Below are 115,343 nucleotides of genomic sequence, written 5' to 3'. Positions count from 1 at the left end.
AAGCTGCGGACAATGCACCCCCTGCCGGGTGGGCTGCGAGAAAGCGGTCAAGCTGATGCAGGCGGATCAATGGGACAAGCCTCTGCTGGACGACCTGTGCGACGTGATGATCGACGCCTCGATTTGCGGGCTTGGCCAGGCCGCGCCCAACCCGATCCGGTTGGTGATGGAACATTTTGCGGATGAAGTCGGCGGCGGCCGGAAAGACGGGGACAAGGCATGAAGGATCATATTGACATCAAACAGGTGACTTTCACGCTCGACGGCGAAGAGGTCACTGTCCCCGAAGGCACTACCATCTGGGAGGCCGCGCATGGCCGTGGCATCACCATCCCGCATCTATGCCACAAACCCGCGCCGGGCTATCAACCCGATGGCAACTGCCGTGCCTGCATGGTCGAGATCGAGGGCGAACGGGTTCTGGCCGCATCCTGCTGCCGCGCCGCGTCCGAAGGCATGGAGGTCAAATCTGCCAGCGAACGGGCCGAGAAATCACGACGCATGGTGATGGAGCTTTTGCTGGCCGATCAGCCCGAACGGGCCGAGGCCCATGACTCGGGTAGCCATTTCTGGGACATGGCCGAACTGAACGGTGTCGAGGAAAGCCGCTTCCCGCAGGTTGAGAAAAGCCGCATCCCGCTTTTGGACGACAGCCATGTCGCCATGCGGGTCAATATGGACGCCTGTATCCAGTGCAACCTCTGCGTCCGCGCCTGCCGCGATGTTCAGGTCAATGACGTGATCGGCATGGCCGGTCGTGGGCATGACAGTTTCCCGACCTTCGATATGGACGACCCGATGGGCGACAGCACCTGCGTCGCTTGCGGCGAATGCGTGCAGGCCTGCCCGACCGGCGCATTGATGCCCGCAACAGTCCTGGATGACAAGCAGCATGGCGACAGCAAGGACTTCGATGAAGAGGTGCAGTCGATCTGCCCATTCTGCGGCGTCGGCTGCCAAGTGTCGCTCAAGCTCAAGGATGGTAATGTCAAATATGTCGAAGGCATCAACGGTCCCGCCAATGAGGGCCGGCTCTGCGTCAAGGGCCGCTTCGGCTATGACTATATCCACCACCCACACCGCCTGACCAAGCCGTTGATCCGGCGTGAGGGTGTCGAAAAAGGTCTGAACGTCGATCCGGCCAATCCCTTCACCCATTTCCGCGAGGCAAGCTGGGATGAGGCACTCGATTTCGCGGCAGGCGGCATGGCACGGCTCCGCGATACCGAGGGCGGCGAAGCGGTCGCCGGTTTTGGCAGCGCCAAATGCACCAATGAAGAAGCCTACCTGTTCCAGAAGCTGATCCGTCAGGGCTTCCGTCACAACAATGTCGATCACTGCACGCGTCTCTGTCATGCCTCATCGGTAGCGGCACTGATGGAGAATGTCGGCAGCGGCGCTGTGACCGCGACCTTCAACGAGATCGAGAATGCCGATGTCGCCATCGTCATCGGCGCGAACCCGATCGAGAACCATCCAGTCGCCGCGACCTTCTTCAAGCAATTCACCAAGCGTGGCGGAAAGCTGATCGTGATGGATCCCCGTGCGCAATCGCTGAAACGGTTTGCCTCCCATCTGCTGCAATTCCGCCCCGGAGCGGATGTGCCGCTCTTGAACGCAATGATGTGCGTGATCGTCGAGGAAGGGCTTTACGACCAGGAATATATCGATGGCTTCACTGAGAATTGGGAAGTCGAGAAACAGCATCTTGCCGGATTCGCTCCTGAGACGATGGAAGAATTAACCGGCGTCGATGCTGAAACGATTCGTCAGGCAGCACGCGAATTCGCCACAGCGAAGGCCGGGATGATCTTCTGGGGAATGGGCGTATCGCAGCATGTTCACGGCACCGACAATTCGCGTTGCCTGATCAATCTTGCCCTGATGACCGGCAATGTCGGCAGGCCGGGCACCGGATTGCATCCCCTGCGCGGTCAGAACAATGTTCAGGGGGCTTCCGATGCTGGTCTGATCCCGATGTTCCTGCCGGATTACCAGGACGTTACAGATGATGGTGTCCGCTCGGCGTTCAACGAGATCTGGCAATCGGACGATTTCAGCGCCCAGAAGGGTCTGACCGTGACCGAGATCATGGATGCGATCCATGCGGACGAGATCAAGAGCATGTATATCCTGGGCGAAAACCCGGCCATGTCCGATCCGGACGTGACCCATGCCCGCGATGCCCTGGCCAAGCTGGAGCATCTGGTTGTGCAGGACATCTTCCTGACCGAGACCGCCAATTACGCCGATGTCATCCTGCCCGCAGCCGCTTTCTACGAGAAGGACGGCACCGTGACCAACACCAACCGGCAGGTGCAGATGGGCCGCGCTGCCGCGACCCCACCGGGGGAGGCGCGCGAGGATTGGCAAATCACCGTGGATCTGGCCCGGCGGTTGGGACTGGACTGGAACTACACCCATCCCTCGGAAGTGTTTGCCGAGATGAAGCGTGGCATGCCCTCGCTGGACAATATCACCTGGGATCGTCTCGCGACGGAAAATGCCGTGACCTATCCGAGCCTGTCCCCCGAGGACCCAGGGCAGAGTATCGTCTTTGGCGATGGCTTCCCGCGTGAAAGCGGGCGCGCCCGGTTCACCCCGGCAAGCGTCATCCCCCCGGACGAGCAACCCGACGCCGAATATCCGATGATCCTGACCACTGGGCGGCAGTTGGAGCATTGGCATACCGGCTCGATGACACGCCGTTCGCGGGTGCTGGACGCGGTCGAGCCGCAGGCCAATTGTTCACTGCATCCTTCGACCCTGCGCAAGCTGGGCGTCGAGGCGGGCGGTTCGGTCAAGCTGGCAACCCGGCGGGGAGAGATCACCCTGATGGCCCGCTCTGACCGTGCGGTCTCGCCGGACATGGTGTTCCTGCCTTTCGCCTTTGTCGAGGCGGCGGCGAATATCCTGACCAACCCGGCGCTGGACCCATACGGCAAGATACCGGAGTTCAAATTCGCTGCCGTGAAGGTGACGGCGGCGTAACCTGCGTCCCGCGATGGCCGGGGAGTTCCGCGCCCCCCGGATCCTCGCGGGATATTTTCATGAAGAAGAAGCAGGGCTTTCATTCGCGAGGGCCAACCCTCAATCCAGCCGGACATTCGGGCTGGAATAGACCTCTTGCGACGAGAACCCCGTTTCGCCAAGCACCAGCCAGGCGCCGAGACTGACGGCAATCATCACGATGAGCCCGGTCAGCACTGCCTTCATTGCAATCTACTCCGCAGGGGTGGCGGCGCCCGCCGTTCTGGTTTTTTCTTCCTCGAGCCAGATCGAATGGTGCTGATGCGCCCAGGCTTCGTCAACCTCGCCGTCCTTCATCGCATCGAACGCACCCTCCATGCCGAGCGTGCCGATATAGATATGCCCGATGATTACCGCCATCAGCCCGAATGCCACGATGGCGTGCCAAAGCTGGGCATATTGCATTTCCTCTTGCGGGGACATGCGGGCAGACAGGGGCTCCATACCGAACCAGCCCGGCAGGCCGATATCGTTCAGGATACCGAAGGTCTTGGCGAATAGCGGCAGCTCATAAGGGAACAGGAGCGACAGCCCTGACAAGGAAATCGACCCGCCCAGCAGGATCACCGACCAGAAAACGATTTTCTGACCGGCATTGAACTTCTTGGCCGGGGGATGAGTCTTGCCGACGATACCCCCGGCATAGCGGAACCATGTCAGGTCAAGACGGTTCGGAATATTGTGCCAGACCCACATGACGAACACCATCACAAGGCCAAGCATGAACGCCCATGCGACATTGTTGTGGATGAATTTCGACGCCTGTAGCAAGCTCGCGTTGACTTCGCGGCCCAGGTAAGGGGCGATGAACATCCGGCCCATCAGGCTGAGCAGGCCGGTCAGCCCCAAAAGTATAAATGAACCGGCCAGCAGCCAATGCGCCATGCGCTCGATGAACTTGAACCGGGTGATGGTGTGCCCGGACATGCCGCCTTCTACCCTTACTCGACCGCGCAGCAGGTAGAAGACCACCAGTAAGACGATAGTTCCCAAAAGCAGCCAGCTTCCATATTTCACCAGTGGCCCTTCCCGGAATTCCAGCCACCACATACCCCCGTCCTGCACAAGGACCTTGCCGGTCTCGTTTCGGGTCGACACGGTGATATCGGCCTTGTCGTAACGTATCGCCCGCCACAGATCCGAATCCGATGCACCGCCCAATGGGCCAAGCTCGGGAACAGTCGCAGCCTCGCCGCCGATATTATCGCTTCGGAAACTGTCATCGAGGCGCTGCTGGTTCTGCCTGCGCAGAATGTCATCCAGCGTCTGCGCCCCGCCGGTGGCGGAACGGTCGATTTCGGCTTCCTGCGCAGGCACGGCGGCGGGCAGGGTCAGGATGATGATCGTCAGAACGGCCAACAGATGGCGCAGCATGGTCAACTCTCCCGATGAAGCATCAGGGCGCCTTGCGCTCATAGGCGGTGCCCCAGCCCCAGGCACCCGACCCGAAGCCGCGGGCAACCACTCGTTCACGGTAGATGTCGGAAACGGTATCTCCATCCCCGGCCAGCAATGCCTTGGTCGAGCACATCTCGGCGCAGATCGGCAACTTGCCCTCGGCGATCCGGTTGCGGCCATATTTGGCAAATTCGGCAGCGGAGTTGTTCTCTTCCGGTCCGCCGGCGCAGAAGGTGCATTTGTCCATCTTGCCGCGCGATCCGAAATTGCCGGCCTGCGGATATTGCGGCGCACCGAAGGGGCAGGCGTAGAAACAGTAACCACAGCCGATGCACAGGTCCTTGGAGTGCAGGACCACGCCATCTTCGGTCTGATAGAAACAATCCACCGGGCAGACCGCCATGCAGGGCGCGTCAGAACAATGCATGCAGGCAACCGAAATCGAACGCTCTCCCGGTTTGCCGTCCTCGATCGTTACCACGCGGCGCCGGTTGATCCCCCAGGGCACCTCATGTTCGTTCTTGCAGGCCGTCACGCAAGCATTGCATTCGATGCAGCGTTCGGCATCACACAGGAATTTAGCTCTTGCCATGTCCCAATCTCCTTACGCCGGCATGATCTTGCAGAGAGTCGCCTTGGTCTCCTGCATCTGGGTGACTGAATCGTAACCATAGGTCTGGGCCGTATTGGACGATTCACCCAACACGATGGGATCGGCTCCCTCGGGATATTTCGAGCGCAGATCCTTGCCCTCGAAATGTCCGCCGAAATGGAAGGGCATGAAGGCCACGCCCTCGCCGACCCGTTCGGTCACCATCGCCATGACCTTGACCTTGCCCCCCTCGGGACCTTCGAGCCAAACCTGCTTGCCGTCTCGGACGCCAAGATTATTGGCATCGCGAGGATTGATCTCGACAAACATGTCCTGCTGCAATTCGGCCAGCCAGGGGTTGGAGCGCGTCTCGTCACCCCCACCCTCGTACTCGACCAGTCGGCCCGAGGTCAGGATGATCGGATAATCCTTGGAGAAGTCGTTTTTCTGGATCGAGGCATACATGGTCGGCACCCGCCAGAAGGTCTTGTCCTCATAGGTCGGATAGTCCTCCACCAGATCGCGACGATTGGTATAAAGAGGCTCGCGATGCAGGGGCACCGGGTCGGGGAATGTCCAGACAACCGTCCGCGCCTTGGCATTTCCGAACGGGGCGCAACCATGCTTGATCGCAACCCGCTGAATGCCCCCTGAAAGATCTGTTTTCCAGTTTACGCCTCCGATCTTGTCGGCCCAATCGGAAGGGTATTCACCCGTTTGCGATTGTTCGCCCACTTCGGCATCAGCCGCAGGGAGCTCATCGATGAACCCGGCGACGTATTCGATCATTCGCCGTTCATAGGGCGTCAGATCGCTATCCCAACCCAGATCCCGAAGCATCTGCATGGTGAATTCGGGATAGCCATCCTCGATCTCGGAACCGGCCGAATAGACCCCCTCTGCCAGCAGGTTGTCGCCGTCGCGTTCCACCCCGAAGCGGGCACGGAAGGTCAGCCCTCCCTCGGCCACGGGAATCGACATATCGTAGAGCAGCGCAGTGCCCGGATGATTCATCTCTGGCGTTCCCCAGCAAGGCCAGGGCATGCCGTAGAAATCCCCATCCGCCGGACCACCCACGGCACGCAGGGTCGTGCGGTCGAACGTATACTGGTTCTCCATGTGCAGCTTCAGCCGTTCCGGCGATTGGCCGGTATAGCCGACAGTCCACATGCCCCGATTGAACTCTCGCGTGATGTCCTCGACATTCGGTTCTTCGCCATCCATGGCGATGTTGCGGAACATCCGGTCTGCAAAGCCGAACTTCTTCGCGAATTTCGCCATAATGACATGGTCGGGCAGGCTCTCGAACAGCGGGGCGACAACCTGTTCGCGCCATTGCAGGGAACGGTTGGACGCGGTGACGGAACCCCGTGTCTCGAACTGAGTCGAGGCGGGCAGCAGGTAAACCCCGTCCTCGCGGTCATGCAGAACCGCAGAAACGGTCGGATATGGATCGACCACGACCAGCAGGTCGAGCTTCTCCATCGCCGTTTTCATTTCCTTCAGGCGCGTTTGCGAATTCGGTGCGTGACCCCAGAACACCATGGCCCGCGTATTGTCGGGCTGTTCGATGTTCTCCTTGGCCTCGAGCACGCCATCGATCCAGCGGCTGACCGGAATTCCCGATTGTTCCATCATGGGAACTTCCGCGCCATCCGCCCCTTCCATGGTGACAAAGCGGCCCTTGAGCCAATCGAGATCTTCTTGCCAGACCCGTGCCCAATGCGCCCATGAACCCGGGGTAAGCCCGTAATAGCCTGGCAAGGTATCGGCCAGCACGCCCAGATCGGTCGCGCCCTGCACATTGTCATGGCCGCGGAAGATATTGGTGCCGCCACCCGCGACACCCATATTCCCAAGCGCAAGTTGAAGTATGCAATAAGCGCGCGTGTTGTTGTTGCCATTGCTGTGCTGGGTGCCACCCATGCACCAGATCACCGTGCCGGGGCGATTGTTGGCAAGAGTCCTTGCCACCCGCTCCATCTGGCTGCCCGGAACACCGGTGACACGCTCGGTTTCCTCTGGCGTCCACCGGGCGACCTCTTCGCGAATCTGATCCATTCCCCAGACACGGGTGCGGATGAACTCCTTGTCCTCCCAGCCATTCTCGAAAATATGCCATAACAGTCCCCAGATCATCGCCACATCGGCGCCGGGGCGGAAGCGGACATATTCATCGGCATGAGCCGCCGTCCGGGTAAAGCGGGGATCGCAGACGATCAGGGGTGCGTTGTTCTCCTCCTTGGCCTTCAACAGATGCAGCAACGAGACCGGATGCGCCTCGGCCGGATTGCCGCCGATGAGGAAGATCGCCTTCGAATTGTGGATATCGTTGTAGGAATTGGTCATGGCGCCGTAGCCCCATGTATTCGCAACCCCCGCAACCGTGGTCGAATGGCAAATCCGCGCCTGGTGGTCGACATTGTTCGTGCCCCAGTAGGCCGCGAATTTGCGGAACAGGTAAGATTGCTCGTTGCTATGCTTGGCGCTTCCCAGCCAATAGACACTGTCCGGCCCGCTTTCGTCGCGGATCGCCATCATCTGGTCGCCGATTTCATCGATCGCCTGATCCCAGCTGATCTTCTTCCACTCTCCGCCTTCCTTCTTCATCGGATATTTCAGGCGGCGCTCGCCATGGGCATGTTCACGAACCGAAGCCCCCTTGGCGCAATGCGCACCAAGGTTGAACGGGCTGTCCCAACCCGGTTCCTGCCCGATCCAGACGCCGTCAGAGACTTCGGCCATGACCGTGCAACCGACAGAGCAATGCGTGCAAACGGATTTCTTGATCTCGACCGCGGTTTCGGCAGCGGTCTGCGCGTTTGCCCTGGTAACCGAGCCGCCCGAGGCCGCGATTGCCGTCAACCCGCCGATCGCCAGACCCGAGCCACGCAAGAAAGCGCGGCGATCAACCGAGGAATGACCTACCTCGGAAAGGATACTTGCCCGAAGGGGGCGTCGTGCAGCCCCGTTGGTCTTTTTCCTCAACATGTTTCATCTCCCTTGCTGGCTCCACCGCGGAGGTGTGGCTTGCTGGTCGGTTCATCCTCCCCTGTCCCGATCAGAACCGGGCAGAGTGGTAATAGGCGCGTGTATGCGCGGTATCCTGAATCCTGTCCGAGGACAGGTCGGCTTCCTTGGCCTCTGTCTCCGTTCCACTCGCCAGAGTGACCACCGCCGCGATCGGCGCTGTCGTCCCGGCCAGTTTCAAGAAGTTGCGGCGGCTGGTCGTCTCGTCGCTTTTCCTTGTCATTGAAGGTCTCCTCTATGGTTCTGGCGGCTGCCCGCCAGCGATGCGGATGGCGATGCACTCATGCGGAACGCCTCGGCTTCGATCTCCATGAATGCCCGGCCGAGCTTGCCCACCGGGGCATAGAAAACCGCGTTTTTGGCGGCTTCCAGATCCGTGAAGAAATGCGCCGCCCATGGCGCGATATGCCGGTTGAAGAAATTCTTTTGCGTTGTCAGATCCGCCGGTGCGGCGAATTGACCGTCAATCAGCGTCCCCATCATCTCCATCAGGCTGCCGATATTATCTTCGGGTTCAAAAACATTCTCGGCACGCGCAAGGCCCTGTGCTGCCATGTCCCGCCGCAATTGCGCCAGCGGCTTTTCATTCAGAAACCCGGTCAGATAATAGCTGGCATAAGGCAACAATTCGCCCCGCCCCAATCCGATGAAAAGCCGATTATACTCTGACTCGACCGATGTCGGGCTGGTCCGTCGGGCGAGTTTCGCAAGCGCAACGGTGGCCTTGCCGATCTCGCTGTCATCGCCGGTCAGCCCGGCGATCTGCGACAGTAACCTCGCATCAGGCGAGTGCGCCAATATCAAGCCAAGGAAATTGTACAATTCGGCCCTCAGGCGATCTTCCTCGGCTACCTGGATTTCATGCGCGGCACTCATTCGTTGATCACCCATGCGCGGTTTCCTCAAAGCTGAAGCGCATCCGGCGCGGGGACGTCACCCCTTCGGAAGGCCCCGCGGCCTCCTTCTCTGGCGGTCGATAGGCACTGTCTTCCGGCAAGGCTTCCTGTGCAGTTATTGCTGTCTTTTCCGTCGGTGCAGAGGCATGCGCTACCGAGGTTTTCTCGGTAGCGTCACGGCTGGCCGCCATCGCCTCGACATGGGCCATCAGCCCCTTACCCACCTGATAGCTGGTCCGGAAGTTTTCACTCGCAGAAGCGCTGGCGGTAAAATCATCCGCATAATCGACCAACCCGTCCAGATTGGCCAGCACCGGGTTCAAGGTCCACAGCCGCCGCAACGCCTGTTGCTTGAGCCGTTGCGGCAAGGCCGCGCGCAGATAGCGGCGAACCGTATCAGCATTGTCGATGGCCTCCGGCGCGGGCAACCCCAAATCCTGCAACAATTCCTCGTCGCTACGCTCGGCAAGCTGCGCCTCTTGCGCGGCCTGTTCGGCAGCGCGGGTTACAGCATCTTCTGCCCGCGCTTCGGCCGCGACCGCAGCTTTTCGGCGTGCCCAGAAATCGCTCATGACAAACGGCTCCGCATCAGGCTGGGCGAGGCGTAAATATCGGCCGCCTTGCCGATACGTGGATCGCCTATCCCATCCTGGTGAAGATCGTCCCGTCTCTTGTCTCGTTGGCGCTTCACAAAGGGCTCGTCCTCATGGAACGAGTCGACGAATTCTCCGATCCAGGCAACAAGGCCCGGTGTCATCGGAACCTTCTCGACGACATCCTCACCGCTGTCAGAATAATCCTGCGCCTCGAAGGGTGAGGCTGTTACCAGCAGGATCTCGAAAGGATATTCGCCGGACACAGGCCTCATCACCACATAGATACTGGGGACACGGGCGGTCAGCCCATGCACATAAGCTTCGGTCTCGGCGGCATAGAGTTCCAGGATCCGGGTCGCGGCATGATACTCGACAACATCACCATCGCGGCGCAATTCCCGCCAGTCAGCCGACCCTGCCCCAGGCAGAATCGCCACAGCTTTCCAAGACCATTTCGCCCAACGGGTCGCCCCCGGCGTCCTGCGGAGCACTATACCAAGCGGCATCGCGCGTTTGCTTTTCGGACTTACCGACACGGCAGTTATTCCTCCCCCTACCAATACTATGCTTTGCACTACCGAATGAGCAAAGGAAAATTTTTGTAATCGCCACCTGATACAGGAATTTTTGTCTCGCTATTTAGCGGCAGGAATGATCATGCAATAATATATCCAATCCGAGTCTTTTTGTGCGAATTGACAATTCGCGAATCGGACCGGGCCAAGTTAGTGATCCGACGGAAACCGGTTGTACGGTGCGGCAATTTGCGTCTAGCCTTGGGTCGACCGAATGCTCATCCGGCCGTGAAACGGTCCGTTCGGCGAGGAATACGACATGGTCAAGACACTGGTAACATGCGATTGTTCAGGCAGCCAGACCATCGACGCAAAGGCGCTCTCGCAAGCGACCGGCCTCGATATTCGTTCGCCCTGTTCCGCGCTTTGCACCACACAGTTGCAACACGCCTCGGACGCCTTGACCGATGGCGACGTGATTTTCTGCTGCGCTCAGGAGTCGCGTAGCTTTGAAACACTTGCGGAAGAACTGGGCGTTGATCCCGCGCCCATGCTGGATCTGCGAGACCGCGCCGGGTGGTCAGACGATCCGGCAAGCAAGTTACCGAAGATGACGGCCCTGATAGCAGAGGCGATGCTGCCTGCGGCACCGGAAAAGGCCATGGATGTCCTGTCGGAAGGGCTATGCCTGATACTCGGCCCGTCGCAAATTGCGCTTGAGGCGGCTGCGCAGCTTTCAGACTATCTGGGGGTGACCGTCCTGCTGGAAGATACAGAGGATATCCCTGACACCCGCAGTTTCGACGTGATTGCCGGCAATCTGCGTCAGGCCAGCGGCGCCTTGGGCGGGTTCCGTGTGGTGATCGACGCCTTGCGGCAGCTCGAACCCGGTGGACGGGGAGAATTCACGCTGACGGCCCCGCAGGATGGCGGCATGTCGGAATGCGATATCATTCTCGATTTGCGGGGTGGCACACCGCTCTTTCCCGCGCATGAAAAGCGCGAAGGCTATCTGCGCCCCGATCCCGATCATCCCGCTGCGGTCTCGGCGGCAGTTCTGGCGGCGTCTCATCTTATGGGCACATTCGAGAAGCCGCTTCATGTCCGGACCGAGCCGCTGTTATGCGCCCATTCACGCGCCGGTCAAACCGGCTGCACCCGTTGTCTCGATCTCTGCCCGACAGGGGCGATCACGCCCGATGGCGATCATGTCACGGTCGATCCGATGATCTGCGCAGGCTGTGGCGCTTGCTCGGCCGCCTGCCCATCGGGAGCGATAGAATATGACGCGCCACCGGTCGATTTGGTCTTTCGGCGGGTTCAGACCTTGGCGAAAGCCTATCTGGATGCCGGAGGCATCGCGCCGCGCCTGCTGGTCCATGATAGCCACGGTGCAGAGATGATCCGCCTTTCGGCCCGCCATGGGCGCGGATTGCCCGCCGATGTCATCCCTCTTGAAATCGCGGCCATTGGGGCGTTCGGACATGCCGAAACAGTCGCGGCACTGGCGGCAGGATTTGCTTCGGTAAGCCTCCTCCCTGGACCAGGTGCGGATCGCGATGCATTGGCCGCGCAAATCACGCTGGCCCGGGCCATTGGCGGTGAGGGCAGGATCCACCTGCTGGATGTCTCCGATCCCGATGCCATGTCCGATACGCTCTACAACGAAGATGCACCCGCATCGGCGGCAAGTCCGGTGCGTCCCATGGGCACGAGGCGGCAGATCACCCGGCAGGCGGCACGCGCCTTGCATCCGGACAAGCAACAACTTGCCCTGCCCGATGACGCCCCCTATGGCGCGGTGTTGGTGGATACGGAGGCCTGCACGCTTTGCCTGTCCTGCGTTTCGCTTTGTCCTTCAGGAGCGCTCGGCGACAATCCCGACCTCCCGCAGCTTCGTTTCCAGGAGGATGCCTGCCTGCAATGCGGTCTTTGCGCCAATATCTGCCCCGAGGATGCGATCAGCTATGAACCCCGGCTCGATCTCACGGATGCCGCGCTGAGCCAACGCATCTTGCACCAGGAAGAACCCTTCGCCTGCATCGAATGCGGTGCGCTTTTCGGTGTCAAATCGACCGTCGAACGAATTACCGAAAAGCTGCGGGGACATTCGATGTTCGCCGGCGATGACAAGCTGAGGATGATCCAAATGTGTGACAATTGCCGCGTGAACGCGCAGTATCATTCCCAGAACAACCCGCTTGCTCAGGGCGAGCGCCCGCGCGTCACCGACGACTACCTGAGCAAGCGACGCGATCACTGAAAGGAAGATCAAATGACTGACGATGCGAATATGTCGATGCGCAAGTTCCTGAAACAGGTCGGCGTCACCTCGCAACAGGCCATCGAAGAGGCAATGCGCGATGCAGATACGGCAGGCAAGAGTTTTGCCGTCAAGGCCGTCATCACCATTGACGAGCTGGGCATGCGCCACGAGATATCCGGCGAGATCAAGGGACAGGACTAAGCCGTGCCGATCAGCCGAGAGGCGGTGCTCGCTGTCCTGAAATCCGTTGCCGACCCGATCGCAGGCGGCGATATCGTCGCCAGTGGCGTGATGCGTGCGCTCAATGTCGACGAGGCGGGCCAGATTCGTTTTGTCCTCGAGGTGCCTCCGCGCCATACCGAGGCTTATCAGGCCGTAAAGACCAATGCCGAGGCCGCGTTGCGGGCTCAAGACGGTGTCTCGGGGGTGTCCATCGTCATGACGGGGCATACCGAGAAGGCTCCGCCGGAACTTCGCGCCCGCAAATCCGAGCCGGCAGGACCGGAGCCCATCCCCGGCATCGCCCGGATCATCGCCATCGCCAGCGGCAAGGGCGGCGTGGGCAAATCCACCGTCGCGGCCAATCTCGCCTGCGCCCTGGCGCAGCAAGGACGGCGTGTCGGGTTACTGGACGCGGATGTCTACGGCCCGTCACAGCCGCGAATGCTGGGCGTCTCGGGTCGCCCGGCCAGCCCGGACGGCAAGACCATCCTTCCGATGCGTAATCACGGCGTCACCATGATGTCGATCGGGTTGATGACCAACGAGGATCAGGCCGTGGTCTGGCGTGGCCCAATGCTCATGGGCGCGTTGCAGCAGATGTTGACGCAGGTGCAATGGGGCGCACTCGATATCCTGCTGGTCGATCTGCCGCCGGGGACCGGCGATGTCCAGATGACGCTGTGTCAGAAAGCGCAGGTTGACGGCGCAATCATCGTCTCGACCCCGCAAGATGTTGCACTGCTGGATGCCCGCAAGGGGATCGACATGTTCAACCAGATGAAGGTGCCCATTCTGGGCATGGTCGAGAACATGAGTACGCATATCTGTTCGCAATGCGGCCATGAAGAGCATGTCTTCGGTCATGGTGGCGTGGCATCCGAGGCCGCAAAGCTGAATGTCCCCCTGCTCGCCGAGGTGCCGTTGGATCTTCAGATCCGGCTGGCCTCGGATGGTGGCGCACCGATCACCGTCAGCCAGCCCGACAGCGCGCAAGCAAGGGCGTTTCATGACATCGCCTCAGCCTTGGTTGCCAAGGAGGTGGCGTGACCGCGATCGAGGAGCTCTCCTTTCCTCCGCTGATGCGGGGTGAGCCGACAACGGGCGATGCCATCCGGCACGCCTGCTTGCGTGCCGCCGAAGGGTGCGATGCCGGGCTCGTCTGTTACCGGCTGGCGGCAGATGAATTACAAGGCGCATTGGTCTTTGCCCCCGAAGTACCTTTGGCGCAGGCCATGGCGATGCTGCCGCTATGCGGGGTCGGGTTTCAGAATGCCCTCGGCGCCCTCGCCCCGCCGGAAATCGCGGTGCACCTGGACTGGAACGGCGGCATTCGGATCAATGGCGCAAGCTGTGGCCGGTTCCGCGCGGTTGCCTCGCACCCAGAACCGCAGGCCGTTCCCGACTGGCTGGTGATCGGCTTTAGCCTGCCGCTGATCCCCTCCACCGACCGTCCCGGCGATACTCCCGACCAGACATGGCTCTATGTCGAAGGTTGCGCCGATGTCTCGTCTCCTATCTTGGTGGAAGCTTGGGCACGCCACTGCCTGAACTGGATCGATCGTTGGGAAGATCGGGGCAACCGTCCCCTGCATGACGATTGGCAAGCATTGGCGCATGGGCTGGGAGAACAGACAGAACAATCCGGACGTCGTGGCGTCTTCGTCGGAATCGACACGGATTTCGGCATGTTGCTGCGCGATGGAGACAGCACCCATCTGATCCCGCTTACCGATCTGCTGGAGACCGCCCCATGAATCTTGCCCGAGCGATCCATTTCGACGAAAGCGATCAGCGTGTCTATGCCAACCCGGCCCGAACCGGCGAGTGGTGCATCTCTGGCGGCTTCGAGTTTTCCGACTGGACCGATGCCGATCTGACCGGCAAGGCGCGGCAGGCCTTTGCCAATGGCTGGCTGGGCCTGGAAACCGGCGGGCGGGTAACCTTTGTCGCGGTCACCACGGTCGCGCCGGGCGAATTGACCGCCCTCACCGATTTGCTGGCCGAACATTTCGTCACCTATCACGGCGCTCCCTCGGTAGATCAGGCCCGCCCGGTCGCCGCAGAGGAAATCGCCCAGATGACCGATCTATGCGAGGATCATCCGCCTAATACCCTGTTGACCGTCGCCCGTGAACTGACCCAGTCCGGGGTGAGGGAGGCCTATCGCGTCATCGAAACCAAGGACGCCGGGCTGGAACAATTCGCCATTCACGGCTCAACGGACGAGTCGGGCTCCGATTGAATTGATCTGGCCGCCTTTCCGGGCATGGCGTCGTCGCGTCTGGCCCGCCTCACCGCGCTTCCCCCCACCTATCGCGGAAAATCAGGTCATCCAGAGGAAGCCGGGACGCCCAACCTCGTGCCTGCAATTCGGGTTCCTCGTAAAGCTCCACGACATGGCCAAGGCAAAGATAGGCGACGGGAACCACATGTTCGGGAAGATGCAGGATTGACCGCAGATCGGCATCATCAAAGATGCTGACCCAACCGAGACCTATCCCCTCCGCCCGCGCCGCAAGCCAGAGATTTTGCACAGCGCAGACGGTAGAATAGAGATCGGTATCGCGATTATGGGTCCGTCCCAGGACAAGGTCACCACCGCGCGACCGGTCGCAGGTGACGCACAGGTTCACGGGCGCCTCGGAAATACCTTGCAGCTTGAGCTTCGAGTAAAGTGCACGACGCTCTGCCGGGAACAGATTGGCCGCTGTTTCATTGGCGTGATCGAAGGCGTCGCGAATACGCGATTTCACCGATGAGTCTTCGATCACGATGAAATTCCACGGCTGCATCAACCCAACCGAGGGTGCGTGATGGGCCGCAAGCAGAAGCCGCCGAAGCAGTTCTTCGGGAATCGGATCGGGAAGGAACTGGCCGCGGACATCGCGGCGAGTGTGGATCGCGCGATATACCGCCTCACGCTCATCATCAGAAAACCTGCCCGCGGGTGCGGGAACGGAGGGTTGCGGCATGACATTCTCCCCTGTCTCGGCAACATTGACGACCCTCCCGTCGTCCGCACGGGAAAGATCCATCCTGCCTGGCCGGTCTTCTGACTCGGCTTCACGCGGCGCAGCGCCTTCCCAACCGAAGGGTCAGTGGCCTTTGCTGCGCCATCCGCCTCACAGCGTTGGGCACGTCGCGGAATTGCACCGCGTTCCCGATTCTCCAGGCCCCGGAAAGGCCATGGCACCAGACGGGTGGACTGTAGAAGCCCTGCCGCATCGAGACAAGCCGATCCCGTCATCGGCTTGTCATCTCAAAGCTTGGATCAAGGGCAGGTTATTTCTGGATACCGACCTGATCCAGAAGATTGTCGAGAAAATGCAGACAGCGGTTCAACTGGTCGATCTCGACGAACTCGTCCGCCTTATGTGCCTGTTCAATCGAACCAGGGCCGACAATGATCGAGGGAATGCCGCCTTCCACCTCGAAAACGCCACCTTCCGACCCATATGACACCTTGCCGGAATATTCCGGCATCACCGGCCGAAGTTCAGCAAAAGCATCTGTTCCACGCGCGTCACCCATGGCCGGATAGGCAAAAATGCGTTCGAACCGGATTCCGGCATCGGGATGCCCGGCTTTCATCTCGGGCTCCAGCGTTTCGCGAATCTCGGTCAGCAGTTCATCAAGATCAGCCTGCGCTGCCAATTCGTCGATACTCCGCAACTCAAACGTGAAGCTGCAGCGGTCCGGGGTGACATTCGTGGCAACCCCACCGTCGATCATCGTGACCAGGCATGTGGCATGCGGCACGGTAAAGGCCGGATCGAAAGGTCCCTCCGTCTCATAGCGGCGCGCCCGTGCATCGATCATCGAGACCGCGCGGGCCGCATAGGCCACGGCGTTGACATGCGCCGGAGCAAACGAAGAATGCCCGCTGGTGCCGTGGAAAGTGGCGCGCATGGCGATCTTGCCTTTCTGACCGGCGACCAGCTTCATATCGCTCGGCTCTCCGATCACGGCAAAACTTGGCGGCACATCCAGCTCTTTCAGATAGCGCGCGATCTGCGGTGCGCCAAGGCAACCCACCTCCTCGTCATAGGAAAAGCAGAGGTAGAGCGGGCGGGACAGTTCGATCTGATCGATATCGCGCATTGCCGCCATGACACAGGCCGCGAACGCCTTCATGTCGCAACTGCCGCGACCGAAGATCCGGCCATCACGTTCATCGGCATCGAAGGGTGGGGTGGTCCAGTTGGTTCCACCCGCGGGGACAACGTCCGTATGGCCGGAAAGGACGATTCCGGAGATTTCAGGTGGACCGAAACGGGCAATCAGGTTGGCTTTTTGCCCTGTCTCATCCTGCAACCGTGTAATCTTGCCTCCCAGAACCTCGAGAAATTCGGCCATGTGGTCGATCAATGGCAGGTTCGAATTGCGGCTGGTCGTATCGAACCCGATCAGGGTCTTCAGGTGATCCTTTGCATCGCCAAGCCGCGGATGCTGGCTGATTGCGCCCGACAGGTCCTTCATTGGAAACGTGCCTTTCTTTCATTGGCTTTCTTAATTTCGCGCCGGATCGTGAGGCCCACCACGAACAGGACAAGGGCCGCGAAGATCCATGTGATCGGCGATGACAAAAGCACCGTGGGATCGCCACGCGAGATGGCAAGAGCGCGCCGCAGGTTCTCTTCGATCATCGGGCCGAGGATAAAGGCGATCAGGAAAGGCGCTGCAGGAATGTTCAAGAGATACATCACGAACCCGCCCACACCCATCGCAAGAAGGACGATCACATCGAACATGCTGTTGCCGATGGAGTAGATACCGTAAAGGCAAAGCACCAGAACCAGCGGGCTCAGCAGGGTCGCGGGAATCTTGGCGATATAGGTGAACATGCGCATCGTCAGCTTGCCCGCGCCGAAAAGGAGAACCGATGACAGCAGCATGCCGATGAACAGCATGTAAATCTCGTGGATATTGGTCTGAAACAGCAGCGGCCCCGGCGTCAGGCCCTGGATCATGAAGGCACCCAGCATGACCCCGGTGATGACGTCGCCCGGTACGCCCAGAGCGAGCAGCGGGATCATCGTCGCTCCGCAGGCACCGTTATTGGCCGATTCCGATGCGGCGATGCCTTCCAGCTCACCCTTGCCGAAATTATCGGCCCTTGGCGACGACCGCTGCGCGGCGCCGTAGGAAAAGAAGGCGGCGGCCGAAGGGCCAATACCCGGAATCGCCCCAAGGATCACGCCGATGAAACTGCCGCGCAAAAGCGATTTGATGACGGGGCGCAATTCCTTCCGGCTCACCCTGTCATCGCCCAACTGCATGGCCCGCGCCTTGGGCGGGTTGCGGAACACGATCAGCTTGAACAGTTCCGGCAGCGCGAAAAGGCCGATCAGGACCGGCGCCACCGCAAGGCCCGCCTGCATATCGTCGGTGAAGGCGAAACGGAACGATCCGTACATGTCTTCACCCGCCGTTGCCAGCAGAAGCCCCAGGCAGGCCGAGACCAGACCCATGAGCAGCGAATTGCCCGAGACACCGGCCACGGTCGTCAGCGCGAAGACCATCAGCATGAAATATTCGGGTGGCCCCACATTGAGCGCCAGCAATGCCAGCGGCGCGGCAAGGAAGATGAGCGAGATATTCGAGAGGAAATCCCCAACGACCGAAGAGTAAAGCGCCATGTTCAACGCCTTGCCTGCCTTGCCTTGTTGCGCCAATGGATAGCCGTCGAGCGCCGTGCAGGCTGCCGATGCCGTCCCCGGCGTTCGGATCAGGATTGCCGAGACCGAACCGCCATAGGTCGATCCCTTGTACAACGCGACCAGCAGCAGGATGCTGGAAACCGGCTCCATATAGAAGGTGAAGGGCAATGCCAGCGTCACGGCCATCGTCCCGGTCATGCCGGGGATAGCCCCGATCACCACCCCGGCCCAGATACCGGCTGCCATGATCAGGAAATTCTGCAGGGTGGCGACCGCCTGCAAGGCTGTCAGCAGATCGTTCAGCATCATATCGCTCGCATCAGCTATCGGGGATCAGTGAAACAGCAGACCCGGTGGGAATTGGGTTCCGAGTGCCTTCGAAAAGAAGAGTTGTAGCGCCAACGGGACCACAACCGCGCAGAACCCGGCCCAAACCAGCAAGCGCCGTTCGCCTGTCAGCAGGATTGTGGCGGCCGTCAGCACCATCGCAGCCAACAGAAAGCCGAGATATTCCGTCAACACCACAAAGGCTGCCAATGCCATCAAGGCGGCAACGAAACGCAGGATCAGCACGCGGACCGGTTCCGTACCCTCTTGTATCTCTTCAACGTTCAGTGGCGGGGTCTTGCCCATCAGCGCCATGCTCGCCGATATGAGCCCGAGGGCAAGACCGGCAATCGACACCGCTCTCGGCCAGAAATCGGGCGGCGGGGCAAAGCCGGGAATAAAAGCCGGGCGCGGCACATAGACCGGAATCAGCGCCCACACCACGACCGCAAAGAATGCCGCCATGCACAGTCCACGCAGGGTTGCCTTGACCATGATGTTTCCCTTGTTGCTTCGCCCTTCGCCTATCTTTTATTCGGCCAGGTAACCGAAATCCTTGGCAAGGCCATGGAACAGGTCATATTGTTCCTTGGCGTAATCCGGCATGTCGAATTTACCCACGGTCGAGATTGAGCCGCGGCGTTCCGCCAGCTCCAGCCAGGTCTCGTCCTCGGCTACATTGGTCAGAACCTCGGCCCAGGTTTCCTGAACCTCTTCGGGCAGATCCTTGGGTCCGTAGAGCGCGCTCCAACCGGTGATCTGGCCAGCGGTTTCATAGCCCTGCTCGCTCGCCGTCGGTACGTCGGGCAGATCATCCATCCGGTCCGGGGCAAACACCATCAACGGCTTCATGTCACCGCTTTCGATATGCGGCATCAGGGAAGCGGCAGAGATCGCAAGGAAATCCACATGGCCGCCGAGAAGCGCGGTCGCCAGCTCACCGCCGCCCTTGTAGGGCACCAATGTCGCCGCCGTCAGGGGATCGAGTTCCGCATCGGCCAGAAGCGACTGCACGGTAAACCCGTCAATCGCAGTCGCTCCGGATGCGGCATAGGCCATCTGACCGGGGTTTTCTTCCATGGCCGCAACAAGATCCTCCACTGTTTCATACGGAGAATCGGCACGCACCGCGAGGATCATCGGTGTCGCCTCGAGCGACCCGAGGAAACTATAGGCATCCCAGTCAACCGATGCTTGGGGGTTCACTGCCGGGGTCAACGCCATGCCAACGCGGGCCAGCAGAAGCGTGTATCCGTCCGGCTCGGCTTCCGAGACGGAGCGTGCGCCATTCATCCCACCCGCGCCCGGACGATTCACGACGGTGATCGGCTCATCCAGATATTTGCCGGCGGATTCGGCCAATGCGCGCCCCGCGAGGTCCGAAGCCCCACCGGGCCCATAGGGTATGACGAGCGTGACAGCCGAGTTCGGATAATCCTGCGCAGCCAGTGGACCAGCCAGCGCGGTCAAGGCAGCAACGGTTGCGAGTAGCTTTTTCATGGTAACTCCTCCTGTGTGCCGGCAATCAGATGTTCGGGCTGCCGGATAGGTCGGACAGAGTGCTTGCATAGTATTCCAAATCGAGCAACATTCTCTCAGTATATTCAGTATTGGAATACTGGGAGGGTGGCCGTGAAACTCCGCGAATTGGAAGCCTTCGATGCCTATATGCGTCAGGGTGGCACGCAGGCTGCCGCGAATGCCATGGGCGTGGGGCAGCCACTGGTCAGCAAATTATTGACATCGCTGGAAAAGCAACTTGGTTTCAAGTTATTCGAGCGCAAGCGGAACCAGCTTGCCCCCACCGCTGAGGCACTCTTGTTTCACGAGTCGGTCGCGCGGTTGCTGGATGGGTATCGTGATCTCGGTCGAGAGGCCGACGCAATCGCGAACACTCAGCGCGGCAATATTGTGATCGCCGCCCAACCGATCTTTTGCGACACATTCCTGATCGGTGCCATCGCGCGCTTCAAGAAAGCACATCCCGACGTCACCGTCCGCCTGCTGGATGTGGGGCTGGGGGAGTTGCTGCGGATGATCTCCGAACGCAGTTGCGATATCGGTCTGGGCATTACGCTCGAGGCGGAAAGCTACGGCGCCAACGTAAAGCCCCTTGGCCGGTGCGAAGCGCTTTGCGCCCTACCCATCGAACACCCACTGAACAAACCCGGTGCAATACCCCTGCCCCGCATCCGGCATGAAGCCTTCGTCGAGTTGCCCCCGGCAAGCCCATTGCGAACGCGAGTGGACTACCTGATGCAGACGATCAATGTCGAACGCAACATTACAGCCGAGATGCGAACCCTGCACGGTGTCTGCTCGCTGGTGGCCGAGGGCACCGGAATCGCGATCATCGACCCGATTGCGGAACTGCTGATCGATCACCGCCGCGTTGCGACGAAGCCGCTGATCCCGACCATCGAATGGGAGATCGCGCTCTTCGCTCCCGACGACCGCCCACCGAGCAATACGGCGCAAGCGTTCTCGGAGACGTTGCAGCAGGATATCGACATGCTGAAACGCAATGGAATGATTTCGTGACGAAGCTATCGTCCTGACAAGCACGCCCATGCATGAGAACCGTACATGGGCGCGGCCGATCAAAGTATTCACCGAAAGGCCACCACAGCGGTCAATCGCTATCTGGTACTCCTACTCGATATCAGCAGCTCGCGCGGCGCTGACCTCCTCTTCGGCCAATGCCACGGCTTCGGTCAGCGCATTGAAGGCTTCCTCTCCGCCATCGACATTCTGCTTGAACCATTCGTAAACCGGCTCAGCTGCTTCGGCGAAGGCCGCTTTCTCTTCCGGCGTCGGGACATAGAGATCGCCGCCCGCCGCAACGAAATCCTCGTAAGCCTGAATGGATTTCCGCTTGGGGCTTGCGAAGGTCGCCTGCTGCAACTGATAGAAACCATCCACCACGACTTGCCGCATGTCTTCGGGCATGGTCGTGAAGCTGTCATTGGACATGAACCATAACGCACCCATATAGGCGTGGCGATCCAGCGTCATGTATTTCAGGCCGGCATCCGGGAACTTCATGTTCATGATATCGGTGATGCCGTTCTTGGACCCTTCGACGACCCCTGTCTGAAATGACGTGAACAATTCCGGCCATGGGATCGGTGTCGGAGCGGCCCCGAGGGCGCGGACCAGCTCCTGCGGCAGATCGGCGACCACAGTACGGATCTTGAGTCCCTCCAGATCGGCGGGGGTTTGCACTCGGTGTTGAGTATTCGCAAAGTTGCGCCAGCCGCCGGTATTCCCGATGGTCATCAGGCGAATCTTGCCGCCGCTGTCCTCCAGAGCCATGTCACGAATCTTGCGGGTAAAATCCCCGCTCAGCACGTGTTCGGCTATCCGGTCGTCCGACATGACATAGGGCAGATCCAGCACCTGGACATAGGGGAAAATGCCCGCAGCTCCGCCCGAGGTGGAAATGAATATGTCGATCGAGCCATCCGCGAGTCCTTGCAGACATTCGGCCCCGTTCGAACAAAGCTGGGTACCGATGAACAGTTCCACCTCGATAGCGCCATTCGAAGCTTTCTCGACATAGTCCTTGAACACGACCAGACCGTCGTAATCCTCGTCATCCTCATTGGAATTCGCTGTCGCGCGCAACGTGTAGTCAGCCGCCGCAGCTTGCCCGGCCAAGCCGAGCATCGCCATCATGGCCAGCGAAATGCAAGTTCTCTTCAGCATGTTGTCCTCCCTTGGATCGTATAGGTTATCTTAGTTCGCAAAGCCGGTAAGCCGCGGTATCGTCATCGAAAGCTCGGGGATGAAGGTGATAAGGAATATCACCAGGATCTCCATGAGCAGGAATGGCAGAATCGCCTTTGCAATCGTCTCGACCCGTTCGCCCGAAACGGAAGAGGCGACGAACAGGACCAGCCCCATCGGCGGTGTGGCCAACCCGACGGTCAGGTTGACGCACATGATAACCGCGAAATGGATCGGGTCGATGCCGAGGCCAGTAAAGACCGGGCCCAGCACCGGCCCCAGGATGATGATCGCGGGTCCCGCGTCCAGGAACATGCCGATGACAAACAGCAACAGGTTGATCAGTAACAGCAGGATCAACGGGTTCTCGGACAGGCCGAGGATGATGTCGGCAAGGATTTCAGGAGCGTGGGACAAGCTGACAACGGTCTTGAACGCCATCGCGGCTCCGACGAGCAGCAGCACCACCGCCGAGGTCGCGGCCGAGCGTGACAGGACATCCGGCAAATCGCGAAGCCGTAGCGTGCGCATCACGAAGAGACCGATCAGCACCGCATAGGCAACGGCGACAGCGGCGGCTTCGGTCGGGGTAAAGACGCCCAGAAGAATACCTCCCATGATGATCACCGGAGTCATCAGTGGGAAGAATGCCTTGAGGCTGGCCTGTCCGCGTTGCCGCCAGCTTGTCTTTGCGCTGGCGACCGGGAAATCGTACTTGTCGGCCAAGATTCGTACCATGATCATTAGCGACAGTCCGATCAGGATACCCGGCACGATTCCGGCCAGGAACAGCGCAGCAACGCTTTCGCCCATCACATAGGCATAGATGATCATGATGCCCGAAGGCGGGATGATCGGCCCGATCACGCTTGAGGCGGCGGTGATCGCGGCGGCGAAGCGGCGCGTATAGCCCTGTTTCTCCATCGCCGGGATCAGCATCGAGCCAAGCGCCGACGTATCGGCCACCGCCGATCCCGACAGGCCCGCGAACAGCATCGAGGACAGGATATTCACATGCGCCAGTCCGCCGCGAAGATGCCCCATCAATGCCTGGCTGAACTCTACCAGCCGCAGGGTGATACCACCCCGGTTCATCAACTCGCCTGCCAACATGAAGAACGGAATGGCCATCAGGGGAAAGCTGTCCATGCCATTATAGACGTTGCGATACAGCAGCGCGACATCGCGTTCCTGCCCGTTGAGCCACAGCATGATCCCCGGCGCGGCAAGAAGCCCGAAAAAGACCGGCAATCCGATCAGCAAGAGCAACAGAAAGAGCGGCAGGAACCAGATCAGCATCACTCGGCCTCCGCCATGGGAACTCCCGGAATCGGGGCAAGATTGTCCTCATGCCCCAGCAGCCGAAGCAGCGCTCTCAAGATCAGCTCGATATTCACGACTGTCAGCAGGACAAAACCTGCGAAGATGGACATATACATCCAGGCAAGCTTGATCCTGACCGCCTGCAATCCGATCAAATCCAACGGCAGTTTCAACGAGGAGGAATTGAATAGCCAGCCAGAGCCGACATGGTTCCACCCCAGTTGCACCGCGACTGCAAGCACCGCGAAAGATACGATCAGCAACACCAGCGACAACGCGGCTGCACCCCGCCGAGGCAGTGCATATTCCAGCATGTCGATTGCCACGAAACCACCGCGCCGATAGGCAGCGGGCGCGGCAAGCCCAGTCATCCACAGCATCAGGAAACGCGCGGCCTCCTCGGGCCATGGCAGGGCGTTGTTCAACACATAACGAAAGAATACCTGCAGGAGTATCGCCAGAACCATTATCGCAAGCGCAGTAGATGCAATCACGACCCCGACCGCCAACAGCCGGTTGTTGATCCAGTGCAGCATGGCCTGAACGGCCAACAGAAACGAACTCATCTTCCCTCCCCGCCCGTGCCGCCGACCCTCCCCGGCACCGGGCCAAACGCCCAGGAACTCTCAGTCCCGGCGCAAGAATTCGCCCAGGCTACCCCGATAGAAAAGCAGTGGCGCGCCATCGGTCGTCGAGGCGCGCATCACCTCTCCAACGACAATCATGTGATCGCCTCCTTCGTGGATCGCACGGCGCCTGCATTCGAAGCGCGAAAGACAGCCTTCAATCAGCGGAACGCCTTGCTCATTCTCGACCCAATCGAGTTTGTCGAAAGCATAGGCGGATCTGCTGAAACCATGACAGATTTGCTCTTGCCGATGCGACAGCACGTGGATCGCAAAATACTCGGCCTCCTGAAAATGCGTAAACCTGCGCGAAGATTTCGCTGGCGACCACAAGACCAGTGGCGGGTCCAGGGAAACGGAGGAAAAGCTGTTGACGGTCATTCCGACCGGCCCGTCGCCTGAAGCCGTCGTTACCACGGTGATGCCGGTCCCGAAACGCCCAAGCGCATCACGGAATTCACGGCTGTTTTCTGGCGATGGAGTAAAGCTATGCATTGCTTGCATCGGATTCTGCGCCTCCTCAGGGCACGTCATGGCCATTGGCGAGACTATAAAGTTCGAACCAGGTTTCGCGATCGATCGCGACATCCATAGCGGCAGAAAGTGCCTTGATCCGATCGAGATTATTCGTTCCCAGAACCGGAAGAATGCGCGCCGGATGCCGCAGAAGCCATGCAATGGCAATAGCCGCTTCATCCACGCCCGCCTGCTGCCCCAATTCCGTCAACCGGGCCCGCAGGGCATCGTGCCTGGAACCGAACAGGGCCCCGCCGCCAAGAGGTGACCAGGCCATGGGCGGAATGCCTCGTTCCTGCATGAAGGCCAGATCGCCATTGCGGAATGCGCCACTCTCCAGAAGGCTCATTTCGATCTGATTGGTGACCAGCTTCGCCTGCATCGCCGATTGCAACAAGGTCCAGTCATGCAGCTTGAAATTCGAGACGCCAACCGCCCGCACCTTGCCACTGCTCATCAGCCCATCCAATACGGCACCGGTCTCGTGCTGATCCATCAGCGGATCGGGACGGTGGACAAGTAACAGGTCGATCCGCTCGATATTCATCTCGGTCAGCGAACGATCCACCGATTCCTCGATATACGGGCGGCTGGTATCGTAATGCTTAACGCGCCTTTCCGGAAACTTATCCGAGAGCAGGGCGATATCGCATTTGGTGACGATCTCCATCCGATCGCGCAGGGCCGGAGCAGCTTTCAGCGCACGGCCCAGAACGATCTGGCTTTCGTAATCACCATAGATATCAGCTTGATCGAAGCTGGTGATTCCCTGGTCGAGGCAGGCTTCGATCTTGGCCTGGACATGTTTTTCGCCGGTATCCGCATCATCGGTCAGACGCCACATGCCATAGACTATGCGGCTCAGCCCCAGATCGGCATTCAGGCTGACACGTTCCATCACTTGCGCTCTCCAACTCCCAGAGGTGTTTCCGGCACGCTGCCCGGCACCCGGCCATATTCATGCGGCAGCGAACAGGTCTCGATATGCGGCATGACCAGCCGCCCGAAATGCTCACATTCCTCGATATGCGGATAACCGGAAAAGATGAAGGCCCGGATTCCCATCTTGCGATATTCCTCCAGCTCGCTCAGCACCTGGTCGGCCGAGCCCACAAGCGCCGCGCCACAGCCCGAACGGGCGCGCCCCACGCCGGTCCAGAGATGCGGCTCGATGAAGCCTTCCATATCCGCAAGTTCGCGGTTTCGGGCCTGATGCGAAACCCCCAGAGAGGTCGCGTCAAGCGCACGGGCCCGGATCGCATCGCCCTGCTCGTCATCCAGCTTCGAGACGAGTTCCTGCGCATATTCCCGCGCCTCGGCCTCGGTATCGCGCACGATCACATGACAGCGCAGCCCGTAATCCAACGTGCGGCCGTATTTCTCGGCCACTGCATTGACGGCCTTCATCCGGCCCGCGAGCTCTTCCTTGGTCTCGGGCCACATCAGGTAGACGTCGCAATGCTGCCCGCACAGTTCAAGCGCCGACGGACTGTAGCCGCCGAAATAGAGCAAGGGCCCGCCATTTTGCTGATACGGCTTGGCCGGATCGGTTGGGATGCCCTCAAAATCATAGACCTCACCCTTGTAGGTGATCTCGTCCTGCGTCCATGCCTGCTTCAGGATCTCGACCACCTCGCGCGAGCGCTGATAGCGATAGGCGCTCTCGGCTTTCTCGCCTGGGAAGTCCGAGCTTATGATATTCACCGTCAGCCGCCCCTTTAGCATATGGTCCAGTGTCGCGATGGTCCGTGCCAGCATGATCGGCTGCATCTCACCGCAACGCACCGCTGCCAGCAGGTTGATCCGGTCGGTGATGGGAGCACAGCCGGCGACGAAACTCAGTGTGTCCTGCCCGACCTGATATGAGGACGGGCACAGGATATTGCGGAATCCCTGTGATTCGGCGGTCTTGACGATATCCGAGCAATGTTCCCAGCTTGAGCGCAGTGCACCGTCAGGCACCCCAAGATAGCGATAGTCATCCGAGCAGAGCGCGGAAAACCAGGACACTTCGGCAGCTCGCAAATCCGGAGACGTTATCGGAACCACGCTCATTCTCTGCTCTCCCCTGATGAAATTTTCTCTTGCGTAGCAGGCTTGATCATGTAGATCAATAGTGTATCAATTTGCTTCGCAGGACAGATGAAAACGCAATCGGCCCTCCCCCTCTACCTCCAGCTCAGCGAGCTTCTGGCCCGCGACATCGCCGCTGGTCATCTGCTGGACGGGGAAAAGCTGCCGCCCGAACGCGATATGGCCGCCAATCTGGGCACTTCGGTCGGAACGCTGCGCAAGGCACTCTCCGAGTTGACGAGACAGGGGCTGCTGGAACGGCGACAGGGATCGGGCAACTATGTCTCTGCCAAGGCCTCTGCACAGAACATCTATGCCTTCTTCCGCATAGAATCGCTGCGGGGCGGTGGCTTGCCTCATGCCGCGCTTCTGTCGGTCGAACGGGTCCGCAAGCCCGCCGATCTACCACATTTCGGGACATCGGACGAGGGTCACCGAATCCGAAGATTGCGCTACTTGAACGACGATCCCTGCGTGCTAGAGGAAATTTGGCTCGATGGCAGCTATGCCGAGCATATAGCGCCGGGAGATCTGTCCGAATCTCTTTACCTCTACTACCGGGAAGAGCTGAATCTCTGGATCGCGCATGTAGAGGACAGCGTCACCATTGGCAGGGTGCCGGATTGGAAGCCGGGCGGGTTCGAGCCCGCCATCGGCACGAATACCGGCTATTTCGAACGCATCGGCTATGCGCAGGACAATCAGCGCGCCGAGTTTTCGCGAAACTGGTTCGACACGACCAAGGCGCGCTACGTGGCGCGGATTAGATAGGATCAAGATGGCTCAAACTGTGAATTACGGCATTATCGGCTGCGGAATGATGGGGCGAGAGCATCTGCGGAACATCAAGCTCCTACCGGATACGCGCATCGCGGTAATCTTCGAACCCGATCACAAGATGCGCTTGGCCGCCACCGAGATCGCACCCGAAGCCGCACTTGTCGATTCGACCGAGGCATTGCTGAATATCGAAGCGCTGGATTGCATCGTCATCGCCTCGCCCAACATGGCGCATATCGGGCAGCTGGAACAGATAGCGCATCACCGACCCCTACCGGTTCTGGTCGAGAAGCCGCTTTTCATCCACCCGGAAGATCGGCCCCGCATCGAAAAGCTGATGAGCGATTACAGCGCGCCCATTTGGGTGGCGATGGAATATCGCTACATGCCGCCCATAGCGCGCTTCCTTGAACGGCTCGACGAGGCAACTGGCGGGCTGAGAATGCTGACCATCCGCGAACATCGCTTTCCCTTCCTGAACAAGGTCGGCGCCTGGAACCGCTTCAATTACAGCTCGGGCGGCACGTTGGTAGAGAAATGCTGCCATTTCTTCGACCTGATGCGGCTGGCGATCCGGTCCGAACCGGTGCGGGTGATGGCCAGCGCCGGACAGGCGGTCAATCATTTCGACGAGGCATATGACGGACGAACGCCCGATATCTGGGACAACGCCTATGTCATCGTGGATTTCGCCAATGGAGCGCGGGCGATGCTGGAACTGTGCATGTTCGCGGAAGGCTCACGCTACCAGGAAGAAATCTCGGCCGTCGGGCCATCCGGCAAGATCGAGGCGCTGGTTCCCGGCCCCGGACGCTTTTGGCCCGAGCATCTGGGCCCACCGCCCACCGCGCAACTGATCGAGAGCCCGCGTGCACCGATGGGGCCGGTTGCCATCGAGATCCCGGTCGATCCGGCCCTGCTCGAGGCAGGGGATCACAACGGCTCTACCTTTTACCAACATCAGAAATTCAAGGCTGCGCTGTTGGGACATCAACCTATCGAGGTAACCGTCGAAGACGGCATGAAAGCCGTATTGATGGGTCTAGCCGCACAGGAATCCGCAGCGAGCGGCAAGGCCATCGATATGAATCTGAGCGTCAGGCCAGAGATCCCGGAACTCTGCTCGTAACGCAAAGATATGCCGGTGCGAGACAGCAGCGAGCTCCCGGTAAGGGAGCCAAGGGAGGATCGTCATGACCGACAACCAAAACGGATGGTTCACACATTTGCCGTGGACCCCACGCCAGCCCCAGAACCGGAAAATCCCTGCTCAGGTCGAAGCCGGCGAGGGCACGAGTGTCGCGATCGGCGGCATCGGCGCGGGCGCGATAACCCGTGGCGTCAATGGCGGCTTCCTCCGCTGGTCGTTGAAGGCAGGCGCCATGCATTGCGGCGAATGGCCCGAGAACGGCTTTGCCTTGTGGCATGCGGATCATGGAACCCGAGCCTTGCGAATGGCGGGTCCCGATGCACCGGATGGCTGGCATTTCGATCCACAAGGCACCCATACTGCATTGTTTCCGAAACTGCGCCACGAGTATGTTTCGGGCGATTTGACACTTTCGATCGAGCAGATTGCTCCGATTGCACCTGAGATTGGCGAGGATTGCGATCTGCCCGTCGGATTGTTTCGTGCAAGCCTGTCCAATCGCGGAACCGAACCGACCGAGGCCGCAGTCATGTTCAGCTTTCTGAACCTGATCGGCTGGTTTCACAGTTTCGGCCCTCCGGGCCATGCGGCCGGAGTTGCCGGGCAACGAAACCGGATTTTTGAGCGGCCTGACCTATGCGGTGTAGAGATGTTCCGCGAAACCGTCAGAGAACCGGACGAAGGCGAAGGACAAATGTTCATCGGAGCGGTCAGGAAACAGGGCTGGTCGGTAACGCTCTGCGATGCATTCGATCCCGCACGCGAAGGGGCTGCCTTCTGGAAACAATTCGTGGCGGATGGCTCGGTCGGCCCAATCGATGGTGACTGGCAAAGCGGCGGCGGATTCAGTGAATTCCCCCCGCCCCGCCATTGCGCAGCAATTTCGGCAAAAACGATACTACAGCCGGGAGAGACCAAGACAACTGAACTCGTTCTTGCATGGGATATGCCGGTCATCCGCTTTGGACAGAACCGCAAGCATTTCCGTCACTATACCGAAAGATGGGGGCGCGAGGGCCGGAACGCCGCGGCCATCGCCGAACATGCATTGGGACAAGCGGATCACTGGATAAGCGCGATCGACAGGTTTCACGCAACTGCCAAAGCGGATATCGACGCACCCCCGGCAATCTCCAGCCTCGCACTCAACGAGCTTTATCCGCTCAATGATGCCTTGACGGTCTGGACCGCTCGAAACGACGACGAACCCGCGCATTTCGGGATTATCGAATGTCCAGATTATCCTCTCTATAATACGCTTGATCTCTGGGTCTATGCGTCCGCAGGGATTTCACGCTTCTTCCCCGAGCTCGCCGCGTCGGTGACGCGCGATTTCGCAAGGGAGATCGTCACTGAAGATACGACACCCCGCTTTCATCTTCGCTCACGCCAACGCTTTGCGAGGCAGCGGATGGGCATGGCTCCACATGACTTGGGAGCACCAAATGCCGATCCCTTCTTCAGCGCCAATGATTACGTCTATCAGGACAGCGCGCGCTGGAAGGATCTGAATGCGATGCTGGTCATATGCGCCTGGCGGGATGTCATGCGCAACCCGGATCGTGCCGCTGCCCATGTTGACGCGATCAACACCGCAATGACCGCGCTTGCCGCCTTTGACCGGGATGGCGACGGGGTGATCGAGAATGACGGATTCCCCGATCAAACCTTCGACAATATCCCCATGCAGGGGATCAGTGCCTATTGCGGTGGGCTCTGGCTGGCCGCGTTAAGGGCGGCTGAGCAAATCTACCTGCGCGCCGGAGATCGGACCCAGGCACAGCGCTGGCGCGACCTGAGCGCCAAAGGCGAACCATCCTGGCACGCGGCCCTTTGGAACGGGACATGTTATTCCGTCGACAGTGCCGGCCAGTTTCGCGATGCAGTTTTTGCCGAGCAGCTTTATGGCCCCGGTCTGGCCCGTATGTTGAAGCTTGGAGACATATGCCCACCCGAACATGCCCGCCGAGCGCTGAAAGAAGTCTATCGCCGCAATTTCGAGGAGGCCGGACATGGACGCGGGGTCATGGCGATGACTTCTGCCATTCACGATTCCAGCCTCTACGCACCGCAAGGAGAAGAGGGATTGCAATGGGACGAAATCCTTGTCGGCTTCAATTACTCGGTCGCCGCAACGATGCGCGCATACGGCCTGACCGATGAAGCACAGACCATTCTGACCGCTTTGGCCGAAGAACTCGGCCCGCAGCGCGGCCTCCACTTTCGTACACCCGCAGCTTACACAGTGCAGGCACCACTCATACGCGCCCAGATGAATATGCGTCCCATGGGCATATGGGCCTATGCGGATGCCAAAGGCTGTGGCGTATGATCCTGCACGGGTAACGTCAGGCTCCGCAGATCAACCATTGCTCGATTTTGCGACATAAGGCAGTGCAAACAGATACAGGCCGCTGAAAAATAACAAGGCAAGCGGGAACAGCGGCAGGAAATACACCCATTCCGCAGGCTGCTTCCCCAGGCCCAGGGCACCGAAGATGGCAAGAACCACCACCGTGAAAACGATGGAAAGCCAACGGTGAATTTGCCGAATCCATTTGTTCCAATTCATTGAAGTCTTCCTTTGCAGATAAGCCAGAAACAACGTGGTGTTACCTTCGACGCCGCCGATTGAGGTCAAACTTACGAGCTTCTTGCGAGTGACACTGGTTCAGATCAATCCATCCGGGTCATGACCTGTTCAAGCGCGTCAAGGTGTCGTGGCCACCCCATCCGTGCTCCGTGATAGTAGCGCGGCTGATCCGGCTTGAAGCCCGTTTGCTCCATGCGCAACCTGGTGCCCCTATCGGTTGGTGTCAGCGTCCATGTAACAACAGTTTTGAGATCCCCGGAATCCCAAGTATAAGACAATGTCCTGTGTTCCTCGATCGACCGGATACGGCAATCGACTGTCCCCCAGTCACCATGAAGCCGGAAGTTGTGGTCCTGTGTCGGTTCGAAATCATTCTTCATCAGCCACTCTTCGATCAAATGTGGCTGCGTCAGGGCGCGCCATACCTTGTCCGGCGGATGAGACAAATCCCGTTCAACCGCGATCGAACGGGTTTCGATCAATTCGTCATTCATTGATCCATCCTTTTCAATAGGTCTTCCAGATCGTCAAACCGGCTTTCCCAGAACCCGGTCATCCGGGCGGTCCAATCGATAAGCGGAGCGAGCGCGTCCGGTTGTGCGCTGTAATGGGTCTGCCTCCCTTCCTGACGGCCCTGCACCAATCCCGCCTGTTTCAGGGCGCGGATATGTTTCGAGACGACCGGCTGCGAGACCCCCGCCGGGGCAATCAAAGCGCTGACCGTGACCTCTCCGTCACTGCACAAGCGCTCGAAGATGGCCCGTCTCGTGGGATCGGCGAGTGCCTTGAAAAGTACATCCTGAGCGTTTGACATGCGAATCCATACCCCATCGGCTATGCGAAAACATATAGCCGACGGGGTATAAGTTGGTCAATCAAGAATCCGGTCGGCATTGGTAGGTAATCGCAAAATTCAGCCTAAAGATGATTGATTGGCAAGAACATTCAGCTACTCAAGTGCAGTGCCCCCTGCCCTCGGATTGTGGATCGCCGGGGCTGGAGTTTTCGGCTGCATCACGACAGCGGGCTCTCAACCGCTCAAATGGCGGCTCGTCCAGCCAATCGATCAGCCCGTTCACATCGAACGCCTTATCCGATCAGCAGGAGCCGCCCTTGACCGTCGGGAGCAGCTCCGTTGTATCAAGCGCAGGTTTCGAGAACATCCAAGGCGCAGGACGAAGTGTCGGGTCCATGACGCTGACGGTCAGGCCGTGCAGTTTTGCACAGCAAGACGCGAGGGGATCAAGTGCTGACGTTTTCAAGCCCTGAAATGGTTTCAACCACGGAGGTTCAGAATTACGACATGAAGCAGACAGCCGGACGACAGATGCCCGGTTTGCTGGGGTTATGGGCAGTTCCACCTGCCGAATGCAGATTTCAGCCCAGGCCCTTCGCCGTTTCCTCCAGCACGTGCCAGAGTTCATTTGCGGTGCTGCGCATGGTCATGATGGCCAGCTTGTTTTCGGCGCGGCGGATAAGGAAAACGCTCATGTGATGCAGCCCGGTGCGGGTGGCACTGCCGGGACCGAAGGCAGCCACATCCAGATTGACAAGCTTCTCCATCATCGCCCGGACCGGCGCATCGCCGCTATCCGACTCGATCTCGAAAACGGTCCAGCCATCCGTTTGCTCGGTGATCGAACAGCCTGCCGCATGGGCCGCCAGATTGGCGGCGAAATCCTCGGCGGCGCGGCCTTCGGCCTCGATCATCCACTGATCGGGACCAGTCCAGAAGGCCGCCACACCGTGTCCTGCGACCCATTTCCCCGGACCGGGCAGCTCCAATCCCATAGGCGCGGGACACGCCACGTCCCGGCGCAGGGCCAGCGAGGCCAGCGCCAGGTCGGCGTTCTCGGCAAGCCGCAGCGGACCAAAGCGCTGTTCGGCCGGCGTTGTGCTGCCCAAGGCGGTAATCGGTGTCAAATCAGTCACGCAGGCGTCCTCCATCTGGATCGACAAAATGGGGCGAGACGACGCGCAATGCGACTTGCTGCCCGTCGAGCGGATTGGCGGCGGTAATCACCTCATCCATGCGCTCGTCGCCGCGAGCCAGGAAGCCCAGCCCGATATGCGCGCCAATATGCGGCGAATAAGCTACGGAACTGATCCAGCCCTGATCGGTAGCCATGCTCTGCGCGGCGCCCTCGGTGAACAGATGCGCCCCCGCGACCACCGGCTGCGCGGGGTCGACCGGCTGCAACCCGACCAGTCGCCGCGTATCCGCGGCCAACCCCTCGCGGCGAGACATGACCGCGCCGATACTGTCCTTCTTGGTCGAGACCATCCGGCCCATGCCCAGCATCTGCGGGCTCGTCTGGCCATTCAGCTCGTTGCCCGCCGCGTGACCCTTTTCGATCCGCAGCGCGCCAAGCGCCTCGGTTCCGTAAGGTGTCGCACCCAGATCCTCACCAGCTTCCATCAGCCGCTGCATCAACGCATTGCCGTAACGCGTGGGCACCGCAACCTCGTAAGCCAATTCGCCCGAGAAAGAGATCCGGAACAGCCTCGCACGCAATCCTCCACACACATTCAGGCTCATGCAGGCCATGAAGGGGAACGCCTCGTTCGAGATGTCGAAACCCTCGTCGACGATCCGTTCCAGCAATTTCCTTGCATTCGGGCCTGCAACCGAGACCTGCGCCCAGGCATCCGTGGTCGAGATCAGTTGCACATCCATGTCTGGCCACAGGCATTGCCGGGCGAACTCCATATGGCGATAGATCGGGCCAGCCTGAGCGGTGGTGGTGGTGACCACGTAATGATCCTCGGCCAGTCGCGCGCATGTGCCGTCATCCCAAGCGATGCCATCCTCGCGCAGCATCAGGCCGTAACGAACCATGCCGACCTTCAGTGTCTTCATGCCGTTGCAATAGAGCCGGTTCAGAAACTCCCCGGCATCCGCCCCCTGCACGTCGACCTTGCCAAGCGTGGTCACATCGCAAATGCCGACGCTCTTGCGGGTGGCCAGAACCTCGCGATCAACAGTTTCGCGCCAATGCGTTTCACCCGGTCGGGGGAAATACTGCGCCCGCATCCACGGCCCGACCTCGACGAATACCGCACCCTGCGATTTGGCGAAGTGATGGGTCGGTGTCAGGCGGCGGGGGCGGAAATGTTCTGCCGTGTTGCCGCCACCCAGGACCGACAGCGAAACGCCGGTATAGGGCGGGCGGAAGATCGTGGTGCCGGTCTCGGGGATCGATTTCCCGGTGAGTTCCGACATGACGGCCAGCGCGGTCACATTCGCCGTCTTGCCCTGATCGGTCGCCATGCCAAGCGTGGTCCAACGTTTCAGATGCTCGACCGGGCGCATGTTCTCCTGGTGGGCCAGCTTGATGTCCTTGACTGTCACATCGTTCTGGAAATCCACCCAGGCACGCCCTTTGCCCGGCACATGCCAGAGAGCTTGCGGCTTCGATACCGCGTCCTCCGCTTGCGGCAAATCGGGCATCGCGACCTTGAGATCCAGCTCGGAGAGCGCCTGTGCGGCGGCCTCCGCACCGGACCGCAAGGCGTCGGCAGTGCTGCCCTGACCATTGGCAGCTCCGGCGACAATCAGACCCGGCGGTCCGTCCTTGGCCGGAACAAAGCTTTGCAGAGTCTCGTCCCAGACTGGACGGCCACGGTGATGCGAGGCCAGGTGCAGGTTCGGGTTCCAGCCCCCCGAAATCCCAAGCGCACCGCAATCGATCCACTGGCTGCGCCCGTCCTGCTTGACCTCGATCTTGGTCAGGCCGAGACGGCCCTTGGCATTGCTGACCAACCCACCAGCGAAGATCGGATAGTCGCCCAGGGCCTTTGCATCCGTGCGGCTATCGATGACACCCGCGATCTCGACTCCCTTGGCGGCAAGGTCGATGGCAGTACGATGACCGTCGTCGTTATTGGTGAAGATGGCCACGCGATCAGCCGGGCTGACAGCCCAACGATTGGCAAAGGCACGCATGGCGCCTGCCAGCATGATGCCGGGACGATCGTTATTGGCAAAGGGAATATGCCGTTCGATGGCACCTGCAGCCAGAACCGTGCGCTTGGCGGTGATCCGCCACAATGTCTGACGCGGCTTGTCACCCGGTTCAGGCAGGTGATCCGCAACCCGCTCGACCGCGCCATAGATGCCGTGATCGAAAGCCCCGAAAACGGTGGTGCGGCGCATGATGCGCAGGTTGGGTAGACTGGCCAGTTCCTTTTCAACCCCGGCCACCCATTCAGTGGCGGGCGCATCGCCCAATAGATGCGTCTCGGCCAGCAACCGGCCCCCAAGGCGAACATCCTCGTCGGCCAGGATAACTTGCGCACCCGAGCGCGCCGCCGTCAGTGCCGCCGCAAGTCCTGCCGCACCGCCACCGATCACCAGCAGGTCGCAATGCAGGAAGCCCTTGTCATAGGCATCCGGATCGGCCTGCATGGACAGGCTGCCCAGCCCTGCCGCCCGGCGGATAGCGGGCTCATACAGCTTTTCCCAGAAGGCTCGGGGCCACATGAAGGTCTTGTAATAGAACCCCGCCGCGAAGAAGGGCGACAGAAGGTCGTTCATCGCCAGCAAGTCGAAGCTGAGCGAGCCGATGCGGTTCTGGCTTCGGGCGGTCAAACCATCGAACAGCTCGGCCACGGTGGCGCGGGTATTCGGCTCTTGCCGCGCGCCGCTGCGCAGCTCGACCAGCGCATTGGGCTCCTCAGAGCCGGCTGCGATCAGCCCCCGCGGACGGTGATACTTGAAACTGCGCCCCATAAGCCGGACGTCATTAGCCAACAGGGCCGAAGCAAGCGTATCACCCGGATGGCCAGCATATTCCTTTCCATCAAAGGTGAAGGAAAGATTGCGCGAACGGTCGATCAATCCACCGGAAAGCCGGGTCATGCCGCACCTCCTTTGCCGCGCATGGCGACGTCACGGGCGAGTTCCGCGCTGATGATCTCATGCGTGACGGTGTCGCGTGTCACGACCAGCCAGGACCGGTCGCCCTGTTCGTGGAACCACAGCTCTCGATGCACACCCGCCGGGTTGTCACGCAGATAAACGTAATCGGCAAAGACCGCCTCGGCACCCGCGGCCATGCCATCGGGACGCTCGATCAGCCGGGCATCGCCCAGATAGGTGAATTCCTGCGCGTCGCGAAGGCCAAGCAGGGGATGGGGAATCAGCATGGCAAGACCTCAATGCAGGTTCGGCGCGGCACCCACGCCTTTTTCATCGATGACATGACCGCGTGCGAAACGGTCGAGGCGATAGCCGCGGGCAGTGTCATGCGGAGCATCCTTGGCCAGCAGATGCGCAAAGGCATAGCCGCTGGCAGGCGTTGCCTTGAAGCCGCCATAGCACCAGCCCGCGTTCAGATAGAGCCCCTCGATATGCGTACGATCGATGATCGGAGAGCCGTCCATGGACATGTCCATGATCCCGCCCCATGACCGCAGCAACCGTGCCCGGCCGATCATCGGCATCACCGCCATTCCGCCTTCGGCCACGTCTTCGATCACCGGCAGGTTGCCGCGCTGAGCATAGGAATTGTAACCGTCGAGATCGCCGCCAAACACCAGCCCGCCCTTGTCGGACTGGCTGACATAGAAATGCCCGGCACCAAAGGTGATCACACCGGGAATGACCGGCTTCAGCCCCTCGGTGACGAAGGCCTGCAGGACGTGGCTTTCAATCGGCAGGCGCATCCCCGCCATCTGCATGACGCGCCCCGTGGACCCGGCCACGGCAACCCCGACCTTCTTGGCGCCGATATAGCCGCGAGAGGTCTCGACGCCCAGAATGCGCCCTTCCTCGATCCGGAAACCGGTGACTTCGCAGTTCTGGATCAGGTCGACCCCGCGCATGTCGGCACCGCGGGCATAGCCCCATGCCACCCCGTCATGCCGCACCGTGCCGCCACGACGTTGCAACAAACCGCCCTTGATCGGGAAACGGGCATTGTCGAAATTGAGGAAAGGCGCCATCGCCCGCACCCCTGCCGCATCCAGCAGCTCGGCATCCGCACCCGCCAGCAGCATCGCATTGCCCCGGCGACGGAAGGCGTCCCGCTGCGCGTCGGTATGGTACAGGTTCAGCACGCCACGCTGGCTGATCATGGCGTTGAAGTTGAACTCCTGCTCCAGCCCTTCCCACAGCTTCATCGAGAATTCATAGAAGGGCTCGTTCCCCGGCAGCAGGTAGTTCGAGCGGATGATCGTCGTGTTCCGCCCGATATTCCCCTGTCCGAGCCAGCCCTTCTCCAGAACCGCGATACGGGCCTGCCCAAAGGTACGCGCAAGGTAATAGGCCGTTGCCAGCCCATGCCCGCCACCGCCGATAATGATATAGTCATAGGATGGCTGCGGATCGGGATTGCGCCAGAGCGGTTTCCACCCCTTGTGCCCCGTCAGCGCCTCCTTGATGACGCGAAAGCCAGAAAAATGCATCGCATGGCACTCCTTGTTCCCGATCAATCTGGCACAGCGAAAGGCAAGCAATGTGCCTGAAAAAGACATTTTCTTGCCTGAAAAGGCCATACGCACCATTCAAAGGAAACAGGCGGGATAGCGTCCAGGTCCCTGATCGCACCCCACGACAAGAACGATTTCCGGCTACTCCTGCGTATCGGATGCGGATGGGCTGCGATGATACTGCGAGCGCAAGAGCCTTGCACGCGTGCGCAGATCAGTTGGTCGAATATTATTGAATTCCTTGAACCATTTCGAGAAATGCGAGGTGGAGGCAAAACCCGACGCGACCGCGATATCCATGATCGGCTTCTCGGTATAGAGAAGCATTTCACGCGCTCGATCCACGCGAAGCGAGATGTAATACCGCACCGGAGTCATCCCCAGATGCAGACGGAACAAGCGTTCAAGCTGCCTTGCGCTGAGACAAACCTCTTCCGCCAGTTCCTCGATCGGCACCGGAATTTCCAGATTCTGCCGCATCAGCCGGATGACCCTCTGCAAGGGCTGGGGCAAGGCGGTCATCTGTTGCGCCATTCCTCCCTGCTGATCCTCGTTCGCCTCGCGAATCCTCTCGTGGTGGAACTGGTTGGCGACAGCTTGCGCAAGATCGGCTCCGTGCCGGTCGGCAACGATCTGCAGCATCAGGTCCATGGCCGCTGTCCCGCCCGAACAGGTCAACCGGTTCCGGTCGATCTCGAACAATGTGCAGGTCATCTCGAGATGTGGAAAATCCTCTTCGAAGGCCGTCCGGTTTTCCCAGTGAATCGTGCAGCGATAGCCATCCAAAAGCCCCGCCTGTGCCATCAGATAGCTGGCGGTGGACAAGGCGCCAAGCGCCAACCCGCCACGTGCCGCGCGCCGCATCGCCGCCAGGTAGGGCCGCTCGTCCGGCGGCTCCAGCCGGACCCCGCCGCACAGAAAGATCGCGTGATTGCGCTCCAACGCCTGATCCAGCGTAATCGCCTGAAAAGGTAATCCGTTCGAGGCCAACACGGGAGATCCATCGAGACTGCAGAGATCCCACCGGAACGCCTCACGCCCCAACAGTCGATTGGCCGCCCGCAGGGGTTCCGTCGCCGAGGCGAGGCTCATCATCGATTGCCCGTCGAGCATCAGAAATGCAAAGCACAGAGGCTCCCTGATCTCATCGTAAAACATTGGCGGTCCCCGATGGCATTGCACCATGATTGATCGGGCGCTGTACCGGCTTCAAGAGCTCTTTCAATTCGTCACCGCCCCGGTAATCCCAAGCGGGTTGGCGGCTGATGAGTCCCGGCAATGCAGGCACCGCTATTCCAGGGCAATCTCGACATCCGAGACCGCACGGCTCGAACAGGCGAGGATATAGCCCTGCTCTGCCTCGTCCGCGGTCAGTCCACCATTGGGCCGGGCATCGACATCGCCCGAAACCAGCTTGACCATGCAGGTGCCGCACATGCCCTCGCCGCAACCGCAGGGGATGACGACACCTTGGCGCAAACTGGCCTGCAGGACCGTCTCGACCGGCCGGATCTGCAGGTCACGGCCGTTCACCTTGAGCAGATGGGCAGGACCGCCCGTTTCGACCGGCTCGGGCGCAGCAGGGATGACCGGAGCCTCCCCGCCAAAGCTCTCGGTATGAAACTGCGTCTTCACACCACCTTCTGCCGCATGGATCAGCCGCGCTTCCTGCATGAAACCACCAGGACCACAGCAGAACACCTCGCGGCGGCCGAGATCCGGCACGGCTGCGGCCAAAAGCCCACGGCGGATGCGGCCATGATAACCGAACCACCCCGGAGCAGGCCGCGTCACCGTTACGGCCACGCTCAACCGCGGCATCCGGCGCTGCAACTCGGTCAATTCGGACGCGAACAGCATCTCGGATGGATCGCGTGCGGCGTGGAACCAGGCCACATCCGCATCCGGCTCGCTCTCGGCCAGATCGCGTAGCATCGCCATCATCGGCGTCGCGCCCGATCCACCCGAGACAAAGGCCAGCTTTTCATTGCTTCGCAACCCGAGGGTAAAGGCGCCGCGCGGAGCGCGCGCTTCGATGACATCGCCTTCTCGGAAATTGTCATGCAGCCAGCGGGTTGCGCCACCCGCAGCCTGCGCCTTGATGGTCAGGTGAAGATCGCCCTCGCTCCCACCCGAGATGGTGAAGCTGCGCCAGAGCGGCCCGCCAGGCATCGGCACTTTCAGCACCAGAGCCTGACCCGGCACGAAGCTGACCGGCCCCGAGCACGCACGCAGGCGGAAGGTCCTGATCGTCGGCGTCTCCTCGCGAATTCCGACACAGGACAGGGGCATCAGGCCCGTAGAGATTGCTTGCGTATCCACGTCCCTACTCCGCTGCTACTGCCGTTCGTGGGGTGCCGACATAGTCGCCCATCTTGCCCGCATACCAATCGGTGAAATGGGTCAACATGAATTCCGACGGTGCATAGGGACCCGGCCGATAGGCGCGCGACAGAATCCCCCGATGGTTGTTCTCGGCCAGCATTCCGTCCTCGCTATTGGTCGCCAGCCACACGGCGGTCAGATGCTCGACATCGTAATCCACGCCTTCGACGGCATCTTCGTGAACCAGCCACGTCGTGCGCAGCTCTGTCCGGTTCGCCGAGATCGGCAGGACCCGGAAATGGATGATATGATCGGACAGGAAATGGTTCCAGTTATGCGGAACGCGGAACATGCGGACCGACCCCAGATCCTGTTCGGTGAAATCGCCCAGAAGCTTGTTACAGGCCGGTTTTCCATCCGTCGTGAAGGACACGGTGTTCTCGTTGAAAGGCAAGCGGATACAGCGGAACTCGATCCCGCCATCCGCTGGCTTGTGAGGCAATCCCAACGAGTCCCACCGCGCGGTCGAACGATCCATCAGCCCCTGGAACTGGGTCTTTGCCTGCGGATCGTCCGGCAGGGCGAATTCCACCATCGAAACCAGCAATTCGGGATGGTTCGCCGCACAATGATAGCATTCGCGATTATTCTCGATCACCAGCTTCCAGTTCGCCTCTTCGACAATGGTCGAGGTGAAGGCGACCTTGGTGCGGTCGGGCATATGCGGCGCGATATAGGGGGTGACACCGGCCCTGAAACGTTCCAGCGACGGCGGCTCGTCTGCAAGGCATATGTAAACCATGCCGCAGATCACCTGAACATGCACCGGCGTCAGGCTATAGCCGCTGGTATCGAAACCATCGGGCATCTGCCGGGCGTTGATCAGGCTGCCGTCCAGTTCGTAAACCCATTGGTGATAGGGACAGACCAGGCGATTGGCGCGCCCCCTTTCCTTGAGGCAAAGCTGAGAGCCGCGATGCCGGCAGGTGTTGTGGAACGCCACGACCTCGCCCTCGCGGTTGCGCAGCACGACGATCGGGTTATGGCCGACCCGCAATGTCAGGTAATCGCCGGGGCGCGGAATCTCGACCGTGCTGCAGGCGAAAAGCCAGTCGGTCTCGAACACGGCCTCTATATCGGCCTGGAAAATCTGCTCGTCCACGTAGAAATCGCGGGGAAGCGAGTGGCCGGAAAGCCGCTGGTCCAGCAGCCCTGCAATTCGTTCCTTCAGCATCGTTGATGCCTCCTGAATATCCAATTCGCGGGCGAGGCCCCGCTTCTCGATGCCCTCCATCCTGACGCTTCGGCAGCCGGATATGCGCCAATGATTCCGACATCGGCAGCCAGCTTTCCGACCGGCAAGACGGGCATCATGTGCGAAGAAATTTCTGTTGAAGGCCGGTATGGTAAGCGGGCGATAGTCAGGATCCGCAGCCATCGGTAGATACCACTCTTTCGGACCGCGACCTTTGAACTTTGCCCGAGATGGTGGTTTATGGCGGATTTATACAAGACGATGACGGAAACACGCAACGTGACTCGGGCCGATCCGGGCTATCCCGGGATATCTGCTGACTGGATCGTGATCCATCGTCAGAAAAGAGGGGGGAATATTGGAGATTCTGGGCTTCATCGCGAATAACTGGCTGGTTATCCTCGGATTGGCGGGCGAGCATATCTCGATCGTCGTGGTCGCGGTGGGCTTCGCAATCCTGACGGGCGTGCCGATCGGCATCGCCATCACCCAGAACAAACGTATCGCCGATATGGTGCTTTACGTCGCCTCGATCATCGTCACGATCCCGTCGATCGCCCTGTTTGGCCTGATGATCCCGATACTCTCCAAGATCGGGCAAGGGATCGGCTGGCTGCCCGCGGTGATCGCGATCCTGCTTTATTCACAACTGCCCATCGTCCGAAACACCTATACGGCAATCACCAATGTCGATCCCGCATTGCGCGAGGCAGCGACAGGAATGGGCATGACCCCGTTCCAGCGCCTGGCGCGGCTAGAGATCCCGATCGCCATCCCGGTCATCATGGCGGGCGTGCGCACCGCCGTGGTCATGAATATAGGCGTGGCCGCGATTGCCGCCTATATCGGCGCGGGCGGGCTTGGCGTGCTGATTGCCCGCGGCATATCTCAAACCGATCCGCGCCAGCTTATCACCGGGGCGATTGCCGTCTCGCTGCTGGCCATTGCCGCAGATTGGGGTCTGCTGAAACTGCAAAAACGACTGACCCCGGCAGGGCTGAAACGCTGACGGATACAAGGTCCGTTTTCAATCCCCTGCCCAATGACAACAGGGGTCCACAAAGAAACGGCAAAACACAATCAAGGCGGAAAGCCGTCAATCAATAGCAACGAGTAACAGGGAGATTTCAATGACCGAAGTTGCACCACCATTCACAGATATCGATATTCCGACCGAAGACGCGGGTTTTTACAAGGGCTATTCCCTACCTATCGCGCTGATCTCCAAGATCGGCATCTCGTTGCTTGTTGTCTGGGCGCTGCTGTTTCCCGGCAGCGCGGGCGGATTCTTGTCCAACCTGAATGCCCGCCTTCTCGACGTGTTCAACAGCTTCTATATCCTGTCCGTCGGCTTTTTCGCCTTTTTCTGCCTCATCGTCGCCCTGATCCCGTCATCGGGCCGGCGCAGGCTCGGTCCCGCGGGTGAGCCGCCGGAATTCTCGACATTCTCGTGGTTCGCCATGATGTTCGGTGCCGGGCTTGGTGTCGGGCTGATGGTGTTTGCCACGGCCGAGCCGCTCGGCCTCTGGGGTTCCAACCCCGAGATCGTGCGCGGCAATGTAGAGCCGCATACGGCCGCCGCCCTGACCAGCGCCTATCGTTATACCTTCATGCATTACGGCATCCATGCCTGGGCGATCTATGTCACGACAGGACTGGCACTGGCCTATTACGCCTATACCCGTGACATGCCCCTGACCATCCGCTCGGCGCTGACGCCGCTTCTGGGGCGCGCGGTGAACGGACCTCTCGGGCATCTCGTCGATATCATGGGCGTTATCGCAACGCTGATGGGGGTCGCGGTGACGATCGGTTACGGCGTCAGCCAGATGGTCGAGGGCGTCTATGCGATCACCGGAATGGAATGGCTGCTGACCCCCGACGAGAACGGAGGCGCACCAACGCCCAGCAGCATCGGCGTGATCGTCGCACTTGTGCTGGTGATGGTCATGTCGATCCTCTCGGCGGTGTCCGGCGTCGGAAAAGGCGTCAAATACCTGTCGAACCTCAACCTTGTTCTGTCCTGCGTCCTGCTGCTGACCTTCATCGTCTTCGGTTCGTTCCTCTTCGCGATGACCACCTATGGCACCGCGCTTGTGGATTATGTCCGACACTTCGTCGGCCTGTCGACCGAGGCCTATCCGACCGATACCGAGGTCGGAAAATGGCAATCCGGCTGGACGACTTTCTACTGGGCCTGGTGGATCGCCTTCTCGCCCTTTGTCGGTCTGTTCCTCGCGCGGATCTCGAAGGGCCGCACCATCCGCGAATTCATCCTCGGCGCGGTGATCGCCCCTTCGCTGGTCTGCTTCGCCTGGATGACGATCCTCGGTGCGACGGCAATCGACCTGGAAATGTCGAATATCGCGAATGGCGCCATCCTCGACGCGTCGAACACCAACAAGTTGTTCGTGACCCTTTCCTACATGCTGAGCGATGGTCTCTACATGGCCCTTGCGGCCATGTGCGGGGTCCTGATCGTCACATTCCTTGTGACCTCGGCGGACTCGGGTATTCTGGTGATGAACACGATCATGGCTGGCGGTGCGGTCGATACCGGGATCAAGCACCGGATCATCTGGGGCATCATCCTGACCCTGCTGATCGCGGCGCTCGTGTTGGCCGGCGACGGCGGGCTGGACGCGTTGTCCAACGCCATGATCATCGGGGCGCTGCCATTCACCTTCGTGATGCTGGCCATGTGCGCCTCGCTGGTCAAGGCGCTCTACCGCGATCACCTGCGCGACCGCTACGGTGTCGTGGTCGCCGACTGACGGGATATGGACGGCAACGACAATAATTCAGAGGAAGGACATCTGACATGATTCGTCTAGAAGACCTGACCAAGATTTTCAGGACGCCGAATGGCGATGTCGTTGCCGCCGACCGGGTGAACATGGAGGTGCCCGAGGGAGAGATCTGCATCCTTTTGGGCCCCTCCGGCTGCGGCAAGACCACCGCGCTCAAGATGATCAACCGCCTGATCCCGCCCACCAGCGGCAAGATCTATCTCGACGGTAAGGATACCTCCGGGCTCGACGATATCGAACTGCGCCGCAATATCGGCTATGTGATTCAGCAGATCGGCCTGTTCCCCAACATGACCATCGAGGAAAATATCTGCGTCGTACCAAAACTGCTGAACTGGGACGCCAAGCGGGCCAAGGACCGTGCCGCCGAATTGCTGGACCTGGTCGGGCTCGATGCTCGCCAATACCTGAAGCGCTTTCCGAAAGAGTTGTCGGGCGGACAGCAACAGCGCGTCGGCGTGATCCGGGCATTGGCCGCCGATCCGCCGGTGATGCTGATGGACGAGCCTTTCGGGGCCATCGATCCGATCAACCGCGAGATCATCCAGGACGAGTTCCTGAAGATGCAGTCCGAGATGAAGAAGACCATCATGTTCGTCAGCCACGATATCGACGAGGCGGTGAAGATGGGCGACAAGGTTGCCATCTTCCGGGCGGGCAGGATCGAGCAATATGCCTCTCCCGACCGGATCCTGGCGCATCCGTCGAATGAATTCGTCGCCGATTTCGTCGGCGCCGACCGCACCCTGAAACGGCTGCGCCTGCTGACCGCCGAACAGGTGGCCAAAAGCGATGCGCCGATCACCTCGCGCTCGACCAAGATCGACGATGCGCGGCAGGCCCTGTCCGCCGCAAAGGCCCGGATCGCGGTCGTCATCGACAGCGATCATCGCCCGGTCGGCTTCGTGACCGCGGACGAGATGACCGGCGCTTCGGGAACGGTACGCGACCTGGCCCATCCGCTGCCCGCGACCGTCCCGGTCCGCGCCGATCTGCGCGCTGTCGTGTCCGAGATGTTCGCGCAGGATACCATGTGGCTGGCCTGCACCGACGATCAGGGCCGCTTCGCGGGCGTGATCTCGCAGCCTGACGTGACCGCGGCGCTGCGCGCCACCTATGCCCGCGACCGGAAGGCCCCCGAAGAGCTGGAGGCGTCATGACGCAATCGCTTGGGCTTGGGCGCGCGGCCACCCTGCTTCTGGTATTCGCGCTTGGGATATGGGTCTCGGCCTCGGGCCTGGTGGACTCGATTGTCACCTATTGGGAAGATATCGTCTACCTGACGAAACAGCATCTGGTGCTCGTTGCCTCATCAGGCGTCGCGGCGATCCTGATCGGGGTGCCTGTCGGGATCTGGCTGTCGCGCCCGTCAATGGAGAAATATGCCGAGACGGTGATGCAAATCTTCAATATCGGCACCACGATCCCGACACTGGCCGTCGTCGCGCTGTCGATGACATTGCTCGGCATCGGTTTCCCGCCTGCGTTTTTCGGTCTGTTCGTCGCCTCGCTTCTGCCCATCGTGCGCAATACCTATGCCGGTCTGCTGACGGTTCCCGCGCATCTGAAAGAGGCCGCGACGGGCATGGGCATGACCCGGCGCCAGATCCTCTGGCGGGTCGAGCTGCCCAACGCGCTCTACGTGATCTTTTCCGGCATCCGCACCGCTCTGGCGATCAATGTCGGCACGACGCCGCTGGCCTTCCTGATCGGCGGTGGCGGGCTGGGCGAACTGATCTTCACCGGCATCGACCTGATGGATACCGGCATGCTGCTGGCCGGGGCGATCCCGACCGCCGCGCTTGCCGTTGCCGTCGATTTCCTGATGGGACAGGCGCAGCTGCACCTGATCCCCAAAGGCGTGAATCCGCTGCGATAGGAAACCCTATCCAGCCAACAAAAGGGAGAGTTTCAAATGAACATCACCGTCAAATCCGCCCTCACCGGCCTTGCCCTCGCGGGCTTCGCCATGGGCGCGCAAGCTGCCGATATCGTCGTCGGCGGCAAGAACTTCACCGAACAGCAGCTCCTCTCGGCCATCACCCAGCTGGTGCTCGAGGCGAATGGCCACAATGTCGACAACCGCGCCGGAATGGGCTCCGCTGCCGTGCGGCAGGCGATGGAGAACGGACAGATCGATGTCTACTGGGAATATACCGGCACCTCGCTCATCACCTATAACAAGATCGAGGAAAAGCTGGACCCCGAAGCGACCTACGAGCGTGTCAAGGAACTGGACGCCGAGAAGGGCATCGTCTGGCTGAACCCGTCAGAGGCCAACAACACCTATGCCCTCGCCATGCGCGCCGAGGATTCCGAGGAAACCGGCATCGCCACGATCTCGGATCTGGCCCAGGCCGTGAATGACGACAGCGACCTGACCCTTGCCTCGAATGCCGAATTCTATGCCCGCGCCGACGGCCTGAAGCCCCTGCAGGAAACCTATGGATTCGAATTCGGCCGCGCGAATATCAAGCGGATGGATACCGGGCTGGTCTATCAGGCGCTCAAGGACGGGCAGGTCGATGTCGGGCTGGTCTTCGCGACCGATGGCCGAATCCCCGCCTTCAATTTCACCGTACTCGCCGACGACAAGGGCTATTTCCCCAGCTACGCCCTTGCGCCGGTGATCCGCCACGAGGTGCTGGAAGCCAATCCCGATATCGGCGAGGTGCTGAACGAGGTCTCTGCCAAGCTGAATGACGAGGTGATGGCCAATCTGAATGCCAGCGTCGATGTCGAGAAGATCTCGATCGAGAATGCGGCGACGCAATTCCTCGAAGATAACGGCCTGATCTGACCGACCGGGCGGGACTGTCCCGCCCACCACCAGTTTTTTGCTGACAAGGCGCGCCCATGACCAACCGTAAGAAGCTGAATGTGGGCGCGGCCCAGTTCGCCAGCGAGATCGGCGATGTCGATGCCAATCTCGACCGTCACCTGCACTGGATCGCCAAGGGGCGCGAGGCCGGGCTGGACATGCTGGTCATGCCCGAGCTTTCCCTGACCGGCCATTACGGGCCGGAAAAGCTGCTGACAGCCGCGATGTCGCGCAAGGACCCCCGGCTGAAGCAACTGGCCGAGGCAGCCGGGCCGATGGCGGTCACCGTCGGCTTCATCGAGGAAGGCCCGGCCGCGCAATTCTACAATTCGGCGGCGATCCTTCAGAATGGCAGGCTCGTGCATCTGCATCGCAAGGTGAACGTGCCCAATTACGGCAAGCTCGAGGAAGGCAAGCATTACGCCTCGGGCCGCTTCGTCGAGACCTGGGCGCTGGACGAAAACTGGCGTTCGGGGTTGCTGATCTGTGCCGATGTCTGGAATCCGGCGCTGACCCACCTCGCCTTCCAGCACGGCGCGACACTGCTGGCCTGCCCGGTCAGTTCCGGCATCGAGGCCGTGGGCGTGGAATTCGACAATCCCGGTGGATGGATGTTGACCTGCCGCTTCTACGCGATGATCTACGGTGCGCCGGTCATCATGGTGAACCGAACCGGGACCGAGCGCGACCTGACCTTCTGGGGCGGCTCATGCATCATCGATCCCTTCGGGCGCACATTGGCGGTGGCCGGCCGTGACGAGGAACTGATCTCCACCGTGCTGGATTACGATGAAATTCGCCGCGCCCGTCACCTGTTGCCGACCGTGCGCGACAGCAATATCGCGCTGGTCCATAACGAGACGTCACGCCTGCTTGAAACGCTCGGCGTTCCCGACTTCGTGCGCGACTGAGACCGGGATCATGCCGGGTTTCCACGACTTCCTCCATGACACAAGCGCCGCCGACCTGCCCGACGAGGTACTGGCGCTTGGCCGCCGCTGGCTTCTGGACCTGCTGGGGGTCGCCGCCGGGGGCAGCCGGACAAGCCTGTCGAGGATCATCCGCAACCACGCGGCGGAACATTTCGCGGCGGGTTCGAAGGGCGCGGCCATGCTGATGGATGGCCGCAGGGTCAGCCCGGCAGGGGCGGCCCTGGCCGGTGGCATGACCATCGACTCGCTGGACGGGCATGACGGCCACAAGCTGACCAAGGGCCATGTCGGCTGCGGGTTATTGCCCGCGCTGCTGGCCATCTCGCAGGCCGAAGGGCTGACCGATGACCGCGAATTCCTGGCCTCGCTGGTTCTGGGCTACGAGATCGGCACCCGCGCCGGGATCGCACTGCACCGCACCGCCAGCGATTACCACACATCCGGCGCATGGATCGCCGTCGCGGTGGCGGCGCTGACAGCAAGGCTGCTTGGGCTGGATCACGCCCGGACCCGCCACGCCATCGGTATCGCCGAATATCACGGTCCGCGCAGCCAGATGATGCGCTGCATCGATCATCCGACCATGCTCAAGGACGGCTCTGGCTGGGGCGCGATGGCGGGCGTTTCGGCGGGATATCTTGCGGCGGATGGCTTTACCGGCGCCCCCGCGATCACGGTCGAGGCCGAGGATACCGCCGATCTCTGGTCCGATCTCGGTGAGCGCTGGCGCATCGCCGAGCAATATTTCAAACTCTGGCCGGTCTGCCGATGGGCACAGCCCCCCGTGCAGGCGGCACTGAACCTGCGGGCGGAACACGGGCTGACATCCGAACAGGTCGAACGGATCGAGATCGTCACCTTCCACCAATCCCTTCGCCTCGCCATCCGTGAACCGGCGACGACCGAAGAGGCGCAATATTCCACCGCCTACCCGACGGCCGTGGCACTGGCCCGCGGACGCGTCGATCCTGCGGATATCGCCGGGGAAAGCTTTGCCGATCCCGAGATCCGGCGATTGGCGGCCTCGATAACCATCACCGAGAACGAGGATTACAACGCGGCATTCCCGCACCGGCGCATTGCCGATCTGCGGCTTGTCATGCGGGATGGGCGGGTTCTGACCTCGGGCCCGACCGAGGCGATCGGCGATCCCGAGGCGCCGGTGCCGATGGCGATGCTGCGCGGGAAATACCGGGCCTATGCGCTGCCCGTCCTGGGCGAGACGGCCACCGCCGATCTTGAGCAGGCCGTGGACCGGTTGGGGGATGGCAGCGGAACGGAGCGGTTCTTCGGTTTGGCTGGCCGCCGATAGGGCAAAGGCGTGTGCCAACGATTTGCGTCCCGCGGCGGCCGGGGGGCTGTCTGCCCCCCGGCACCCCCCGAGGATATTTGCATGAAGAAGAAGCGACCCATTTTCATCGCCACCCGGTCCAGTATGTTTTTCGTACTGGATCTGGCGCGGCGGTTCCGGGTTCAGGTATCGGAGGCCTCTTTTTTCGCGAGAACGGGGTCGAATCGTCGTGCAGCGTACGCTGCCGGTGTACAGGTTGTGTACGCCCTGTGCACATCCTGTGTACGTGTTGTGCAGTCAAATTCTCAGCATTTGCTGGTTGAAACGGGTGCATGTTGCGCGATGATGCCAATGCAACGCACGCAGGCTGTTGCACGCAACGCTTGGGTCTTATGCGGACACGCGCGTGCTCAGCCAGCTCCGTGCCAGATCCGGCAATTCATCATAGTGACCGATCAGCGCATCCGGCTTCAATCGCGAGATAGCCCCGCCTTCGGGACCAAAGCCGACCAGCGCGATCCGAACTCCGGCTGCGGCGGCGGTCTTGCAATCGGTTTCCGTGTCGCCCAGCAGGAAGGATCTCGAAACCTCGCCACCCGCCGCCTCGACCGCCGCGCGATATGGCCTTGGATCCGGCTTGCGAACCGGCAGCGTATCCGCGCCGATCAGCGCGGCGAAGGCGTCACGAATGCCCAACCGGCGCACGAGGTTTTCCGCCAACCCCTCGGGTTTATTGGTACAAATGGCAAGCCGATGGCCGTCAGAGGCAAGCCGCTCCAACGCCGTCTCGACACCGGGATAGAGTCGGGTATGGACCGCGATATTGCGGCCGTAGAAATCCAGCAGACGCGGGAAATCCTCGTCCTCCGCGCCGGGCGGCAGCAGCACATCCTGCGGCATCCGGCCATATCCGGCCCGCAGCATAGCCCGCCCGCCATGAAAGGCGATCAGCGCATCCGCAACCGGATCCAGAAGTGCTTCCAGCCCGCGCGCCTCAAAGCAGGAATTCGCAGCGGCGATCAGGTCCGCAGAGGTATCGGCCAATGTGCCATCCAGATCGAAAACGACGGTTCCCGCCATCCGTATCCCTTTCAGTTAACAATTCGAAACCAAAGGTGAATGCCCCAGGGCTTTCCAGCGCATCTGTCACGGATTAGAACCCGGAACAACGAAATTGAACAGATAACGGGGCAGGCATGGCGGATAAACCGGTAGCAGTGGTCATTCTGGCAGCGGGACAAGGCAGCCGCATGCAATCGGACTTGCCCAAGGTGCTGCACCGCCTCGGAGGGGTGCCGCTGGTCGGCCATGCGCTGGCCGCGGCACGCAGCCTTGAGCCCGCCGAGATCATCGTCGTCGCCGGTCACGGCGCCAACGAGGTAGAAAAGGCGACCAAGAACCTGGAACCGGACGCGCGGATTGTCCTGCAATCCGAGCAGCTTGGCACCGGCCATGCCGTGCGTCAGGCCCTGCCCCTACTTGAAGAGTTCGAGGGCAAGGTGATCGTGCTTTACGGCGATACGCCCTTCATCGGCGAGGATACATTGGCGGCGCTGGCAAGCCATACCGCCGATCTCGTCGTGCTGGGATTCGAGGCCGAGGATCCAGGCCGCTATGGCCGATTGGTCGTGACCGAAGCGGGGCTGGAACGGATCGTGGAATTCAAGGATGCGGATGAGGCCACCCGCTTGATCGCGCTGTGCAATTCCGGTGTCATGGCGTTGGATGCCGGATTGTTGCGGCAACTGATCGGCAGGCTGACGAACGAGAACGCGGCAGGAGAATATTACCTGACCGACCTTGTGGCGCTGGCCCGGGCCGAGGATCGTCGCGCCGATGTCGTCACCTGTGACGAGGAAGAGACATTGGGCATCAATACCCGAGCCGAGCTTGCCTCTGCCGAGGCCGCCTTCCAGGCCCGCGCCCGAGCCGAGGCGCTGGAAAACGGCGTCACGCTGTCGGATCCGGCAACCGTCTGGTTTTCGCTGGATACCGCCATCGGGCGCGATGCCATCGTCGGCCAGAACGTCGTTTTCGGTCCCGGCGTCACGGTGGAATCCGGCGCCGAAATCCTGCCCTTCTGCCATCTTGAGGGCTGCCACATCTCATCCGGCGCGACCGTTGGGCCCTTTGCCCGGCTGCGCACTGGGGCCGAGCTTGGAGGCGAGGTCCATGTCGGCAATTTCGTCGAGATCAAGAACGCCGTTCTCGACGAAGGCGTCAAGGTCGGCCATCTGACATATCTGGGCGACGCTCATATCGGCGAGCACAGCAATATCGGCGCGGGCACCATTACCTGCAATTACGACGGCGTGATGAAACATCGCACCGAGATCGGCGCCAATGCCTTCATCGGCAGCGACACCATGCTGGTCGCCCCTGTTCGGGTCGGGGCCCAAGCGGTGACCGGCTCGGGTTCTGTCATTACCGTGGATGTCGAGGATGGCGCCCTCGCCATCGGCCGCGCAAGGCAGGCGACGAAGCCCGGCCTTGGCGTGCGGCTCATGCAGGCTCTGCGTGCGAAGAAGGAGAAGGGCTGATGTGCGGCATCATCGGAATCCTGGGCCGTCACGAGGTTTCGCCACAGCTTGTCGATGCGCTCAAACGGTTGGAATATCGCGGCTATGACAGCGCCGGTGTCGCGACGATCGACTCGGCTGGCCGGCTGGACCGGCGCCGCGCCGTGGGCAAGCTGGTCAATCTGTCGGACCGCCTGGTGCATGATCCCCTGCGCGGCCATACCGGCATCGGCCATACCAGGTGGGCCACGCACGGCGCTGCGACCGAAGAGAATGCGCATCCGCATCGCTCGGGTCCCGTCGCGGTCGTGCATAACGGCATCATCGAGAATTTCCGCGAATTGCGCGAAGAGCTGATCGCCAAGGGCATCCAGCCGCAATCGCAGACCGATACCGAAACCGTGGCGCTTCTGGCCGGTCATTTCATGGAGCAGGGCATGGCCGCGCGTGAAGCTGCGCGCGCCACCCTGTCCCGCCTGAAAGGCGCTTTCGCGCTGGCATTCCTGTTCGAGGGCGAGGGTGATCTGATGATCGCCGCGCGCAAGGGCAGCCCCCTGGCCATCGGTCATGGCGACGAAGAGATGTTCCTAGGCTCCGACGCCGTGGCGCTGTCGCCCTTCACCGACCGGATCACCTATCTTGAGGATGGCGACCACGCGGTTCTGACCCGCGCCGGCGTACAGATCTACGACGAGGAATGCCAGCAGGTCGGTCGCACGGAACGGCGGATCGATGTCGGGGCCACTGCCATCGACAAGGGCGGGTATCGCCATTTCATGGCCAAGGAGATCGCCCAACAGCCCTCGGTGATCGCCGATGTCCTCAATCATTACGTCAAGGATGACAGGATCGTGCTGCCCGACGGGCTGGATTTCCGCGACGTTGACCGGCTGTCTCTGGTCGGCTGCGGCACCGCCCATTATGCGGGTCATGTCGCAAAATACTGGTTCGAGACGCTGGCGGGCCTGCCCTGCGATATCGACGTGGCCTCGGAATTTCGCTACCGCGAGCCGCCGCTGTCGCCGCAAAGCTGGTTCATCGCCATCAGCCAGTCGGGCGAAACCGCGGATACGCTGGCCGCGCTGCATTATGCCCGCGACCATGTCAGCCAGACCGTCGGATTGGTGAATGTCGGCACCTCCGCGATAGCCCGTGATGCGGATATCGCCCTGCCCACTCTGGCGGGGATAGAGGTGAGCGTGGCATCGTCGAAGGCCTTCACCTGCCAGCTGACCGTGCTGGCGATCCTTGCGCTGAAGGCGGCACATGATCGCGGCAGGATCGGAGATGCCGAACTGGCCGAGCATCTGGCCGATCTACGGGCGGTTCCGGGCCTTTTGCAGCAGACGCTGGATCTGTCTGATCATTGTCGGGCATTGTCCGAATGGCTCTCGCAGGCGCAGGATGTGTTGTACCTGGGCCGGGGCGCGCTGTTCCCGGTGGCGATGGAAGGTGCGCTGAAGCTGAAGGAACTCAGCTATATCCATGCCGAGGGCTATGCCTCGGGCGAATTGAAACACGGCCCCATCGCCCTAATCGACCGCGATCTGCCGGTTATTGTGTTGGCCCCCTATGACCACCTGTTCGAGAAGACCGTTTCGAACATGCAGGAAGTGATGGCGCGTCACGGCCAAATCCTGCTGCTGTCGGATCACGAGGGCATCGCCGCGGCAGACGAGGGCGTGCACGCAACGCTGACCATGCCCGAGGGCGGGGGGCTGTTCCGGCCCATCCTCTATGCGATCCCGATGCAGTATCTGGCGTATCACACGGCGGTGGCCAAGGGCACGGATGTCGATCAGCCGCGCAATCTCGCCAAGTCGGTGACCGTCGAGTGAACCTGCCGCATGGCCCTTGCCGGTCATTCACGGTAAAACCGCAGTCATGATTGACTCGGAGAAATTTGCGCCCGGCGCGCATCTGTTGATCGACCATTTCGGTGGACGTTTCCTTGATGAACCGGCTCGGCTGGAAGCGGCGCTGCGCGCTGCCGCCAAGGCCGCCGGAGCGACGATCCTGTCGGGCGCGTTTCACCATTTCGGCGGCGGCAATGGTGTGACCGGTGTCCTGTTGCTGGCCGAGTCGCATATCTCGATCCATACATGGCCCGAACGGGATTATGCCGCCATCGATATCTTCATGTGCGGCGATGCCGATGCCGAGCGGGCGGCAGAGATGTTGGCCTCAATCCTCTCCCCGCAGCGGATCGAGATGGGACGATTTCAGCGCGGTCATTCGAACCACTGTTCCCAGCCATCCATGTAGTAATCGATCAAGGCATGCGTCTGGATGCGATTGGCCTCGACATCCTTGCGTGCCATGTCGGGCGAAAACTGCATGGCCGATCGCCACTGAGCCAAATCCAGGTAGCGCAGCCCTTCGGGCAGAGCCGGCATGCGGTCGCGCAAACGCATGGGCGAGACCATCACGAAGCCCCATTCCCCGAAACTTGGTACATAGCCGTGATAGGGCAGCACGGATAGCGGCGCTTTCGGATTGACGGGATTGCGCGTCTCTTCCCATGTCTTGACGATGGACCAGAAGGCCTCGCGGGCGAATAATGGCGCCCCGGCCTGCGTGACGATCACCGACTGCACCCCGATCCGCTCTGTCAGCAGCGCATAGAATTCGGACGAATACAGCTTGGAAAGCGCCAGGTTCTTGGGGTCCGGCAGATCAAGGATCACCACATCGTAAATCCGGTCGTCGGATTCGACGAACTGCCATGCATCCTTGTTGACGATATCTAGGCGCGGGTCCGACAACGCGTGATCGTTCAGAGGCGACAGTTGCGGATGGTCCCGGAACAATTCGGTCACGCGCGGATCAAGATCGACGAGGGTGATGTTCTTCACATCGTCATGCCGCAGAACCTCGCGCGCGGCCATGCCATCGCCCCCGCCGAGGATGAGGATGTTCTCGCGCCGCGGAACCATCCCGAGCGCCGGATGCACCAGCATCTCATGGTAGCGATACTCGTCGAGTGAATCGAACTGGATCGAATAGTCCAGGAAAAGCCGGGTGCGATCCCGGAACTGGGTGACAGTGATATTCTGGTAGGAAGTCGTCTCGCTGAAGATGATATCGTCCTCGAACAGTTCGGCCTCGGTGACCGATAAAAGCCGCTCCGAGTTGATTAGCGCCACGATTGTCGCCACCAGCGCAAGCAGCCAGGCAATGCGTTGCCCCCAACTGCTCTCGTTCCGGAAAAGCCACAGGGAGACACCGGCAACCGCAAGGTTCAGCGCGCCAAAGCTGAGACTGGCGGACATCAGCCCCAGGTAAGGCACGACCAGCAATGGGAAAGCCAGCGACGCGATCAGCGCACCGGCATAATCCACGCTCAGGACATTCTCGAAACGGAAACGATGCGCGCCGATATCTTCGAGCACGCGGGCAATCAGGGGAATTTCCATTCCCGACAGCACGCCGACCGCCGCGAGGAAACCGAACAGGACCGGGCCAACGGCGGAAAGATAAGCATAGGCGAAGAACAGGGCCGGCGCCATGAAACCGCCGACCACGGCCACCGAAATCTGAACCCAGACAAAGCCCGCGACCGGGCGTTCGACAAAGCGCGACAGCCAGGCGCCCAGCCCCATGGAGGACAGGAACACCCCGATCACCAGCGAAAACTGGCGAACGGAATCGCCAAGAAGATAGCTGGACACCGTCGCGGCGATCAGTTCGTAGATCAGCCCCGCGACAGCGATCAGGAATGTCGCAATCAGAAGCCAGACATCACGATGTGCGGGCCTCGCCGCTGCGGTCATGAGACGATGACGGCCGCGATGATGATGGCGATGGACAGGAAGATGAAACCGAACAGGACGCTAAGCGCCACGTTTTGATCCTGTTCGATTTCCTTCAGCACCGGGAAGGGGGTGGCCCAGTCTATGACCTTCCAGACCGCCCACATCAGCGCACATCCCAGAATGGTGAAAAACACGGTGCTGATCACGTCGACAAGAAGATTCGCGAAGATTTGGTCCATATCAGCTTCCCTTTGCAAAGATCATTTTACGCTCCCCCCGGCATAGTACCCACCGGAACTTCCGACCCGCATCGAACCATCCGTCGGAGAAGGCACATCGGTGCTTTCTCCACCGAAACCAAGGCGCCCGTAATACCAGGCGCTTCCGAACACAGCTAAACACAAGACGATGAAGAATATGCGGAAAACACTCATTCAGGTTTGCCCTCACTCATCGTCCCAATCACTTCCGGACCAGCGTCTCTGATGGACGAAACCGCGCGCAAAAAGCGGGACGACTGCCACGACAAGAAAGCCCAAAGCCGCAAGGAAAGCCGCAAGGCCGCTTGATTGTCCTTGTGAAACCGACACGTCAAGCTGACGGATGACGTGCGGATAGTCATCCCGGTCCAACAAGAGCTGCCGCTTGTCTTTCCAGTAGCCCGCCTCCTCGATATCGATGTTCAATTCGTATGTGCCCGTAGTTTCCAGAGGATGAAACCTGATACTGGCGTTTGAGCCATCCTCGGTCCATTTCCCCTCGCTATCCCTGCCGGAATATTTCTCGCTTGTCCGGCCCATGACAAACCGAGGATTCCCGTCAGGACCAAGAAGGACGATATTCAGGTAAGCCCAACCGTCTGTAACGGTACTATCGAACCCGATCCAAGCGAGCCCCCGATCATTGGTGATTTCGACAGGGAGAGTGATCGGCAGATCATTCGGAACGTCGTAAGTCGCGGACACCAGATTCTCGCCGGGATGCAACGACAGGATCAGACCAAGGATCAACGACATGAACGCAAAAACTGCCGAGCAGGCCGCGACAAACACGGTGTGACGCCACTTCCTGACCGGCTTCAACGGGTGGGCCTTTAGCATCGGCGGGGGAAGATCGATCCCGAAGCCCTCTGCGATATCCACGGCCGGAACATAGCTGGTCAGATAGACCTCGCGCTCGGTACTGCCCTGCGAAAATTCCAGCATCCGGGTATCGCCCAAGGCGGTAATCGTCTGCGTCCGCTGATCTTCCTCGGGCTGCCAGGTGAACTCGCCCTCGGCAAAGGTGATCACGGCATTCGTTGTGTCGTAATATCTGTAGCTCTCGTTGCGGTAACTGACGGATGGCGGGTATTCGGAGGTTTCCACCCTGAGCCCACTTAACCAGACATCGCTGCGAATCCGGCGCGAAAAGGTAACATGCCCATCCTCGACAGAGAGCCATGCATAGCCATGGGTCTCGGAAAAGACCTGGTGCTCGACCCAATGCCAGCGCTGACCCTGCCAGCGCTCCTCGTACCCCAAGGTGCCGATCACGGTGAACTCGGTGCCGAAAAGCGTCCCACGATCGCCCAGCTTGAACGGGCTGGAGGGGCGCGGCAATTCGCCAAAGGATTTCAGGGCGCGGTAATTGGCGTTGGCGTCCAGTGCCGCGCCGCAATAGGAGCAGACATGGGTGGTCACCCGTCCGCCGCCAAGAACATTCAGCCCCGCACCGCAAGAGGAACAATTGACTGATTTCAATTCGGCCGAGCGGGTCATGGCGCGGCCTCCACCTCGATATCGAACGGGCTGAACCATTGGCCAAGGTATAGCTGCGCGCCGCCGATCCAGTACTCATAGGACAACAGGGCGCCATTTTTCCCCAAAGCATTGATGAATTCGTAGCTTTCACCAACCTTCAGCTCATGATCGAACGCGCCGCGCAATGCCACGCATTCAGCCGTTTCAATTTCGGAAATGACAAATTCACGTCTGCCAAGAGTAATGGCATCGCCGATATCGGCATTCTGAACCGCTCTGGAAAGGCTTGCATCCACCAGCTCGCGCTGCACGGCAACATCGCCCTCATCAAGCGAGATCCAGACCGGCTTTCCGACCGCATCCAACCCCCAGAACTCGTCCCAAAAGCCGCGGCCATAGGAAAAGCGGGCCTTTCCCCTAAGGAGGACAGAACTATCCCCGGCCTTGACGGTATCGCCAATATCGAACAGCGATGTCGCCTCGTGCATGACGCCTTTTTGCCCGGTGGCACGCACGACCTCGTCCTCGATCAGCAGCGCGGTGTCGCATGAGTCACACGCCGCCATCCGTGCAATTTTTGCCAGTTCATTGATACGAGCCCCGCAATTGGGGCAATTATAGGCTGTCACATTCACAACGCGTGGCTCATTCGATGCATTGTTTCGTCCATAGCAAATTGCCGCGGATGAAGCCACAACGTGGAACAGCAAACAGCGCGAATCACCAGCGAGCATGTCCGGTCAGGCATTGACGCTGTCGTGCAAAGGCGGAACAAGAGGCGCGCATCGAAGGAGGAACGTTTCGTCATGATCAAGCATATCAGCCGCCGCAGCCTTGTCGCAGCCGCCATCGGCGTCTCAGCAGCCGCGACACCCGCATTCGCGCAGGAATGGCCCTCGGGTCCTTTGCATGTCTATGTCGGCTTCCCGGCGGGATCGTCACCCGACACGATCGCCCGGCTGATCGCTGATCCGCTGTCCGAAGCACTGGGCCAGCCGGTCGTCATCGAGAACAAGCCCGGCGCGGGCGGCGTCATCGGTGTGCAGCAGATGCTGGCGCAGAAAGACGACGGACATAGCTTCGGTGTGACGATCAACGGGCCGCTGACGACCGCGCAGCGCCTGATCCCGGATCTGGGCTATGATCCCGCCACCGACATCGCGCCGGTCTCGCTGATCGCGACAACTCCGCTGGTGCTCGCGGTTTCCAGCGACAACCCCGCCGAAGACGCCACAAGTTTCATCGAAACGGCCAAGGCCAGCCCCGGCGAGATCAGCTATGGCTCGGTCGGCCAGGGGTCGGGCGCGCATCTGACCGCGGAACTCTTTGCCAGCGAGGCGGGGATCGAGCTGTTCCATATTCCGTTCCAAAGCTATGCCGAGGTCACGACCTCGATCCTGGGCGGCGAGATCGATTCCGGTTTCATGGCCCCGTCAGCCGCGCTGCCGCATGTCGAGGCGGGCAAGATGAAGATGCTGGGCATCACCTCGACCGAGCCCTTCCCGCAGGTTCCCGAGGTTCCCGTCCTGGCCGGTCAGGCCGGACTGCCCGATGATTTCCGCGCCGAGCTGTGGGATGCCTTCATCGCCCCTGCCGGCACCGATCCCGAGATCATCGAAAGGCTGAACACCGAGATCGTCGAAATCCTCGGGGACGCTGAAATTCAGGACAAGCTGCTTGCCATCGGGTGGAAGGCCGAGCCGGGCACGCCCGAGGAATTCGCCGCCCGCATCAAGGACGATACAGAGCTTTGGGGTGCCGTGATCGACAAGACCGAGGCGCAGGAATAAGCGGCAAGGGCGGATGCGGCGCGATTACCACGATATCCTGTGGGGCGGGTTCCTCGCCCTTCTTGGCCTTGGCGTGGCCGGTTATGCCGCCATCCATTACGATCTGGGCAGCCTTCGCCGGATGGGACCGGGATTCTTTCCGGTCTCGTTGGGGGTGATCCTGGCAGCACTCGGCGCCGCCATCGCCCTGCCCGCCTTCTGGCGCAAGGGTGAGCTGCGGCCCTTCGCCGGACGCGAATTGCTGGGCGTCATCGCCGCGCTGCTGCTGTTCGCCTTGCTGATGAATCGCGCAGGTATCGTGATCACGGCCGCAGTCGTGACATTGACCGCCAGCGTGGTCGCCCCGCGCCCCGGCATTCTCTGGCGCCTTGTCTTGGCAGCCGCCGTCACCTTGCTCACATGGGCCATCTTCATCCTCGCACTGGAGATGACCATTCCCGTCTGGCCGTGGAGCCGCTGACATGACAACACTCGAAGGTCTGGGTCACGGCCTGTCGGTCGCCTTGCAGCCGAATGTCTTGATCTACAGCCTGTTCGGCGCGCTTCTAGGCACCTTTGTCGGTGTCTTGCCGGGGATCGGGGCGATGGCCGCGATCACCCTGCTTTTGCCGATCACCTATTACATCTCGTCCGAGGCGGCGCTGGTCATGCTGGCCGGGGTCTATTACGGCGCGCAATATGGCGGTGCGGTGGCGTCGATCCTGCTGCGCCTGCCCGGAACGCCTCAATCGGCGGTCACGACACTGGACGGTTATCCATTGGCCCGCCAGGGCCGGGCGGGTGTCGCGCTGTTCACGGCGATGATCTCGTCCTTCGCGGGCTCGATCCTTGGCATCGTGATACTGGTCATGCTGGCTGGATGGCTGGCCGGCATGGCCACGGCATTCGGTGCGGCGGAATATGCCGCGATGATGATCATGGGATTGATCGCCGCCTCGACCATCGGCTCTGCCCGCCCAAGCAAGAGCCTTGCCATGGTGGTCGTTGGCCTGATCCTCGGCTGCGTCGGGACCGATGTGAATTCAGGCGTACAGCGACTGACATTCGGTCAGACCGAACTGATGGACGGCATCAACCTCGTCGCGCTCGCGATGGGGCTGTTCGGTGTGGCCGAGGTCATCGCGAATATCCGCGATGCCGACCGGCATGGTCCGCCCGACCGGGTCACATTGCGGCAGTTGATCCCGACGCGGCAGGATGTCGGCCAGATGATCGCGCCGATCACCCGGGGCACCACGCTCGGCGGCTTCTTCGGAGCGTTGCCGGGCACCGGATCGACGATCTCCTCGTTTCTCAGCTATGCGTTGGAGCGGCGGGTTTCGCGTCACCCCGAGCGTTTCGGAAACGGCGCGATCGAGGGGATTGCAGGCCCTGAAGCGGCCAACAATTCGGCATCGATCACCGCATTCGTCCCGACATTGACCCTCGGCATTCCCGGCGATCCGATCATGGCGCTAATGCTAGGAGCGCTTATCATCCACGGCATCCAACCCGGTCCGATGATGCTCGAGGCACGACCCGACATGTTCTGGGGGCTGGTGGTCAGCTTTGGCATCGGCAACCTGTTCCTGCTGATCCTGAACCTGCCGCTGATCGGCATCTGGGTGTCGATGCTGCGCATCCCGTTTCGCTGGCTCTACCCGGCGATCATCGTGTTCATATGCCTTGGCGTCTATTCGGTCCGCGGATCGGTCTTCGACATCGCCATGGTCGCGGGAATTGGAGCCATCGGTTATGCGCTGGCGCTGGCTTCGTTCAGCCCGGCGCTGCTGTTGCTCGGCTTCGTGCTCGGCCCGTTGATCGAGACCAACCTGCGGCGCGCCATGCTGATCTCGCGCGGCGATCCGATGATCTTTCTGGAACGTCCCATCGCTTGCGGCTTCGTCATCGCAACGCTTGCCTTAATCCTGGTTCCGGTGATGAAAACCGTTCTGAAAGCAAGGACCAACCGCGCCGCGAATTGAGCCTCTACTCCGCTTCGGACCCCGAACGCTTCGCCCTGTCAGAATCGACATCGATCGCCGAGGCAACGAAGGCTAGGTGCGCGTGCACTGCTTCGCCCGCAGCCGTCGGGTTGCCTGCCGCGATGGCGTCGAAGATCTGCTGATGCTGCTCACCCAGCACCCGGATCATGCCGGGCACGTTGGTTTCCTCGCGCCGCTCGCGCCAACCCGCCTCGCTTCGCAGCTGGCGGATAAGATCATAAATCTCGAGAAACAGCGCGTTTCCCGCCAATTCGGCAATACGATAGTGAAAGACCTCGTCGGCAAGATCATATTCTCCGGGGGTTGCCGCGATCCGGGTGTTTCGCAGCAAATTGTCCAATTGCCGGATATCGGCAAGAGTGACCCGTGTCGCGGCCAGTTCGGCAAGTCGCGGTTCGATCTGACAGCGCACATCCATCAACTGATCCAGCGTCAGGCGTCCTGCCAGAAACCGGTAACGGCCAGTATCGGGACGCGGCGGCGGACTGATGAAGGTGCCCTGCCCATGCCTACGGAAAACCACGCCGCGCGTTTGCAGCTCGTCCAGCGCCAGCCGCAAGCGGCGGCGCGGGATATTGAGCATCTCGGCCAATCTGCGCTCGGGAGGCAAACGGCCACCGCTTTCCGCGGCCCTGGACAAATGCGGCGACAGCGCCGCGATGACGTCGGAAAGTCCGTCCTGCTGATCCATCCGCTATCCCGGGTAACAATCTAGAAACATCCCGGTAGAGGTGATCAGAAGAAGGCCCCTGAAAGCAAGCTTCATCGAGGCAGAGGGTGATGACCAACCCTCGCGCTCCTCAGCGACCGATGGCATAGGCCTGCATCAGCCGTGGTGTCGCGGCGGCAGTCAGCATGCCATCCGGATCACGCCTTGCTGCAGTCAGGCGGCCAATGCTCCACGGTTCAGCCACCGTGACGCTGTGACCCCGGCGACGAAGATCGGCAATCACGGATTCATCGAAGTTGGGCTCGAGCATCAGGTCTCCCGGGTTCGCGTCGCGCGGATAGAAGCTGCTTTGGAAATGGTTGCTGTGAAACAGCGGCGCATCCATGCATTGCTGCATCGACAAGCCGTGGTGGACATAGCGCAGGAACCAGATAAGCTGCCATTGGTCCTGCTGATCCCCTCCCGGAGTGCCGAATGCCACGCGGATGCCATCCTTTTCGGCCATCGAGGGGGTCAATGTGGTCCGGGGCCGAGCACCGGGCCTGAGCGAAGTCGGCAGATCGTCACGCAGCCAGAACATCTGCGCGCGGCTGTTCAAGGCAAACCCCAGGCCGGGAATGACCGGGCTGGATTGCAGCCAACCGCCCGACGGAGTCGCGCTGACCATGTTGCCCCAACGGTCTATCACATCCAGATGCACGGTATCGCCACGCCGCTCGGTCAGATGGGCCATGGTCGGCTCGCCCGCGCTGACTCCACGGGCAGCGTTGAAATCCGTCGCAGCGCGGACGACGGCATCATCGGCAAGATGCCCCAGCCCCGGCAGGCGGCCGGGCCGCTGCTCCAGGCTGGCCGAGTCCCCGATCAAACGGGCGCGTTCGGCGGCATAATCCTCGGACAGCAGCGCATTCATGGGAATATCGAAAAACTCCGGATCGCCGTAATAGGCCTCACGATCCGCATAGGCGAGCTTCATTGCCTCGATCACGGTGTGAATGAAGTCGGCGCCCATCGGGTCCATCGCGGCAAGATCGAAATGCTTGAGGATCTGCAGGCCCTGTAACAGCACGGGTCCCTGTGACCAGCTTTGTGTCTTGTGGACCGTCCAACCGTGGTAGTCGATCGACAGCGGCGCCTCCCAACTCGCTTGCCATTCGGCCAAATCCTCGCGCGACAGCACGGCGGAATGCGGTTTGCCCGACACATCCATCACACTGGCATCGGCAAGGTAATCGCAGATCGCATCCGCCACGAAACCCTGCGACCAGGATTTGCGGGCCGCATCGATGCGCGCCTCCCGCGTGTCTGCTTTTGCCTCATCGACGATGCGCTGATAGGTGGAGGCAAGATCGGGATTCCGGAACAACGACCATGCCTGCGGAGCCTTGCCCCCGGGCAACCATGTCGCGGCACTTGTCGGCCATTCGTCACGGAAAAACCCGCTCAGTTCCTCGATCGTGTTGGCGACGCGCGGCAGGATCGGATGCCCGTCGCGCGCATAGCCGATGGCGGGCTCCATGACATCTGCAAGCTCCAGGCTGCCATGATCGCGCAGCATCAGCATCCAGCCATCGAACGCGCCCGGAACAACTGTCGCCAACAGGCCCGAACCGGGGATCAGCCCATCGCCGAAATGCTGACGATAGTGATCCATCGTCGCGGCTTTGGGGGCGACGCCCTGCGCACAAAGAACCCGCGTCTCGCTCGTCTCGGCAAAATGAACGATGGCGGGCAGATCGCCGCCGGGCCCGTTCAGATGTGGCTCGACCACCTGCAGCACCAGGGCTGTCGCAACCGCCGCGTCGAATGCGTTGCCTCCCTTTTCAAGGATGCTCATCCCCACCGCAGAGGCAATCCAATGAGTCGAGGCAACGGTGCCGAATGTGCCGCGAATATCGGGACGGGTGGTGAAATCGTTCATGTTTTTTCCTTGTTCTCAGTCTTCGCGCGGATCCAGCGCATCGCGTAGCCCGTCGCCCAGAAGGTTGAAGCCCAACACCACGAGAAAGATCGCGATACCGGGCCACATCGCCATCCATGGCGCCTGTGCCATGAAATCCTTGGCAGTGTTCAGCATCGCCCCCCAGCTCGGCGCGGGAGGTTGTTGGCCAAGACCAAGGAAGGACAGCGATGCCTCGGCAATGATCGCGCTGGCGACGGTCAGGGTGGCTTGCACCAGTACCGGGGGCAGCACGTTCGGAAGAATATAGCGGCGCAGGATGATCGGGGTCGAAAGTCCGATGGCATGGGCGCTTTCGACGTAATCCTCGGCCGTGACGCTGATCGCCTGACCGCGTGTCAGCCGGACAAAGATCGGGGTGGCGGCGATACCGATTGCAATCATCGCATTGGTGAGCGAGGGGCCAAGAAAGGCCGCCAAGGCGATGGCAAGGATCAGGAAGGGGATCGCCAGAAGCGCTTCGGTGCAGCGCGAGATGATCGCATCGGTCCAGCCACCGAAATAACCGGCAAGTATTCCCAGGGGCGTGCCGATGACAATCGCGATGGCGACCGAGACCACCCCGGCCAAGAGCGAGGCACGCGCTCCCCAGATCATCCGCGACAGTGAATCCCTGCCGATATCGTCGGTGCCAAGCGGATGCGCGGCCGAAGGTGCCTGCCGGATCGCCCCCCAATCGGTTGCCGCCGGATCGGGTATCGGCAGGATCGGCGCGGCGAGTGCCAACAGGACGAACAGCCCGACCAGCACCGCACCGAATTGCGCACTGCGATGGCCACGCAGTTTCTGCCATACCCGGCTTTGCGATTTGCGGGCCAAAACCGGATCTGCTGCGGCTTGGGTCATCAGCTTACCCTCAAGCGCGGGTTCAAAAGCACATAGCAGGTATCGGCGACCAGGTTCATCAGGATGAAGCCCAGAGCCGTTACCAGCACCACCCCTTGAACCACAGCATAATCGCGATTGAACACCGCATCGACGATCATCTTGCCGAAACCGGGAATGGTAAAGATCTGCTCGGTCAGCACGGCACCGGCGATCAACTCGCCGAACAACAGCGCGGCCAGCGTCACGACCGGCGTCAGTGCATTGCGGAACGCGTGATGCAGAACCACCGTCCTCTCGGTCAGTCCCTTGGCCCGCGCCGTGCGAACGTAATCCTGCCGCAGCACGCCCAGCATGGCCGAGCGGGTATGCCGCATCAGCGAAGCCGCCAAGGCGGTGCCCAGCACGAAAGCGGGCATCAGCATGGTCCGAACCGATTGCACGGGGTCCTCGGTCAGCGGCACATAGCCCGAGGCCGGCAGAAGCTGCCATTTCACCGAGACCAGCAGGATCAGCATGATTCCCAGCCAGAAATTCGGGATCGACAGGCCGGAAAGCGCGACGATATTGGCAATGTAATCCGTCACGGTTCCCTTGCGCACGGCCGAGATTATTCCTGCGGGAATACCGATCGCGGCAGCGAAGATCATTGACATCACGGCAAGCTGTATCGTTACCGGCAGCTTGGACAGGATCATGTCGCTCACAGGCAGGCCGGTTCGGATCGACTGCCCCAGATCGCCCTGCACAGCCCCCCTGACCCAATGTAGATACTGCATCCAGATAGGGTCATTCAGATGATAAAGCTCGCGCAGCCGGTTCAGCGTTTCCGGATCGCGATCATCACCGGCCAGTGCCAGCACCGGATCTCCGGGCAGCAATTTCTGCAGGGCGAAAACGAAAATCGAGATCAGGATCAGTGTCGGGATCGAGATCAGCAATCGCCGGACGAGATAAGACAGCATCGCTTGACCTGGGGTTCGGTTGGAACAAGGGACGGGCGGCGAATGGGCCGCCCGTCACAGCTTCATTTCATTCAGACTTGGCCACACCTTCCAGACGGATCATCCCGTCCGGACTGGGGCTGAAGCCCTCGATCCCACTGGACACGCCATAGAGCCATGCTTCATTATAGATGTAGAAAAGCGGCAATTCGGCCATCAGGATCTCGTTGGCCTGGTGATACAGTTCCTTGCGCTTGGCCGGATCGCTGACGGCCCGTGCCTCGGCGAGAATCCGGTCGATCTCGGGATTGGAGTATTTTCCGTCATTGAAGCCGCCATCTGTGCTGACGAAGCCATAGATATTGCCATCCGGATCGATGCGACCGGACCAGCCGACCTGGCTTGCCTGAAAGTCACCCGCCTGCTGATCGGCCAACATTGTTGCGAATTCCTTGGCGACGATATCGATCTTGATCCCGGCTTCGGCTGCCATCGCCTGGATCATCTGCACGACCCGCTGGTTTTCCGGCCGGTTCGGGGCTTGCAGTTCCAGGGTCAAATCGCCCTCGACGCCGGCTTCCGCGATCAGCTCCTTTGCCTTCTCTAGATCCCGCGCAGGCACCGGATAGGCAGGATCGAAATAGGGGCTCGCAGCCGATACGAACTGGCTCGCCGGGGCATTCAGCCCTGCGAATACGACCTGATTGATCGCCTCGCGGTCGATAGCAAGGGACAATGCCTCACGCAGCCTTGCATCCTGACCAAACGGGTTCTCGGATTTCGAGCCATTCGCGGTGTTAAAGGTAATCCCCTGATAGCCCAGCCCATCGGCCCGGGCGAAAGCGAGATCGGCATTGCCTTCGACGGCCTGAACGTCGGTGGCGGCCAGCCGATTGATGAGATCCAGATCACCCGATTGCAGGTTCGCAAGCCGAACTGTGCTGTCGGGGATCGGCAGATAGGTGACCGCATCCAGCTGGATCGCGTCCGCATTCCAGTATTCGGCGTATTTTTCGAGTTCGATCTTGTCCTGCGCCACGCGGCTCTTGAATTTGAACGGCCCCGAACAGACGGGATTCGCCGCCACATCACCTTCGAAACTGGCGGGGGACAGCATCATGCCGGAACGATCGGCCAGCTGTGCCAGAAGCGGCGCATCCGGCGCGCTGAGATGCAGTTTGACATGGGTCGCATCGACAGCCTCGACGGATTCGATCGAACTGACCTCGGATTTGCGCACGCTGTCTTCCAGGGTTTGCGAGCGTTCGATATTGGCTTTCACCGCCTCGGCATCGAAGGGCGTGCCGTCGTGGAACGTGACGCCTTCACGCAATGTCATGTCGATGGTCTTGCCATCCTCGCTGACGGTCCATTCGGTCGCGAGCTGCGGCACAAGTTCCAGGTCGGGGGTCACATCGATCAGCTTGTCGCAAAGCGCGGTAAAGACAATCCTTCCCACGAAAGTGCGGCTTTTGTCGGGATCGAGCGCGTCGGGATCGCTTTCAAGCCCGATCCGCAATGTCTGGGACTGCGCGGCAAAAGCCGTGCTGCCCATGATCGCGGCAAGGAAAAGGACTTTCCGGATTTTCATGATTCAACCTCCTGTCGATGTTCTGTTGTCGTGGTCTCGGCGCGGTCCAGCGCTTCGCGATACAACCTGAATCGCTGCTCGGCCCCCTCGCTGCGGCGGCGCAAGGCAGGCGCCGCGTCGATATCCCTCGCGATTTCGCGCCAGCGTATGCAGGCAACCTCGGTGCCCGAGCCGCCGTCTTCCAGCCGAGGCCGGATTTCGGCGCAACGGGATTCCGCGTGGGGACAACGGGTCCGAAAATGACAGCCCGACGGCGGGTCCATGGGGCTGGGTGTTTCGCCTTTCAGATCGGCCTTGCTCCCGTTCCCCTCCGGATCAGGAATCGCAGCAAGAAGCGCCCGCGTGTAAGGGTGCCGCGGATTGGAGAATATCGCGTCGGTCGGGCCTGTTTCGACGATACGACCCAGATACATCACCGCCACGCGATCGCTCATCTGCCGGATCACGGCCAGGTCATGAGCGATCACAACCAATGTCAGCCCCAACCGATCACGCAGATCCGACAGCAGGTTCACCACTTGCGCCTGCACGCTGACATCCAGGGCGCTGACGGGCTCGTCCCCGATCAGCACCTTTGGGCCCGACGCCAAAGCACGCGCGATACCGATGCGCTGCCGCTGGCCGCCACTGAATTCATGCGGGTAGCGGTCCATATGCTCGGGCCGCAGCCCGACCTGCGACAGCAGGCGCGCAACCTCGGCCCGGCGGTCCGCCGCTTTCAGTTCCGGACGATGCATTTCCAGCGGCTCACCCACAAGCCGGGCAACAGTCAAGCGCGGATTCAGTGATGAAAACGGGTCCTGAAAGATGAACTGCACATCACGGCGCAGTCTGCGCAACTCTGGACCAGCCACATCCGAGATATCGCGCCCCTCGACGCTGATTCGTCCTTCGGTCGGGGTAAGAAGCCGCATCAGCAACCGCGCGAGAGTCGACTTTCCGCATCCGGACTCGCCGACGATGGCAAAGGTCTCTCCCCGCTTCACGGTCAGATCAACGCCATCAACGGCATGCAAAAGCTGCGGGGATGTCAGCAGGCTGCCGCCAATCCCGAACCGTTTCGCCAATCCTTCGGCTTCGATGATGGCTTCGCTCATGCCGCCCCTTCAAGCTTCTGCTCGAGCGGCGCGAAATGGCAGGCAGCGCGATGACCGGAAACGACCTCGGAAAGTGCAGGCTGAGTGGCGCAGTGCGGCTGAACAAAGGGGCAGCGCGTGGAGAACCGGCATCCCTGCGGCATCGTTTCTATCGAGGGAACCATTCCCGGCACGGTCGCCAACCTCGTCCGCGGTCCGCGCAATGGCGGAACGGACGACATCAACCCGATCGTGTAGGGATGCTGCGGATCGGAAAAGATCGCATCGGCAGGACCATATTCGACGATGCGACCGGCATACATGACGGCCACCGTAGTCGCGATCTCTGCAACCACGCCCAGATCATGGGTGATCAGGACCGTACCCATGTCGCGCTCGGACTGAAGCTCGGCGATCAGGTCGAGGATCTGCGCCTGAATCGTGACATCCAACGCGGTGGTCGGTTCATCCGCGATCAGCAATGCCGGATTGTTGACCAGTGCCATGGCGATCATCACCCGCTGCCGCATGCCGCCCGACATCTGGTGGGGATAGTCCCGCATCCTCCGCTCGGCTGCTGGTAGGCCGACACGGCGCAGGATTGCCAGCGCCTCATCCTCGCCATCGCCTGAATTGTGCCGCCGCCAGCCTTCGGCGATCTGATCGCCAATCCTGTGAGCGGGATTCAAGCTGGACATCGGCTCTTGAAAGATCATCCCGATCCGCCGCCCGCGCAGTTTTGCCAGTGCCGCCTGATCAGCCAGTTCGATCCCGGCACCTTCAAACCGCATCCGCCCTGCCACGCCGGCCAGAAGACCCGGAGCCAAAAGCCCCATCATCGCCAGGGAAGTCAGGCTTTTGCCGCATCCAGATTCACCTACGACGCACAGCGTCTCGCCCCGGCGCACCGTCAGGGACACATTGTCCAGCAGCGGGGCATCGTGCCTCGGGATATGCAACGTCAATCCCTGCAAATCGAGAAGTGTATCGCCCAAGTCTATGGCTTCGTCATCCATCAAGTCGTGAACCATTATCGGATTGGTTCAAGGTCGTCCGAACGCAATCGTTTGACAAGAGGAAATCCCAAGCTTTTTCAGCCGTTGGAAGATTCGATCTCTCGGAAAGCACGCAAGCCCAAAGATTCGGCGGCGCGCTGGATCAAAGAGGAGAGCCCAGGAATACGCCTGCCCTTCCCCATGAAAGGTAATCTGGTCGCTACGGCAATGTTCCGCTCATCGACTGTATTCCGTCACCTAAGAGGTGTGACTTTGGATGCGACTCGCGCCAAATATGTTGACTAATTAAATAAGGATTACTAAGCGCGATCCAAGCGCCAGCATTTGCCAGCCTTTCCATTCCCGCCGCAACACATCCGTGACGCGGTCCGACCAGGAGAGGCGGATGAATAGCAACCCTCGGCACGGCGCAGCTTTGTCACAATCCATCGCCGACCAGGTCAGCCTGCAGTCTCTGCTCGTTTGCTGGCAGCGCGAGATCGCCAAGTCTTCCGAGACACGGCTGGCCATAGACACGGCGAAAGGCAGGCTCGATATCCAACTGGCGGAACCCCGCCACTGCGGTCCGCCATGCATCGAGCATATGGCGCTTGATGCGGAACGGCGCCCCACCGAAGCCGAGTCGCTGGACCTCTTGCTGGAACGACTGGGGGAGATATCTCCATCCACCGCCCCGGAACTGGTGCGGCGGGCACGCTCCAGCCGTGACCGCATTGCAGGAATTGTCCGGGACCGTCTGACACAGCCCGACGATCCGGTCGATTTTCTTGCCGCCGAGCAAGCACTGATATTTGGCCACTGGATGCACCCGGCCCCAAAGGCGTTGGGCGGTATATCGGTCATGGAAGAGCACGAGACGACGCCGGACTGGCGCGGAGCACTACGCCTGCATGCCCTGTCGGTCGAAGCCGGGCTGTTTGCGGCCACGCAGCCCGGGCTTGCCCGCCATCTTCCGGGCTTCGATGTCGATCCCGGTGATGGGCGAATGCTTTTGCCCGCGCATCCTTTGACGCTGGATCGCTTGTCGCGTGATCCGCAGATTGCGGCAATACTGGCCGATGAACGAATCCGCGATCTGGGACCGGTCGGCCCGTCATGGCATGCGACATCCTCGGTGCGGACCCTCTGGAATCCGGATTGCGCGTATATGGTGAAGGTCTCGCTTCCCGTTACGGTGACCAATTCACAGCGGATGAACAAACGCCATGAATTGCTGGCCGGCGCGCTTATGGCACAGCGCATCGCGGGCCTTGCGGATCGCTTCGGCCCGATGCGCCTGATTTCGGATCCCCACTGGCTGACTCTGGACCTTCCCGGCCGTTCCGAGACAGGCTTTGAAATCATCCTGCGCGACAATCCCTACCGGGACGGCCGGGGCGGGCAAGTGGTGCAGGTGGCCGCATTAAGCGCAGCACCCTTGCCGGGGCGCCGCTCGATGCTGGCGAGGGCGATCGGCACGCATGATCCTGTACAATGGTTTGGCGCCTATATGGATGTCGCCCTCACCCCGCTTCTGCGTCTCTATGACCAGACCGGGATCGGCTTCGAGGCGCATCAGCAGAACGCCTTGCTGGACCTGTCGCAAGGACTGCCCTGCCGCTGCGACCTGCGGGACAATCAGGGATTCTTCATATCCGAGGATATGGCCGATGCGGAACAGCGCACCATCCCGCAACTTGTCTATCCACGAACCGAGGTCGAGGACGCGCTTGGATATACACTGATCGTCAACCAGGTCTTCAGCGTGATTCACCGGCTGGCAAAGGACGGGCTGGTGCCAGAGTCCCGTGCCCTTGCCCTGCTGGCCGCGCAACTGGAGAGGCTGGCGATAGAACTGCCGGGTCATGGAGGCAAACTGGCCCGGCGCTGGCTGACCGAGGCGCGGCTGCCGATGAAGGGCAATCTTCTGACCCAGCTTGGCGGCGTGGACGAGCTGCACATCCCCGGCGAACGCGCGCCCTATGTGCAAATCCCGAACCCGATCGCAGCGTATGCCCGCAATATGCAGAGGCTTGAAGATGTCGCCTGAAACACGGGTTCTGCGGCAAGCTGTCGAGACGCTGGCGTTCGAGGGCGTTCTGCGCCCGATCCGGGGCGGCTGGATCGTGGGTGGATTGATCATTCGCGCCGCGCATCATGTGCAGGCAAGCGGACGGGTGCGATTGCTGGGTGATCCAAGGCAAGAGGGTGGTCGTCCATTGACCGCAGAGGCGCTTGGCCGCGGGTTGCGTGCAGCGGGGTTGAACCCATCGGCATTGCTGGAAGGAATGCAGCGCAGCGCCGAATTTCTGCGTGCCGCCGGTCCATTGCGCCCGAACCGCTTGGCACTGACCGGGCTGGCGCTGGAAGCAGCGCTGATCGAGGGGCATCCCTATCACCCCTGTTTCAAATCGCGGATCGGGTTCAGCGACGATGACAATGCCGCTTTCGGCCCCGAGGCCGCTGCCCCGATCCAACCGCTCTGGCTGGCGGTCGATCCCGAACTTGTCCATGCCGAGGGCGGTGATATCGCAAAGGGCTTTGCCCCGCCCGGCTCGATCCCGGTTCATCCGTGGCAATGGCGTCAATTGTCGGGCGAACCTGCCATTCGCCACCTTCTGGCCGAGGGACGCTTGCGCCTGCTTGATCGGACCGGACCGGAGATGCAGGCCACAGCATCGCTGCGCACATTGGCCCCGCGCAATGGCGGCGATCACCTGAAACTGTCGCTCGGGGTCGGCGTCACCTCTTCGGTACGCAATCTCGTCCCGTGGTCCGTGGCCGTCGCGCCGGCGATCTCGGACTGGCTGCGAAGGGTGGTCGATAACGACCCGGAACTCGCCGCGCTGACGATCCTGCCGGAACATTCCGCCGTTATCGTCGCCCGCGGTTTGCTGGGCGGGCAGCTCGCCGCAATCCGCCGTTCCGCCCCGCCAGAGGATGCCGTGCCCGTCAGCGCCCTGTCATTGACCGAGCCCGACGGGCGGCCACTGATCGCGGATTGGCTCAGGCGTCACGGCACCGAGGCATGGCTATCGCAGTTCCTGCATATCCTGCGCCCGGTCTGGCTGTTGATGACCCGCCACGGAATCGGGCTGGAGGCGCATGGCCAAAACCTGCTGATCCGCCACGATAACGGTTGGCCCACCGGGCTGATCGCCCGCGATTTCAGCGAGAGTCTCGAATATGTCCCAGATTATCTGTCTGACCCCGATCTGCTGCCCGACCTGGCGGCTATCGATCCCGGCTTCAGGGACGCGCCGGACGGGCTTTACCACCGGATGGGCGCGGCCACGGATCTGCGCGATCTGGTGATGGATTGCCTGATCGTCCATGTATTGTCGGATCTGGCCGATCTGTTGCATCGCTCGAATTACCTGCCCGAAAGCCGCTTCTGGCAACTGGTCCGCGACACCGTGCTCAATGCCCCCGGCTTCGCCATGGATGACCCCCTGATCCCAGCTGAATCGCTGACCGCCCGTCTGCTGGACACAGCCGAATCCAGCCATCCCGTTCCGAACCCTCTAGGAAAGCCCGATCCCATGAGCGACCCCATGCCCGCGTTCCGCATCGACGACCGCCTGATTGAACCGGCAACCCTCGACCTGCCGGACCTGCTGCCCGGCTCCGATCCCGCCACGCGCCGCATTGCCCTGTATCTGGGCGACAAGGCTGACTGTCTTGGCCAGATCCTGCGGCTGCGCGCGGCGGGGGCCTCCTGCTATCCGATCCATCCCGAAACCCCGCGCGAGCAGGCGTTGGATCTGGCTCGCCGCGCCGGTTGCGACAGTTTCGCCGAGGCTTCGGGGCTGATCGAACTTGGCCAGAGCGCTCCCAAAACGCCCGGTGGCGTATTGATCCAGATGAGTTCTGGAACGACGGGCGCGCCCAAGGTCATCGCCCGCTCATGGGCCCAGATCGAGACCGAGATCGCCGCCTATATCCGCGCTTTCCCCGAACCCGCCGAAATGACCCCCGTCATCGCCGCGCCGATCACCCATTCCTACGGGCTGATACCGGGAGTGCTGGTCGGGCAGGCGCGCGGGCATGTGCCGGTGGTACTGGACAGCACCAACCCCAAGACCATCCTGCGCCATCTGGGAAATATCGAGCACCCGCTTCTCTACGCGGCCCCGCCGCTGCTGCATGTGCTGGCGCGGCTGGCGGGCAAGGGCGGGCTGCACGCAGTCATGTCCTCGGGCACGGTTTTGCCCCAGCCGTGGTTCGACTCGATCCGAGGCGCGACACAGCACCTGTTCCAGCAATATGGCTGCTCCGAGGCGGGTTGCGTGGCCATCGCCGCCGCTCCGAACTACCCCGAGGACATGGGCGCGCCGCTGCCGCATATCCGGCTGAGCGCCGGGCAATCTGACCCCGCCCCGGTGATGATCGAGACCGCGGATGCCATGATCGACACCGGGGATCTGGGGGTGATCGACGCGCGTGGGCACCTGATCTTTGCGGGGCGCGCCGCCGAGGTGATCGACGTGGCCGGCATCAATGTCTACCCGGCCGAGATCGAGACCGCCGCGATGTCCTGTACCGGCCTGCGCGATGCCGTCGCCTTCGCCATCCCCGACCCGGCGGCAACGCAGCGACCCGCCCTCGCCTATGCAGGCGAGGTGTCCGAGGCCGAGCTTGATGCCCACCTCGCCGCCCGCCTGTCGCCGCGTCAGCGCCCCGCAAGGCTGATCCGCCTGGCCGCCCTGCCCCGCGGCGCAAACGGCAAGATCGCCCGCCGTGACCTTGCCGCGAACCTGCTGGAGGCCGCCCAATGAACGAACCCCGCCGCATCCCCACGCCCGAGGCCGCCATCGAAACCCTTCGCGAAATCCTCACCGGGCCGCTGGCCTGCCCGCGCATGGATACCTTTGGCCCGGAGGCCAAACTGGGGAATGATCTGGGGCTCGATTCGGTCGCGCTGATGACGCTGATGCTGCATCTGGAAGAAGCCGGAATCAACATGCCCGAGGACGCGTTCGACCACGCGCCCACTCTGACCGTATCTGCGCTGGCCAATCTGCTGGCGGGGGTCAGTCGTGCAGAGCCCGAGGAAGAGCCCATCGACATCAAGGTTCATTGCGTCGTCAGTTGTTTCTGCCAGGCGCTGAAGGACAAGGGCGGGATCGATCATCGGCCCATGTATCTGGGGCTCTGGGACGGGCAGGTGGTGGTCGATGAGCAGATGCGGCTCGGCTATCACGCCGAGGATATCGACCATGATTTCTATTGCCGCTGGTTCCGGCGCCTGTTCGGGGTCGAGGTCACGCGCTGGTATGACGAAGCGGCGGGCAAACCCGCCAACCTGGCGCGGCTAGAGGAGCTGCTGGCGAATTGGCGGCCCGGACGATATGTCATGCCAATGATCGACATGTTCCTGCTGCCGCAGCGGGACAACAAGTTCGCGCAAGACCCCTTTCCGCATTACGCCCTGATCGAGCCGACCGGCGATCCCGATATCTGGCAGATGCGGGATTCGGATTTCCGGTGGGAGGGGCCGATCCCGGCCGCCGACCTGCGCAAGGCATTCCTGCGCGAAACGGTGGCGGGCGGCTATGCCTTTGATTTCGATGCCGCTCATCCGGCCGCGCCCGAGGATATCGAGGCAATGTTCCTTGAAACTTTCCGGCCAAGGGAAACGCCGTTGATCGACGCCACGCGACGGATTATCGCCGCGCATCAGTCTGACCTGCCCCGCACCGACCTGGAAATCGCCCTGCGCGAATTACCGGTCATCGCGATCCGGAAATATGCTTATGAGCACGCCCTGGCGATTCTCGGTGATATCGAGGGGGCGGATTATGATGCCTTCGAGGAATGCTGCGACCGGATCGCGGCGCTGCATGGCGGGCTGAACGCGGTGCATCGCCGTGCCGTGGCCTATGCCCGCGGCGGAGCAGCATCCGACTTGGCACAAGTTATTGAATATCTTTATGAAGTGGCCGCGTTGGAGATCGGTATCAAGGCCAGTCTGGCCGAATGGTTCAAGCGTTGGCAGGAGAGCAGATCATGAAGATCAACGTCTGTTCAGTCGCCTTCCGGCATCTCGATGTTTCTGCCGCCGGACTGGCGCGCTATGCCTTGCAGGAGGGCTTTGACGGGCTGGAAATCTGGATGCCCCATGCCCGCACCATGGCCGAGGAATGGGCAAGCCTGCCCGCGCGCCCCGAGGTGCCGATGCTGGCCGGGTACCTGCCCCTCGGCCTGCCGGATTTCGACGCGGCCGAGGCGAAGTCCCTATGCGCCCTGACCCGCCAATGGGGGGCTGGACGCCTGCGCCTCTTCGCGGGTCATCTGAGCAGCGCAGAGGCCGGGCCGGAACAGCGTGACGCGATCCTGCGCGACCTGCAGGCGACAGCACGGCTTGCCGCCTCCCATGGAATCCGCCTCGCTGTCGAAACCCATCCGGGAACGCTGGCCGATGGGGTTGCGCAAACGCTCAAGCTATTGGAAGCTCTGGATCATCCAGCGATCGGCCTGAATTTCGACGTACTGCATGTCTGGGAAAGCGGGGCGGATCCGATAGTGGCCCAGGAAAAGCTGGCGCCGCATATTCTGCATTACCACCTGAAGAACGTGACCGCGCGGGACCGCCTGACGGTCTTCGATCCCGGCAATGTCCATGATCCCGATGGCGGCCGGCAGGGAATGTGCCCGCTCTTCGACGGAGTGCTGGATTATGCGCATATCCTGACGGCACTGCCCTGGGCGGCGGAAGCGTCGCTGGAATGGTTCGGACCGGACCCCGCCGCGACCATGACCGCGGATCTGGGGCGAGTCCGAGAGACGCTGGCCATCGCCGCCGCCTGACGAAAACGGCCATGCAACACCCACCGTGCGTTGCATCGGCACGGCCGCGCAACAGGGGCGCGTTTCGCCCAGCAAATGCTGGGAATCCGGCCGCACAACCCGTACACAGGATGTACACAGGGCGTACACTGGCAGCGCGCTTTGCACGGTGAATCGCGGCCATTCGCAACGCGTTCCGGACGATCAGGACGGCATCCGAAGACCGGGCCATCCATTCCAGTACGAAAAACATACTGGAATGCCGACCCCTCGCCCCCCTTGCCCACCGGACCTCCGCCCTTTCTTCTTCAGGCAAATATCCTCGGGGGGTCCGGGGGGCGAAGCGCCCCCGGCCATCGCGGGACGCAAGGATGTTTCCGCTATCAATCCCCCCTCGCCAGCGCGGGACAACTCCCTTAAAGATGATCGGCGAGAGGGTTGATCCGGGAGATTGGTTCGATGGCAATGCTGCTGGGAGATGTCGGGGGCACCAATGCGCGGCTGGCGGTCGCGCGCAATGGGGCGATCGACAGTGAGACGGTGACGCGGTTTCGCGGCGACGATTATCAAAGCTTCGACGATGTCGTGCGGCAGTTCCTGCAGGAACAGGACAATCCCCATATATCCTCGGTCTGCGTCGCGGTCGCCGGACCGGTCAGCGGCGGGAGGGCCTCGCTGACCAATCGTGACTGGGATTTCTCCGAGGACCGGCTGGCACGGCTGACCGATGCCGACCAGGTGCGGCTGATCAACGACCTGACCGCCCTGGGCCATGCAACCCCTGCCCTGCGCGGAGACGGGCTGTCCGTGCTTCGCAACGCGCCCGAGGATCGCGCCCGCAACGGTCAGGCCCTGGTGGTCGGGCTGGGCACCGGATTCAATGTCTGCGCCGTTCGCGCCCTGCCCGGCGGCGCAGTGATGGCGATGGAGGCCGAGGAAGGCCACACCCAGCTGCCAGCCAATATCTATCAGCGGCTGGTTGATCTGCTGGGGCGCGACGGCGCGGAGGCGTTCTTCTCGACCGAGGAAACCTTTGCGGGGCGTGGGCTGTCACGACTGCATGCGATGCGCACCGGAACCGATCCCATCCGCAGCGAGGCCATCGCCGAAGCCGCCGGACGTGGCGATGCCGAGGCGGTGGCGACATATGACCTGTTCACGGAACTGGTCGGCCTGCTTTGCCGGGAACTGACCCTGCGCTTCATGCCACTGGAGGGACTTTTCCTTGCAGGAAGCGTCGGGCGAAGCATCGCTGATCGCATGGACCGCTTCGAACCGGCTTTCCTGGCCGAATCCTATATGCGCCATATCCCTGAAAACACGCCCATTTTCCTGATCCTAGACGACATGGCGGCACTGCATGGATGCCTCGCGGCGCTATCGTAAGGATCCTGCCGTGACTGATCCGATGGTCCAGTTGACAAAAAAGCGATGGCCAATTGCTGGATCTTCACGTCTATAGCTGTTCATATTGCGGTAAGGAACAGGGGCGGAGCGTGAAGATGCGGGGATATCTGAAAGCCATGCTTGTCGCAGGCTCGGCTTTGGGGTTTTGCGGCATGGCGCTTGCCCAGTCATCCTCTCCGTTCTCGGGGCTGTTCGGCGGCAAGACCGATGATGGTCCGGTTTCGCTCGATTTTCGTGTCACCGAGGATGAGGACGATATCGAGAAGGCCATTCGCAACACCTCGCTCTTGTCGGGCGCGCTTGCCGAGGACCGTATCAGCGGGCAGGATCTGCTGGCCGCTGCCCGCGCCGATTACGCCCGTATCCTGGGCGCGCTTTACGACATGGGTCATTATTCGGCGGTCATCGATATCACGCTGGACGGGGTTGAGGCGGCCGAGATCGCGCCGCTCGACGCGCCGGAAGTGGTACGCTCCGTGGTGGTTTCGGTCGATCCCGGCCCCGCGTTCAAATTCTCGCGCGCCGCCATCGGCCCCCTGGCGCCCGGCAGACAAGCCTCTGACGATTACCGGCGGGGCGAGACAGCCGGGACGGGCGTGATCAAGTCCGAGGCCCTGTCGGGCGTCGATGGCTGGCGTGAATACGGCCATGCCAAGGCCGATGTCAGCGGGCAGGAGATCGTGGCGGATCACAATCAGAACAGCGTGGACAGCCGGGTCGAGCTTGCTCCCGGCCCGGTGGTCACCTTTGGCGATCTGCATATCTCGGGCTATGAGCGTATGAATCCGCGGCGGCTGCGCAAGATCGCGGGCTTCCCCACAGGAGAGCGATTCGACCCGGAAAAGCTGGAGACCGTCCGCAAGCGCCTGCGCCGCACCGGGGTCTTTTCGGCCATGACGCTGGAGGAGGCCGATCTGCTGGCGCCAGACAATTCGATGGATGTCAGCCTCGCCGTGGTCGAGCAGAAGCCCCGGCGGATCGGTGCGGGCTTCGAATTGTCGAATACCGATGGCGCCATGGTGTCGGCCTACTGGATGCACCGCAACCTTCTGGGCGGCGGAGAGAGACTGCGGATAGATGCCAAGGTTTCGGATATCGGTTCGGATACCAGCGGCCGCGACGAGGAACTGACCTTTCGCATCGGCCGCCCCGCCACGATCACCCCGGACACCACCGCCTATGTCGAGACCAAGCTCGAACGGATGCGCGAAGAGGAATACGATTCCGACAATATCAGCGTCACCCTGGGCTTCAACCACATCTTCCGCGACGAGGAGAGCGACAAGCTGACCGCCGATATCGCCGTGGAATACGAGGTTTCACGGGTCACGGATGCCAATGGCCGCACGGATTTCAAGGTGCTCTCCTTCCCGGTGGGGGCGACATGGGACAGGCGCGACGAGCCTAACAACGCCAAGCGCGGCTTTTACCTGTCCGGCGAGGCGAGGCCCTTCAAGGGGTTCGGCGATACCGGGTCGGGTGTCAGGGCGCTTGGCGAGATGCGGGCATTCCGCTCTGTCGGAGAGGATGACAGGTTCACCTTCGCGGGCCGCGCCCGGCTTGGCACGATCGCGGGAACCGAGATCGAGCGGACGCCGCGCGACTACCTGTTCTTTTCTGGTGGCGGCGGGACCGTGCGCGGCCAGCCCTATGAATCCCTCGGCGTGCGCGAGATTTCCGGCCCCGACGGAACGATCAAGACCGGTGGGATGAGCGTCGCGAACCTGAACGCGGAATTGCGCTGGCAGGTCCGCGAGAAGATCGGGCTGGTGCTATTTGCCGATTACGGCAAGGTCTGGACCGAAAGCGGTTTCGGCGGCAATAGCGATTGGCACTCGGGTGCCGGTGTGGGCATCCGCTACGACACCCCGATCGGGCCGTTGCGGTTCGACGTCGCGGGCCCGACCGGGGGCGATACCGGCAATGGCGTGCAACTTTATCTCGGCCTCGGGCAGGCATTCTGATGCGCAAGATATTCATCCTCTTCTTCGCCTTTCTCTTTCCGCTCGCGGTGCTGGCGCAAAGCGTCGCCGAGCTTTCGGAACAGGAAGAGGACGACCGCGGCTTTCTGACCGGATTGCTGGAGAACAACCTGTCCGGGGCGGGTCGGCAGGTCATCATATCGGGGTTCGAGGGGGCGCTGTCCTCGCGCGCGACCTTTGAACAGATCACCATCGCCGATGATGACGGCACCTGGCTGACGCTGAAGGAAGGGGCGATCCAGTGGAACAGGTCGGCACTGCTGCGCGGCAGGGTCGAGATCGCCGAGCTTTCGGCCTCGGAAATCCTGCTGCCGCGTTTGCCCGGTACGGGGGGCGAGGAAAAGCCGCAGGCGGAGGCCAAGGAGTTTGCGCTGCCCGAATTGCCGGTATCGGTCAATATCGACAAGATCGAGGCAGACCGGGTCGAACTGGGCGAGCCGGTGATCGGCCTGCCCGCGTCGATATCGCTGGCGGGCAGCATGAGTCTTGCGGGCGGTGAGGGTAAGGCGGACCTGACCATCAACCGGTTGGACGGTCCACGCGGCGCATTCGTCCTCAGCTCGGGCTATGTCAATGAAACCAAGGTGCTGAGCCTGAACCTCTCGCTGGACGAGGCTGCCGATGGCCTGTTGGTCAACCTGATCGACCTTTACGACAAGCCTTCGGTCTCGGCGCAGATCAGCGGCGAGGGGCCGCTGGACGGGTTCACCGCCGATCTTCGCTTGGCGACAAGCGGCCAGCCGCGCGTGACCGGGCGTGCGTCCTTGACCGCCGAAGCCTCGGAAGACGGCGCGCCGGGCCGGGCCTTTCGCCTGGAACTGGGCGGTGACATCGCCTCGCTGCTTCCACCCGATGACCGTACATTCTTTGGCCCGAACACACAGCTTTTGGCCGAGGGATGGCGCGGTGACGATGGTCGCCTGAACGTGCCAGTGCTGATGATCGATACCGCAGCGCTGAACGTGTCCGGCTCGGTCGCCACCAATCCGCAGGGCGCTCCGCAAAGCGCAGTGCTGCTGATGACGCTTGGCAGGGATGCCGGCGCAAGCGAGGTGCCGGTCAAGCTACCGGGCGGAGGCGACGATTCCACGGTCGAATCCGGCCGGCTCGAACTGCAATATGACGCCGCCGAAGGCGAAGGCTGGACGCTCGAGGGATATGTCGGCCAGCTAGATCAGGGCAGCGCCAAGATTGGCCGGCTGACATTGGACGGTGCCGGGCAGGTGGTGCTCGATGAGGCCAATGCCCTGTCCGAGATCACCGGCGCACTGGATTTCGGCGCCCGGCAAATGGAATTCGAGGATGCCGGGCTCGCGCAAGCGGTGGGCGAAGCCATTACGGGCGACGCAGTGTTCACCTATGGCCGCGGTCAGCTTGAGGTCAGTGAACTTGCAGTGCATGGCGCCGATTACGGCCTGTCGGGCTATAGCCTTCTGTCCGACCTGACCGGCGGGCTGCTGCTGTCGCTGGATATGGAGGCCCGCTACCAGGATCTGGAGCGGCTCTCGACTCTGGCTGGACGCCCGATGTCAGGCCGGGCGGATGCCTCGATTTCCGGCTATTACACGATCCTGACCAAGGCTTTCGATATCGATGCGAGGGTCGAGGGCAACGACATCTCGGTCGATCAGGAACAATTGGACAGCCTGCTTGCGGGGCAATCCCAAATCGTCCTGGGAGCCCGCCGGGACGAGACGGGGATCGACCTACGCAACTTTTCGGTCAACGCGCAGCGGCTGACCGCCGAAGCACGGGGCTATCTGAACAGCAATTCCAGCGACGTCACGGCGCAGATCTCGATGCCCTCGCTTGCGGATATCGGGTCTGGCTATGCGGGTTCGCTAGAGGCCGAAGCCAAGCTGAACGGAGCCGAGGGCGAACGCCAGCTTTCGCTTAGCGGCGATGCGGAGGATCTGAAGATCGGCATCGATACGCTTGATCGTGCCCTGCAGGGGCGCACCAACCTGACGCTCTTGGCTGGCGAGGTCGAGAATGGCTATGTAATCAAGAATTTCCAGCTGGCCAATCCGCAGCTCAGGGCAGAGGCCGAAGGGGATTTCATCCGGGAAGCATTGGATGCAACGGCGAATTTCTCGATCCCCGACCTGTCTGTGATCCAGCCCGACTGGTCCGGCGATCTGGATGCCACGGCCGAGTTGACCGAAGCCGATGGTACCCGTTTCATCGATCTGACCGGCAAGAGCGAGAACCTGGGTTTCGGTCAGCAAGGCGCGGATTCGGCATCGATGGGCACGACCGATCTGCAAGTGAAGGCCGAGGAAAAATCCGGTGTCATCACCCTGCGTGACGCGCAATTGACGAATGACCAGATCAACGCCACTGCGACAGGCATTTATGGAGAGGGGGTTACGGATCTTTCCGCCAAGCTCGATATTTCGTCGCTTACACCGCTGCTTGCCGGATGGCATGGCTCGTTGAGCGCCGATGCCAGTCTGCGTGAAGCGGATGACGGCGCCCGGCAGGTCGAGGTCAACGGGATCGGCCGCGACCTCGCTTTCGGACAGGCGCAGGTGGATAATGCGCTGGCAGGTGAGACCCGGCTGAAGATCACCGGGACCGAACGCGACGGGATCTTCGAGATCGATCAGGCGCAGATCGAGAACCCGCGGCTGAACGCAAGCGCCTCGGGCAAGGTCGGCAAGGGTGTGACGGATATTGCTGCCGCACTGAATGCGGGCGACCTGAGTTTTCTGGGGAACGGCATCAGCGGTTCGGTGGACGCCGAGGCGCAACTGGTCGAAGAGGACAGGCTTCGCCGGATTTCGGCGAACGGTCGCGCGAATAGCCTGTCTATCGGACAGGCAAAGGTAGATCCGGTGTTGCGCGGGCAAACCAGTTTTGATCTTGCCGCAACGCAATCGGAAGCCGGGATTTCATTGCAACGGCTGGACGTCAGCAATCCGCAGCTTCGGATCGGCGCAAGCGGCAATCCCGCCGAGGCGCTGAATATCGATGCGAGACTGAACGATCTGGCGTTGATCCAACCGGGCTTTCCCGGTCCGGTCGAGCTGCAGGGCACGATGCGCGAAACCGCCGAGAGCTTCATCGTCGATCTGGGCGTCACCGCGCCGGGCACTACACAGCTGCAGATCGCAGGCTCGGCCGCGCGGGATTTTTCCACCACCGATATCGGCATCACGGGCAGCACCGATGCCTCGATCGCGAATAGCACCATCCGGACACGCAGCATCGAAGGGCCGGTTACGCTTGACCTGCGGGTGAGTGGGCCGCCCTCGCTGGAAGCAGTCAGCGGGCGTGTCCAGTTGCAGGGCGGCGATGTCGCCGAGCCCGGCCTGGGGATTCGCATCGAGGGGCTAGACGTGACCGCCGATCTGCAGAATGGGCGTATCCAGGTCGATGGTGCCGGTAACGTCGCGGCGGGCGGAAGAATCGCGGTCAGCGGTCCGGTCGATCTACGCGACGGAACGCTGGATATCGGCGTGACATTGGACAATGTCGTGGCGCGCGATCCTAATCTCTACGAGATCACCCTTTCGGGCAATGTCCGGATGGCTGGCCGCAATGCCGATGGCCCGCTGATCTCGGGCCGGATCGACGTGGGCCGGACAGAGATCCGCATTCCCTCGACCGGGCTGGGCGGGGCCAAGTCGATCCCCGATATCAAGCATGTCGGCGACACGCGCCCGCCCCGCTCGACACGGGCAAAAGCGGGGCTTGAGCCATTCGGCAGCGCCGCATCGCGCGAGGCCGGGTTGGGTGGTCCGCCGGCGACTCCGCCAGCGAATCCACCCCGGCTGGACCTGTTCATCAGTGCGCCGAACCAGATATTCATCCGCGGGCGCGGCGTCGATGCCGAGATGGGTGGGGATTTGCGCGTGACGGGAACAACGCGGAATGTCATCCCCATCGGTCACCTGGAACTGATCCGTGGCCGTGTCGATCTGCTGGGCAAGCGTTTCACGCTGACCGAAGGTCTGGTCGAGATGCAGGGCAGCCTGGTGCCAGTCATCAGGCTGGTTGCCGAGACCTCGGAAGATGGGGTAACCACCCGGATCATCATAGACGGTGAAGCGCGCGACCCCGACATTACTTTCGAGTCCTCTCCCGAGATGCCCGAGGAAGAGGTTCTGTCGCAGCTTTTGTTCGGGCGCGGACTGGACAATATCAGCCCTCTGCAGGCCGCCCAGCTTGCGAATGCGATTGCCGTTCTGGCAGGGCGGGCCGGTGACGGCATCGTCGGGCGCCTACGCAACCAGGTCGGACTCGACGATCTGGACCTGGCAACGGATGATGAGGGCAATGTGCAGGTCAGGGCCGGGAAATACCTGACCGACAATGTCTATACCGATGTTTCTGTCGATGATGGCGGCAAGAGCACCCTCAACCTGAATCTGGATATCTCGGAGACACTTCGCGCACGCGGCTCGGTCGCCAGCGATGGTGAGAGCACGATCGGCGTCTATTTCGAGCGTGATTACTGAGCGGATTCTCGTCCGGTTACATCCTCTGGACGGGTGTCTTCAATAGACACCGATGGCATTGGGTAGCGGGTCATCTGCGAGTTTCGGCGGGGCTGCCTTTACCGCCTCATTCATACGGAATCGTAGCATCCTCTGCCCGCCGCTGATCTGTGAAACGCTCCAGCCGATCAGCCGCCCCTCCGGCCCGGATATCGCACCGTTGCTGCGTGCTCCCCCATCATCCGCAGTCAGCAATCGTTCACACAGGGCATCAAAGCCCGGTCCAACCCTGATCAGGGTCTGCCATCCTTCGATAGCGTCAAGCACCGTAGCGGCCCGGTCACCCCAGAGATCGCGGTACGCCTGATTGGACAATACGAGCCGTCCGCCTGGTCCGAATACGGCCAATGCGTCGTCCAGCCCGTCCAGAACGGTTTTGCACAACATAAGCTCGGTGCGGAATTCCCGCGTCATCGAGATTTCCGACGTGATGTCCTCGAACAGGAAAGCCACGGCGCCGTCGGGATGTGGGCAGCCCGTAACCCGATGGGTCTGCCCGCCGGGAAGCGACCATTCCTCGACATGATGACCGCTCGCAGCAGCCGCTTCGAGATTGCTGATCCGCTTTCGCCAGCTGCGGTAATCCTTGGGCTCGGGCACCATGCGACGCTCTCGCAATTGGTCAAGGAAATCAGCCAATCTCGGACGGGCGGCCAATATCTCGACAGGCAAACCGGTCAGTTCGATCAACGCCGGATTGAATAACTGCAGATTTCGTTGGCGATCAAAGATCGCCAAACCAACATGCAGTGCCGCAAAAGTCTTGGTCAGGGTCTGAACGAATTCACGCAGAATCCGCTCTGCCCGCACTGCGGCATCCGCAGGCAAGGCGAAGAATATTCTCTCCTCCCCGTATTCATGGCTGTAGCAATCGAACCAGAAGGTGTGGCCGTCGATTTCCAGCTTTGCGCGGGAAAACTCCGCCTCTGTTTCCGCCCCCGTTTCCGGCAAGTCCAGCAATCGCGGCAGCGGCCAGCCAAGTGAAGTGACCGTCTCTGCGCGCTTTATATATGCCGCATTCGCCCAGGTGACACGATCCCGAGCATCCTGCCGCCAAATCATTGTCGGCGTGTTATCAAGCGCATGCCGCAACAATTCCAGCTCTTCCACCATGGCGTGATGTGACAATGCATCAACGCTGATACCCGATCTGTCAGGGCGCATATCCGACAATGTTATCCGCGTCAGATCCCGTCCCAGCTCTTCAACCAAAAGACGAATTTCGGCACTGTCCGTCGTATTGCTTCCGGTCAATTCGATTCGGTTCGGACGATCTGGATTTCCCATCTTCTCGATTGCAGCCGGGAAGCGGGACCCAATCCAAGCCTGCAAACCTTGCCACTCGTTCCCCTGCGCGCATCTGTGGCTAAGCAAGCTGTGGGCTGATGGCGTCGCATCAATCAATCTTTTGTTTTTGAATAAGAATATCGTTGTAAAATGGTTGGATTCACGATGATCCCGGCGCTTTCCGAAGAATAATCCGTTCTTACGGTCCCAGAACCGTATCAGCGCCACCGCGAATATGACCGACAAGGTCCCAGTAACCAGGGCCAGTTCGGCAATCCATATGATGTAGGTATCCACGCATGAACCCCTTCAAAAACGCAACTCAACCTGTAGATGAATTACGTCGAAAGAAGGTAAAGAATCAAGTGTCAGCTTTGCAGGTGTGGATTTTCGCCTAGCGCAGCACGCTCATCAATACGCAACCGGTCAAGCGGCCATTCGACATTGACGACCGCTCCCGGTCCACCGTTCGAAAAATGCAGATGCGCACCAGACCGTTCCAACAACGTCTTGGCGATGAAAAGGCCCAACCCCATTCCCTCATAGCCTTCTCGCTGCGCCCCGGTTCGGCGACTGGTGAGAAAAGGATCACCTATCCGGGCGAGGAGGCTGGGCGGATATCCAGGACCGTCATCCCGGATAGAGACGGAAAGCACGTGATCGTCATGCGTCGCTTCGATCACGACATGCTTGTTCGCGAAATCCACCGCATTCTGAATCAGGTTGCGCAACGCATGGATGACGGCCGGGTCCCGGCGAATGTTGATGTTCGTTGCATGTATGTCCAACGAAGGTCCACGGTCGGCATGCGGACCAACAGCATCCTCCAAAATGGTGCGGAGCGGGGCGGAATGCAGTAGCAAGTCATCCTTTCCCGCCCGCCCCATGCTGCGCAGGATATGTGCGCATCGGTCGGCCGAGTCGCGCAAATTCGTCAGGTCGTCCGCAAGTTCGGGACGATTGTCGAGTTCATCAATCAACTCAGAGGTAATTAGCTTGATGGTTGCCAGAGGTGTTCCCATCTCATGCGCGGCAGCGGCAACCACACCGCCCAGATGCTGCAAGCGCTGCTCTCGCGCCAATGCCATCTGTGTGGCAAACAATGCATTCGATGTTGCCGACAGCTCGACCGTGACACGGTGAGCATAGCCCGAGAAAAAGAACACCCCGATGACCAGGGCCAGCCAGTGCCCGATATTCAGCAACGGATCAGGCTCTATGGCGCTTCCATCGGGATAATACACCGGAATGGCCATCAATGCCGATAAAGTGATCAGCGCAACGGTCGCGACCCCTAATGAAAAAGTATGCCGAGCGTTCAACGCAGTCGCGGCAATCGTCACTGGCGCGAGCACGAGAAGGGCAAAAGGGTTAGCCATACCGCCGGTCAAACCCAACAACGCCGAGATTTGCGCCACGTCGAAGAGCAACTGAAACACGACACTATTCGGAGAGTTTCGTGCCGGGGCCTGCAGGAAAAGCCAGAGATTCATGCCTCCGGCAATGGCAATCAACAGCAACGCCGGAAACATGGGAAACTCCATCCCCATGCTCGACGCCGTGATCACCGCGGTCAATTGGCCCGCAATTGCAAACCAGCGCAGCAATGCCAAGGTCCGCATTCGAATTGGCTCTGCCTGGGGAATTTTCTCCACGATGTTGATTGGTTCGGCCTGCGTCATGGAATGTCTCCGCTGCGACAATGCGCGCCTTGATACTGTCCACTGGATAAGCAATCAATGTGTGGATCAATCTGAATCGGAGCAGATAAATGGCAGACCGCAAGATCCTTATGGCGGGAACCGCCATCGCAATTGTTGTTCTGGTTGCGGGCGCGGCTTATCTGACCCTTGGGAAAAATGAAGATGTTTACGCGCAATGCAGCACCAGCACCGTTGCGGGCGGCATGGACAGCTTTGGCACCTCGTTCACGCTTACCAACCAGGATGGGGATCGGGTTACCGATCAGGATGTTTTCTCGAAGCCCTCGCTGCTTTATTTCGGCTATACTTTCTGCCCCGATGTCTGCCCACTCGACAGCGCACGGAATGCGGAGACCGCGGAAATCCTGAAAGACCGCGGCATGGATTTGCAAACCGTCTTCATTACCGTTGATCCTCGCCGCGACACGCCGGAGGTATTGGCGGATTTCACCGATGCTTTCTCGGATGAAATGATCGGACTGACCGGCAGCGAGGGAGAAATAGCGGCAGTCAACAAGGGCTGGCGCAACTACTTCAAGCTGAACGATGAGGAAGATGACGAGTATTATTTGGTCGATCACATGACGAATACCTATCTCGTCATGCCAGGCAACGAGACCGTCGAATTCTTCGCGCGTGACGAACCCCCTGAGACCTTGGCCGATCGCACAGCTTGCTTTATTGACGCCACGACATAAATGGGGTTCTTAGAATAGTGCCCGACTCGGCCGGGCCTATTCGCTTCGATCAAAGGCAATGCATGTCGGACAGCAACTCGGACAAAATCGGGCCGGACCCCTCTCTGCTATTGGTCGATGACGATGAAATTTTCGTGAACCGGCTTGGCCGCGCGATGGAGAAGCGTGGCTTCAGGCCAAGGACCGCCCTTAGCGTCGCCGATGCCGAGCAAATAATTGCCGACGCACCGCCCGCCTATGCCGTGGTCGATCTTAGACTGGAGGATGGTCACGGGTTGGATGTCGTTGATCAACTGCGCGAACGTCGTCCCGATGCCCGAATTATCGTTTTGACCGGCTATGGAGCCATAGCGACAGCCGTTGCTGCTGTGAAAATGGGTGCAACCGACTATCTGGCGAAGCCTGCAGATGCAAATGACATAACCTCTGCCCTGCTTTCCACGAAGGAATCCTTACCGCCCCCGCCTAATAATCTGATGTCTGCCGATAGAATTAGATGGGAACATATTCAGCGTGTTTTCGAGCAATGTGATCGAAATGTAAGTGAAACTGCTCGCCGCCTGCATATGCATCGAAGGACATTGCAGCGAATTCTTGCCAAGCGCGGACCCAGATAATAAATAAATTAGATTCTAGGAACCATGATAGTATAATACGTGAAGCGTTAGAGTTAATTGCGTGGAAACAACGAAAATGGACATTGAGTTCGATAAGCTGTCGTTAAAAGAGTTGCGCGATCTGCAAGCGAAATTGGAGCGAGCCATCAATTCCTATGAAGATCGTAAACGTCGGGAAGCACTGACAGCTGTTGAAAATGCTGCACGTGAACATGGCTTCAACTTGGCCGAGTTGACGGGCAGCAAACCAAAGCGTGCGGGCACCGTTGCTCCGAAATACGTCAATCCGGACGACCCGACATTGACCTGGACCGGTCGCGGCCGCAAACCACGTTGGGTCCTGGAAGCCTTGGAAAACGGAAAATCCCTGGATGATCTGTTAATTTGATTATAAAAAGCGGTTGCGGCGTCGCAACCGCTTTTTATTTCACCCGCTTCGCGCGATCAATACCGTGAAGAAGCTGGGAAACTCTGGATGAAAAATCTGTTCGCACTTCTGCTGGCGGACGAATTTTTATTTCCAGGTCACCTAGAATCTGCTCGTTCGATATTGGAAACAGCCGTTTCGCCTCTCCCGATGTAAAACCGGCAATTTGAATGGCTTCGAGCCGAGCGGATATACGATCGGCTGACTTTATGCGTTTCTTGATCGAAACTGGTATTTCGATCGGCAATCCAAAACGGCGATGGATTGCTACCGTCAGTCTCTCATCCATCGCGCCGTATTCCTGCCCCAACGCCGCCTTCACCGGAGAAATCATGTCGCCTATGACATATTCCGGCGCATCATGCAGCAGCGCAGCCAACCGCCAGACGGGTTCGGCGTCGGGGTTCAAGCGTTGGAAGATATGTTCAACCAGCAGTGAATGTTCGGCTACGGAATAGGGCCAATCGCCACGCGTCTGGCCATTCCACCGCGCAACAAAGGCAAGACCATGCGCGATGTCTTCGATCTCTATATCGACCGGTGTGGGATCGAGAAGATCAAGTCGACGCCCGGACAGCATCCGCTGCCAGGCGCGCCGTTGCTTTGCAGGCATCGCCCCCTCAACCGTCAGGACGTTTCCGGACCGTCTGCAACGGCCTGTTGATCCGACTTCTTCTGTTCCGCGCGTCGTGCCAATTCCTGACGATACAGCGCAACGAAATCCACCGGGTCCATGTTGAACGGCGGGAAGCCACCATCTCGCGTCAGATCCGAAATGATGCGGCGCACGAAGGGAAACAGCATCCGCGGGCATTCAATCATCAGGAAAGGATGCAACTGATCTTCGGGAACGCCTTCGATATGGAACACGCCGCCGTAATCGAGCTCGGCAAGGAACAAAGTCTGTCCATCTTCCTTGTTTTTCGATGTCACACGGAATTTCGAGATCACTTCATATTGATGTTCTGTTCCGCGCTTACGGGCATCCAAACTCACCTGCACGCTTATCTCGGGTTGTACGTCACCCGTTGGCGCACCTTTTTGGGCTACCGCATTCTCGAAAGACAGATCGCGGATATATTGCGCCAGGATCTGCATCCGCACCTGCTGCTGTTGGGTTTGTCCCGCTTGGGCGGAGCCATTCTGCTGGCTTTCATCGGCCATATTTGTAAACCTCTCTATTCGAACGCAACCAAGTATCTAGCAGGCGGATTGATCCGCCTCAATGCTGAGTCCAGCCCGAATGACCACGCTTTTTATCATTCGAAGGCGAAACATCGGGCGGGACGGGCACATTTTGCCGAGGCTCCTCTTCCACCACGTAATCACCATCAATCACGCCGTCACCATAAGGTGGGCGATGCGGTTCCCGTGGCCTCTGTCCACTCCTGGTACCTACATGCGCGACGTGAATTCGGCTGGCAAGTTTGCTCATGACCAACTCGCGTATGCCGGGGATCAACAGCAGCAAGCCGACCGTGTCGGTGAAAAAACCCGGGGTTAGCAACAGCATGCCCGCAATGAGGATCATGACACCATGCGCCAGCGGGCGGGTGGGATCACGTAGCTCGGCGAAGCTTCGGTTCACTTCGTTCCACGCCTGAGCACCCTGACTGCGCATGAGTGTCGTCCCCACAACGGCGGTCAGCACGACGATGCCCAGGGTCGGCCATAGACCGATCAGGCCGCCAACCTGTATGAACAGCGCGATCTCGATGATCGGTACAGCAAGGAAAAGCCCGAATAACCACATATGATTCCCTTTCCTGCCGAGGCGGCAACTGGACTTGCCCCGGCCTAGTCCCTACATAATGAAGGAGTCTGAAGATACAAACCGATGCGTACAGAATTGAGGTTCCTTGAATGTCAAATCCGATGATCCAGCTGCTTGTTCTGGCCGCGATCGCGATTTTCCTGATTTTGCGGCTTCGCAACGTGCTGGGCACGCGCGACGGATTTGAGCCGACCAAGTCGGAACCTCCCCAGACAGACCGCCGGAACTTCGAGGTGATCGATGGCAGTGCGAATGAAGTCGATCACGACATAATCGATCATGTCGAGCCCGACAGTCCCGCCGCGGATGCGCTGACCGCCATGAAACGAGCGGAACCGTCCTTCAGTGTCGGCGACTTCCTGACCGGCGCAAAGTCCGCACATGAGATGATCCTTCTGGCATTCGAACGAGGCGATATCTCTGAAATACGCCCGTTCCTCGCCGACGAGGTCGCAGATGCATTCCAATCGGTCATCGACTCTCGCAATGCGCAGGGACAAACGGTCGAAGCGCAGTATCTCGGAACACATGGAACGACAATTTCTTCCGCCGAGTTCGACAACCAGACAGGAACGGCCGAGGTTTCGGTTCAGTTCGTGGCCGAATTGATCGTGGCGACCCGCGATGCCGCAGACAATGTTGTAGAGGGTGATCCCAAGGCTTCGCGCAAACAGCGGGATGTCTGGACCTTCAGCCGCGGCATGGGACAGGACGACCCGAACTGGCAGCTCGTCGCGACTGGCTGACATGGTACGGCGGCGCAGGGGGCTGACGCCCGAGGAACGGGAACTATGGTCCCGCGTCACTCGCACCACCGAAGCCCTGCATCCATCCGGGAAAACCATAGATCCCCTGCCAAAATCAATAGCCAAACCCGGCACGAAACCTGAAGCGAAGCCGCCCGCTTTGCCACGATTTCGCATCGGACAATTCGCTGACTCCCCTTCCAAAACCACGCATAGCAAGGCACCCGACCCGGCCGAAAGGCTGGCGGAATCTTCGCTGCGCATGGATCACAAGATCTATAAACGCATGATACAGGGCAGGCTGCGCCCGGAAGCTCGTCTGGATTTGCATGGGATGACCTTGGCGGCGGCTCAGCCGGAACTGGTCCGCTTTATCCTGTCCTGCCACGCGAATGGACTGCGTCTGGTTCTGGTCATAACAGGCAAGGGCCGCGGCGAGCACGGCCCCTTGCCCACGCGCCCCGGAGCACTTCGGCACCAGGTGCCGCATTGGCTACACCGAATGCCCCTGACCGGGGTGGTTCAGCAAGTCACCGCTGCGCATTACCGGCATGGCGGCGAAGGCGCCTACTACGTCTATTTGCGAAAATGAACGTCCTAGAGAGAGACGTTCGATTTTGGCCCCATGAAATACCAGATGATCAGCCCCAGAATCGGCAGTATCACAATGATCGCGATCCACAGGATCTTCTTGCTCATCGGTTCATTCGTATTGATGACCTGCGCAATCGCCCAGACATCCAGCACGAAGATGACAATCCCGAAGATATAGTCCATTTCAAAGACTCCCGCTTGACCTGATAGGGCAACACCCTGCAGGCCGATTGGGTTCCCGAAACTCCTGTCTGCAACACGAAACCCCGGCACACAGGGTACCGGGGCATCAGAGAGAGGGGTATGGCCGCATCCACCGACCACTGGGCTTCAGCGGCAAAACGCGTCATCACCAATTCGGTTCCAATCATCCTGCCACGGGTACAGCCTCGCCGTCGAGGCTTGGGATATCCATATCAGGCGATCAGGCGATAGCCTCCGGATTCAGTCACCAGCAGCCGGGCATTCGAGGGATCGGGCTCTATCTTCTGGCGCAGGCGATAGATATGGGTCTCGAGCGTATGCGTCGTCACGCCCGCATTATATCCCCACACCTCGTGCAACAGGATGTCGCGCGGCACAACGCCGTCCTGTGCGCGATAGAGAAACTTGAGGATATTGGTTTCCTTCTCGGTCAGCCGGATCTTGCGCTCCTTCTGATCGATCAGCATCTTCATCGCCGGCTTGAAGGTATAGGGTCCAAGCTGGAAAATCGCGTCCTCGGATTGTTCATGCGTGCGAAGCTGGGCGCGCAGACGAGCCAGCAGAACCGGGAACTTGAAGGGCTTAGTCACGTAATCATTGGCCCCCGCATCCAGCCCAAGGATCGTATCGGCATCCGTGTCGTGGCCGGTCAGCATGACGACAGGGCATTTGACATTCAGCTTGCGCAGCTTCTTGCACAGTTCGCGACCATCGGTGTCGGGCAGGCCCACATCGAGAATCACCAGATCATAGATGGCGTTCTTCGTCGCTTCGACCGCCTCGGAGCCGGTTCCGGCCTCGATCACTTCAAAGTCATCGGTCGCCGCCAATTGTTCTGCCAACGCCTCGCGCAGATCTTCTTCGTCATCGACCAGCAAAATTTTTTTCAGTCCAGGCATGTTGCCTCCTTTGCGTCATTGCGCAAAGGAGTGGGGGTAAGCCCTCGATCCGTCCAGCTTCATGTCAGAATTCTCACATGGAGTTGTCGGAAAAAGGCACTATGTTTCAGAATGTTTCAAAATAGCCCGCCATGAGCCTGATACCGACCCTGACCGAGACCATCTCCCGCGCCCGCGCAGATCTGCGTATGGGGTTGCCGGTCGTGATTGGCAGCTACCTTGTCGCGGCGGTTGAAACGCTGTCGGCAGAGCGGCTGGCCGACATGCACGCCTTGGGTCAGAATATTCTGGCGCTGACTGGCCGCAGGGCCGAGACCCTCAAGGCCCGCGTCTATGACGACGGTCTCGCACGGGTTCAGGTGCCGAAAGATGGTGATTTGCGCTGGCTCAGGGCATTGGCCGATCCAGCGGGCGACCTGATGACCCCGATGAAAGGCCCCCTGCTCACGCAACGCGGCGGAGAGGTTCAGCCCCATCAGGCGGCGCTCGCGCTGGCCAAATCGGCACAGCTCTTGCCCGCGATGCTGATGGTCCCCGCAGAGGCACAGCCCGGCCTGACGGTTCTTGCCGCGGGACCGTTGCTGGCGCAATTGGCGGGAGAGGCCGCGATGGCGCCTGTCGCCTCTGCCCGGCTGCCTTTATTGGCGGCGGAGCGGTCGCGCCTTCATATATTCCGTCCGGATGATGGCAGCACAGAGCACTACGCCATCGAAATCGGCGACCCGCCTCGCGATGCGCCGGTTCTGACCCGGCTGCACTCCGCCTGCTTCACCGGCGATGTGCTTGGCAGCCTGAAATGCGATTGCGGTCCACAACTGCAATCTGCGCTAACGGCGATGGGGCAGGCAGGAGCGGGTGTGCTTCTTTACCTCAACCAGGAAGGGCGCGGGATCGGGCTTGCCAACAAGATGCGCGCTTATGACCTGCAGAATCAGGGCTTCGATACGGTCGAGGCAAATCATCGGTTGGGCTTCGAGGATGACGAACGCGACTTCCGCATCGGAGCGGCGCTGCTGCGTCGCTTGGGTTTCGATACGGTGCGCCTGATGACCAACAACCCACGCAAGGTCGAGATGCTGGAAGGTCAGGGCATCAGCGTCGCTGAACGGGTGGCGCTGATCACGCCCCGCAATCGCTTCAACACCGGTTATCTGGACACCAAGGCCCGGAAATCGGGACATCTGCTATGAGCCCGCAGGACCTGGTCCTGACGCCGCAGGGAATCCGTTTTCTCGGGCGTGTTTTTCCATGCAGCATCGGCAAGACCGGCGTGACCATGGACAAGCACGAGGGCGACAAGGCCACACCTTCAGGCATGCACCGGATTACCGGCCTCTGGTATCGCCCGGACCGGCTTGCGCGCCCCGCCCCCTGGGCACGCCCCATCGGCCCCGGCGATTTGTGGTGCGACGATCCCGGCCATCCGGTCTATAATCATCATGCCCGCGTTCCGCTGACTGCCAGCCACGAATGCCTGCGCCGCCCGGATCCGTTATACGACCTGATTCTGACTACCGACTGGAACTCGCCCGAGGCAATCCCCGGATGGGGTTCCGCCATCTTCTTGCATCAATGGCGCCGCCCTCGCTTTGGCACCGAAGGCTGTATCGCCTTCGCGCGCCCTCACCTCATCTGGATCGCCCGGCACGCCACCCCCGGCACGCGTCTGATTGTTCCAGCCTCGCTTCCCGGTGCCCAGAGAGTGCGTCAGCCGTAATCCCGGGCTCCGAAAATGGCCGATCCGACACGGACATGGGTCGCGCCTTCGGCGATCGCCGCCTCGAAATCCGCGCTCATGCCCATGGACAGCAACTCGACATCGCTTTCTTTGGCCAATTGCCGGAGCAAACGGAAATGCGGAACCGGATCCTCGTCTTCCGGCGGAATGCACATCAGCCCTTGCGGGAACAGCCCAAGTTCCCGGCATGAGGCCAGGAATCCTAGCAAATCATCTGACAACACTCCGGCCTTTTGCGGCTCGTTCCCGGTATTGACCTGAACGAATAGCTGCGGGCTTTTTCCCTGATCGGCAATCTGCGCGGCCAACTTGCGAGCCAGCGAAAGGCGATCCAACGTATGGATGGCATCGAAAAGCTGCACGGCGGGTTTTGCCTTGTTCGACTGCAGCGGGCCGATCATGTGCACCGAGACACCATCGAAACGACCGCGCCAATCGGGCCATTTTCCCTGCGCCTCCTGCACGTAATTCTCGCCGAAAATGCGCTGCCCCGCGTTCAGCACGGCCTCGACCCGCTCGGCGGGCTGCACCTTGCTGACGGCGATCAACGTCACCGAACCGGGTTCGCGCCCGGCGGCCTGTTCAGCCGCGGCAATGCGGCGCTTGATGTCATCCAGTTCCATGATGCGACAAAACAAAAAGAAAAGAGCGGGCGCAAGGCCCGCTCTTTAAAACAGTGGTGTTTGTTTCGATCAGAAGTCGAAGCGGAGACCCATGTCGGCGCGGACATTTTCATCATAGTCGCGCTGGATCGAACCGCCCAGACGTGCGCCACCCAGATCGTAGTTCACACCAACACCGAATGCGTTGTCGGTTTCCTTGCCGAAGTAATCCTGGTCATTATTGGCGACATAGGCTTCGATGTTGGTCCGACCATCGGCCAGCGTGTAGTCGCCATAGATGGCAATGGTGTCACCCTTCATCCAGTCTTCCGAAGAGACATAGTTCAGGCCGATGCGAGCATTATCCATAACCGCATAACGGGCACCGATGAAGAAGATGTCGTTGTCCTCAATGCCCTCGCCGTTCCAGGTTGCTGCACCCGACAATTCCAGACGATCATTCCAGACATATTCAGCCAGCAGGCCGAATTCTTCCTCGGTGCCGACCGGTAGATCATTGACTTGATCCGCGGTGATGTAAGAGCCCCGGACGGTCAGAGTGTCGAATACATATTCCGCTGCCACACCCATGCGGTTGTTGTCGCCACCATAGTCTTTCGCGGCGTAGGCGTAGAAAGCAGGAAGCACACCGCTGAAGCCGACCGAGTTATCCATATAGCTCAGTTCGGTTGCGTAGATCAGGCTGCTGCTGTCGATGGCGGTATTAACGTTACCAACCTCGACGGTCAGACCACTGCCGGTGACATACAGCAGGCCGGGGTTCGAGTCGGTGTTATCGTCCCCCTGGTCCCATTGCAGACGGAAGCGGGCACCGAACTCGAGACCCTGATCGGTCGAGGTCGATGCATCAATGTTCATCCGCAGGCGCGAAACGACTGTCGTGTCATTGTCGTTGCCAGAGTTTTCTTGATACACAACACCGGTCCGGCCGTAGCCCGAGATGGTCACGTCGGCGGCGGCGAAGCCGGCGGTCGCGATTAGCGCGGTGGAGGCGATAAGAGCCTTTTTCATGGTCATGTTCCCTCTTGTCTCTCTGATGCCCAAACCGGCATTACCGCCTTGGGTATGCATCGTGTTTCCTATTTTCACATTCGCGATGCAACGGAATCACCGTTTCCGCTCACTGATTAGCGATTTTTGTGATGCACTTGCGCCACACTTTCCGGTTGCGCCGTGGCTATCTTGTAAATGCGGCTCCATCCGGGCATTGCCAAGGCGCTTGTCGCAAGGGGGGGTTCCGCGCTAAAGCTGCGATCAACGCGAAGAACCGGGGGATTTCATGAAGACGGTAGGCGCAGCGCAATTGATGATCGTTTCCACGCTTTGCGTCGGCCTTGCCGCATGCGGCGGCGGCGGCCAAGGCAATTCCAGCAACGGCCCGATCGAGCCGGACATGCGTGCCGATGCCCGACAGACCACGATCTGGGACGTCTTCGGCAACAGGACGAATCCCAACACGACCGTCGCGGTCAACAAATACCTCTGGAATGCCAGTCTCGATGTGCTGAATTTCCTGCCCATCCAGTCCGTCGATCCGTTCACCGGGGTTATCGTGACCGGCTATGGCACACCGCCGGGTGGTGGCCGGTCCTATCGCGCCACCGTCAAGATCAGCGATCCGGCGATGGACGCTCGCGCGCTCAAACTGTCGCTACAAGGTCCCGGCGGGGCGTCCGTGGCGCCGGGAACGGTTCGGGCCGTCGAGGACGCGATCCTGACCCGTGCGCGGCAAATGCGTATCCGCGACGGCAAGCTGTAGGTAGCACCAAGTTGCGCCACTGGACCTGACCTCGCCTGCCGTATACATCCTGCGGCAAGTGAATGACGACGCCCGAGGTCCGATATGCCCTATGATCCCTCCAGCAGCGAAGCCCGATGGCAGAAAGCCTGGGCCGATGCCGGCAGCTTTACCGCCATCCGTGACGAGCGGCCCAAATATTACGTGCTGGAGATGTTTCCCTATCCCTCCGGGCGCATCCATATGGGACATGTGCGCAACTATACCATGGGCGATGTCGTGGCACGGTTCAAACGTGCCCAGGGTTTCAACGTGCTGCACCCGATGGGCTGGGACGCCTTCGGCATGCCCGCCGAAAACGCCGCAATGGAACAGGGCGGCCATCCCCGCGACTGGACATATGGCAACATCGCCACCATGCGCGATCAGTTGAAGCCACTGGGCCTGTCCATCGACTGGAGCCGGGAATTCGCCACCTGTGACGATGATTATGTTGCGCAGCAACAGGCATTGTTCCTGGATTTCCTAGATGCCGGGCTGATCACCCGCAAATCGGCCATGGTCAACTGGGACCCGGTCGACATGACCGTGCTGGCAAATGAACAGGTGATCGACGGCAAAGGGTGGCGCTCGGGCGCGGAGGTCGAGCGAAAGGAACTGACGCAATGGTTCTTTCGCATCTCGGATTATTCCGAGGAGTTGCTGGACGCACTGGACGGGCTGACAGGCTGGCCCGACAAGGTGCGCCTGATGCAGCAGAACTGGATCGGCAAATCCCGCGGGCTGCAATTCGGATTTGCGACGGATGATGCGCCTGATGGGTTCGACGCAATCGAGGTTTACACGACCCGCCCCGACACCTTGATGGGTGCCTCTTTTCTGGCAATGTCTCCGGATCATCCGATGATCAGGGCATTGGCAAAGGACAATGCGGATATCGCAGAGTTCTGCGAGGAATGCCGCCGCATCGGCACCACCGAAGAAGCAATCGAGACGGCGCCCAAGATGGGTTTCGACACCGGGCTAACAGCTCACCATCCGCTTGATCCGGATTGGAAACTGCCGATCTGGATTGCGAATTTCGTGCTGATGGATTACGGAACCGGTGCAATCTTCGGCTCGCCTGCCCATGACGAGCGCGACCACGAGTTCGCCTGCAAATACGGTCTGCCGATCCGTGCGACCTTCGGGGAACGCGGCATGGACCTGGCACAGGCCGATGCGATGGTTGCCACGGCGCCATATGTCCCCCTGAAATCCGAGCCCGTCACCTATGTCCGCGGTTTCGCGGGCGAGACCGACCAGACTGGCGAGGTCGCCGTCGACGCCGCGATCGCCCATGCCGAAGCAGCGGGCTATGGCGAAGGCGTGACCAAGTTCCGGCTGCGTGACTGGGGTATCTCCCGGCAGCGCTATTGGGGCTGCCCTATACCGGTCGTGCATTGCGAGGCTTGCGGCACAGTGCCCGAAGCAAAGGAAAATCTACCGGTGCTGTTACCGCAGGATGTTAGCTTCGAGCAGCCGGGCAATCCTCTGGACCGGCACTTGGCATGGCGGCAGACCACCTGCCCGCAATGCGGGGGCAAGGCGCTGCGCGAGACTGACACGATGGACACTTTCGTGGATTCCTCGTGGTATTTCGCGCGCTTCACTTCGCCCCATGCGGACAAGCCGACAAACCGGGCGGACGCCGATTACTGGATGAATGTGGATCAGTATATCGGTGGGATAGAACACGCGATCCTGCACCTGCTCTATTCCCGCTTTTTCGCGCGGGCGATGGTCAAGACTGGCCATCTGCCGGAAACGGCAAAAGAACCATTCAACGCGCTGTTCACACAAGGCATGGTGACGCATGAGATCTACCAGACTCGCGACGAACGAGGCCGGCCGATCTATCACTTGCCCGATGATGTAACCGACGGGAAACTGGCAGATGGAACGGAGGTCGAAACCGTTCCCTCGGCCAAGATGTCGAAATCCAAGAAGAATGTCGTCGATCCGGTCAATATTGTATCCAGCTTCGGAGCCGATACCGCACGCTGGTTCATGCTCTCCGACAGCCCGCCTGAACGTGACGTCGAATGGACCGCCGCAGGGGCGGAGGCCGCGAACAAGTTCCTGTCACGAGTCTGGCGCCTTGCCGAAGAGGTTGGCGAAGATGGGGATGATCCGGACCTGACCCGTGCCGCGCACCGGGCGATTGCCGATGTGACCAAATCCATTGAAAGCTTTGCGTTCAACAAGGCCGTTGCCAAGCTCTATGAACTGGCCAATGCAGTGGGGAAATCCAAGGCAGGCGGTGAATCAAGGAGGGCTGTCTTGCGGATCATGGCGCAGTTGATGGCACCGATGGTCCCGCATATGGCCGAGGATATCTGGGCGATGGCGGGCGGTCAGGGCATGGTTGTCGATACCGATTGGCCCAAGGCGGATCCCGCGATGCTGGAGGATGACACCGTGACCCTCCCCATCCAGATCAATGGCAAGCGCCGGGCCGAGATCAGCGTGGCCAAGGACATGCCCAAGGACCAGATCGAAGCGCTGGTGCTGGCGGATGATACCGTGCGGCGCTTTCTTGATGGCGCGACACCCAAGAAACTGATCGTCGTGCCGGGACGGATTGTCAATGTCGTTGCCTGATCGCCTTACCCGGCGCGCAGCCCTTGCAGGCGTGCTGGCCTTGACCGCCTGCGGATTGACCCCGGTCTATGGCCCCGGAGGCGCGGGTGATCGGCTGCTTGGCAAGATCCGGCCCCGCGATCCGAAGACCTACGAGGATTTCGCCTTCAACCGCCGGTTGGCCGAAAGGCTGGGGCCGGACGGGCAGGCGCTGTACGATCTCGACTATCTCGTCAGTATCGGTGTGGTGCCGCAGGCGATCACGCCCGACGAGGTCACCACCCGCTATTCGCTTAACGGTACTGCGGATTTCTCGCTCAAGGAAAGCTCGGGCAAGGTGTTGGCATCGGGGCGGGTCAGCAGCTTTACCTCCTATTCCACCACGGGAACCACCATCGCCACCCTCAGCGCCGAACGTGATGCGCGGGAACGGCTGGCTCGGATGCTCGCCGATCAGGTGGTCACACGATTGCTGGCGGCCTCTGCCGCCTTGCCCGAGACATGAATCTGAAGGGCGGAGAAATCGCCCGCTACCTCGCGCGGCCCGATCCGTCGCGTCCGGCCTTGCTGATCTATGGTCAGGATGCGATGCGCGTGGTGCTGAAACGGGCCGAAGCGGTCGCGTCACTGGTTGGTGAGAATGCCGACGAAGAGATGCGGCTGACCCGCTTGGGCGGATCAGGGTTGAAAAAAGATCCCGCCACATTGATGGATGCCATCAAGGAGGTCGGCTTTTTCCCCGGACCCCGAGTCGTATTGGTCGAAGACACGCCAGACAGTGGCGCTGATGCGATCCGTGCGGCGTTGGAGGCTTGGCAACCCGGCGATGCGGTGATCGTGATTACCGCCGGTGGATTGGCAAAATCCTCGGCGCTTCGCAAATTGTTCGAACCGCATAAGCAGGCTGTTGTCGCGCCAATTTATGACGATCCGCCTGGCGAAGAAGAGATCGCCCAATGGCTGGCAGCCTCCGGTCTGCGCGAGGTGCCTCGTGATGCCATGCGCGATCTGATGACATTGGCCCGCGCCCTGGACCCCGGCGACATGCGCCAGACCATCGAGAAGATTGGGCTTTACAAATACGGTGATTCGACCCCCCTGACTCCGGCCGAGATCGCCTTGAACACACCCGCGACGATCGAAGCGGAAATGGACGAATTACTGCATGTGGTCGCCGAGGGACGTTCAGACGAATTCGGCCCCTTGATGCGGCGCATCGAGGGACAGGGCATCACACCGGTCAGTCTGTGCATTGCCGCCCTCAGGCATTTCCGGGCGTTACATATGGCCGCAGCGGACCCGCAAGGACCGGGAGCCGGGTTGTCACGAATGCGCCCTCCGGTTTTCGGACCTCGCCGTGAACGAATGACCCGGCAAGCTCAGAACTGGGGTGTGGCCCCCTTGGAAGAGGCGATTTCGCAATTGCTGACCACCGACCTGACGCTGCGAAGCTCCAGCCGGGCGCCACAGATGGCCCTGATGGAGCGAACCCTGATCCGGTTGGCAATGAGCAATCGAGGCAGGCGGTGACCGAACGGATCGACGCGTTGGTCATCGGAGCCGGACCTGCCGGGTTGATGGCGGCCGAAACACTCGCCGAAGCTGGGCGGCACGTCGTGATTACCGAGGCCATGCCAACACCTGCCCGAAAATTCCTGATGGCAGGCAAATCGGGCCTGAACCTGACCAAGGACGAGCCTTTCCCGGATTTCATCAGGCGTTTCAGTGGCGGTGCCCGTGAGGCGTTGGGATATTGGGATACCGAGGAACCCGATTTCGGGCCGAACGAGGTCAGGGATTGGGCGCAAGGACTGGGAATCGAGTTGTTCACCGGCTCGACCGGACGTGTGTTTCCAGTGGGTATGAAAGCGTCGCCATTGCTCCGCTTGTGGCTGGCTCGATTGCGAGAAGCGGGGGTAGAGCTGCGGACGCGTTGGAAATGGATCGGTCTCGAGAATGGTTTCCACTTTTCGACATTCGAAGGTAAGAGGACGCTAGCCCCATCGGTAACCGTCCTGGCCTTGGGTGGAGCAAGCTGGCCTCGCTTGGGCTCCGATGCCAGCTGGACACCCATGCTAGAGGCCTCCGGGGTGGATCTCGCTCGGTTTCAACCCGCGAATATGGGGCTGCAGGTTCATTGGTCAGCCGCCATGCAGCGGCATTTCGGATCGGCGGTTAAAGGGGTCGCAATCCATGCGGGACCTCAGATAGCCCGTGGAGAATGGGTCATTACCAGCACTGGCATCGAAGGTGGCGGTGTTTACGAGATTGCCGCGCAAATCCGGAACGGAATGGAAGCAAAAGTCGATCTGTTTCCGGATCTGGATCAAACCGCCGTTGAGCAGCGTTTCGGAAAGCCCAAAGGCAAACTCTCGATCGGCAACTGGCTGCGCCGGGTGCTTGGTGAGCCGGTAAAGACGGCTATACTGTTGGAATGGGGCCAGCCCTGGCCCGTGAAAGCATCAGATTGGGCGAAACTGGCCAGAGCCTTGCCTCTGCGCCACGATGGTACGATGGGTTTGGACCACGCAATCTCGGCAGCGGGAGGCATCACCGGAAGCGCCATGGCCCCGGATTTGCAACTGAGAGCACTCCCCGGCGTTTTCGTCGCTGGTGAAATGCTGGATTGGGAGGCACCAACCGGCGGTTACCTGATCACCGGGTGTCTCGCAACCGGGCGGCGAGCGGGACTGGCTGCCGCCCTCTATCACGACAAGACGGGATAGAGGGGCAACCAGCCACGGAGGCGGATCAATCGTCTGAAACTTTCAGAACGATCTTGCCGATATGCCCGCTACTCTCCATCCGGCGATGAGCATCCGCGGCATCTTTCAAGGCAAATTCGCTGTCGATGGTTACATTGACCGCGCCTGATTCTATCAAGGGCCAGAGCCGGTCGCGCAGCGCCTGTGCAATTTCAGCCTTTGCCGTATCCGATTGCGGCCGCAGGGTCGAGCCGGTGACGGTCAGTCGCTTCACCATGATCTGGGCAAAGTTCTGCTCGACCTTCGGCCCCTCGAGAAAGGCGATCATGACCAATCGGCCATCATTTGCCAATGCCTTGATGTTGCGTGGAATATAGCTTCCACCGACCATGTCGAGGATCAAATCGGCGCCACCTTCGGCAGTTACCTGCTGAACGAAATCCTCTTCGCGATAGTTGATCGCGCTTGCCCCGATCTTGGTGATCGCCGCGCATTTTTCCTCGCTTCCCGCAGTCGCCCAAACCCGAGCGCCAAGCGCACGCGCGATCTGAATCGCCATCATGCCGATACCGGAGGTGCCGCCATGGACCAGAAACCGCTCGCCTGCCTGCAATCCGCCGCGGGCAACGACGTTGGACCACACGGTGAAGGCCGTTTCGGGCAGACAAGCGGCCTCACGCAGTCCCATTCCTTCGGGAATCGCCAAGGCATGATCGGCATTGCAAACCGCATATTCCGCATAGCCGCCCCCTGGCAACAGCGCAGTCACCTTTTCGCCCTTGCGCCAGCGGGTTACCCCTGCACCAACCCCGACTACCTCGCCCGACGCTTCCAATCCCGGCAAATCCGAAGCGCCCGGAGGCGGTGCATAAGCTCCCTGACGCTGCAGAACATCCGGACGGTTCACACCGGCATAAGCGACCTTGATCAGGATCTGATCATGTCCGGGCACCGGTACGGGCCGGCCAGTTACTCGCAGCGCATCCGCGTCACCCGGCGTGGCAATCTCGATAGCTTTCATCGTGTCGGAGAACATGGTGCTTCCTTATTTTGTCTGCATCTTTCCGGGCAGGTTACGTTGACGTGGCGCGCGTATCCAACCGAAAGCCAGATTTCCGAGCGACTCGGCGCCCGGAATCTTGCGCAGTGATGCCTTTGTCTTTTCGAACCGCATCACACCATCGATCCGACGGTCAAGAAAAGCCCGGGTCTCTGCCTGATAATCAGATTCGTCTCCCAGCCAAAACAGAACCGTTGCCCCGACCACGGCCGAGAGGGTCGCGCGCTTGCTATACCAGTTTGCGTCATCCGAGCTATCGCCAAGCCCGGACCAGATCGCATCCGCTGTCTCCCACACCAAGCGGGTCCCGAGCGCCGCATTTCCAGGTAGCGCCAATGTCGCGGCGCCGGCGCGCACCAGCTCTGGCTGTACCAGCGACAAGCGATGCCAGACAGCATCCGCTATTCGGTCACGAAAGCGTCCTTGTGGCGACACCTCGGTCAACCACTCACGCAATTGGGCATCCGCCCGACGGTGATAAGCCGCGGCCAATCCAGCCCCTCCCTGAGGAAAGTGCACACGGGCGAGCGATTCGGGCATGTCGATATCCGCAGCCCCTGCCAGCAGGGCACGATCATTCATTCCTTCGAACGGAACGTGGTCGAGCGCCGCATTCAGCAGGGTTTCGCGATCTGTTTGCATGGTTTCCGGGCCTTTATCTGGACAAGGGTGCTCTTCGCTGCTAGAAGAACGCCTCCTGCAATCAGATCAACTCTAACCTAGGAAGGTGGTGACAACCACATGCAGGTCAATGTTCGCGACAACAATGTCGAACAGGCGCTTCGTGCTCTGAAAAAGAAACTTCAGCGCGAAGGTGTCTTCCGCGAGATGAAGCTTCGGCAACATTTCGAGAAGCCGTCGGTCAAGAAAGCCCGTGAAAAGGCCGAGGCCGTTCGTCGCGCCCGCAAGCTGGCCCGTAAAAAGGCACAGCGCGAAGGCGCACTGTAAGACGACGCGATCACGCGTATTCAGCGACCCCCGCGGCAATGCCTCGGGGGTCTGCTTTTGAGAGCGGCGGCTCTCGTTCAGGAATTGTCCTTGGCTTGAACCCTCCGTGCAGCTTCTCGATCCTGGCAGCGCGCAACCCATGCGTCGATGGCCGGAGTCGATGGCATTTGATCGCCAAACCAGGCGAAGGGCCCGGAGCAGAGCAGGTCAACCGCGCTGAAACTTTCGCCCAGAAGGTAAGGTTGCTTGACAAGCACCTCGTCCAACCGCGTCAGCATGGTGTCATAATCGCGCAGTGACGCCTCGATGGCAGGATGGCTGAGCTGTGCGAAATGTAGGATAGCGACGGGCTCGATAACTCCCTGATAGTAGAATAACCATGTCAGATACTCCCCGCGCTGCGGATCACCGGCAGAGCGGCCGAGCCCGCTTTCCGGGAACATGTCGGTCAGATATGTGATGATCGCGCCACGTTCCCGGATATGATCTTTCTCATTCACCAGATATGGTACCTTGCCTTCGGGATGCGGATTCTGGGGATCACGACCGCCCGAGCCGTCTTGCCGGGCGATGGTGACTGTGACGATATCGATCTGATCGGTCAGCCCCATTTCTTCGACGAGCTGGACGATGGAGGTCGAGCGGCTGTTGGGAGCATGATAAAGAGTCGGCATGGGTTGTCTCCTTGGCAAATGATGGCCAAGAATTAACGGAAGCCCACTGACAAAAAGAGGCAGCATGGCCCGAACCGATCGCCTGATGCGCTTGATGGATCTGCTGCGTCGCCTGCCGGCACCGGTCACCGCAATCAGATTGGCGGAGGAAACCGGTGTTTCACAGCGTCAGCTTTATCGTGACATCGCAACGCTGAGGGCCGGTGGAGCCCTGATCGATGGCGAAGCCGGGTTGGGTTATACCCTGACCGAGGATCCTGCGCTGCCGCCGCAAAGCTTCTCGCGGCTCGAGATCGAAGCGCTGCGGCTGGCGGTAGATGCGCTCGGGCGCATTGGTGATCCCGACTTGACCTCGGCAGCGCATGACGCGCTCGCTCGCATCATCGCCACGCTGCCCGAGCGTCAGTCACGGCAGGCTTTACACGCCGTAATGCGCAGCTTCGACGCCGGCCCCGAACGCGTGCCACCCCGCATTGACCTTGCCGTGATTCGTGCGGGATGCTGGGATGAGACGGAGCTTGAAATAGACTATGTCGATCTCAAGGGCGCAGCTTCGCGCCGCTCTATCTGGCCGCTTGGCCTGTCGTATTCACAGCACACATTGATGCTTCTTGCCTATTGCCGTTTGCGCATGGATTTTCGCATCTTCCACGTCAATCGCATCGAAGCGTTGCGCGCCACGGGCGACAGCTTTCGTCCTCATCGTGTTGCGCTGGTCCGCGAATATGCGTCCAAACGCAATGCCCGCCCTCCGGTTTGCACGGGATGATCACGCCGCGACCGGGCTGAATATCGCCGTCGCTGGATCGCAGGAATATTGGTCCGCATAGCGCGACGCATTGCTTGCCAGATCGCAAACAGCATCAAGGATCATGTCGATCTCATCCTCGGGGGCAGCCCAGCACAAATTCAGGCGCACGAAACCGGGTTTTTGAATTTCCTCGCCGCGCAGGATTGCGGAGCGCAGCTGAGTCGACGATTCCTCATCTATTTCCAGCAGCCGATGGACATATGGCCCGGCACAAGCGCAGCCGCCGCGCGCCTGAACCCCGTAAAGATCCGACAGCATTCGGGTCGCAAGTTGCTGGTGGATGAACCCGCCCTGGCCATCGCGGATTCGAAAAGCAAGGATCGGCAGCCGCGCCGCCGTCGGATGCCCAAGCATCTGCAACTCGGCAACGGTATTCAAGCGCGCCGCCTTGTCCTGCCAGCGGGAATGGATTGTATCGATTTGCTTCTGCCCTATCGCATCTTTCAAGGCGAAGACCATCGCCGCTCGAATGTCGCCGATCACATTGGGCGTTCCGCTTTCCTCTCTTGCCTCCACGGTCAACGCATAATCCTGCCCCTGAGAATTGACGAAGCGAACCGTGCCGCCTCCCGGTTGGGTTGGTCGTGATGCCACCACCGAATCCCTGCGCAGGATCGTTACCCCGGACGCCCCCGGCCCACCAATGAACTTATGGGGGGAGGTGACAACGGCGTCCATTCCCAGGCTCATGTCGATGGGCAGATAGGGCGCTCCCCCCGCATAGTCCCACAGGATTTTGGCACCGCGATCTTTCATCAGCCGTGTCACCGCAGCGACGTCAGTTACCACTCCAGTGACATTGGAGGCTGCCGAGAATGCGCCGAAGATTGGTCCTCCACGGTCAAGTTCCGTCCGGATTGCCGATAGATCGGGGCCGCCTGCCTGTGCCTCGGGTATCTCGACCACCCTGGCGCCGCTTTCCCGCCAAGGCAGGATATTGGAGTGATGTTCATATGGACCGATCAATACCGTCCACCCCGGCCCGACACCGAAGACATGAACCAATCGGTTCAACCCCGCGGTCGCTCCGGAACCGGTAAAAAGAACAGCATGCTCGTCCCCGCCACCGGTGCAATGCAGGATCTCGGCTCGCGCTGCTCGTCTCAGGCGAGTCATCATGCCGCCGCAATGGCTGGCCTCGGTATGACTGTTGGCATACCAAGGTAGCACCTCTTCAATGATGGTCTTTTCGACCTGATGCAGGGCGCGCCCCGAGGCGACGTAATCAGCATAGATCAACCGGTGTGGACCGAATGGACCGGGAACCATCGCATCGCGACCGATTAACCCGTCATGTAAGGCGCGGACATTATCCAAACCTTCCCGAAATCTAGCAAATAAGCTCACATGTCACCTCCGTCTTATTTCCTAGAATGACACAGCGCATCGTGGAAGACGCTTAGCTTTTACCTTGTTTTTTATTATTAATTGGGTCAAATGATTGCCACTATGCTTCATTTAGACAATATTGACCACCATATCCTGGAGGCTTTGCAACAGGATGCTTCTCTGTCGCAGCGTGAATTGGCAGAGCGAATCGGATTGTCACAGAACGCCTGTTGGCGGAGGCTACAAAAACTGACCGAAGCCGGGATTCTGCAGGGAAGCCGCGCGATCATCAATGCAGCAGGCGCCGGACTGCATTTGACCGTGTTCGTGATGATTCGCACCCGACATCACGATGATGCTTGGGCCCGTCGCTTTCGCGCCCGCGTCGAGTCGATACCGGAGATTACTGAATTTCACAGGATCGGCGGCGAATGGGATTATATGGCCAAGCTGGTGACAACATCGATGAGCGGCTATGATCGATGCTACAAGGCGCTGATCGAAGATATGAACCTTGAACGTGTCACAGGCGTGTTCTCGATGGAGACCATATTCGAGGGCCGCCCGTTTCGATTGCCATGACAGACGAATCGAAGCCAATGTACAGGTAAATGTAAAGAAAAGGCCGGCAGGTTATATCTGCCGGCCCCCGAATTCTTGCAATTTCGGTCTATCAGAAGCGATAGTTCACACCGACCTTGATATTATGGTGCTTCGGAGTTGCCTGAGAAACCAGATCGCCGCCATCCGTTGCAAAGGTGACAGCGGTCTTTTCAAAGTGCCGATATTCCCACTCGGCAAACATCGACAGGCGTTCGTTCAGCTTGCGCTCAACGCCCAGCCCCGCCGTGACGCCGGTATCGGAGAAACCTTCCGTGTAGGAAGCGTTCGCATCCGACAGTTTATAGTCAAAATCGCCATGGGCGACACCAAAGGTTCCGTAAACCAGCGTTTCCGGGTTCACGGCATAGCCGGTCTTCATCCGCAGCGACACCAGATAGTTCAGCTTGGATTCGAGTTCCCGATCCATCCCGAGTGCGTTGAAACTGTCGCTTCCATCGACGCTACCGCCTTCGATACCCAGCTCGGGGCCAAAGACCCAGTTGTCCCTCTGCCAGCGATAACCCGCATGAAGCCCGCCATTAACGCCTTTAATGTCGGCTTCGCCGAGATCAGTGGCACGCTCGCTCCCGTCGCTACTCTCAAGCCCGATAACATCATCGCCGCCGAACGCATAGCCCAGTGATCCGCCGACATATGCACCAGCCCAATCGGAAACCGGAGTCGGCTCAACAACCACCGGGGCTTCTTCGATAACGGGGGCAACATAGCCACCAGCATATGCTACACCACCAACCATAAATGTAACGCTTGAAACAGCACAGACCGTGGCAAGAATCTTTCCACGCATTTCGAATCTCCAATACTCTAGGGTGCCGCATGCAACGCAATTCCAGCAAACATGTCGGCAGGGTAAGCGCAGATAACGCCCCGTAGATGCAAATTGCAATCTGACATTAACGGCATATTTGCTCACCGGCATGAATACGCCGTCGAATGCAGCAGATATACCACACCCGAATCTCCGGGTCGTCAGATGTCGAGATTCTCGACGCTGAGAGCATTCTGCTGAATGAATTCCCGCCGCGGCTCCACGACATCACCCATCAGTTTGGTGAACAGATCCTCCGCCTCGGCAACATCCTCGATATGAACTTGCAGCATGGTCCGCGCAACCGGATCCAGTGTGGTTTCCCAGAGCTGATCAGGGTTCATCTCCCCCAGCCCCTTATATCGTTGGAGCGAAAGGCCCTTCTCACCTTCCAGGAAAATCGCCGCGAGCAAACCGAGCGGGCCAAAGATCGGTATTTCACGGTCCTTGCGAACCAAGCGCGCAGGTTTGGCATAGATATCCTGCAAAGCCTGTGTCATTTCGCCCAATCGGCGGCTTTCACCACTTCTCAGCATCTGGCCATCGAGTGTCCTGTTCTCCTCGACCCCACGAAGCATCCGAGTCAGTCGGATGCCGCCATCCTGAGTCGGACGCCCCCCCCAACCGCGCTCGTACTCCTCGGCCACCATATCCAGACGCGCGGCGACAGCGTCAGCGGCTCCCTGCGCATCCGAATCAACCCTGCCTGGCACCAAGGCCCCGGCGATTGCGGCCTGTTCCGTGATATGTGGCGGGTAATGTGTCGGATATGCCCGCAAAATCCGCCGGGCACTACGCGCCTCTTCCACGACGCGGGCCAGATCGTTGCCCACGATTTCCTCGCCTGATCCAAGCCGCAATGCTGCGCCGTCAATACCTTGCTGAATCAGGTAATCCTCCAATGCGGCCTCGTTCTTCAGATAAACTTCGGACCGCCCGCGTCCAACCTTATAAAGCGGCGGCTGAGCAATATAGAGGTGCCCAGCCTCGATCAATTCAGGCATCTGGCGGAAGAAGAACGTCAACAACAACGTCCGGATATGCGCACCGTCCACATCGGCATCAGTCATGATAATGATCTTGTGATAGCGCAACTTGGACAGATCGAATTCGTCGCGCCCGATCCCGGTCCCTAATGCCGTGATCAGCGTGCCGACCGTTTCCGATGACAGCATCCGGTCGAAACGTGCGCGCTCGACGTTCAGGATTTTGCCGCGCAAAGGCAGCACCGCCTGATTTTTGCGCGAACGCCCTTGCTTGGCGGATCCCCCCGCCGAGTCACCCTCGACGATGAAGAGTTCGGACAGGGAGGGATCCTTCTCCTGGCAATCGGCCAGTTTGCCGGGCAAGCTGGCAACATCCATCGCAGTCTTGCGTCGGGTCAGTTCTCGTGCCTTGCGGGCGGCTTCGCGCGCCAATGCGGCTTCGATGATCTTGCCAACGATCTGCTTGGCTTCGTTCGGGTTTTCCTCGAACCACTCGGCCAGTTTCTCGTTAACCATTCCCTCGACCGCGGGGCGAACCTCGCTTGAAACCAGCTTATCCTTGGTCTGGCTGGAGAACTTCGGGTCGGGCACCTTGACCGACAGCACGCAAGTCAGTCCTTCGCGCGCGTCGTCGCCGGTGAAATCAACCTTCTCCTTCTTCGCGATCCCGCTGGATTGCGCATATTGATTGATCACACGCGTCAGCCCACCGCGGAACCCCGCCATATGGGTGCCGCCATCCCGCTGCGGGATGTTATTTGTGAATGGCAGTACGGTCTCGTGGTAGCTGTCATTCCACCACATCGCGACCTCGACCCCTATGCCATTGCGATCGCCGGTGATGAAGATCGGTTCAGGCATGACGGATGTCTTGGACCGATCAAGATATTTCACGAATTCGCGCACGCCGCCCTCGTAGAATAGCTCGGTCCGTTGCAAATCAGCGTGGCGGCTGTCCTCCAGGATGATCCTTACGCCGCTGTTCAGGAAGGCCAGTTCCCGCAGACGGTTTTCGAGCGTCTTGAAGCTGTACTCCAGATTGCTGAAGGTGCCGTCCGGGTTATTCGTCTTGGCAGAAGCAAGGAAACGGACCTCGGTCCCGGTTTCTCCTTCTGCCGCATCGCCGACCACGCGAAGATGTTCGACGGTATCGCCATGCTCGAAGCGGGCGTAATGCTCTTTGCCATTGCGCCAGACGCGCAATTCAAGCCAGTCGCTGAGCGCATTCACGACCGAGACGCCGACGCCGTGCAGACCACCCGAGACCTTGTAGCTGTTCTGGTCGAATTTCCCGCCCGCGTGAAGCTGGGTCATGATGACCTCGGCAGCGCTGACTCCTTCACCGGAATGCATCTCGACCGGGATACCTCGGCCATTATCACGAACGCTGACGCTGTTATCTGCGTGGATTTCGACTTTCACGTAGTCGGCATAATCGGCCAACGCCTCGTCGATGCCGTTATCGACGACCTCGTAAACCATGTGATGCAGACCACTGCCATCATCGGTATCGCCGATATACATGCCAGGTCGCTTGCGGACGGCCTCTAACCCCTTGAGAACCTTGATGGAATCTGCACCGTAATCTGCGGGCTGCGGGGCGGTGTTGGTCATGTGCTATCGTTCCTATCAACTTGATGACGATATAGTCATTCGCGAAGGAAAAGTCACGGCAAACACACGGTTTTTTCCAACTCTTCGGCCGGGTTCAGCCGGCCAGCATCTGTCCAAACCCGATCACGCAACCGACCGCGATCAATAACCCGCCCGAGACCAGATTCATTCGCCTTAAACCGGTCGGGCTGGACAGTCTTGAACGAGCAGCGGCGATAGCCCCTCCCATGCCGAGATTAAGGCAGAAGGGGATCACACAGGACATGACCACAATGGTCGTGACATCCAGGCCGGTCAGCTGCGTGACATCAAAAAAACCAGGTAGCACGCCAACATAGAACAACGCCGCCTTGGGGTTTCCGGCAATGGCCAACAGTCCTGCCGAGAATCCAGCCCATGTGCCGCTGCGGGTCAGACGAGAGTCGCGCTCCACCGGCTGCGATGCCTTTCGCAACAACATGACGCCCATGCCGATAAAAACCGCTGCGGCGACCCAACGCATCGCCTCGATCATCATGGCGTTTTGGGAAACGATCACGGCCAAACCGAAAATCGCGATCAGCGGCCATATCGCATCACCTATGGCAACTCCGATCGCCAAGGGCCATACCCCTCTGAAGCCCGAGGCCAGTGCCCGCGCGATGATCGCCACCCAGACCGGTCCGGGTGTGAACCAGATCCCGATCATCGCAATGGCATAAAGCCAGATTGACTCTGCTTGCAGCGTCATTGCACCTCCTCGGCGCTGGAGGCGCCACCATCTTTACAAACCGACAGCCTTCGCGCCCTTGCACCGAAATCGGTGAATAATTCCGGGCCTGTCCCGGTCAACAATGTCTGTGCGGGCATGGACGCGATCTGGTCATACAATGCCGCGCGCCGATCGGCGTCGAGATGCGCGGCGACCTCGTCCAGCAACAGGACCACCGGCTGATCCGATAGGGCACGGGCATTGGCCAGCATCAGCGACAGCAGCAGCGCCTTCTGCTCGCCGGTAGAAGACAATGCGGCGGGCATTTCCTGAGGGCCCCAATGCGCACCAAGATCAGCGCGGTGCGGGCCGGTCAAACTGCGCCCCGCCGCCAGATCACGCGACCGCATAGCGGCCAATCGTGCGGCGATGCTCTCTTCGTCCGGATCGTCGGCTTGTCCCTCTCCGGGCATCAGCGTCATGGTTGCAGCGGGAAACCCGGTCATGTCTTGATGTTGCGCCGCCATGATCCTTTCGAGTGCCGCCTGCCGGTTGCGGGTGAGGGCAGCACCCGCCGTGGCCATCTGCGCCTCGAGCGCACGATACCAACCGGGGTCGGTCACCTGATCCTTCAGCAACCGGTTCCGTTCACGCATGGCCTTGTCATAGCCAAGCGCATGATCGGCATGATCGGGAAACAAGCTGAGCGTGATCCGGTCCATGAACCTGCGCCGCGTTTCAGGCGCATCGGTCCAGAGCCGATCCATGGCCGGGACCAGCCAGATCACCCGAAGCAGTCGCCCCAATGCCGTTTGCGGCACCTGCTTGTCATCGATCAGAACTCCACGAGATTGACCGGGCGGCGCGGTGATCTCAACCTCATGATCCCCGATGCGTGCCCGGATTCGCCAACCGGAATCTCGTCCTTGCCTTGCCTGATCGAGGGCAGGAGCCGCCCGAAGCCCGCGGCCGGGGGCCAACATCGACACGGCTTCCAGTATATTGGTCTTGCCCGAACCGTTTGGACCAAAAATCGCCAGAGGCCGCTGATCGAGTTCCAGATCCAAACGCGGCCAGGACCGGAACTGCGCCAACGACAGCTTCGATACCGTCACACCCGCATCGGCATGACGACATAGATCGCGCTTTGATCGCTGCCTTCACGGATCAGCGCGGCATCGCCCGAGCTGTTGAACATGAATACGGCGTTGTCACGATCGACCTGGCTGGCGATCTCCTGCAGATACTTGGCATTGAAACCGATCTCCAGCGGTTCGTCGGAATAAGCCACGATAAGCTCTTCCTCGGCTGCACCGGAATCAGGCGCATTCACCGAGAGAACCAGCCGGTCTGACTCCAGTGACAGCTTGACGGCGCGTGAGCGTTCGCTGCTGACGGTCGCCACACGATCCACGGCGCGCGCGAAATCACTCGCATCGACCTCGAGCTTACGGGTGTTGTTCGAGGGAATGACGCGGGAATAGTCCGGGAAGGTGCCGTCGATGACCTTCGAGGTCAGCGTGATATCGGCCGTGGCAAAGCGGATCTTGGTCTCGCTGACGGAAACCGCAATATCGGCCTCGTCGTCGTCCAAGAGCTTGCGCAGCTCACCCACCGTCTTGCGTGGCACGATGACACCCGGCAACTCCGCAGCGCCATCGGGCAACGCCGCATCGATACGCGCCAGACGATGCCCGTCGGTCGCCACGCAACGCAGCATCGGACCATCTTCGGATTCCGCCACATGCATGTAAACGCCATTGAGGTAATAGCGGGTCTCTTCGGTCGATATCGCGAATTTCGCCTTGTCGAAAAGGCGTCGCAGGACCGATGCCGAAGCTGTGAAATTGGCGCTGTATTCCGTCGCAGCCAGAACCGGAAAATCCTCGCGTGGAAGCGTGGCCAGGTTGAAATTCGACCGGCCCGCCTCGACGGTCAGTCGTCCCGCCGCGTCGTCCGAGGTGATCTGCACCAAGGCACCATCAGGCAGTTTCCGGGCGATCTCATTCAACATGATGGCACTAACCGTGGTTGCGCCCGGTCGTTCCACTTGGGCAACCGCGCGATCCACCACCTCGACATCCAGGTCGGTGGCACGAAAGCTGACACCGTCAGGCGTCGCTTCGATCAGGACATTGGCCAGAATGGGAATCGTGTTGCGCCGCTCAACGACCGATTGGGCCTGCGATACGGCTTTGACCAGAACGGCGCGCTCAATCGAGAATTTCATCGCTCTTCCCTGTCCCTTCAGGCCAACCGGCCCATTTCTCGGACCTGATTTGTAACCGCCTGCCGTGACGGTCACAAGGATTTCATTGAGCTGTCAGTTTCAAGCTTCAAGTTGCCGTCTGAGCAGGGCGATATCCTCGGCCAGTCCAAGGTCCTCGCCCGCCAGCTCCTCGATCTTGCGAACGCCATGCATGATGGTGGTATGATCCCGCCCGCCGAACCTGCGACCGATCTCGGGTAGCGAGCGATTGGTCAGCTGTTTCGACAGGTACATCGCGATCTGACGCGGGCGCGCCACGTTCCGCGCCCGCTTGGGGCCCATCATGTCGGCAAGGCGGATATTGTAATGCTCTGCCACCTTGCGCTGTATATCGTCAATCGAGATCTTGCGGTCATTGGTGCGCAGGATATCCGTCAGGCATTCTTGGGCGACTTCCAGCGTGATCTCGCGGCGCAGAAGGCTGGCATGGGCGAACAGCCGTTGAAGCGCGCCTTCAAGCACACGGACATTCGTGGTGATTCGATTTGCAAGGAATTCCAGAACACCGTTGCCGATCTGCAAATCCGGTTGTTGGTGACGAAACACCTCGGTCTTGGCTTGCAGGATGCCAAGCCGCAACTCGTAAGTGGTGGGATGCAGGTCGACGATCAGGCCGCAGGAAAGACGTGACTTGATCCGCTCTTCAAGACCCTTGATTTCCGCCGGCGTACGATCAGCCGAGATGACGATCTGCTTGCCTTGGTCTACCAATGCATTGAAAGTGTGGAAGAATTCTTCCTGTGTGCTGTCCTTTCCGGCAATGAACTGGACATCATCCACCATCAGCATGTTCACGTTCCGGAACATGCCCTTGAAATCCATGATCGTGCTTTCGCGCAGTGCTTGCACAAAACGATACATGAACTGCTCTGCTGACAGGTACAGCACGCGCGCCGAGGGGTCGTGTTGCTGGTAATCATGTGCAATCGCATGCATCAAATGGGTCTTGCCCAAACCCACGCCCCCATAGAGGAAAAGCGGGTTGAAGCCGACCGGACCACCCTCGGACACGCGACGGGCGGCAGCATGCGCCAACTCGTTGGGCTTGCCGACAACGAAATTGCCAAAGGTGAAACGCGGGTCCAGCGGTGCACCAAGTTCTGGCCGGCCCGCATCGGCCACATCCCGAGCCTCCTTCGCCGTTGCCGGACGGGAACCATTCTTTTCGTTAGCGGGACGAGATTGATTCCCCTCTTGCGGGATAACTTCGAAACGCAGCCGTTCGATGTGTTGGCCGTGGCGCGAAAGCTCACCCATGATGTCATCTGCGAAATGACGGCTCACCCAATCGGAAATAAATCGCGTGGGGCTGGAAAATCGCGCCACGCCTTCTTCTAGGGCGGTCAGACGAAGGGGCTTGATCCAGTGATTGAAGTTATTCGGCCCGACGGATTTTTCCAGTTTGATACATGCTTGCCCCCAAATTTCATCCAT

The 115,343-nt window shown here is 60.5% G+C and carries 106 protein-coding genes and 1 riboswitch (1 of these 107 running past the window's edge); of the genes, 46 read left to right on the top strand and 60 right to left on the bottom strand.

The features are described from left to right. Positions 1-223, top strand: partial view of an NAD(P)H-dependent oxidoreductase subunit E gene (locus JHX88_RS00530; RefSeq protein ID WP_076522309.1) — the final stretch only. Its footprint begins 1,499 nt before the window's first position; the window shows 223 of its 1,722 coding nt (coding positions 1,500-1,722); its start codon lies beyond the left edge, outside the window; its stop codon occupies positions 221-223. Then, positions 220-2,991, top strand: a complete 2,772-nt coding sequence (gene fdhF / locus JHX88_RS00525; RefSeq protein ID WP_076522308.1) for a formate dehydrogenase subunit alpha — start codon at positions 220-222, stop codon at positions 2,989-2,991. The genes JHX88_RS00530 and fdhF overlap by 4 nt, the downstream gene beginning before the upstream one ends. 99 nt (positions 2,992-3,090) lie before the next feature. Here fdhF and JHX88_RS00520 read toward each other — a convergent pair whose 3' ends face one another. The 8 genes from JHX88_RS00520 to JHX88_RS00485 form a co-directional block, all read right to left on the bottom strand. Continuing rightward, positions 3,091-3,216, bottom strand: a complete 126-nt coding sequence (locus JHX88_RS00520; protein WP_272848143.1) for a hypothetical protein — start codon at positions 3,214-3,216, stop codon at positions 3,091-3,093. Positions 3,217-3,222: 6 nt separating this feature from the next. Further along, a complete protein-coding gene (locus tag JHX88_RS00515; protein ID WP_076522307.1) occupies positions 3,223-4,404 on the bottom strand; it encodes a formate dehydrogenase subunit gamma in 1,182 nt (393 codons plus the stop codon). A gap of 22 nt (positions 4,405-4,426) precedes the next feature. Beyond that, the gene (fdh3B, locus tag JHX88_RS00510; RefSeq protein WP_076522306.1) at positions 4,427-5,020 is read right to left on the bottom strand and encodes a formate dehydrogenase FDH3 subunit beta; all 594 of its coding nucleotides are present in this window, start codon (positions 5,018-5,020) and stop codon (positions 4,427-4,429) included. A 12-nt stretch (positions 5,021-5,032) separates the two neighbouring features. Further along, the gene (locus JHX88_RS00505) at positions 5,033-8,011 is read right to left on the bottom strand and encodes a formate dehydrogenase subunit alpha (RefSeq protein ID WP_076522305.1); all 2,979 of its coding nucleotides are present in this window, start codon (positions 8,009-8,011) and stop codon (positions 5,033-5,035) included. Positions 8,012-8,081: 70 nt separating this feature from the next. Continuing rightward, positions 8,082-8,273 (bottom strand): twin-arginine translocation signal domain-containing protein, encoded by a 192-nt coding sequence (locus JHX88_RS00500; RefSeq protein WP_076522304.1) that lies wholly within the window; start codon positions 8,271-8,273, stop codon positions 8,082-8,084. Beyond that, positions 8,270-8,926 carry a TorD/DmsD family molecular chaperone gene (locus tag JHX88_RS00495; RefSeq protein ID WP_076522844.1) on the bottom strand — a complete coding sequence of 219 codons (657 nt, stop codon included), beginning with the start codon at positions 8,924-8,926 and terminating at the stop codon, positions 8,270-8,272. The genes JHX88_RS00500 and JHX88_RS00495 overlap by 4 nt, the downstream gene beginning before the upstream one ends. 7 nt (positions 8,927-8,933) lie before the next feature. Next, complete coding sequence (locus JHX88_RS00490; RefSeq protein ID WP_076522303.1) at positions 8,934-9,518, bottom strand: DUF3306 domain-containing protein; 585 nt, start codon at positions 9,516-9,518, stop codon at positions 8,934-8,936. Beyond that, on the bottom strand, positions 9,515-10,048 hold the full coding sequence (locus tag JHX88_RS00485) for a DUF3305 domain-containing protein (RefSeq protein WP_076522302.1): 534 nt from the start codon (positions 10,046-10,048) through the stop codon (positions 9,515-9,517). The genes JHX88_RS00490 and JHX88_RS00485 overlap by 4 nt, the downstream gene beginning before the upstream one ends. Positions 10,049-10,376: 328 nt before the next feature. Here JHX88_RS00485 and JHX88_RS00480 point away from each other — a divergent pair, with 328 nt between their 5' ends. Genes JHX88_RS00480 through JHX88_RS00460 form a run of 5 tightly spaced genes read left to right on the top strand, consistent with a single transcriptional unit; the run spans position 10,377 to position 14,787 of the window. Continuing rightward, positions 10,377-12,320: a 4Fe-4S binding protein gene (locus tag JHX88_RS00480; RefSeq protein WP_076522301.1), complete on the top strand. Its 1,944-nt coding sequence runs from the start codon at positions 10,377-10,379 to the stop codon at positions 12,318-12,320. Between the two features lie 12 nt (positions 12,321-12,332). Beyond that, on the top strand, positions 12,333-12,524 hold the full coding sequence (locus JHX88_RS00475) for a DUF6494 family protein (RefSeq protein ID WP_076522300.1): 192 nt from the start codon (positions 12,333-12,335) through the stop codon (positions 12,522-12,524). A gap of 3 nt (positions 12,525-12,527) precedes the next feature. Continuing rightward, positions 12,528-13,592: an Mrp/NBP35 family ATP-binding protein gene (locus tag JHX88_RS00470; RefSeq protein ID WP_076522299.1), complete on the top strand. Its 1,065-nt coding sequence runs from the start codon at positions 12,528-12,530 to the stop codon at positions 13,590-13,592. Positions 13,593-13,597: 5 nt separating this feature from the next. Next, entirely contained in the window at positions 13,598-14,299 is a 702-nt protein-coding gene (locus JHX88_RS00465) for a biotin/lipoate--protein ligase family protein (protein WP_272848245.1), read from the top strand. Beyond that, positions 14,296-14,787, top strand: a complete 492-nt coding sequence (locus JHX88_RS00460; protein ID WP_076522298.1) for a DUF6505 family protein — start codon at positions 14,296-14,298, stop codon at positions 14,785-14,787. The genes JHX88_RS00465 and JHX88_RS00460 overlap by 4 nt, the downstream gene beginning before the upstream one ends. A 49-nt stretch (positions 14,788-14,836) precedes the next feature. Here the strand turns inward: JHX88_RS00460 and bluB are convergent, their stop codons facing one another. The 5 genes from bluB to JHX88_RS00435 form a co-directional block, all read right to left on the bottom strand. After that, a complete protein-coding gene (gene bluB, locus JHX88_RS00455; RefSeq protein ID WP_076522840.1) occupies positions 14,837-15,517 on the bottom strand; it encodes a 5,6-dimethylbenzimidazole synthase in 681 nt (226 codons plus the stop codon). A gap of 53 nt (positions 15,518-15,570) precedes the next feature. Continuing rightward, a riboswitch (cobalamin riboswitch) is annotated at positions 15,571-15,757 on the bottom strand. 70 nt (positions 15,758-15,827) lie between these two features. Next, positions 15,828-17,024 (bottom strand): acetylornithine deacetylase, encoded by a 1,197-nt coding sequence (gene argE, locus JHX88_RS00450; protein WP_076522297.1) that lies wholly within the window; start codon positions 17,022-17,024, stop codon positions 15,828-15,830. Then, on the bottom strand, positions 17,021-18,511 hold the full coding sequence (locus JHX88_RS00445) for a tripartite tricarboxylate transporter permease (protein WP_076522838.1): 1,491 nt from the start codon (positions 18,509-18,511) through the stop codon (positions 17,021-17,023). Before JHX88_RS00445 ends, argE begins: the two co-directional genes overlap by 4 nt. Before the next feature lie 27 nt (positions 18,512-18,538). Then, the gene (locus JHX88_RS00440; RefSeq protein WP_076522296.1) at positions 18,539-19,027 is read right to left on the bottom strand and encodes a tripartite tricarboxylate transporter TctB family protein; all 489 of its coding nucleotides are present in this window, start codon (positions 19,025-19,027) and stop codon (positions 18,539-18,541) included. Positions 19,028-19,063: 36 nt separating this feature from the next. Continuing rightward, complete coding sequence (locus JHX88_RS00435) at positions 19,064-20,032, bottom strand: Bug family tripartite tricarboxylate transporter substrate binding protein (protein WP_076522295.1); 969 nt, start codon at positions 20,030-20,032, stop codon at positions 19,064-19,066. Positions 20,033-20,164: 132 nt separating this feature from the next. Here JHX88_RS00435 and JHX88_RS00430 point away from each other — a divergent pair, with 132 nt between their 5' ends. Further along, positions 20,165-21,073, top strand: coding sequence for a LysR family transcriptional regulator (locus JHX88_RS00430; RefSeq protein WP_076522836.1), 909 nt, complete (start codon positions 20,165-20,167; stop codon positions 21,071-21,073). 111 nt (positions 21,074-21,184) lie between these two features. Here the strand turns inward: JHX88_RS00430 and JHX88_RS00425 are convergent, their stop codons facing one another. Genes JHX88_RS00425 through JHX88_RS00400 form a run of 6 tightly spaced genes read right to left on the bottom strand, consistent with a single transcriptional unit; the run spans position 21,185 to position 26,781 of the window. After that, positions 21,185-22,240, bottom strand: a complete 1,056-nt coding sequence (locus JHX88_RS00425; protein WP_076522294.1) for a TRAP transporter substrate-binding protein — start codon at positions 22,238-22,240, stop codon at positions 21,185-21,187. Positions 22,241-22,270: 30 nt separating this feature from the next. After that, positions 22,271-23,560 (bottom strand): TRAP transporter large permease, encoded by a 1,290-nt coding sequence (locus JHX88_RS00420; protein WP_076522293.1) that lies wholly within the window; start codon positions 23,558-23,560, stop codon positions 22,271-22,273. Next, complete coding sequence (locus JHX88_RS00415) at positions 23,560-24,150, bottom strand: TRAP transporter small permease (RefSeq protein ID WP_076522292.1); 591 nt, start codon at positions 24,148-24,150, stop codon at positions 23,560-23,562. The genes JHX88_RS00420 and JHX88_RS00415 overlap by 1 nt, the downstream gene beginning before the upstream one ends. 60 nt (positions 24,151-24,210) lie before the next feature. Next, positions 24,211-24,705: a flavin reductase family protein gene (locus JHX88_RS00410; protein WP_076522834.1), complete on the bottom strand. Its 495-nt coding sequence runs from the start codon at positions 24,703-24,705 to the stop codon at positions 24,211-24,213. 25 nt (positions 24,706-24,730) lie between these two features. Continuing rightward, positions 24,731-25,624, bottom strand: coding sequence for an aldo/keto reductase (locus JHX88_RS00405; RefSeq protein WP_076522291.1), 894 nt, complete (start codon positions 25,622-25,624; stop codon positions 24,731-24,733). Then, positions 25,624-26,781: an LLM class flavin-dependent oxidoreductase gene (locus JHX88_RS00400; protein ID WP_076522290.1), complete on the bottom strand. Its 1,158-nt coding sequence runs from the start codon at positions 26,779-26,781 to the stop codon at positions 25,624-25,626. The genes JHX88_RS00405 and JHX88_RS00400 overlap by 1 nt, the downstream gene beginning before the upstream one ends. A gap of 87 nt (positions 26,782-26,868) precedes the next feature. On the opposite strand from JHX88_RS00400, the gene JHX88_RS00395 reads away from it, so the two are divergent. The 3 genes from JHX88_RS00395 to JHX88_RS00385 all read left to right on the top strand — a co-directional run bounded on the left by JHX88_RS00395 (position 26,869) and on the right by JHX88_RS00385 (position 31,061). Then, a complete protein-coding gene (locus JHX88_RS00395) occupies positions 26,869-27,570 on the top strand; it encodes a GntR family transcriptional regulator (RefSeq protein WP_076522289.1) in 702 nt (233 codons plus the stop codon). A 7-nt stretch (positions 27,571-27,577) separates the two neighbouring features. Beyond that, positions 27,578-28,708, top strand: coding sequence for a Gfo/Idh/MocA family protein (locus JHX88_RS00390; RefSeq protein WP_076522288.1), 1,131 nt, complete (start codon positions 27,578-27,580; stop codon positions 28,706-28,708). Positions 28,709-28,772: 64 nt separating this feature from the next. Continuing rightward, positions 28,773-31,061 carry a non-lysosomal glucosylceramidase gene (locus tag JHX88_RS00385; RefSeq protein WP_076522287.1) on the top strand — a complete coding sequence of 763 codons (2,289 nt, stop codon included), beginning with the start codon at positions 28,773-28,775 and terminating at the stop codon, positions 31,059-31,061. A 30-nt stretch (positions 31,062-31,091) separates the two neighbouring features. Here JHX88_RS00385 and JHX88_RS00380 read toward each other — a convergent pair whose 3' ends face one another. The 10 genes from JHX88_RS00380 to JHX88_RS00335 form a co-directional block, all read right to left on the bottom strand. Next, positions 31,092-31,301 carry a hypothetical protein gene (locus JHX88_RS00380; protein WP_076522286.1) on the bottom strand — a complete coding sequence of 70 codons (210 nt, stop codon included), beginning with the start codon at positions 31,299-31,301 and terminating at the stop codon, positions 31,092-31,094. A gap of 104 nt (positions 31,302-31,405) precedes the next feature. After that, on the bottom strand, positions 31,406-31,816 hold the full coding sequence (locus JHX88_RS00375; RefSeq protein WP_076522285.1) for an SRPBCC family protein: 411 nt from the start codon (positions 31,814-31,816) through the stop codon (positions 31,406-31,408). Then, complete coding sequence (locus tag JHX88_RS00370; protein WP_076522284.1) at positions 31,813-32,136, bottom strand: ArsR/SmtB family transcription factor; 324 nt, start codon at positions 32,134-32,136, stop codon at positions 31,813-31,815. Before JHX88_RS00370 ends, JHX88_RS00375 begins: the two co-directional genes overlap by 4 nt. 563 nt (positions 32,137-32,699) lie before the next feature. Then, entirely contained in the window at positions 32,700-33,254 is a 555-nt protein-coding gene (locus tag JHX88_RS00365) for a sarcosine oxidase subunit gamma (RefSeq protein ID WP_076522832.1), read from the bottom strand. Beyond that, positions 33,247-36,183, bottom strand: coding sequence for a sarcosine oxidase subunit alpha family protein (locus JHX88_RS00360; protein WP_076522283.1), 2,937 nt, complete (start codon positions 36,181-36,183; stop codon positions 33,247-33,249). The genes JHX88_RS00365 and JHX88_RS00360 overlap by 8 nt, the downstream gene beginning before the upstream one ends. After that, entirely contained in the window at positions 36,180-36,470 is a 291-nt protein-coding gene (locus JHX88_RS00355) for a sarcosine oxidase subunit delta (RefSeq protein WP_076522282.1), read from the bottom strand. Before JHX88_RS00355 ends, JHX88_RS00360 begins: the two co-directional genes overlap by 4 nt. 9 nt (positions 36,471-36,479) lie before the next feature. After that, on the bottom strand, positions 36,480-37,730 hold the full coding sequence (locus JHX88_RS00350; protein WP_076522830.1) for a sarcosine oxidase subunit beta family protein: 1,251 nt from the start codon (positions 37,728-37,730) through the stop codon (positions 36,480-36,482). A gap of 165 nt (positions 37,731-37,895) precedes the next feature. Further along, positions 37,896-38,912 (bottom strand): GlxA family transcriptional regulator, encoded by a 1,017-nt coding sequence (locus JHX88_RS00345; RefSeq protein WP_084202703.1) that lies wholly within the window; start codon positions 38,910-38,912, stop codon positions 37,896-37,898. 132 nt (positions 38,913-39,044) lie between these two features. After that, positions 39,045-40,076 (bottom strand): FAD-binding oxidoreductase, encoded by a 1,032-nt coding sequence (locus tag JHX88_RS00340; protein WP_076522280.1) that lies wholly within the window; start codon positions 40,074-40,076, stop codon positions 39,045-39,047. A 4-nt stretch (positions 40,077-40,080) separates the two neighbouring features. Beyond that, complete coding sequence (locus JHX88_RS00335) at positions 40,081-41,313, bottom strand: aromatic ring-hydroxylating oxygenase subunit alpha (protein ID WP_076522828.1); 1,233 nt, start codon at positions 41,311-41,313, stop codon at positions 40,081-40,083. A gap of 379 nt (positions 41,314-41,692) precedes the next feature. Between JHX88_RS00335 and JHX88_RS00330 the strand changes: the two genes are divergently transcribed. From JHX88_RS00330 to JHX88_RS00300, 7 genes are all read left to right on the top strand, one after another. After that, complete coding sequence (locus JHX88_RS00330; RefSeq protein WP_076522279.1) at positions 41,693-42,343, top strand: ABC transporter permease; 651 nt, start codon at positions 41,693-41,695, stop codon at positions 42,341-42,343. Positions 42,344-42,464: 121 nt separating this feature from the next. Further along, a complete protein-coding gene (locus JHX88_RS00325) occupies positions 42,465-44,108 on the top strand; it encodes a BCCT family transporter (protein WP_076522278.1) in 1,644 nt (547 codons plus the stop codon). A 47-nt stretch (positions 44,109-44,155) separates the two neighbouring features. Continuing rightward, complete coding sequence (locus JHX88_RS00320) at positions 44,156-45,304, top strand: ABC transporter ATP-binding protein (RefSeq protein ID WP_076522277.1); 1,149 nt, start codon at positions 44,156-44,158, stop codon at positions 45,302-45,304. Then, positions 45,301-46,023 (top strand): ABC transporter permease, encoded by a 723-nt coding sequence (locus JHX88_RS00315; RefSeq protein ID WP_076522276.1) that lies wholly within the window; start codon positions 45,301-45,303, stop codon positions 46,021-46,023. Before JHX88_RS00320 ends, JHX88_RS00315 begins: the two co-directional genes overlap by 4 nt. Before the next feature lie 36 nt (positions 46,024-46,059). Beyond that, entirely contained in the window at positions 46,060-46,944 is an 885-nt protein-coding gene (locus tag JHX88_RS00310; RefSeq protein WP_076522275.1) for a glycine betaine ABC transporter substrate-binding protein, read from the top strand. Between the two features lie 56 nt (positions 46,945-47,000). Continuing rightward, positions 47,001-47,876, top strand: coding sequence for a nitrilase-related carbon-nitrogen hydrolase (locus tag JHX88_RS00305; protein ID WP_076522274.1), 876 nt, complete (start codon positions 47,001-47,003; stop codon positions 47,874-47,876). Between the two features lie 10 nt (positions 47,877-47,886). Beyond that, on the top strand, positions 47,887-49,209 hold the full coding sequence (locus JHX88_RS00300) for an MmgE/PrpD family protein (RefSeq protein WP_076522273.1): 1,323 nt from the start codon (positions 47,887-47,889) through the stop codon (positions 49,207-49,209). A gap of 369 nt (positions 49,210-49,578) precedes the next feature. On the opposite strand, the gene JHX88_RS00295 is transcribed toward JHX88_RS00300, so the two are convergent. Next, positions 49,579-50,268, bottom strand: a complete 690-nt coding sequence (locus JHX88_RS00295) for an HAD-IA family hydrolase (RefSeq protein ID WP_076522272.1) — start codon at positions 50,266-50,268, stop codon at positions 49,579-49,581. 116 nt (positions 50,269-50,384) lie between these two features. On the opposite strand from JHX88_RS00295, the gene glmU reads away from it, so the two are divergent. The 3 genes from glmU to speD are packed head-to-tail and all read left to right on the top strand — an operon-like array spanning position 50,385 to position 53,972. Continuing rightward, positions 50,385-51,728 (top strand): bifunctional UDP-N-acetylglucosamine diphosphorylase/glucosamine-1-phosphate N-acetyltransferase GlmU, encoded by a 1,344-nt coding sequence (gene glmU / locus JHX88_RS00290; protein WP_076522271.1) that lies wholly within the window; start codon positions 50,385-50,387, stop codon positions 51,726-51,728. Next, positions 51,728-53,545: a glutamine--fructose-6-phosphate transaminase (isomerizing) gene (gene glmS, locus JHX88_RS00285; RefSeq protein WP_076522270.1), complete on the top strand. Its 1,818-nt coding sequence runs from the start codon at positions 51,728-51,730 to the stop codon at positions 53,543-53,545. Before glmU ends, glmS begins: the two co-directional genes overlap by 1 nt. Positions 53,546-53,591: 46 nt before the next feature. Further along, complete coding sequence (gene speD / locus JHX88_RS00280; RefSeq protein WP_076522269.1) at positions 53,592-53,972, top strand: adenosylmethionine decarboxylase; 381 nt, start codon at positions 53,592-53,594, stop codon at positions 53,970-53,972. Here speD and JHX88_RS00275 read toward each other — a convergent pair. From JHX88_RS00275 to JHX88_RS00260, 4 genes are all read right to left on the bottom strand, one after another. Further along, entirely contained in the window at positions 53,939-55,480 is a 1,542-nt protein-coding gene (locus tag JHX88_RS00275; RefSeq protein WP_076522268.1) for a polyamine aminopropyltransferase, read from the bottom strand. The genes speD and JHX88_RS00275 overlap by 34 nt on opposite strands. Next, positions 55,477-55,701, bottom strand: a complete 225-nt coding sequence (locus JHX88_RS00270) for a DUF350 domain-containing protein (protein ID WP_076522267.1) — start codon at positions 55,699-55,701, stop codon at positions 55,477-55,479. Before JHX88_RS00270 ends, JHX88_RS00275 begins: the two co-directional genes overlap by 4 nt. 207 nt (positions 55,702-55,908) lie before the next feature. Next, a complete protein-coding gene (locus tag JHX88_RS00265) occupies positions 55,909-57,222 on the bottom strand; it encodes a DUF4178 domain-containing protein (protein WP_076522266.1) in 1,314 nt (437 codons plus the stop codon). Then, positions 57,219-57,839 (bottom strand): DUF4178 domain-containing protein, encoded by a 621-nt coding sequence (locus tag JHX88_RS00260; protein ID WP_272848141.1) that lies wholly within the window; start codon positions 57,837-57,839, stop codon positions 57,219-57,221. The genes JHX88_RS00265 and JHX88_RS00260 overlap by 4 nt, the downstream gene beginning before the upstream one ends. 171 nt (positions 57,840-58,010) lie before the next feature. On the opposite strand from JHX88_RS00260, the gene JHX88_RS00255 reads away from it, so the two are divergent. The 3 genes from JHX88_RS00255 to JHX88_RS00245 are packed head-to-tail and all read left to right on the top strand — an operon-like array spanning position 58,011 to position 60,958. Then, entirely contained in the window at positions 58,011-58,994 is a 984-nt protein-coding gene (locus tag JHX88_RS00255) for a Bug family tripartite tricarboxylate transporter substrate binding protein (protein ID WP_076522824.1), read from the top strand. A gap of 13 nt (positions 58,995-59,007) precedes the next feature. Further along, entirely contained in the window at positions 59,008-59,454 is a 447-nt protein-coding gene (locus JHX88_RS00250) for a tripartite tricarboxylate transporter TctB family protein (RefSeq protein ID WP_076522265.1), read from the top strand. A 1-nt stretch (position 59,455) separates the two neighbouring features. Beyond that, positions 59,456-60,958, top strand: a complete 1,503-nt coding sequence (locus JHX88_RS00245) for a tripartite tricarboxylate transporter permease (RefSeq protein ID WP_076522264.1) — start codon at positions 59,456-59,458, stop codon at positions 60,956-60,958. A 4-nt stretch (positions 60,959-60,962) separates the two neighbouring features. On the opposite strand, the gene JHX88_RS00240 is transcribed toward JHX88_RS00245, so the two are convergent. The 7 genes from JHX88_RS00240 to JHX88_RS00210 all read right to left on the bottom strand — a co-directional run bounded on the left by JHX88_RS00240 (position 60,963) and on the right by JHX88_RS00210 (position 69,040). Next, on the bottom strand, positions 60,963-61,670 hold the full coding sequence (locus JHX88_RS00240) for a FadR/GntR family transcriptional regulator (RefSeq protein WP_076522263.1): 708 nt from the start codon (positions 61,668-61,670) through the stop codon (positions 60,963-60,965). Between the two features lie 109 nt (positions 61,671-61,779). After that, positions 61,780-63,570 carry a gamma-glutamyltransferase family protein gene (locus tag JHX88_RS00235; RefSeq protein ID WP_076522262.1) on the bottom strand — a complete coding sequence of 597 codons (1,791 nt, stop codon included), beginning with the start codon at positions 63,568-63,570 and terminating at the stop codon, positions 61,780-61,782. 15 nt (positions 63,571-63,585) lie between these two features. Next, complete coding sequence (locus JHX88_RS00230) at positions 63,586-64,455, bottom strand: ABC transporter permease (RefSeq protein ID WP_076522261.1); 870 nt, start codon at positions 64,453-64,455, stop codon at positions 63,586-63,588. Further along, positions 64,455-65,399: an ABC transporter permease gene (locus tag JHX88_RS00225; protein WP_076522260.1), complete on the bottom strand. Its 945-nt coding sequence runs from the start codon at positions 65,397-65,399 to the stop codon at positions 64,455-64,457. The genes JHX88_RS00230 and JHX88_RS00225 overlap by 1 nt, the downstream gene beginning before the upstream one ends. Before the next feature lie 67 nt (positions 65,400-65,466). Next, positions 65,467-66,969, bottom strand: coding sequence for an ABC transporter substrate-binding protein (locus tag JHX88_RS00220; protein ID WP_076522259.1), 1,503 nt, complete (start codon positions 66,967-66,969; stop codon positions 65,467-65,469). Further along, positions 66,966-68,066: an ABC transporter ATP-binding protein gene (locus tag JHX88_RS00215; protein WP_076522258.1), complete on the bottom strand. Its 1,101-nt coding sequence runs from the start codon at positions 68,064-68,066 to the stop codon at positions 66,966-66,968. The genes JHX88_RS00220 and JHX88_RS00215 overlap by 4 nt, the downstream gene beginning before the upstream one ends. Continuing rightward, on the bottom strand, positions 68,063-69,040 hold the full coding sequence (locus JHX88_RS00210; RefSeq protein WP_272848140.1) for an ABC transporter ATP-binding protein: 978 nt from the start codon (positions 69,038-69,040) through the stop codon (positions 68,063-68,065). The genes JHX88_RS00215 and JHX88_RS00210 overlap by 4 nt, the downstream gene beginning before the upstream one ends. A 406-nt stretch (positions 69,041-69,446) precedes the next feature. Between JHX88_RS00210 and JHX88_RS00205 the strand changes: the two genes are divergently transcribed. From JHX88_RS00205 to JHX88_RS00175, 7 genes are all read left to right on the top strand, one after another. After that, on the top strand, positions 69,447-71,090 hold the full coding sequence (locus JHX88_RS00205; protein WP_076522257.1) for an IucA/IucC family protein: 1,644 nt from the start codon (positions 69,447-69,449) through the stop codon (positions 71,088-71,090). Then, positions 71,080-73,818, top strand: a complete 2,739-nt coding sequence (locus JHX88_RS00200; RefSeq protein ID WP_176011374.1) for an IucA/IucC family protein — start codon at positions 71,080-71,082, stop codon at positions 73,816-73,818. The genes JHX88_RS00205 and JHX88_RS00200 overlap by 11 nt, the downstream gene beginning before the upstream one ends. Continuing rightward, complete coding sequence (locus JHX88_RS00195; protein ID WP_084202695.1) at positions 73,815-75,053, top strand: DUF6005 family protein; 1,239 nt, start codon at positions 73,815-73,817, stop codon at positions 75,051-75,053. Before JHX88_RS00200 ends, JHX88_RS00195 begins: the two co-directional genes overlap by 4 nt. Beyond that, positions 75,050-75,850: a sugar phosphate isomerase/epimerase family protein gene (locus JHX88_RS00190; RefSeq protein WP_076522255.1), complete on the top strand. Its 801-nt coding sequence runs from the start codon at positions 75,050-75,052 to the stop codon at positions 75,848-75,850. The genes JHX88_RS00195 and JHX88_RS00190 overlap by 4 nt, the downstream gene beginning before the upstream one ends. 438 nt (positions 75,851-76,288) lie before the next feature. Further along, a complete protein-coding gene (locus JHX88_RS00185; RefSeq protein ID WP_076522254.1) occupies positions 76,289-77,215 on the top strand; it encodes a glucokinase in 927 nt (308 codons plus the stop codon). 116 nt (positions 77,216-77,331) lie between these two features. Beyond that, complete coding sequence (locus JHX88_RS00180) at positions 77,332-79,200, top strand: autotransporter assembly complex protein TamA (protein WP_076522253.1); 1,869 nt, start codon at positions 77,332-77,334, stop codon at positions 79,198-79,200. After that, positions 79,200-83,681 (top strand): translocation/assembly module TamB domain-containing protein, encoded by a 4,482-nt coding sequence (locus JHX88_RS00175; RefSeq protein ID WP_076522252.1) that lies wholly within the window; start codon positions 79,200-79,202, stop codon positions 83,679-83,681. Before JHX88_RS00180 ends, JHX88_RS00175 begins: the two co-directional genes overlap by 1 nt. 39 nt (positions 83,682-83,720) lie before the next feature. Here the strand turns inward: JHX88_RS00175 and JHX88_RS00170 are convergent, their stop codons facing one another. Beyond that, complete coding sequence (locus JHX88_RS00170) at positions 83,721-85,007, bottom strand: PAS-domain containing protein (protein ID WP_141225710.1); 1,287 nt, start codon at positions 85,005-85,007, stop codon at positions 83,721-83,723. A gap of 368 nt (positions 85,008-85,375) precedes the next feature. Then, positions 85,376-86,689 carry an ActS/PrrB/RegB family redox-sensitive histidine kinase gene (locus tag JHX88_RS00165; RefSeq protein WP_076522250.1) on the bottom strand — a complete coding sequence of 438 codons (1,314 nt, stop codon included), beginning with the start codon at positions 86,687-86,689 and terminating at the stop codon, positions 85,376-85,378. Positions 86,690-86,799: 110 nt separating this feature from the next. Between JHX88_RS00165 and JHX88_RS00160 the strand changes: the two genes are divergently transcribed. The 3 genes from JHX88_RS00160 (at position 86,800) to JHX88_RS00150 (ending at position 88,413) form a co-directional block, all read left to right on the top strand. After that, a complete protein-coding gene (locus tag JHX88_RS00160) occupies positions 86,800-87,408 on the top strand; it encodes an SCO family protein (protein ID WP_272848139.1) in 609 nt (202 codons plus the stop codon). Between the two features lie 62 nt (positions 87,409-87,470). After that, a complete protein-coding gene (locus JHX88_RS00155) occupies positions 87,471-88,025 on the top strand; it encodes an ActR/PrrA/RegA family redox response regulator transcription factor (protein ID WP_076522248.1) in 555 nt (184 codons plus the stop codon). 76 nt (positions 88,026-88,101) lie between these two features. Beyond that, a complete protein-coding gene (locus tag JHX88_RS00150) occupies positions 88,102-88,413 on the top strand; it encodes an H-NS histone family protein (protein ID WP_076522247.1) in 312 nt (103 codons plus the stop codon). A gap of 34 nt (positions 88,414-88,447) precedes the next feature. Here JHX88_RS00150 and JHX88_RS00145 read toward each other — a convergent pair whose 3' ends face one another. Genes JHX88_RS00145 through JHX88_RS00135 form a run of 3 tightly spaced genes read right to left on the bottom strand, consistent with a single transcriptional unit; the run spans position 88,448 to position 90,205 of the window. Further along, complete coding sequence (locus JHX88_RS00145) at positions 88,448-89,065, bottom strand: HD domain-containing protein (RefSeq protein WP_076522246.1); 618 nt, start codon at positions 89,063-89,065, stop codon at positions 88,448-88,450. A 14-nt stretch (positions 89,066-89,079) separates the two neighbouring features. Next, positions 89,080-89,616, bottom strand: coding sequence for a protein-export chaperone SecB (gene secB / locus JHX88_RS00140; RefSeq protein WP_076522245.1), 537 nt, complete (start codon positions 89,614-89,616; stop codon positions 89,080-89,082). Positions 89,617-89,674: 58 nt separating this feature from the next. Next, complete coding sequence (locus JHX88_RS00135; protein ID WP_076522244.1) at positions 89,675-90,205, bottom strand: FxsA family protein; 531 nt, start codon at positions 90,203-90,205, stop codon at positions 89,675-89,677. A 110-nt stretch (positions 90,206-90,315) separates the two neighbouring features. Here JHX88_RS00135 and JHX88_RS00130 point away from each other — a divergent pair, with 110 nt between their 5' ends. Both JHX88_RS00130 and JHX88_RS22240 read left to right on the top strand, forming a co-directional pair. Further along, the gene (locus tag JHX88_RS00130; RefSeq protein ID WP_076522243.1) at positions 90,316-90,972 is read left to right on the top strand and encodes a Tim44/TimA family putative adaptor protein; all 657 of its coding nucleotides are present in this window, start codon (positions 90,316-90,318) and stop codon (positions 90,970-90,972) included. Positions 90,973-91,234: 262 nt separating this feature from the next. Next, a complete protein-coding gene (locus tag JHX88_RS22240; RefSeq protein WP_336389917.1) occupies positions 91,235-91,564 on the top strand; it encodes a Smr/MutS family protein in 330 nt (109 codons plus the stop codon). 5 nt (positions 91,565-91,569) lie between these two features. On the opposite strand, the gene JHX88_RS00120 is transcribed toward JHX88_RS22240, so the two are convergent. Both JHX88_RS00120 and JHX88_RS00115 read right to left on the bottom strand, forming a co-directional pair. Beyond that, positions 91,570-91,749, bottom strand: coding sequence for a PLD nuclease N-terminal domain-containing protein (locus tag JHX88_RS00120; protein ID WP_076522241.1), 180 nt, complete (start codon positions 91,747-91,749; stop codon positions 91,570-91,572). A 233-nt stretch (positions 91,750-91,982) separates the two neighbouring features. Further along, positions 91,983-92,669: a response regulator transcription factor gene (locus JHX88_RS00115; protein WP_076522240.1), complete on the bottom strand. Its 687-nt coding sequence runs from the start codon at positions 92,667-92,669 to the stop codon at positions 91,983-91,985. A gap of 131 nt (positions 92,670-92,800) precedes the next feature. Between JHX88_RS00115 and ribA the strand changes: the two genes are divergently transcribed. Further along, complete coding sequence (gene ribA / locus JHX88_RS00110; RefSeq protein ID WP_076522239.1) at positions 92,801-93,859, top strand: GTP cyclohydrolase II; 1,059 nt, start codon at positions 92,801-92,803, stop codon at positions 93,857-93,859. After that, complete coding sequence (locus tag JHX88_RS00105) at positions 93,856-94,386, top strand: L,D-transpeptidase family protein (protein WP_076522238.1); 531 nt, start codon at positions 93,856-93,858, stop codon at positions 94,384-94,386. The genes ribA and JHX88_RS00105 overlap by 4 nt, the downstream gene beginning before the upstream one ends. Here the strand turns inward: JHX88_RS00105 and JHX88_RS00100 are convergent. Beyond that, positions 94,377-95,030 carry a YggS family pyridoxal phosphate-dependent enzyme gene (locus tag JHX88_RS00100; RefSeq protein WP_076522237.1) on the bottom strand — a complete coding sequence of 218 codons (654 nt, stop codon included), beginning with the start codon at positions 95,028-95,030 and terminating at the stop codon, positions 94,377-94,379. The genes JHX88_RS00105 and JHX88_RS00100 overlap by 10 nt on opposite strands. 69 nt (positions 95,031-95,099) lie before the next feature. Beyond that, on the bottom strand, positions 95,100-96,047 hold the full coding sequence (locus JHX88_RS00095; RefSeq protein ID WP_176011373.1) for a porin: 948 nt from the start codon (positions 96,045-96,047) through the stop codon (positions 95,100-95,102). A gap of 262 nt (positions 96,048-96,309) precedes the next feature. On the opposite strand from JHX88_RS00095, the gene JHX88_RS00090 reads away from it, so the two are divergent. From JHX88_RS00090 to JHX88_RS00070, 5 genes are all read left to right on the top strand, one after another. Continuing rightward, positions 96,310-96,789 carry a DUF3576 domain-containing protein gene (locus tag JHX88_RS00090; RefSeq protein ID WP_076522236.1) on the top strand — a complete coding sequence of 160 codons (480 nt, stop codon included), beginning with the start codon at positions 96,310-96,312 and terminating at the stop codon, positions 96,787-96,789. An 84-nt stretch (positions 96,790-96,873) separates the two neighbouring features. Next, positions 96,874-99,411: a leucine--tRNA ligase gene (gene leuS, locus JHX88_RS00085; protein ID WP_076522235.1), complete on the top strand. Its 2,538-nt coding sequence runs from the start codon at positions 96,874-96,876 to the stop codon at positions 99,409-99,411. Further along, positions 99,398-99,895, top strand: coding sequence for an LPS assembly lipoprotein LptE (lptE, locus tag JHX88_RS00080; RefSeq protein ID WP_076522234.1), 498 nt, complete (start codon positions 99,398-99,400; stop codon positions 99,893-99,895). Before leuS ends, lptE begins: the two co-directional genes overlap by 14 nt. Next, positions 99,892-100,920, top strand: coding sequence for a DNA polymerase III subunit delta (gene holA, locus JHX88_RS00075; protein WP_076522233.1), 1,029 nt, complete (start codon positions 99,892-99,894; stop codon positions 100,918-100,920). The genes lptE and holA overlap by 4 nt, the downstream gene beginning before the upstream one ends. Positions 100,921-100,928: 8 nt before the next feature. Further along, complete coding sequence (locus JHX88_RS00070; protein WP_076522816.1) at positions 100,929-102,116, top strand: TIGR03862 family flavoprotein; 1,188 nt, start codon at positions 100,929-100,931, stop codon at positions 102,114-102,116. A gap of 25 nt (positions 102,117-102,141) precedes the next feature. On the opposite strand, the gene JHX88_RS00065 is transcribed toward JHX88_RS00070, so the two are convergent. Together JHX88_RS00065 and JHX88_RS00060 are read right to left on the bottom strand one after the other, a co-directional pair. Further along, entirely contained in the window at positions 102,142-103,131 is a 990-nt protein-coding gene (locus tag JHX88_RS00065; RefSeq protein ID WP_076522232.1) for an NAD(P)H-quinone oxidoreductase, read from the bottom strand. Positions 103,132-103,140: 9 nt separating this feature from the next. Further along, positions 103,141-103,797 carry a COQ9 family protein gene (locus JHX88_RS00060; RefSeq protein ID WP_076522231.1) on the bottom strand — a complete coding sequence of 219 codons (657 nt, stop codon included), beginning with the start codon at positions 103,795-103,797 and terminating at the stop codon, positions 103,141-103,143. A gap of 99 nt (positions 103,798-103,896) precedes the next feature. On the opposite strand from JHX88_RS00060, the gene rpsU reads away from it, so the two are divergent. Then, complete coding sequence (rpsU, locus tag JHX88_RS00055) at positions 103,897-104,103, top strand: 30S ribosomal protein S21 (protein ID WP_022705914.1); 207 nt, start codon at positions 103,897-103,899, stop codon at positions 104,101-104,103. Positions 104,104-104,180: 77 nt separating this feature from the next. Here rpsU and JHX88_RS00050 read toward each other — a convergent pair whose 3' ends face one another. Next, positions 104,181-104,777 (bottom strand): glutathione S-transferase family protein, encoded by a 597-nt coding sequence (locus tag JHX88_RS00050; RefSeq protein WP_076522230.1) that lies wholly within the window; start codon positions 104,775-104,777, stop codon positions 104,181-104,183. 64 nt (positions 104,778-104,841) lie between these two features. Between JHX88_RS00050 and JHX88_RS00045 the strand changes: the two genes are divergently transcribed. Beyond that, complete coding sequence (locus JHX88_RS00045; RefSeq protein WP_076522229.1) at positions 104,842-105,546, top strand: helix-turn-helix transcriptional regulator; 705 nt, start codon at positions 104,842-104,844, stop codon at positions 105,544-105,546. On the opposite strand, the gene JHX88_RS00040 is transcribed toward JHX88_RS00045, so the two are convergent. Further along, positions 105,547-106,935, bottom strand: a complete 1,389-nt coding sequence (locus tag JHX88_RS00040; protein ID WP_076522228.1) for an aminotransferase class V-fold PLP-dependent enzyme — start codon at positions 106,933-106,935, stop codon at positions 105,547-105,549. A gap of 102 nt (positions 106,936-107,037) precedes the next feature. On the opposite strand from JHX88_RS00040, the gene JHX88_RS00035 reads away from it, so the two are divergent. Then, on the top strand, positions 107,038-107,499 hold the full coding sequence (locus JHX88_RS00035) for an Lrp/AsnC family transcriptional regulator (RefSeq protein ID WP_272848138.1): 462 nt from the start codon (positions 107,038-107,040) through the stop codon (positions 107,497-107,499). 91 nt (positions 107,500-107,590) lie between these two features. Here JHX88_RS00035 and JHX88_RS00030 read toward each other — a convergent pair whose 3' ends face one another. From JHX88_RS00030 to dnaA, 6 genes are all read right to left on the bottom strand, one after another. After that, entirely contained in the window at positions 107,591-108,328 is a 738-nt protein-coding gene (locus tag JHX88_RS00030; RefSeq protein ID WP_076522227.1) for an outer membrane protein, read from the bottom strand. A gap of 182 nt (positions 108,329-108,510) precedes the next feature. Continuing rightward, positions 108,511-110,949, bottom strand: a complete 2,439-nt coding sequence (gyrB, locus tag JHX88_RS00025; RefSeq protein WP_076522226.1) for a DNA topoisomerase (ATP-hydrolyzing) subunit B — start codon at positions 110,947-110,949, stop codon at positions 108,511-108,513. A gap of 94 nt (positions 110,950-111,043) precedes the next feature. Beyond that, positions 111,044-111,679, bottom strand: a complete 636-nt coding sequence (locus JHX88_RS00020) for a LysE family translocator (protein WP_076522225.1) — start codon at positions 111,677-111,679, stop codon at positions 111,044-111,046. After that, a complete protein-coding gene (recF, locus tag JHX88_RS00015; protein ID WP_076522224.1) occupies positions 111,676-112,755 on the bottom strand; it encodes a DNA replication/repair protein RecF in 1,080 nt (359 codons plus the stop codon). The genes JHX88_RS00020 and recF overlap by 4 nt, the downstream gene beginning before the upstream one ends. Then, positions 112,752-113,870 carry a DNA polymerase III subunit beta gene (gene dnaN / locus JHX88_RS00010; protein WP_076522223.1) on the bottom strand — a complete coding sequence of 373 codons (1,119 nt, stop codon included), beginning with the start codon at positions 113,868-113,870 and terminating at the stop codon, positions 112,752-112,754. Before dnaN ends, recF begins: the two co-directional genes overlap by 4 nt. A 99-nt stretch (positions 113,871-113,969) precedes the next feature. Beyond that, on the bottom strand, positions 113,970-115,343 hold the full coding sequence (gene dnaA, locus JHX88_RS00005) for a chromosomal replication initiator protein DnaA (protein WP_076522222.1): 1,374 nt from the start codon (positions 115,341-115,343) through the stop codon (positions 113,970-113,972).

Origin of the sequence: Paracoccus saliphilus (assembly GCF_028553805.1) — a bacterium.
Taxonomy (GTDB): domain Bacteria; phylum Pseudomonadota; class Alphaproteobacteria; order Rhodobacterales; family Rhodobacteraceae; genus Paracoccus; species Paracoccus saliphilus.
This window is presented reverse-complemented; position numbering and strand designations above follow the sequence as displayed.

Coding starts and splice junctions, on each gene's coding strand:
- JHX88_RS00360 (WP_076522283.1), bottom strand. CDS start 36,183: ATGACCCGGCTTTCCGGTGGATTGATCGACCGTTCGCGCAATCTTTCC.
- fdhF (WP_076522308.1), top strand. CDS start 220: ATGAAGGATCATATTGACATCAAACAGGTGACTTTCACGCTCGACGGC.
- JHX88_RS00265 (WP_076522266.1), bottom strand. CDS start 57,222: ATGACCCGCTCGGCCGAATTGAAATCAGTCAATTGTTCCTCTTGCGGT.
- dnaA (WP_076522222.1), bottom strand. CDS start 115,343: ATGGATGAAATTTGGGGGCAAGCATGTATCAAACTGGAAAAATCCGTC.
- JHX88_RS00065 (WP_076522232.1), bottom strand. CDS start 103,131: ATGTTCTCCGACACGATGAAAGCTATCGAGATTGCCACGCCGGGTGAC.
- JHX88_RS00445 (WP_076522838.1), bottom strand. CDS start 18,511: ATGCTGAACGATCTGCTGACAGCCTTGCAGGCGGTCGCCACCCTGCAG.
- JHX88_RS00380 (WP_076522286.1), bottom strand. CDS start 31,301: ATGAATTGGAACAAATGGATTCGGCAAATTCACCGTTGGCTTTCCATC.
- JHX88_RS00245 (WP_076522264.1), top strand. CDS start 59,456: ATGACAACACTCGAAGGTCTGGGTCACGGCCTGTCGGTCGCCTTGCAG.
- holA (WP_076522233.1), top strand. CDS start 99,892: ATGAATCTGAAGGGCGGAGAAATCGCCCGCTACCTCGCGCGGCCCGAT.
- argE (WP_076522297.1), bottom strand. CDS start 17,024: ATGAAGGACCTGTCGGGCGCAATCAGCCAGCATCCGCGGCTTGGCGAT.
- JHX88_RS00305 (WP_076522274.1), top strand. CDS start 47,001: ATGACCAACCGTAAGAAGCTGAATGTGGGCGCGGCCCAGTTCGCCAGC.
- JHX88_RS00105 (WP_076522238.1), top strand. CDS start 93,856: ATGAGCCCGCAGGACCTGGTCCTGACGCCGCAGGGAATCCGTTTTCTC.
- leuS (WP_076522235.1), top strand. CDS start 96,874: ATGCCCTATGATCCCTCCAGCAGCGAAGCCCGATGGCAGAAAGCCTGG.
- JHX88_RS00490 (WP_076522303.1), bottom strand. CDS start 9,518: ATGAGCGATTTCTGGGCACGCCGAAAAGCTGCGGTCGCGGCCGAAGCG.
- rpsU (WP_022705914.1), top strand. CDS start 103,897: ATGCAGGTCAATGTTCGCGACAACAATGTCGAACAGGCGCTTCGTGCT.
- JHX88_RS00415 (WP_076522292.1), bottom strand. CDS start 24,150: ATGAGTTCGTTTCTGTTGGCCGTTCAGGCCATGCTGCACTGGATCAAC.
- JHX88_RS00395 (WP_076522289.1), top strand. CDS start 26,869: ATGAAAACGCAATCGGCCCTCCCCCTCTACCTCCAGCTCAGCGAGCTT.
- JHX88_RS22240 (WP_336389917.1), top strand. CDS start 91,235: ATGGATCACAAGATCTATAAACGCATGATACAGGGCAGGCTGCGCCCG.
- JHX88_RS00320 (WP_076522277.1), top strand. CDS start 44,156: ATGATTCGTCTAGAAGACCTGACCAAGATTTTCAGGACGCCGAATGGC.
- JHX88_RS00475 (WP_076522300.1), top strand. CDS start 12,333: ATGACTGACGATGCGAATATGTCGATGCGCAAGTTCCTGAAACAGGTC.
- JHX88_RS00250 (WP_076522265.1), top strand. CDS start 59,008: ATGCGGCGCGATTACCACGATATCCTGTGGGGCGGGTTCCTCGCCCTT.
- JHX88_RS00485 (WP_076522302.1), bottom strand. CDS start 10,048: ATGCCGCTTGGTATAGTGCTCCGCAGGACGCCGGGGGCGACCCGTTGG.
- glmS (WP_076522270.1), top strand. CDS start 51,728: ATGTGCGGCATCATCGGAATCCTGGGCCGTCACGAGGTTTCGCCACAG.
- JHX88_RS00195 (WP_084202695.1), top strand. CDS start 73,815: ATGAACGAACCCCGCCGCATCCCCACGCCCGAGGCCGCCATCGAAACC.
- JHX88_RS00145 (WP_076522246.1), bottom strand. CDS start 89,065: ATGCCTGCAAAGCAACGGCGCGCCTGGCAGCGGATGCTGTCCGGGCGT.
- gyrB (WP_076522226.1), bottom strand. CDS start 110,949: ATGACCAACACCGCCCCGCAGCCCGCAGATTACGGTGCAGATTCCATC.
- JHX88_RS00045 (WP_076522229.1), top strand. CDS start 104,842: ATGGCCCGAACCGATCGCCTGATGCGCTTGATGGATCTGCTGCGTCGC.
- lptE (WP_076522234.1), top strand. CDS start 99,398: ATGTCGTTGCCTGATCGCCTTACCCGGCGCGCAGCCCTTGCAGGCGTG.
- JHX88_RS00060 (WP_076522231.1), bottom strand. CDS start 103,797: ATGCAAACAGATCGCGAAACCCTGCTGAATGCGGCGCTCGACCACGTT.
- JHX88_RS00335 (WP_076522828.1), bottom strand. CDS start 41,313: ATGCTGAAGGAACGAATTGCAGGGCTGCTGGACCAGCGGCTTTCCGGC.
- JHX88_RS00180 (WP_076522253.1), top strand. CDS start 77,332: ATGCGGGGATATCTGAAAGCCATGCTTGTCGCAGGCTCGGCTTTGGGG.
- JHX88_RS00155 (WP_076522248.1), top strand. CDS start 87,471: ATGTCGGACAGCAACTCGGACAAAATCGGGCCGGACCCCTCTCTGCTA.
- JHX88_RS00425 (WP_076522294.1), bottom strand. CDS start 22,240: ATGCTGAAGAGAACTTGCATTTCGCTGGCCATGATGGCGATGCTCGGC.
- JHX88_RS00315 (WP_076522276.1), top strand. CDS start 45,301: ATGACGCAATCGCTTGGGCTTGGGCGCGCGGCCACCCTGCTTCTGGTA.
- JHX88_RS00295 (WP_076522272.1), bottom strand. CDS start 50,268: ATGGCGGGAACCGTCGTTTTCGATCTGGATGGCACATTGGCCGATACC.
- speD (WP_076522269.1), top strand. CDS start 53,592: ATGATTGACTCGGAGAAATTTGCGCCCGGCGCGCATCTGTTGATCGAC.
- JHX88_RS00460 (WP_076522298.1), top strand. CDS start 14,296: ATGAATCTTGCCCGAGCGATCCATTTCGACGAAAGCGATCAGCGTGTC.
- glmU (WP_076522271.1), top strand. CDS start 50,385: ATGGCGGATAAACCGGTAGCAGTGGTCATTCTGGCAGCGGGACAAGGC.
- JHX88_RS00185 (WP_076522254.1), top strand. CDS start 76,289: ATGGCAATGCTGCTGGGAGATGTCGGGGGCACCAATGCGCGGCTGGCG.
- JHX88_RS00020 (WP_076522225.1), bottom strand. CDS start 111,679: ATGACGCTGCAAGCAGAGTCAATCTGGCTTTATGCCATTGCGATGATC.
- JHX88_RS00175 (WP_076522252.1), top strand. CDS start 79,200: ATGCGCAAGATATTCATCCTCTTCTTCGCCTTTCTCTTTCCGCTCGCG.
- JHX88_RS00375 (WP_076522285.1), bottom strand. CDS start 31,816: ATGAATGACGAATTGATCGAAACCCGTTCGATCGCGGTTGAACGGGAT.
- JHX88_RS00090 (WP_076522236.1), top strand. CDS start 96,310: ATGAAGACGGTAGGCGCAGCGCAATTGATGATCGTTTCCACGCTTTGC.
- JHX88_RS00115 (WP_076522240.1), bottom strand. CDS start 92,669: ATGCCTGGACTGAAAAAAATTTTGCTGGTCGATGACGAAGAAGATCTG.
- JHX88_RS00095 (WP_176011373.1), bottom strand. CDS start 96,047: ATGACCATGAAAAAGGCTCTTATCGCCTCCACCGCGCTAATCGCGACC.
- JHX88_RS00270 (WP_076522267.1), bottom strand. CDS start 55,701: ATGGACCAAATCTTCGCGAATCTTCTTGTCGACGTGATCAGCACCGTG.
- JHX88_RS00405 (WP_076522291.1), bottom strand. CDS start 25,624: ATGGAACGTGTCAGCCTGAATGCCGATCTGGGGCTGAGCCGCATAGTC.
- JHX88_RS00035 (WP_272848138.1), top strand. CDS start 107,038: ATGCTTCATTTAGACAATATTGACCACCATATCCTGGAGGCTTTGCAA.
- JHX88_RS00190 (WP_076522255.1), top strand. CDS start 75,050: ATGAAGATCAACGTCTGTTCAGTCGCCTTCCGGCATCTCGATGTTTCT.
- JHX88_RS00500 (WP_076522304.1), bottom strand. CDS start 8,273: ATGACAAGGAAAAGCGACGAGACGACCAGCCGCCGCAACTTCTTGAAA.
- JHX88_RS00275 (WP_076522268.1), bottom strand. CDS start 55,480: ATGACCGCAGCGGCGAGGCCCGCACATCGTGATGTCTGGCTTCTGATT.
- bluB (WP_076522840.1), bottom strand. CDS start 15,517: ATGCCGCAACCCTCCGTTCCCGCACCCGCGGGCAGGTTTTCTGATGAT.
- JHX88_RS00130 (WP_076522243.1), top strand. CDS start 90,316: ATGTCAAATCCGATGATCCAGCTGCTTGTTCTGGCCGCGATCGCGATT.
- JHX88_RS00235 (WP_076522262.1), bottom strand. CDS start 63,570: ATGAACGATTTCACCACCCGTCCCGATATTCGCGGCACATTCGGCACC.
- JHX88_RS00165 (WP_076522250.1), bottom strand. CDS start 86,689: ATGACGCAGGCCGAACCAATCAACATCGTGGAGAAAATTCCCCAGGCA.
- JHX88_RS00520 (WP_272848143.1), bottom strand. CDS start 3,216: ATGAAGGCAGTGCTGACCGGGCTCATCGTGATGATTGCCGTCAGTCTC.
- JHX88_RS00200 (WP_176011374.1), top strand. CDS start 71,080: ATGTCGCCTGAAACACGGGTTCTGCGGCAAGCTGTCGAGACGCTGGCG.
- JHX88_RS00390 (WP_076522288.1), top strand. CDS start 27,578: ATGGCTCAAACTGTGAATTACGGCATTATCGGCTGCGGAATGATGGGG.
- JHX88_RS00345 (WP_084202703.1), bottom strand. CDS start 38,912: ATGTTTTACGATGAGATCAGGGAGCCTCTGTGCTTTGCATTTCTGATG.
- JHX88_RS00325 (WP_076522278.1), top strand. CDS start 42,465: ATGACCGAAGTTGCACCACCATTCACAGATATCGATATTCCGACCGAA.
- JHX88_RS00150 (WP_076522247.1), top strand. CDS start 88,102: ATGGACATTGAGTTCGATAAGCTGTCGTTAAAAGAGTTGCGCGATCTG.
- JHX88_RS00100 (WP_076522237.1), bottom strand. CDS start 95,030: ATGGAACTGGATGACATCAAGCGCCGCATTGCCGCGGCTGAACAGGCC.
- JHX88_RS00495 (WP_076522844.1), bottom strand. CDS start 8,926: ATGAGTGCCGCGCATGAAATCCAGGTAGCCGAGGAAGATCGCCTGAGG.
- JHX88_RS00255 (WP_076522824.1), top strand. CDS start 58,011: ATGATCAAGCATATCAGCCGCCGCAGCCTTGTCGCAGCCGCCATCGGC.
- JHX88_RS00225 (WP_076522260.1), bottom strand. CDS start 65,399: ATGCTGTCTTATCTCGTCCGGCGATTGCTGATCTCGATCCCGACACTG.
- JHX88_RS00300 (WP_076522273.1), top strand. CDS start 47,887: ATGCCGGGTTTCCACGACTTCCTCCATGACACAAGCGCCGCCGACCTG.
- JHX88_RS00515 (WP_076522307.1), bottom strand. CDS start 4,404: ATGCTGCGCCATCTGTTGGCCGTTCTGACGATCATCATCCTGACCCTG.
- JHX88_RS00050 (WP_076522230.1), bottom strand. CDS start 104,777: ATGCCGACTCTTTATCATGCTCCCAACAGCCGCTCGACCTCCATCGTC.
- JHX88_RS00385 (WP_076522287.1), top strand. CDS start 28,773: ATGACCGACAACCAAAACGGATGGTTCACACATTTGCCGTGGACCCCA.
- JHX88_RS00350 (WP_076522830.1), bottom strand. CDS start 37,730: ATGCATTTTTCTGGCTTTCGCGTCATCAAGGAGGCGCTGACGGGGCAC.
- JHX88_RS00505 (WP_076522305.1), bottom strand. CDS start 8,011: ATGTTGAGGAAAAAGACCAACGGGGCTGCACGACGCCCCCTTCGGGCA.
- JHX88_RS00205 (WP_076522257.1), top strand. CDS start 69,447: ATGAATAGCAACCCTCGGCACGGCGCAGCTTTGTCACAATCCATCGCC.
- JHX88_RS00435 (WP_076522295.1), bottom strand. CDS start 20,032: ATGAAAAAGCTACTCGCAACCGTTGCTGCCTTGACCGCGCTGGCTGGT.
- JHX88_RS00135 (WP_076522244.1), bottom strand. CDS start 90,205: ATGTGGTTATTCGGGCTTTTCCTTGCTGTACCGATCATCGAGATCGCG.
- JHX88_RS00160 (WP_272848139.1), top strand. CDS start 86,800: ATGGCGGGAACCGCCATCGCAATTGTTGTTCTGGTTGCGGGCGCGGCT.
- JHX88_RS00310 (WP_076522275.1), top strand. CDS start 46,060: ATGAACATCACCGTCAAATCCGCCCTCACCGGCCTTGCCCTCGCGGGC.
- JHX88_RS00355 (WP_076522282.1), bottom strand. CDS start 36,470: ATGCTGATTCCCCATCCCCTGCTTGGCCTTCGCGACGCGCAGGAATTC.
- JHX88_RS00230 (WP_076522261.1), bottom strand. CDS start 64,455: ATGACCCAAGCCGCAGCAGATCCGGTTTTGGCCCGCAAATCGCAAAGC.
- JHX88_RS00215 (WP_076522258.1), bottom strand. CDS start 68,066: ATGAGCGAAGCCATCATCGAAGCCGAAGGATTGGCGAAACGGTTCGGG.
- JHX88_RS00420 (WP_076522293.1), bottom strand. CDS start 23,560: ATGCTGATCTGGTTCCTGCCGCTCTTTCTGTTGCTCTTGCTGATCGGA.
- dnaN (WP_076522223.1), bottom strand. CDS start 113,870: ATGAAATTCTCGATTGAGCGCGCCGTTCTGGTCAAAGCCGTATCGCAG.
- fdh3B (WP_076522306.1), bottom strand. CDS start 5,020: ATGGCAAGAGCTAAATTCCTGTGTGATGCCGAACGCTGCATCGAATGC.
- JHX88_RS00400 (WP_076522290.1), bottom strand. CDS start 26,781: ATGAGCGTGGTTCCGATAACGTCTCCGGATTTGCGAGCTGCCGAAGTG.
- JHX88_RS00370 (WP_076522284.1), bottom strand. CDS start 32,136: ATGTCAAACGCTCAGGATGTACTTTTCAAGGCACTCGCCGATCCCACG.
- JHX88_RS00410 (WP_076522834.1), bottom strand. CDS start 24,705: ATGCATAGCTTTACTCCATCGCCAGAAAACAGCCGTGAATTCCGTGAT.
- JHX88_RS00240 (WP_076522263.1), bottom strand. CDS start 61,670: ATGGATCAGCAGGACGGACTTTCCGACGTCATCGCGGCGCTGTCGCCG.
- JHX88_RS00480 (WP_076522301.1), top strand. CDS start 10,377: ATGGTCAAGACACTGGTAACATGCGATTGTTCAGGCAGCCAGACCATC.
- JHX88_RS00220 (WP_076522259.1), bottom strand. CDS start 66,969: ATGAAAATCCGGAAAGTCCTTTTCCTTGCCGCGATCATGGGCAGCACG.
- JHX88_RS00120 (WP_076522241.1), bottom strand. CDS start 91,749: ATGGACTATATCTTCGGGATTGTCATCTTCGTGCTGGATGTCTGGGCG.
- JHX88_RS00170 (WP_141225710.1), bottom strand. CDS start 85,007: ATGGGAAATCCAGATCGTCCGAACCGAATCGAATTGACCGGAAGCAAT.
- JHX88_RS00440 (WP_076522296.1), bottom strand. CDS start 19,027: ATGGTCAAGGCAACCCTGCGTGGACTGTGCATGGCGGCATTCTTTGCG.
- JHX88_RS00030 (WP_076522227.1), bottom strand. CDS start 108,328: ATGCGTGGAAAGATTCTTGCCACGGTCTGTGCTGTTTCAAGCGTTACA.
- ribA (WP_076522239.1), top strand. CDS start 92,801: ATGAGCCTGATACCGACCCTGACCGAGACCATCTCCCGCGCCCGCGCA.
- secB (WP_076522245.1), bottom strand. CDS start 89,616: ATGGCCGATGAAAGCCAGCAGAATGGCTCCGCCCAAGCGGGACAAACC.